Origin of the sequence: Pseudomonas sp. B35(2017), assembly GCF_002113645.1 — a bacterium.
GTDB lineage: Bacteria > Pseudomonadota > Gammaproteobacteria > Pseudomonadales > Pseudomonadaceae > Aquipseudomonas > Aquipseudomonas ekonensis.
Genome location: NZ_NEIZ01000020.1, coordinates 1 through 115,343 on the forward strand (window position 1 = coordinate 1; position 115,343 = coordinate 115,343).

Genomic DNA, 115,343 nt, shown 5'->3' on the forward strand with positions numbered 1-115,343 from the left:
CGCCCCCGCCGCCGACAACGAAGAACTGCTGGCCGACGCCTGCGAGACCCTGACCTCGGCCAAGGTCATGGCCAACAACTTTGCGGGGCTGCTGGACGGCCAGCACCGGCACACGGCGCAAGGCATCGCGCAACTGATCATGCTCGGCGAACTGGCGGTGAACCGGGTGCTGGACAGCCTGGAGCTGAAGGCCGACGCCGCCCTCTGACCAAACGCAAACCCCTGTGGGAGCCAGCCTGCTGGCGATAGCGGTGGGTCAGCCAACATCACATTCGGCTGACCTGCCGCTATCGCCAGCAGGCTGGCTCCCACACGGTCTGGTGGTGAACACCGGCCTCATGTCCGGGCCCTACAAATAACAATATTTCTCGTTTAACCCTAAATCGCGCCCTTCCCCTTCGTCTCTGAGCAAACGGAAATTTTCCCTCGATGACAAGGAGTCGGCTGCGATGTTCGCGCCCATTACCCGTTCCATGACCCTCACCCTGGGCCTGTGCAGTGCCGCCCTGAGCCCGGAGCTTCTGGCCGAGACCGAGGCCGAACAGCGCCCGGAAACCGACGCGCCGGCCCTGGAGCTGGCGGCCACCAGCGTCACGGCCCAGGGCCTGGGCAGCACCACCGAACATACCGGCGCCTACACCACAGGCGCCATGAGCACGGCGACGCGGCTCAACCTGTCGATCAAGGACACCCCGCAATCGATGTCGGTGGTCACCCGCCAGCAGATGGACGACTTCAAGCTCGGCACCCTGTCCGAGGCCATGAGCCAGACCACCGGCATCGTGGTGCAGCACAACGATTCCGACCGGATCAGTTATTCCTCGCGCGGCTATTCGATCAACAATTTCCAGGTCGATGGCATGCTCAACACGTTCACGTTCATGAAGTCGGACTCGGACACGATCATCTACGACCGCATCGAGGTGGTGCGCGGCGCCACCGGCCTGACCACCGGCGCGGGCGACCCGTCGGCGACCATCAACATGGTGCGCAAGCGCCCCACCGCGCAATGGCAGGCCCAGGCCGGGGTCAGCGGCGGCAGCTACGACGATTACTACAGCTACGTGGACGTGGGCGGGCCGCTGGCGTTCGACGGGCGCCTGCGCGGACGCAGCGTGCTGGCCTACCGCGACAGCCAGTCGTTCCGCGACAAATACGCGCTGCAGCGGGAGGTCGGCTACGGCATCCTCGAAGCCGACCTGACCGATTCCACCGTGCTGGCGGTCGGCTACGACTACCAGGACAAACACGTGCAAGGCACCTCCTGGGGCACCGTGCCGTACTGGAACGCCGACGGCGGCAAGGCCGGCCTGGGCCGCTCCACCAACATGGCGACGTCCTGGAGCTCCTGGCCGATCAGGGACAAGACCGCGTTCGCCACCCTCGACCAGGCGCTGGCCGACGGCTGGCACCTCAAGGCCGCCTACACCCACCGTCAGAGCGACACCGACGGCAAGGTCTACTACGGCGGCGCCGGGTTCCCCGAGGCGGACCGCAGCGGCATGACGGCCTACACCTCGCACATGCTCGGCACGCAGAAGATGACCGCCTATGACTTCAACGTCTCCGGCCCCTACACGCTGCTGGGCCGCGAACACGAACTGATGCTGGGGTACGGCGAGGCCGAACGGCGCTCCGATTCGCCCTACGCGATCGCCGGCCCCCGGGCGGACAACTACGGCACCATCCGCGACTGGAAGTACATGGACATCGCCAAGTTCCCCGACACCGTCACCGGGCTCACCGAATCCAAGGACGATACCCGGCAGAAGGCCGGCTACCTGGCCACCCGCCTGAGCCTCACCGATCGTCTGCATGCGGTGCTCGGCAGCCGCTACGGCAGTTGGGAGTCGTCCAGCACCAGCAACACCTTCGGCGACGACCTGCACGTGACGGCCGTGGACACCACCCGCCAGAAGCACAACGACCAGTGGACGCCCTACGCCGGCCTGCTCTACGACATCACGCCCGAATACACCGTGTACGTCAGCTACACCGACATCTTCAAGCCGCAGACCAACCGCGACGCCAACCGCAAATACCTGGAGCCGGTGGTGGGCAGCAACTACGAGCTGGGGCTCAAGGGCAGCCTGCTGGACGAGCGCCTGAACCTGGCCACGGCGCTGTTCTGGAGCAAGCAGGACAACGTCGCCGAGGTGGACGATTCGGTGCCGCCGGATCCGAAGACCGGCGAAGAGTTCTACAAGAGCGGCGGCAAGGGCAACAAGGTCAGCGGGTTCGAGGCGGAGGTGTCCGGCGAGGTGCTGGACGGCTGGAACCTGACCGCCGGCTACACCTACACCCACTCCGCCGACGGCGAGAAACGGCGCACCAACACCAACCAGCCGCTGAACCTGTTCCGCCTGTCCACAGCCTATCGCCTGCCGGGCAGCTGGAACGCGCTGACGGTGGGCGGCGCGGTGAACTGGCAGAGCGACATCTACGGCAAGGCCAATCGCCCCGTGGGGCGCGACGCCGACGGCGAGATCGTCACGCGCCGCACGCGGATCAGCCAGGACGCCTACACCGTGGTCAAGCTGATGTCGCGCTACGAGTTCGACCGGCACCTGTCGGCGTCGCTGAACGTCGACAACCTGTTCGACAAGAAGTACTACGACAACGTCGGCTTCTACAACGGCGTGTTCTGGGGCGACCCGCGCACGGTGACGCTGAGCCTGGACTGGAAGCTTTGACCCCAAGGTAGTTGGGCATCCCCTGTGGCGGGTTCCCTCGTCACAGGCAGCCGTTAACCCTTAGTTAATGCCTCCGGCGGACACTGCGCGCCGAGACCTCGATTCATGGACGAAAGGCTCCGACATTCACAGTGGGAGGCACCATGAACATCACCACCGCAATCCTCGCCGCACTGCTCGCCTTGGGTTCCGCCAGCGCGTTCGCCGAAGGCGGCGCCGAGCGCATGCGGCACTATTACCAGAACTTCCCGGTGCATCACGACGCCGCCGGGCAACAGGCCGACAGCAAAGCCGATGAGCTGAAGGTTCCGGACGACCAGACCGCGCAAGTGACCGAGTCCTATCGCCCCTGATGGCCCGATGATCTACCGATGACCCTGCGACGGATCCGCAGTGGACAGTTGGGCGCCTCCCGGGCGCCCTTTTTCATGCCTGCAGGTATTTGGACCAGAACAGCATCGGCCCCTGCGCCGGATCCCGCGTGCCGGTCACGAACCCGAGCTTGGCATAGGACGCCTTCGCCACGTCGTTGCCTTCGAGCACCTCAAGGGTGATCTTGCAGCAGCCGCGCTGACGGGCGATATCCTCGACCTTGCGCAGCATTTTGTGGCTCAGGCCCCTGCCGCGAAATTTCGTCATCACCGCCACGTCATGCACGTTGACCAACGGTTTGCAGGCGAACGTGGAAAACCCCTCGAAGCAATTCACCAATCCGGCCGGCTCGCCGCCGACGAACGCCAGCACGCTGAAGGCGTGGGGCCGTTTGGCCAGCTCCTCAGGCAGACGCCGCAGCAGGTCGGGCGCGAGCGACTGGCCGCCGCCCATCGGGTCTTCGGCATAGTGATTGAGCACGACACCGATGGCCTCGGCATGCACCGGATTGGTATAGCTGGCTTGAAGCACAAGAATTTCTGCGGAATCCATTTCCATCCTCGATCGCACGGGGCCCCGGCGCGCGTCTTGCGCGTTGAAAGGCCCGCAGACCATAACGTGGCGGCGGCACGGGCGACAAGACAAACATTGGCTTGCTCCCAGAGGACTGTGCAGGCGGCGTGTCAGGGAATGAATGTGTCGGTTGGCCCGACGCCATCGCTGGCAAGCCAGCTCCCACAGGTTTTGCGCTGGCCGCTGATCCTGCGAATGTCTACGATCCTTGTGGGAGCTGGCTTGCCAGCGATAGGGCCGCCACATCCGACATCCCTGGTGCCTGATTCAACGCCTTCATTGCGCAGTCAGTCGCGGTCAGCGCCCCCAGATCAGTTCCTCGGTCCAGCCCAGCTCGGCGAAGTCCTCGGCCCGCAGGGCCGACTCGCCGGCGCAGAAAAACTCGTCAAGCTGCGGCGGTTCCACAGAGGTGCCGCTGAGCATGGCATGCACCTGTCCGCGATGGTGGATCTGGTGCTCGAACAGGTGCGAGAGCAGGCGCAGGCGGGTGTCGTGCTGCGGCGTGTCCCGGGCGATGGTCACCACCCGACCCAGATCGGCGTCGCGCAGTTGCTCGCAATAGGCGATCAGGCGCCGGTCCACCTGGGCCTGCTCAAGGCGCAGGGAATGCCCTTCGGTAAACGGTTCGTCGACGGCGAAGAACGCATAGCAATCGGGATGCGGCTCATCGCCGCGCAATTCGCGCTCCAGCGCATCGACGTAGAACCCGTCGCAGGTGAGGATGTGATTGAGCGTGAGGCGGATGCTCGGGAAGAAGCTCACCCGTGGCGCCGCCAGCTCCGCGGCGTCGAGGCGGCTCCAGGCCTTGGTCAGCCGATGGTTGGCCCAGGCGTTCTGGTAAGCCATGGTCAGCAAGTGGTGGGACAGTGGCTGCGTCATCGCGCGCCCTCCTCGCTTCAGGTCTCGGCAAAGCGTTGCAGCTGCATCTCCTTAAGGCGGCTGAGGGTGCGGCGGAACGGGAATTCCAGATAGCCCTCGGTGTACAGCGCCTCCATCGGCACCTGCGCCTCGATGTACAGCGGCACCTTGCGGTCGTAGCACTCGTCCACCAGGGCGATGAAGCGGCGCACGCCGTCGTCGTGCACCGACAGCTGCGGCAACTCGCGGTCGCCGGCGGCCACCCGTTCGGCGCCATCCTCGGTGCCGCGGGCGATCCGGCCTTCGCGCTTCTTCGCGCTGAGGTTGGGCACCTCGCTCAACAGGATAGCCCGGTAGCTGTCGCACAGCGCGATGAAGTCCATGGCGGCGAACGGCTGCTCGCAAAGGTCGGCGTAACGGCACCACACCACCGACCCGCCGGCCTGCACCACCGGCAGGCTCCGGTGACCGACGGCCACCGGGCCGGCATGGCAAGCCTGCCCGGCCGTCAGTGCCTTGAACACGTCGCCCAGGGCGCTGCTCTGCCCCGGCGCGGCGACCCAGTAGCGTTGCGCGTGCGCGCCGGGGTGCAGGCGATGGTCCTCGGCGCCGTTCACCGCGACCACTTGCATGTGCGCCTGGATCGCGGCGATGGCGGGCAGGAAGCGGTCGCGGTTGAAGCCGTCGGCATACAGTTGGTCCGGCGGCAGGTTGGAGGTGCAGACCACCACCACGCCCTCATCGAACATCACCTGAAACAGCCGCCCCAGAATGATGGCGTCGCCGATGTCGTTGACGAACAGTTCGTCGAAGCACAGCACCCGCACCTCGGCCGCCAATTCCCGGGCCAGCGCCCGCAGCGGGTCGGCGATGCCGGTCAACTGGAACGAGCGCTGGTGCACCCAGCCCATGAAGTGGTGGAAGTGCTGACGCCGGGCCGGCACCCGCAGGCTCTGGTGGAAACGGTCCATGAGCCAGGTCTTGCCGCGCCCGACCGGGCCCCACAAGTAAACGCCGGTGACCGAACGGACACCGGCGTGCAAGGCCTCGTGGCACTTGTGCAGTGCGAAGACGGCATGTTCCTGGGCTTCATCCTGGATGAAACCGTCGTGTTCGATGGCGTACTGCCAGGCGCTGAGCGGAGAGTCGAATGTCATGCGCGGCAGTATGCCATGAGCGCTACAGGGAAATGTCCAGTCGGGCGATCTTGCCCTGTTCGTCGAGCCGGAACATGTAGCGCAGCGGCTGCGGGCTGCCTGGAAAGTCGCCGGACACCAGCCCGTGCACCAGCACCTTGCCGGTGCGGTGCTGCACGTCCAGCACCTCGACGCGGGGCTGGTAGCGCCGGCCGCTGTCCTCGATCCAGTGGGCGATGGCCGTAGGACCGACCTGATGGTGGCCCTCGTCGAACACGTTGGCGTTCTCGGCGAAGAAGCTCGCGATCTGCGTGGTGTCACGGGCGTTCGCTGCGTTGATGTACCCGGCGATGGCCGGGGCCAGAGTCGGATGGGACATGGTTGCAACTCCTTGTTGAGTGGTTCTGCCGCCATCCTAGAACAGCCCTGCGTCAATTCTTGTCAGGAGTGAAGCGCCGGGTTTCGTCCTGTTGCATCTGCTGCTGCCAGGTGCGCAGCAGGTCGCTGCGCCGGCCCGGATAGCGCCCGTCAGCGGCCGTGGCGGCGGCGATCCGGTCGGTGCGGAAGGTGCGGTAGGCGCCGCGCAGTTCGCACCAGGCCACCAGGATCCGCACTTCATTGAGAAAGCCCAGCGCCAGCGGCCAGATCGAGCGCTGGCTGGGCGTCTGCTGCGCGTCGGCGTAGTCGATCCGCAGTTTGCTCTGCTCGCGGATGGCTTGGCGCAGCACGCTCAGCGGCACGACGTTCTGCGGGAAGCCGTACCCCGCCGGCCCCGGCATCACGGTGGGGTTGAGCAAGGCGTCCCGGGCCTTGGGGTCGAGCACCGCCGCGATCTTGGCCAGGGCATCGGCGGCGGCCTTGCCCAGCACCTCGTCGCCGCGCTGATCGACGTAGCGCAGGCCGAGGACGATGGCTTCGGTCTCATCGGCATTGAGCATCAGCGGCGGCAGGAACAGGCCGCTGCGCAGCACGTAGCCGACGCCGGCCTCGCCGTGGATCGGCGCGCCCAGAGCGGTGAGCTCGGCGATGTCGCGGTACAGCGTACGCTCGGAGATCTCCAGCTCCGCCGCCAGCGTCGCCGCCGTCACCGGGCGCTTCTTGCCGCGCAGCACTTGCAGCAGGGTCAGTAAACGGGTGGTACGCGACACGGTGCAGGCTCCGTCCGGAAAATGGCCGAAGCTTAGCACCGGGCACTGTCAGATTCTGTCAGCAGGTCTCTGCAGTCATGCCCCACCCAAAAACCTGTGGGAGCGGGCTTGCCCGCGATGGCGGTGCATCAGGCGATGAATGTGTCGGCCGGACCGACGCCATCGCCAGCAGGCTGGCTCCCACAGGTCAGCAGGTGGCTCCCGCATGGGTTATGCGGTGTAGCCAATAATGTGGGAGCCAGCCTGCTGGCGATGGCTTCAGCCCAGGCACCTCAGGGACAAACCTGCCTCAGGCATCGACCTTATGACGGGCCGCGTAGAGGCACAGCATCTCCATGGCCAGGGTCGCCGCCGCCAGGGACGTGACTTCGGCGTGGTCATAGGCCGGCGCCACTTCCACCACGTCCATCCCCACCAGGTTGATCCCGCGCAGGCCGCCGAGGATCTCCAGCGCCTGCACCGTGCTCAGGCCGCCGCACACCGGGGTGCCGGTGCCCGGGGCGAAGGCCGGGTCGAGGCAGTCGATGTCGAAGGTCAGGTACACCGGGTTTTCGCCGACCCGCGCACGGATGGCCTCGACGATGGCCTCGCAGCCGCGCCGGTGCACCTGCCGCGCATCCAGCACCTGAAAGCCCTGAGGGTCGTCGTTGGTGGTGCGCAGGCCGATCTGCACCGAACGCGCCGGATCCACCAGCCCTTCCCGCGCCGCATGCCAGAACATGGTGCCGTGGTCGACCCGCTTGCCGCCTTCGTCCGGCCAGGTGTCGCTGTGGGCGTCGAAGTGGATCAGCGACAGCGTGCCGTGCTTGCGCGCATGGGCCTTGAGCAGCGGGTAGCTGATGAAGTGGTCGCCGCCGAAGGTGAGCATGGCGCTGCCGCTCTGAAGGATTCGCTCGGCATGGGCCTCGATGCTTTCCGGGATGGAATGCGGCGCGCCGTAATCGAAGTCGCAATCGCCGTAGTCGATCACCGCCAGATGATCGAACGGGTCGAACGTCCACGGCCAGTGGCGTTCCCAGGCGATGCCGGCGGACGCCGCGCGGATCCCCCGAGGCCCGAACCGGGCGCCCGGGCGGTTGCTGGTGGCGGTGTCGAACGGCACGCCGCTGACGGCCACGTCCACTCCGCGCAGGTCACGGCTGTAGCGCCGGCGCATGAAACTGGTGATGCCGGCGTAGGTGCTTTCGGCGGCGGTGCCGAAAAGGCTGTCGCGGGTGATGGCTTGATCGTTTTGCATCGGCACGTCCACGGTGAATCTCCTTTTTTATTGATGGCTGCGAAAAGCGGTCCACAGGCGGGTGCGCTGGCGCATGTCCTTGAGGCTCATGCTGCGGTCGGCATACAGCCGCTCACGCACACCGGGCTGCGGGTAGATGTCCGGGTCGTTGCGCACCGCCTCGTCCACCAGCGGCGTGGCGGCCTGGTTGGCGGTGGCGAAGAACAGGGTGTTGGTCAGCGCCGCCACGGACTCGGGCCGCAGCATGAATTCGATGAAGGCCCGGGCGGCCTCCGGGTGCGGCGCGTCCTTGGGGATGGCGAGGTTGTCTTGCCACACCAGCGTGCCCTCACGGGGGATGCGGTAGGCGATCTCGAACGGCTTGCCGGCCTTGCGCGCCTGGTCGGCGGCCATGCCTGCGTCTCCGTTGTAGGTCAGCGCCAGGCACACGCTGCCGTTGGCCAGGTCGTTGATCTGCCGGCCGGTGGCGACGTACAGCACCGACGGCTGCAACCGCTGCAACAGGGCTTCGGCGGCGGCCAGGTCTGCCTTGTCGCTGCTGTAGGGATCCTTGCCCAGGTAATGCAGGGCCAGGCCGATGACCTCCTGCGGCGAATCCAGGATCGCGATGCCGCAGTCCTTGAGCTTGCCGGCGTATTCCGGTTTGAACAGCAGATCCAGGCTGTTGAGCGGCGCATCCGGCAGGCGTTTCTTGACCGCCTCCACGTTCATCCCCAGACCCAGGGTGCCCCAGGTGTAGGGCACGCCGTAGCGGTTGCCGGGATCCACCGCCGCCAGTTTCTCCAGCAGATCCGGATCGAGGTTGGCGTAGCCCTTGAGCCCTTCACGGGGGATTTCCTTCAGGGCGCCCGCCGCCAGCCCGCGGGCCAGCACGGTGGAGGACGGCACGACCACGTCGTAGCCGCTGCCGCCGGTCAGAAGCTTGGTCTCCAGCACTTCAGTGGTGTCGAAGGTGTCGTAGCGCACATGAATGCCGGTTTCCTGCTCGAAGCGCTGCAAGGTCTGCGGCGCCACGTAATCGGCCCAGCTGTAGAGGTTGAGGGTCTTGTCCTCGGCGTGGGCCGTGAACACAGCAGAGATCAACAGCGCGGGCAAGCCCAGTTTGAACACAGAAGCCATGACGAACACCTGACCGAGGGGAGTGGTGGCAGGATGCGCCGGCGGATACATTACAAAAATCTCAAGTTCGTTAACCTGACATTAGCCGGAGACAATGTGATGCTCGGTCAACTCCACGACGTGGATCTGCAACTGCTGCGCCTGTTCGTCGGCGTGGTCGAATGCAACGGTTTCAGTGCCGCCCAAGGGGAACTGGGCTTGAGCCAGTCCAGCATCAGCCAGCAGATGGCCAAGCTTGAGACGCGCCTGGGCTACCGGGTGTGCAACCGCGGCAAGGCCGGCTTCAGCCTGACGCCCAAGGGCGAACGGTTGCTGGCCGCGACCCGTGCGCTGTTCCAGTCCATCGAAGCGTTCCGTCATGAGTCCAACGGCGTGGCCGGGCGCCTGATCGGCGAGGTGCGCCTGGGGCTGTCCGAAGCGGTGGACCACTCGGTGCTGCAACGGGTGGCTGATGCGATCCGGCGCTTTCGCGCGCGGGACGAGGCGGTGCGCATCGAGCTGATCAGCGCCATGCCGGGGGAAATGGAGCGCCTGCTGCTGCAGCAGCGGCTGGACCTGGCCATCGGTTACTTTTCCCAGGTGCAGACTGCGTTCGACTACCGCGAACTGTTCCATGAGACCCAACACCTGTACTGCGCCCCCGGCCATCCGCTGTTCACCGACGACGCACCGGACGACGCGGCGCTGCAGGCCTGCGACCGGGTCGACCATCCGTACCGGTTCCTGCGCAGCGACGAGCCGTTCCAGGGCCAGGTCTGCTCGGCGCGCTCGGAACAGGTCGAAGGCACGCTGGCGTTTATCCTGTCGGGCAAGCACGTCGGCTACCTGCCGAGCCATTACGCCCGCCAATGGGTGGACAAAGGCCTGCTGCGACCGGTGCGCGAAGGCGGATTAAGCTTTGAGGTGGCGTTTCACCTGGCCCGGCACCGGGCCCAGGTGCCGGGGGACGCGCAGAAGGCGTTCGAGGAGGATCTGTTGGCGGCGTTTGCCTGAGGGCCGCGTAAAACCTGACCTTTCAGGCAATTTTATTGCGTTGCCCTCACCGCTCGCTTCCGGCATCCTGCGCACCCATTTTCTGACCCGGCTGCGCCTTGCGGCGCGCACACCACCATGACCGTCTCCGAAAAAGCCCCGCGCAACAACGACCTGATCTACGGCCTCAACGACCGTCCGGACTTCACCGCCACGGTGTTCGCCGCCCTGCAGCACGTGCTGGCCAGCTTCGTCGGCATCATCACCCCGACCCTGATCATGGGCAGCGCCCTGGGCCTGCACAGCGAAATCCCTTACCTGATCAGCATGGCGCTGTTCGTCTCCGGCCTCGGCACCTTCGTCCAGGCCCGGCGCTTCGGCCCGGTGGGCTCGGGGCTGCTGTGCCTGCAAGGCACCAGTTTTTCCTTCATCAGCGTGATCCTCAGCGCAGGTTTCATGGTCAAGGCCCGGGGCGGCGGCACCGACGAGATCCTGTCGACGATCTTCGGCGTTTGCTTCTTCGCGGCGTTCATCGAAGTGGTGCTGAGCCAGTTCATCGGCAAGCTGCGCATGCTGATCACCCCGGTGGTCACCGGCACCATCATCACCCTGATGGGCCTGTCGCTGATCAAGGTGGCGATGACCGACATCGCCGGCGGCTTCGGCGCACCGGACCTGGGGGCGGCCAGCCATGTGTTCCTGGCCGCGCTGGTGCTGGGCACCATCGTGGTGCTGAACCGGGTCGATGTGCCGTTCCTGCGCCTGGGCGCCATCGTCATCGGCCTGACCCTCGGCTACGTGGTGGCGTGGCTGACGGGCCAGGTGGATTTCGCCAACCTGCCGCAGGTGCCGGCGGTCAGCATTCCCGTGCCGTTCAAGTACGGCTTCAACTTCGACTGGGTGGCGTTCGTGCCGGTGGCGGTGATTTTCCTGGTGTCGCCGCTGGAGGCCGCCGGCGACCTGACGGCCAACTCGATGATCTCGCGCCAGCCGGTCAAGGGTCCGCTGTACATCCGCAGGATCAAGTCGGGGCTGCTTGCCGACGGCCTCAACTCGGCCATGGCGGCGGTGTTCAACAGCATGCCGATGGTGACCTTCGCCCAGAACAACGGGGTGATCCAGCTCACCGGCGTGGCCAGCCGCTACGTGGCGTTCTTCATCGCCGGTCTGCTGGTGCTGCTGGGCCTGTTCCCGATGATCGGCGCAGTGCTGCAACTGATGCCCAAGCCCGTGTTGGGCGGCGCCGAGCTGGTGATGTTCGGCACCGTGGCCGTGGCCGGGATCAAGATCCTCGCCGAGGCCGGGCTGCACCGGCGCAACATGCTGATCGTGGCCATCTCGGTGGGCATGGGCCTGGGCATCGCCGCCGTGCCGGAAGTGCTGCGCGAACTGCCGCAGGCCCTGCGCAACATCTTCGAGTCGCCGATCACCGTCGGCGCCCTGTGCGCCATCGTGCTGAACATTTTCCTGCCGGAAGAATTCATCGAACTGGAAGAGGACGACTTCGACCCGGAGGCGTCTATCCTGCAGGTCATGGAAAACCCGGAAATGCCGGCCAAGGCTGAACCTGCACAGCCGCCTGCGGTCGCACCGTTGAACCGCTGAGGCGGCCCGCCGCACAATCAAAGGGCCGGACCGTTGGCGGTCCGGCCCTTTTTCTTCATCGAGAGAACGCCCCATGCGCCGTCTCCCCGCCCTGCTGCTGTCCCTGCTTGTGCTGTCCCTCAGCGCCTGTGCGCTGTTCCCTTCCCGCGACCCGGTGAACATCAACGTGGTCGGCCTCGAACCGCTGCCCAGCCAGGATCTGGAAATGCGCTTCGCCCTCAAGCTGCGGGTGCAGAACCCCAACGAGACCGCCATCGACTACAACGGCATCGCGCTGGATCTTGAGGTCAACGGCCGTCCGCTGGCCTCGGGGGTGAGCGACCAGTCCGGCTCGATCCCGCGCTTCTCCGAGGCGGTGGTCAGCGTGCCGGTGAGCGTTTCGGCGTTCTCGGTGCTGCGCCAGACCCTGGGCCTGAGCCAGACCCAGAACCTCGACAACCTGCCTTACGTGCTGCGGGGCAAACTGGCGGGCGGCGCGTTCGGCACGATGCGCTTCACCGACCGCGGCAAGCTCAGCCTGCCCAGGGCCAGCGCTGCCACCTGGTGACGCTGGCCGGGTTCTGCGCCGATCCGGCTGACGCCATCGCCAGCAAGCTGGCTCCCACAGGGGTTCAGGGTGAACGCAAAATCTGTGGTCACCGCCAATCATTGTGGGAGCCAGCTAGTCGGATTCTGCGCCGATCCGGCTGACGCCATCGCCAGCAGGCTGGCTCCCACAGGGATTCAAGGTGAGCGCAGAATCTGTGGTCACCGCATAACAGTGTGGGAGCCAGCCTGCTGGCGATGGCGTCAGTGCAGGCACCGCAGGGCTTGCGGATCAGGCGATAAAGCGCACTCCGGGCTTGGCCCGCTCATCCACGCTCAACTCGAACACGTCCGGCCGCGCATAGTGACCCACCACGTCGTAGTCGTAACGGGCGCGCACCAGCTCGTCGGTATCGATCTCGGCGGTCAGCAGCCCTGCCCCGCCTTTCAGCGGGCCGGCCAGCACATCGCCCATCGGCCCGACGATCACGCTGCCGCCGGCGATCAGCGGACGGTCCGCCGGCCAGTTGGCGACCTCGACGCCCAACTCGTTCGGCGAAGCCTGCACCTGGCACGCGCTGACCACAAAGCAGCGCCCCTCATGGGCGATGTGGCGCATGCTCACTTGCCACATGTCGCGCTCGTCCACCGTCGGCGCACACCACACTTCAATGCCTTTGGCGTACATGGCCGTGCGCAGCAGCGGCATCATGTTTTCCCAGCAGATCACCGCGCCCAGTTTGCCGACCTGGCTGTCGAGCACCGGCAGCGTCGAGCCGTCGCCCTTGCCCCAGATCAGGCGTTCGGTGCCGGTGGGCATCAGTTTGCGGTGCTTGGCCGCAAGGCCCGCCTGAGGGTCGAAATGCAGCGCGGTGCAGTACAGGGTGCTGCCGGCACGCTCGATCACGCCGATCACCAGGTTCGCCCCGGTGCGCGCCGACAGGCCCGCCAGCGCCTCGGTCTCAGCGCCAGGCACATCGATGGCATTGTCGAAGTAGCGGGCATAGGCCTCGCGCCCTTCCGGCAGCCGATAGCCCAGTTGCGTGCCGAAACCTTCGCCTTTCGGGTAGCCACCGAGCAGCGCTTCGGGCATCACCACCAGCGCGGCGCCGGACTCCACGATGGCCGCCTCCCAGCTCAGGATCTGTTCCAGGGTTTCGCCTTTGCCGCCGGGCAAGGCGCCGATTTGCAGCGCGGCAACGATGGATTTGGGCATTGCGTTCACTCCGTGAGGATCAGGTGTTGCCGATTCTCCGGCCGCACGGGATCATGAATAAAGCCCTGCCCGCTGCTGAATGATATGAGCCACATGAATATCGCGACCCTCGACCTCAACCTGCTGAAAACCTTCGAAGCCCTCCACGAAGAGTCCAGCGCCAGCCGCGCCGCCCTGCGCCTGGGCGTGACCCAGTCGGCGGTCAGCGCGGCGCTGCGGCGTTTGCGCGAGGTGTACGGGGATCAATTGTTCGTTCGCACCGGCCGGGGCCTGGCGCCGACGCTCAAGGCCAATCAGCTGAAGCCGGTGGTCAGCGATGCGTTGAACAAATGCCGGCAAAGCCTGGCGATGGTCGACCCGGCCGCCGATCAATACGACGGCCGCTCGGTGATCATCGGGCTGTCGGACGATTTCGAGATCGCCTACGGCCGGCGGCTGATCGACGCGATCGCCGACGCTGCGCCGAAACTGCGGGTGATCTTCCGCCAGACCCACAGCCAGATCGTCGCCCGCGCCCTGATGGAGCGCAGCCTCGACCTGGCGATCACCGCCGGCGGGTTTGCCGAGCGGCTGCTCAGCCGTCAGGTGCTGGGTGAAGGGGGGTATGCCTGTCTGGCGGATCCGGCGAGCCTGGCGCCCGGCCAGGGGCAGATCGGTCTGGAGGAGTTTGTCGCCCGCGAGCACCTGCTGGTGTCCTCGGGCGGCTTCATCGGCATCACCGACGAAGGGTTGGCGGCGCTGGGGCTGAGCCGCCGGGTAGGCGCCTCGACCACTCATTTCGCCGCGTTGCCGCACCTGCTCAAGGGCAGCGGCGCCGTGGCGACGATCCCGGCTCATGCCGCCGAGGCCATCGCGTCGCTGAGCGGCCTGGCGCTGCTGCCCTGCCCCCTGGCGCTGCCGCGTTACCCGGTGGAGCTGGGCTGGCGCACCAGCCCCCAGACCGATCCGGTGGTGCTGAAGGTGCGCGAGGCGATCATCGCCTGTTTCGCCAACGCGTGACGGCGGGTTACTTGTTCGCCGCCATCAGCCGGTTGACTTCGCTGCGCACCATGTTGGAGTACTCCGGCGGCGACATGCCGTCCAGCTCCGACCGCACCCACTCGGCCCATTTGCCTTTGCGCTTGGCCCGCTCGCCGAACAGACGCGCGGCTTCGCCCTTGGCCTTGCCCAGGTTGGTCTTCCAGAGTTCGAACAGTCGGGATTTCTCGTCTTCCAGCGCGGCGCGCTCTGCGAGGGATTTGTCGGCCAGATTGAAACTCATCGGAAATTACCTGCTGCATGAAATGGCGACATCTTACACGCTGGACGGAATTCTCCGGCGGCGGTTTTTCTGCCGCAGATGAAATCGCTGCAACTTTTCAGTTTGCGCCACACTCCATTGATCACTGTCCATTCACCTGCAAGGAGTCACCCAATGGCCCGTAGAACCGCCGCGCACACCGCCGAAGACCAGATCAAGGATCAAGCCTTCAGCGACCTTCAGGCCCTGATCGAAGAATCGGAAAAACTGCTCAAGAGCAGCGCCGCGCTGGTCGGCGAAGAAGCGGAGACCCTGCGCGGGCAGATCGCCCAGAAGTTGCAGCAGGCGCGGGACTCGGTCACGAACGTGCGTGCCCGCACGCAACCGGCGGTCGAAGCCACCCAGAACTACATCGGCGGGCATCCGTGGCAGACCGTGGCGATCTCCGCCGGGTTCGGCCTGGTGGTGGGCCTGCTGCTCGGCCGTCGCTGAATAAGTGGCCAGGGAGCGTGCTCCCTGGCCACCGTCCGTTCAAAGGCCTGCCAATTCGCGCAACTGCGCCATTGTCGCGCCGTCCAGCACAATCCCCTCGCTCAGCGACCGCGCCCGCTGAAGGTGCCGGCGATCGCCCGGCAAACGCTTGAGCCCCACCCCGTGCATCTGCCGCACCAGTTCCTGGCTGCGCTCAGCGAAGCTCTGCCCCGCCGCCTTGCTGGGGTCGATGACGATCAGCAGTTGACCGGTCCACGGGGTTTTCGCGCCCGGATGGTTCGACCAGTCGAACTCGAAGGAAAAGTTTCCGCCGGTCAGCGCCGCCGCCAGCAACTCGACCATCATCGACAGCGCCGAGCCCTTGTGCCCGCCGAACGGCAGCAGCGCGCCGCCGCCCAGGATCGCCTTCGGATCCTGGGTCGGCTGCCCGAGGCTGTCCACGCCCATGCCCGCCGGCAGCTTCTCGCCCTGGCGCGCGGCGATCTGCACGTCGCCATGGGCGATGGCGCTGGTGGCCAGGTCGAACACGATGGGCGCGCCGTCGGCCCGGGGCGCGGCGAACGCGATCGGGTTGGTGCCGAACAGCGGCCGGTCGGCGCCATGGGGCACCACGCAGGTCATACTGTTGACCACGCTCAAGGCCACCAGACCTTCTTCGGCGAACGGCTCGACATCCGGCCACAGCGCCGCGAAATGATGGGAGTTGCGGATGGCCAGCACCGCGATGCCGGCCGAGCGGGCCTTTTCCACCAGCAACGGCCGGGCGGCGGCCAGCGCCGGCTGGGCGAAGCCGTTGCCGGCATCGACCCGCACGAAGCCGGACGCCACGTCCTCGACCTGGGGCACGGCCCGGCCGTCGACCCAGCCGCTGCTGAGCGTCGAGACGTAACCGGGCATGCGGAACACGCCATGGCTGTGGGCGCCGTCCCGTTCGGCGCCGGCGCAGTTGGCGGCCAGGGTCCGGGCCACTTCGGCCGAGGTGCCGTGACGCACGAAGATGGTTTCGAGCAAATGAGTCAGTTCATCGAGGGACAGGGTGGACGAGACAGCAGGATCGTGTGGCGCAGACATCTGAAGCTCCAGAGTAATTATTGGAGGGAACGACAGCGTTCGGACAACTCGCCCGCCGATTAACCATGCCCCGACGACAGGCTGTCAACCCTTGCGTGGAACGACCGCTGTCTCGGCGGCGTATATAACGGTGTACCACCTGCAACGCGACACGGCACCTAACCTTGACGCTCCATTCACGGCGCCCGCGCCCCGATCGAGTGTCAACGATGACCGCTTCCCCCGCACCGCTGCTGTTTTCCCAGATCCTGGAAACCCCTTCCCTTTGGAAAGAGCTCGGCACGCCGCTCGGGCTGTCCGAAAATGACCTGAAATGGCTGTGCCATGTGGAGTTGGCCAGCCATGAGCGCCGCAGCCGGGAAAGCTCGCCGATGTTCGCTTACCGCATCATGCTCAAGGCCAAAGACGCCCCGGCGGTGCCGCTGGCCGGAAGCTTTGCCTTGGACGGCACGCCTGACGACGCTGCCGCCGTGCTTTACACACCCTTGGGCGGCGTGCGCAAGTTCTTCGATCTGAATGCCCTCACCCTCCACCTGAACGACTACATCCAAACGGCCAAGGAGGACGATCCGCTGCTCGCGCTGATGTCACTCGCGCAACGCAAGCGCCTGGTCTCCGGGCAGCCAGTGCAAGTCTCCTACGCCCTGATCAACGGCGACATCTTCGATGACCAGCGCACGGTGATCGAGCAAGGCCCGGCAGACAACGCCAAGGCCATGCTGGATGAACTGCTGCGGCTCCCCACGCTGGCGGATGCGATACAGGACATGTTCGCCGAGCGGTTGCGGACAGTGTTTCCGGGCATCGACCAGCGCCTGACCCGCGTAAGCTTCCCGGGCGCCCGCTGGCCGGCGCCGATGCCCCTGAGCGAAGCCGCGCTCCTGGTCTATTGTCATCCGCTGGAGCCTGACGCCCAGGTGCGCTTCACCCACCCGTCTCAAGCCTCTGACGCCACGTCGGCGAAAGCCTGGGAGCAATCGCTGACGCAAATCGCCGGCATGCTGCTGCCGCTGCTGTTCGATCGCATGGAGCGATATTGGGACGAGCCTTCGGCAGACGGTCACTCGCGCCGTGAATACTTCGCCCGCGCCTTGGCGCAGCAGGCCTTCAACGACCTTGTGCTCAAGCGGGAGGCCCGCATCATCGACGACGTGCAATTCACGGATCTGCTGCGCTGGATCCGGCCCGACACGGCCATCGGCCCCTCCCGCAGCGTCGCGCTGGAGACCGTACGGTTGTGGGAGAACCCGGCCAGACCGGTGGAACTGGCCGGATCGTTGATGACCAGCCGGACCGAGGCGTTCCTGTATACGCCTTCCCAGGGCCTGCAGGTGCTGAAGGACCATGCGGATCTGAAGGATACGCTGCTGGCCAAGTTCAAGGCCGCCGGGCACGAGGATGAGCTCTACGGGTTATTGAGCCTGGAGGAGCGCCAGCGCTTCCTGGGCTTCAAGTACCCGACGGTTTCCGGAGACGTCATCGCCGGGGACATTTTCAAGGTGCTGTTCGAGGCCATCATCACCAAGCAACGGCAGAACCTCGAATACATCCTGCAGGTGTACCGCCACAGCGACGGCACAGTGAATCTGGAGGCCCTTTACGACAAGGCCCTGGATATCCGCTCAATGGTCGACGAGAGACTCATGGGCCTCGATCCCCGAGGCCGCTGGAGCACCCGGCCGGTCTTGACGGGCAGCCTGCAACCGTCGCAAGTGTTGGCGGATCGGGCGAAGGCCGAGGCCAAGAAGTTCGCCAGCGTGCAGATACCCATCGCCCGGGAGTTTTCCCGTCAGCCACTTTATCCCGCGCAAGATCAGCAGAGCTATCTGCTCGACATGGTGCCGCGGCTCGCCCACGCCCTGTTCGTCGGCCTCAGCGGGGAGGCCTATCTCGCGACCCTCACGGGCAACTTGACGCACCAGGATGAGGAGATCGTCAAAGCGGTGTTCAACGCTGAGCACCCGAACCGGCGCACCCGTCGCGCGGTTGGCGGTTTCAGGCCGGACGCCTACCGCCTGACCCTGCAATACGCCGATGCGATGCACACCGTGCCGCTGGCCAACTGCATCCTGCTGACCGAACGCGGCGGACTCGACGCACAACACTCGGGCCATGCCCTGCTGTGGACGCCGGCCCTGGGCCTGGAAGTGTTCGACACACTCGACCAGGCCAAGGCGACGCTGAGTCAACGTCTGCAGGACAGCAGCGCACGTCTGACCCTGCTGGAAAACCTCGCGCCGTCCGCCGACCGCTTCCACCGTGACTTCATACTCGGCCCGCTACGGTTGATCGACGGCGACGTGCGGCAAGACCGGGCCGAATCGTCCCTCGACCGGTTCATGGAAGAATGCACCTATTGGCGCGAGCTCAAACCGAAAGCCGCCTCACTGCAGCGCGCCCTGCAGACGCTGGCCGGCTCCCAGCCCCACACGAACCTGCAACGGGCGGCTGCGCTGGCCCGTGCCATCGCCCTGCAACAGACCTTGCCGGCCTGGTTGGGCATGGCTGCCGTCGAGGATCAGCGACTGCAGATCGAACTGCTCGAACAACTGAGGATCCTGGACAACGAAGACTATCTGCACGGACTGCCGTCCTTGACCGACCAGGTGCGCGAAACCCTCAACCGGTTGCTGGCGCGCCGCTTCCCCGGCGCTGGGCTCAATCCGGACGAGATCGAAATCGCCCCGGTGCTGGCATTGGCCGGGCCGGCGTGCAGCCTGACGGAATATGCCCTGCGACATGTCGACGAAACGCAAGGCGACTTCACGGTTGCCCTGCGCTCACTCGAATCTGTGCCGGCCGGCCTGAACCGCCAAGCCATCCGGCAACTGTTGCTCTCGCTCGAGATCCCCGCCACGTTTGCCAGGCAGGTGAGCGAAGCGTTGTCGACCGATGCGTCAGGCGTGCGCAAGCAACACTTCGCCCGGCAAGTGTCCTGGCAATTGCTTCAGCACGCCCATGCGCTGAAATTGCAGCAATACCTTTCTGCCGTCGCCTTCGACCTCGTGCATCAAGTGCTGGACATGCCGGATGCGGTCGCCCGGAGCCTCGTCCAGGGCGCACATGCCCTGGTGCGCCCGCTGGAGCTGGTCAAGACCGCCGGCGCCGAGCCGGTACAGGCGCTGGGCCTTTACCTGATCGGTCCGCCCCGCGCAATCGCCGGGCCGCAGGTGCTGTATGCGCCTTACCATGCCGAACAGGTGTTTCGCGAGTTCGCCGACGAAGCGGCTGTCATCGCCGCGTTCAACGTGCCCGGCACACTGCAGGATATGCTGGTACGACGCCTGCCCGAGGCCCAGCGATCAGTGTTCGCTTCACTGTTCAAGGACAGTGCCGGACAGACCAGCGAGATGTCCCTGGCTTTCAGCCCCATCGGCGGTAACCTGCTGGATCGGCTGTTCACCGACAACATCCTGCTGCTGGAGCGCTTGATCGCCGGGCGGTCGCTGACCGGCGCACTGCCGGACTGGGAAACCGTCAAACGAATGTTCGGGAAAACCGTCAACCTCCTCGCCATGCTGCTGCCCGGCAAGATCGGCGCCATACCGTTCCTGTGGCAAAGCCTCAAGGATCTGCGACACTCCGTCGAGGCGCTGGAGCACCACCATTGGAAACAAGCGCTGGGCGACATCATCAACGCGGCCGCGCAACTGGTCGTTTTGAGACGCTTGCGCCTGAAATCGCTGTTCGGCCTCCAAGAGGCCGCCGCTGCGGAACCTGCGCCGGCCCTGCCCGATCCGCAGTGGGACAAGATCAGGTCGACGGCGCCGGCCCGTACCTGCCTGAAGGCATTCGAGGCGCCCATGGTGTCCTTGCAGAACCTCAAGCACGACAGGGTCAGCGGCACCTTTGCGGATCCGACGAGCGTGAAGCGCTACGCGGCGGTGGCCGGCAAGGTGTACCGCGCCGCCCGGGCAGGAATGGGATGGCGTCTCATCGATGACACCCAGGAGGGCCCGGCACTGGAAAGGACGAAATCCGGACAGTGGGCGATCGATCCGAACCAGCATACCGTCCATTACGGCAAGGCCATGTCGAGACTGCTTGACCGGTACGCGAGCAAGCGCGAAGTCGGGCTCAAGATGAACGTCGAAGCCCAGGGCATGGAGCAGATTCGCGCCTGCCATCCGGAAAAGGCCCGCGCGTTGATGCAGGCGGTGTATCTGGCCCGCCACTACGCCTTCAACAGCCTGCACAACCTGGCCCAGTTCAAAACACTGGCGTCCGCCCCCCGGCTCGATCGGTTTCTCAAGGAATTCTTCGACCTCAACACCATTGGCACCGATCTGATGGAAAAGATCGCCAATGCCGTTAAGCCGGTCTGCCGGGCGCTGGTGGAGCCGACCGACGACCTGCTCGACACTGAACGTTTCGTCATCGGATCCAGCCGACACGCGGAGGAAAACGTGATTGCATTCGTGGTCGATGTCGATCACCGCAATCGAATTCACTTCACCGAGCACTTCTTCAACCAGGAACTGGACTGTTACAAGTCGGGCCTGACTCAGCCGTTCGACGTCGACTGCCACGCGCAAGCCGCAACGCTGCTCCATGAGCTGGCCCATCAGGTCAGCGGCGCCGTGGATATCGCGTCGCTCGAAGCGCGACGACCGTTCTCGGACCTGATCGCCACCATTACCCACGCAGGGAAGAAAATGCACAAGGATCAGGTGGCGTTTCAGCGTAAAGCCCTGTCCCGCGCCACCCCCAGGGAGCAGTTGTTCACCCGCTGGGAGGATGAAGACAGCGCCTGGATCGACATGGATCAGGAAACGGCCACCAAGCATGTGGCCAAGGCCGTGCTCGCCGCCACATCGAGCCGCACGCTGGATGAGGCACGCACCGCGTTCCTTCACCCGACCAACCCCGTGCCGCGCATCGACACGATCTTGCGCAATGCCGACTCGATCGCCTTCCTCATCTGCGAGATGGGCCGCCAACTGGATCCCGTCCCCCAGCGTCCGGCCGGCCCGGTCTGACGAACGTACGTGCAAACGCGCAGCCCCCCCGAACCTGCGCGTTTTCTGTGATGAGCGCGCCAGACGCGCCGAGCGCCGGCGACTGGACCCGTCTTTTGATCATTTTTTCACGCTGCGTATGAATACTGTTCTCAATACAGCCTGTTTTCAGGATGTCGTACGGGAAAAACGGGCCTCATTGATGGGAATTAGCCATGACGGCTGTTCTCGTCCCCTTCCCGTCAAGGTTAGAATGCAGCAAATCAGGACGACTCGATGACCCAGAACACCCTTTCGGAAGCCGAATACGACGCGATCACCGATGCCGCCGCGCACTGGTGCATGCGCCTGCACGCGGTCGACTGCACGGCCGATGAGCGTCGCGCATTCGAGCAGTGGCGCGATGCCGATCCCGTGCACGCGTTCGAGTACGAGGCGATGCTGGAGATCTGGGACATCGCCGAGCACTTGCCGCGCCCGGAACCCTCCGTGGTCGCGCCCCTCGGCAAACCCGTCAGGACCTGGCGCCAGTACGCCACCGCCGCCTGCTTCAGCGCGCTGGCCGTGCCGCTGGCGGCCTGGGCCGGCTGGAACCTGGGCTGGCTGCCCAACAGCTACCAGCATGTCGAAGCCTCCGGCAATGTCCGCCAGGTCACCTTGAAGGACGGCAGCCAGGTCGAACTGAACCTGAACACCGAACTGACCTACGCCAACTACAAGGACGGACGCCATGTCACCCTGAAAAAGGGTGAAGCGTTCTTCGAGGTCAGCCATGACCCGAACCACCCGTTCACCGTCCGTGCCGGCGAGGGGCGGATCCGCGTCACCGGCACCCGCTTCAACGTCTGGATGTACGAGGATCAGGTGAAGGTGAACCTGATCGAAGGTTCGGTGCTGGTCACCAGCAATGCACAGCTGCCGGGCGACGGCCTGCGCCTGGGGCCGTCGATGCAGGCCCGCTACCATCATGGCGACTTCATGCCGCAGATCAGCCAGACCTACGCCAACGACAGTTCGCTGGCCTGGCGCAGCGGCAAGCTGGTGCTGGACAACCTGTCGCTGACCGAAGCCCTGCCGCAGATCAACCGCTACCTGGCCAAGCCGCTGATGCTCGCCGACAACGCCACCGGCACGATCCGGGTCGGCGGGATCTACAACGTCAAAGAGCTCGACAGCCTTGTGACCTCGCTGCCCAAGGTGCTGCCGGTCTACCTGACCCGCAACCAGGACGGCAATCCGGTCATCAACTCGATGCCGCAGCAACCCCCGAAAAGCTGAAGGCCGTACCCCGCAAAGGGTACGGCCTTCATGCTGCATCCGTTTAGCGGCGCTTACTGCGCCGCCACCTTCCCGGCCTTCTCGTTGGTATCTCGCACCGTCTGCAACCGATACTGCGGATCGGCCTTGATCTGCTGTTCGGTGAACGGCAGCACGCTCCAGCGCTTTTTCGAGAACGCTTCGGTCTGGTCCTTCGAATGCTGCGACGCAGGGTCGCTCGACAGCGAGAACGCCAGCAGCCCTTGGGCATGGGGCCCGTTGTCGTCGAACGTGACCACCTGCAGGTAGCTGGTGCCGCTCACCACCTCCAACCGGCCATCTTCGCGCGGCACGCTCTGGATCGCGTTGTAGATGCCCAGCGTGCCCGGGCCGCCATGGATCGGCGTGTGATGCGCGCCGCTGCTGGCCACTTGCACGTCACCCCAACGGGCTTGCGCCGGCAGGCCTATCTTGGCGACCGATTCGGCGGACGCCTGCATCGCTTCACCCACTGCCTTGGCCACCGCCGGCCGCTCGACCGCCAGACCGCGCGGGGTCGTCTGCGGCTGCTGGGGATCGAACGCGACACGCCAGACGTCCGGCGCTTCCTGCAAGGCCTGCATGATGTTCTGGAAGTGCACCAGCCCAAGGCCCGCATCCAGGTCGGCCCGGCCATTCCAGGCCTTAAGGTCCGCGCACACCGTTTTCAGCGCTTGCCCGTCGGCGCTCGCCTCACAGAACTTCAGCAGATCCGGCATGACCTGGGTCGCCAGGTACACCTGGTCGTCCATCACCATGGCCTGCAGGTCCTGCACCGACAGCTTGCCTTTCTTGCCCAACGAGGCCAGGCGGTCCAGCGCGAAGCGCGAACGCAGGCCCAACGGCTGGCCTTCCTGGCTGATCAGCGGCGAGAACCCGGTCAGCGGCTGGGCCGGGTTGGCCAGCCAGGCCGAATCGTTGGAATGCTGGACGAAGTCCTTGCGCAGCAGCTGCGGCAATTGGCCGGAGGCGTAGATGCCTTGCTGCGCCGCTTTGGGGTCGATGTCCCAGGCGCAGTCGCGGCGCGAGCCGTCGAGCACGATCATTTGCAGGCCCGCACGCGGATCGCTGCATCGGGCCAGTTTGTCGGCACTGACGTTGGGCACCACCGACAGGTTCATGTAGAGGGTCTGGCCCTTGTCATCCGACGCCAGGGTGTTGACCCACGGGATGCCCTGGATCTTGTGCACCGAGTCCTGGAAGGCTTTCAGGTTCGCGGCGCGGTTCATCGAATACCACTGGGTCAGCACCCGGTCGTTGCCGAGGTTGGCGTCGCGCAGGCTGTAGGCGTACTGGTTGTCCCAGTCGAGCTTGCCCGGCCACTGCACCACCGGCCCGAACTGCGAGCTGTAGACGTCACGCGTCACCGGCACGACCTGCCCGTCGGCCTGTTTGACCTGCACGGTCAGGGTCTGCTTGCCCATCGGCACCGATTGGCCGTCGAGCAAGTAGCGGGTCGGATCCTTCGGATCGAGCTGCAGACGGTACAGGGTGAAGTGCTTGGACGCGTCGACGGTGTGGGTCCAGGCCAGGTGACGGTTGAAGCCGATATTGATCACCGGCAGGCCCGGCAGGGCCGCGCCCATCACGTCCAGCTTGCCGGGGATGGTCAGGTGCATCTGATAGAAGCGCATGCCGCCGACCCAGGGGAAATGCGGGTTGGCCAGCAGCATGCCGCGACCGTTGAACGAGCGCTCGCTGCCCACGGCCACCGCGTTGCTGCCGCGATCCAGCGCGAAGCGTTGCATGTGCAGGTCGGCCACCCGGTAGGCCCGCGCATCGTTGGCGATCCGGGCGCTCGCCTGAGGCGGTGTGGCGCCGGCCAGGGCCTCGGCGAACTGCCCGACCCCGCCCTCGACCAGCAGACGGCGCGTCAGCTTCACCAGATCCTGGGCCGAAATGTCACGCACCCAATCGCCCTGGCATTGCTGCGGCAGCCCCTGCGGGCGCCGTTCGGCCAGGTATCGGTTGTAGCCGGCGGCATACCCTTCCACCAGGTCGCGCACTTCGGCCGGCTGCGCCTGCCAGAACGCCTGCACGGCCTGCGGGGTATTGAGCCAGGTGAAGAACAGGTCGCTGACGCGGTTCTCCCGTTCCTCGACCGTCAGTTGTTCCGGCCCGAAATAACGCGAACGCTCACCGTTGACGGTGACGATCTCGTTGGCCAGCAGGCACAGGTTGTCTTGCGCGTAGGCATAACCGATGCCGAAGCCGAGGCCGCGCTCGTTCTGCGCGCTGATGTGCGGCACGCCGAAACCGGTGCGGCGGATGTCGGCGCCGGTCTGGGCCGAGGGGCTCAACGCATGGGCGGGCAGACTCAGCCCGAGAAACATACCGGCAAGGGCCAGTCCGGTTAACTGCCTGGAAATAATCACGCTCGCTCCTGATCAAATGCCGAAGAGCAGGTCCGATCGTCTTGCCCGGGCACCGGGACAGACCGGATCCGCTCCGGAAACACCCACGCGTCCACGCGCAATGAGCCTTATCAGAGAACGAGCCCGGTAAAAAAAATTTAATCGGCCCGACGCCCGTTCCGCCCCGTGATGACGGAGAAACAACGAATCGGCGACAAATTTTCTACATTTTGACCTTCATGATTTGGCGTGCTGATTCGTCTTGTTACAGAGAGAGCAGCCACATTTTCCTGATCAGGCTCTGAGAAAGGAGTAATCCCATGTACAACCCACCACTACCAACGGACGGTAGCCTGGCGTCGCAAGGCGCTTCGATGGGCCCCCTCGCGAGCAATTTCGGTCAACGCCCCGAGCGCCACGGCAACGAGCGCATCCGCCTGCTGCTCAAAAGCTTCGGCCTGCGCACCAGCCTGATTCGCCTGAAAGTCATCGACGCCCTGCTGGTCGCCGCCGAGAACGACCGCCGCCTGGGTGTGCGCGGCGTGCACAGCCAGTTGCTGGACCTGGACATTCCCTTGTCCTTCCTCAGCGTGCGCGAAGTGCTCAAACGCCTGTGCACCGAAGGCGTGGTCATCTACAACGCCGACAAGAGCTACAGCCTGCACCCTCAGGCCTGCGCCGTGCTCAACGCCGAGTGAGGCCGCCTGCGATCGCCGTCAGGGCTTGACCTTGCGGCGCATCACGCCATTGATCACCACCACGACCACCGCCACACCGATGGCGATGTACTGGAACGTTTTCTCGCCGATCATGCCGGCGTTCTGCAGCCAGGACAGGCCGAGCATGATCGCCAGAACGGCCAGGGCGATCAGAATCGAATATTTCAAGCGTTGCGACTGGGTCATTGCGGGTTCCTGAATCTTGGAATGTATCCGGTTTGTATCGGCTTGCATGCCATGCGCTTACCGTATTGCGGGGATGCGCGGCAGCGGGCGGGGTCTCATGTTACAGCCGATGACGAGTTTTGGCTCGCAGGCGGCGTTAACCATGAGGACTTTCGAAATGCTGCGTCGAATCACCTGGCTGATTCCGGTTCTTGCACTGCTGACCCTCAGCGGCTGCATCATCTTTCCCCACGACGGCTGGCATGGCGGTCACCGTTACTACGCTCCGCAAGGCCCCGGCTATTACTACCATCGATAAGCCCGTCGCCCAGGAGCCTGTCGCGCTCCATTCAACTGTAACCAATTGATGAACACCTGAAGGAATGCCCACGAGGATGTGGGCATTTTTCGTGGGGCCCCCGGCCTGAAACGCACCGGAAAAGAAACCGGCCAGCGCAGGAAAGGCCTCTTTGGCAACACGTTGCAAATCGGCCAAACATCGGGTCACACCTGCGGCGTGGCAGCCTCCCGCCCCCGCCCCCTATTCTTTGCGCTCCTCATCGATTGACCGCCATGGACGCGCATGCAAAGAACCCTCATCCCCCTTCGGCCCGTACAGCTGTTCGGCTTTTGCCTGGCCATCACCCTGTTCGAAAGCCTGACCTACCTGGCCAGCGACGTGGTCATGCCCGCGATGTCAGCCGTCACCCGCGAGCTGCAAGCCGATACGCGCCATGTTCCGTATGCCTTTCATCTCTACCTGATCGGCGGCGCCTGCCTGCAATGGCTGATCGGCCCCTTGTCGGATCGGTTCGGCCGACGCCCCGCCCTGCTGGCCGGCTGTGCGCTGTTCAGTGCGGCCTGCGCGGCGGCATGGGCCACCCAAAGCATTGAAGCCTTCAATGCCTTGCGCTTTGTGCAAGGCATCGGGTTGGGCTTTGTCGTGGCCGTCAGCTATCCGGCGTTGCAGGAAGCGTTCCGGGAGGCCGACGCCGTGCGCCTCATGGCGCTGCTGGGCAACGTCGCCTTGCTGTCTCCCCTGTTGGGCCCGCTGCTCGGCAGTCTTTTGCTGGAATGGATCGGTTGGCGCGACCTGTTTCTGGGGTTGGGCATCATCGGCGCCGTCGCATGGATCGGGCTCTACCTGTGCATGCCGGAAACGGTCGCCAGCCTGCGGCACGGCCGCACGCCACAGGCTTCATCCCCGTTCTGCTGGCGCCGGATCGGCCGCCGTTACCTGACCTTGCTGCGCAACCGCAGGTTCCTGGGCGCTTGCCTCGCCTTGGGCCTGATGAGCTTGCCGCTGATGGCCTGGATCGGGCTGGCGCCGCTGCTTTTGGTAGAGGTTTCAGGCCTGTCCACCCGAGCGTACGCGCTGTGGCAGATACCGGTGTTTTGCGCAGTCATCGCCGGCAACCTGATCCTCGACCGCTTGCTGGCGAGCCGCGACCTGACCGCCGTGATCCGCCTTTCGCTCTGGCCCTTCTGCCTTGGACTCCTCATCCTGGCCGGCGCAGCCGCGACCTCGCCCTCGGTGGTCTGGCTGATCGGCGGGCTTTCGGTCTACGCCCTCGGCGTGGGCATGAGCAACGCCGCCCTGTATCGCCTGGCGCTGTTCTCCAGCGATGACAGCAAAGGCCTGGTGTCCGCCGCCGCCGGTATGCTGTCCATTGGCGTCATGGGGGCCGGCGGCGCCCTCATCGTCGCCGTCGGCGGCGGCACCCGGCTGGCCTCCTTTGCCCTCTGGGCCGCGCTGGGCGGCTTGCTCAGCCTGCCCCTGCTCCACCGTTTCCTTCGCGGCCAGCCAAACGGCCGAACTTCTGCGGCACCACAATAAGGACAATCCGTGTTCCATTTCCCCCACAGCGATGCGCTCTGCGCGTTGACGCAGCCCTATTGCCCGCAATCCGTACCGCCGGGCCTGTTCGACCGGGCCATGGCCGAAGTCTCGCGGTTCCATGCCCGGCACACGCCCGGCTATGAATCCTGGCTCCAGGCCAACGGCCTGACCGTCGCGGATCTGGACAGCCTCGATGACTGGTCGCGGCTGCCGCCGGTGTTCGCCAACTTCTTCAAGCGCCGCATGCTGCTCAGCCCGACCGGCGAAGACGCCCTGGAACTCACCTCGTCCGGCACCCGCGGCCAGAAAAGCCGCATGCGCTATGACCGGCGCAGCCTGGAGGCCGCGCAGTTCATGGTCGGCCGGATCTTCAGCCATTACGGGTGGGACACGCCGCACGCGCCCTGCAATTACCTGCTGCTCAGTTACGAGCCCCAGGGCCGCATCAGCCTGGGCACCTCCTACACCGATCAGTTCCTGTGCCGGTTCGCCCCGGCCCACCGGGTGGCCTACGCCTTGCGCCCGACCGCCGACGGCCATCGCTTCGATCTGTTCGGCGTCGTCCAGGCGCTGCAGTCGTTCGCCGAGGAAGGCCTGCCGGTGCGCATCCTGGGCTTTCCCGCGTTTCTCTGGCAAGCGTTGCAGCACATGAGCGCCCAGGGCCTGCCTGACCTGCAGCTGCCGCCGGACTCGTTGGCGTTCTTCGGCGGCGGCTGGAAGGCCCGTGCCAGCGAAGAGATCCCCAAACAGCAGTTCTACCGACGCATTCAGCAACAGTTGGGCATCACGCCGGCCCGCTGCCGCGACGGCTACGGCGCGGTCGAGCACGCGGTGCCCTACATCGAATGCGCCCGGCACCGCTTTCATGTACCGGTGTACGCCAAGGCGTTCGTGCGCGATCCGGCGGACTTGCGCGTCCAGCCCTACGGCCGTCCGGGCCTGCTGGGCTTCGTTTCCCCCTACATCACCTCAAGCCCGGCCCATGCCGTGGTCATGAGCGACCTCGCCACCCTGCACTCCGGCGCTGACTGCGGCTGCGGCCTGACCGGCGACTGGTTCGAACTGCACGGACGCGCCGGCACCAGCCCAGGCAGAAATTGCGCCATGGCCGCCGCCGAACTGTTGGAGACCCACTGACATGTACCTGATCAACGGACACCTGCGCGACGACTGCACCCTCAGCGACGCACTCGAATACCTGCGCACCGAACTGCCGCAACGCCTGGCAACCGCAGTGCGATCAACGACCGTGATCGCCGCAGCCGCCGCCCTTGCCGAACGTCTGCGGGACGTCTCTGCCCTGCCGATCCTGGAAGCCGAGCAACGCCAGGCGCTGATCGACTTCTGCCAGCCGTCGGCGCTGCGCGAAAAAGTCGAGCGCGAGCTCGGCGAGCAACCGGACTCCTTGCGCCGCACCGACTACCGGCAATCGCGCTTTGAACGCTGGAGCCCGCTGGGCCTGGTGGTTCACATCACCCCCGGCAATGCGCCGCTGCTGGCCTTCTGCGCCGTGGTCGAAAGCCTGCTGGCCGGCAACGTCAACTGGTTGCGCCCCAGCGCCAGCGACACGGGACTGACCGCACAACTGCTGCACGCGCTGGTGCACTGCGCCCCCGACGGCCTGCTCGCCGGCCATGTGGCGGTACTGCCGGCCACCACCGCGCAAACCCGCGAGCTGTGCCAATGGGCCGACGGCGTCTCGGCCTGGGGCGGCGAAGCGGCGTTGCAGGCGATCAGCCGACAGTTGCCGCCCGGCTGCCGCTGGATCGACTGGGGCCACCGCATCAGCTTCGCGTACCTGACCCCGGACAGCGCCTCGCCGGCAGCATTGGAGGCGGTGGTCGACGAAGTCTGCCGTCTCGACCAACAGGCCTGCTCCAGCCCGCAATGGCTGCTGGTGGACAGCGACGATCCGGCGCTGCTGCAGCGGATCGGCGCGGCGCTGGCCCAGGCGTTCGAACGCCGCTCGCAGCACTGGCCGATCCTTGAGCCGACCCTTGAGGAGGCGTCGGAAATCACCACCGTGACGGCGATGGCCCGGCTGGGCCGGCATTTCGCCGCAGAGACCGGCCACGTCTGGGACGGCCGGCATTGGCGGGTGATCTGGAGCCACGACCAGCCGCTGACACCGTCGCCGCTGTTTCGCACCGTGCACCTCTGCCCGGTGCCCCGTGCGCAGCTGACTGAAACCCTGCTGCCGTGGCGCAACAGGCTGCAAAGCTGCGCGCTGCAGTGCGCCGAACAGGACGTGGCCGACCTGTCGCGCCGGCTGCTCACCGCCGGCGTCACCCGCCTTGCGCCGGCCCCGTCCATCCATGACGGCTACCCCGGCGAACCCCACGATGGCGTCTACGCCTTGCAGCGCCTGAGCCGACGAGTGTCGGTCAGCCTGACCGCGGCCCTGTCGGGCAGCCGCACCACGCTGGATGAGGGGCCCGCCGCGCCGCCGCCCGGCGAGCGGCCGATCCTGTCCAAGGACGCCTTCACCCAGCGACCGGTCGACCCGGCGGCGCAGCTGTACTTTCGCTCCGGCGGCAGCAGCGGCGCCCCGGCGCTCGCGGGTTTCAGCCACCGCGACTTCCGCCGGCACATGCGCGCCACCGCCGACGGTTTGTTTGCGGCGGGCCTGGAACCGGCCCGCGACCGGGTGATGAACCTGTTCTTCAGCGGCGGGCTGTACGGCGGATTCTTCAGTTTCGCCAAGGCCCTGGAACTGCTCGACGTCACCCACCTGCCCATGGGCGCCCCGGCCGATGACGATTACCGCGAAATCGTGGACTTGATCATTCGCCTGCGGGTGACGGTGCTGGTCGGCATGCCCAGCACCCTGCACCGCCTGTTTCTCGACGGACAGGAACGCCTGCGGGCCTACGGCGGCCTGGAAAAGGTGTTCACCGGCGGCGAGCACCTGAGCGAGCCAAGCCGAGCGCTGATGCGCAGCTGCGGGGTCTCGCTGATCCGCTCGGCCATTTACGGCAGCGTCGACGCAGGCCCCTTGGGGCACGCCTGCCACGCCACGGGCGATGGCATCTTTCATCTGATGAGCGAGACCCAACAGTTGGAGATCGTCGCGTTCGATGCCGACCGGCCGGTGGACGGTCAGGAGCCCGGGCGCCTGCTGTTCACCTCGATCGGGGCTCAGAGCCAGGACGTGCAACGCTATGACATCGGCGACAGCGGACGCTGGGTGCCAGGCCGTTGTGCCTGCGGTCTGGTTTCGCCGCGCTTCGAGCTGCTGGATCGCCACGGCAAGCTCATTCGCATCGGCACCGACTTCATCTCCCTCGCCGAGCTTGCGCAGCACCTGCAGACGGCGTTTCAGGTGCTGCTCGACCATGCCCCCGACGGCCTCGAACGCCTGCGGATCCGCAGCGAACGGCCGGTCGAGGATGCCCGCCAACGACTGCTGGGCTACCCGATCCTGGCGACCTTGATCGACACCGGATTGCTGACGCTGGAGATCGAAAGGTGCCCCGCCGAGCGGTTCACCCGCAACCGGCACAGCGGCAAGACGCCATTGCTGATCGACTCGCGCCGCTGATGGCTGGCGCAGCGCTCACTCCCCCTGAATCCACTGTCGAGAACATTATGCTGAGCACTTCAACGCTGAACGGGCTGGTGACGTTCGCCCGTCGGCATTCGCGCTACTACCGACTGCTTCATGCAGACGCCCCCCGGGACTTCGGTTCACTGTCTCAACTGCCGGTCGTCGATCCCGGCGAATACTGGAAAGACGCTCAACACCTTGACCGCTGGCCGGTGCTGACGGGTGAGGCAGACGGCGCCCTGGTGTTCAAGACCGGCGGCACCACCGGCGACGGCAAGCTGTCGGTGTTCAGCCGTGACGAATGGCACATGCTGACCCGGGACTTCGGCCGCAGCCTGGCCCTGCAACTGAACCACGGCGACCGGGTGGCCAACCTGTTCTTTGTCGGCGATCTGTATGCCAGTTTCATTTTCGTCCACGATGCCCTCGCGCACGTCGGAACCGCCATCACCGAGTACCCCTTCACCGGCAGCGTGGATCCGGCGCCCCTGGCCGAGGCGGTCGTGCGCAATCGGATCAACGTATTGGCTGGCGTGCCCGCGCAACTGCTGACGTTCGCCGCCTGGCTCGCCGGCCGGGGCCAGACGCTTGAGGGCGTCACGGCCTTGCTCTACGGCGGCGAAAGCGTATTCGCCGGCCAGCGGCGATTGCTCGAACGGGCCTTTCCCCGGGCTCGCGTGGCGTCCATCGGTTACGCCAGCGTCGATGCCGGGCTCATCGGCACCCGCCACCCCGATTGCGCGATGGATGAACACCGCACGCCGGACGGCCACAGCCTGCTGGAGATCCTCGATGAGGAAACGGGCGAAGCGATCGAAGCCTGCAACCGCCCCGGCCGGCTGGTGGTCACTAACCTCACCCGCCGCCTGATGCCGTTGATCCGCTATCCGGTCGGCGACCGCGCCTGCTGGCGGGAGCCGCCCGGAACGCCGCAGCGCAAATTCGCGCTGACGGGCCGCAGCAGCGACAGCCAGCGGGTGCGGGTCGGCATCCTGAGCCTAGAGCCGCACGCCATCGGCGAGTGCGTGCGGCGCATCACCGCCAGTGACGATTGGCAGCTGCTCATCGAGCAATGCGAAGGCCGGGACTTCGTCAGCCTGAACTGGGTGCCGGACACTTCAAAGCCGGATGTCGGGACCGCCGGACAATCGCTGCACGATGCGCTGACCGCACAGAACCCGCAGATCGAACGGTTGATCGCCGACGGTTTGCTGGAGCTGCGCATCGGCCGCTGCACGGTGCAGCAGTTGCTGCGCCATCCGCGCTCGGGCAAATGCCGGCGGGTGGTGGATCTGCGCCCCTACCAAAATCAGCCCCAGGAGCAGCCGTGATGGAGCCGGTCACTCTGCGGCGCTACCGCAGCGACGATGCGGCCGCCGTGACTCAGTTGTTCCGCGAGGTCTACGCACACCATTACGTTCAACCCCAGGTGTATCTGCCCCGCATGATCACCCAGAACCAAACGGATGGCCGCTGGCACTCCCTGCTGGCGGTGAGCGCTGACCGGGTGGTGGGGCATGCGGCGCTGATCCGCGACGAGGGCGGGCGCACCGCCGAACTGGCGCTGAGCGTGGTGCACCCCGATGCCCGCGGCCGAAGCATCGCGACACGGCTGGGCCGGGAGCTGTTGACCCAAGCCGAGGCCATGGGCTACCGGGGCGTGACGATCAAGCAAGTGACCCGGCACCCCTACACCCAGCGCATGGCCGAGACGCTGGGTTTTCACGGCACCGCCCTGTTTGCGGACTACGCGCCCTCGCCCGTCGGCGATCCGGAACCGGAGTCCGTCGTCATCGGTTACCGGCCCCTCGCCGGCCATCGGCGGCCTCTGCCTGCACAACGTTGGCCACACAGTTCTCGGCGCCTCATGCAGCACCTGTGCGATGTCTTCGGCACGGATCACCGAGCGGAGCCCTGGGTCGGACCCGCGGCACGCCTGCGCTTGCGCGGCGACCGCTACGATGGGGTGTTTGAGGCGCTCGACGCGGAGTTGGCCCGGCAGTTGATCGGCCTCCCGGAACGCTGGCGGATTTCCCTCAGGCTCAGGTTGGGGCAGGACTTCGCCTCGGATCTGCAGACCCTGTCGCAGGCCGGGTTCGTGTTTTGCGGCGTGACGCCGGATGACGGGAGCAACGGCTGGCTGGCGCTGTTCCACCGGGGCGTGCGGCAATGCGCGCTGACATTGCACTGCCCTTACATGCAGGGTCTGCAGGACGACCTGCAGCGGAGCGCCCGGCCTTGACGCAAAAAAGGCCCGCCTTGAGGGGGCGGGCCTTTGTCGTTCGTCACGCCTTGGCGTTGACGCCCTTGTCGCTCGGAAGGGCGCGTTCGCCGCCCTGTCCGTACGTCTTCAGGTTCTGCAGCACGTAAATGGCTTTCTTGTATTCCGGAATCAACCCGTTGGCGTACTTGTTGCCCTTGAGGTTGTTGTTCTGGATGGTGTCCAGTTGGGTGGCAAAATACTCCAGTGCGTTGAACTTGGCATCCGGATCCTTCTGGACGCCGAAGCGGTCGAACTTGTCGCCGGCGTTGAGCAAGGTCATCGCGGTGATGTCGGAGATCAGCCCGCGGCTGCGCAGGAACGTGCTCAGGGTGCCCAGTTGCTTGGGCGAAACGTTTTCCGGATCGAACCCCTTGATGTTCTTGTGCAGGCGCTGCCTGTCCATCTCCGCCGTGTTGAGCGCGGTGGGGTCGTTGCCCACCAGGGCGAGCATCTGCTTGACCTTGACGCTTTGGGAGACGGGCTTGCTCGATGAACGGGTGTCTCTGACCAACAAGCCTGCCTTGCTTTGCCAGGCGCCGGTATAGCCGACGGTCATGATTGGGCTCCTTGCGGGATGAACATGGAAAGTCCTTGGTGAACGACTTGATTGGACGCGAGTATCGGCCGGCAAAGTGATAGCACCAACCGTTTTCTGTCCTTTTTTACAATTCTTGTACATTCTTGACACAAATGACGGACACCCCGAATCCATTGACCCAGAGCGGCATAAGCGAACGGCGGAAGTAGTTATTTTGCTCTAACGTACGGTTCGGTTAGTTTCTCTGTAACAGTTCGGATACGCCCGTTTGTCGCCCACTGCCGTTCTGGCACGAAAGTACCTAAAGCTTCGCGAAACGCCGACGATAGCTAAGGACACCTGCGTGTTTTTTTCGCTGCCCACAATAAGAATCGCCGCTCAAGGACTGGTCTTCATGCCCGCATTCCGCACCATTCAGGCTCGCTACACGTTGTTTCTGGTTCTGTTCATCCTCTTGCTCTCTGTGTTGACCGTGGTCGGCATCAGTCAGTTGGTCGCGCCCAAGCTGCGCCAGACCGAGGAGCAAGTGGCGCTCAACCGGATCGCCGAAGTCGCCGAACAGATCCAGGGCGAACTGAACAAGGTCCAGGCCCAGCAACGCAGCATCACCCAGACCGTCCCCCTGCTCGACAGCGCGGCCATCGACACGGTGCTGCCGGGCCTGGTGGATCAGTACGGCGAACTCAAGGTGTTCGGCGGCGGTATTTGGCCGCTGCCGGGCCAGCGTGAGGCCGGACGCAACAAATTCAGCACGTTCTGGCACCGCGACGCCTCGGGCAAACTGGCTGTGAACACCTTCTGGAACAGCGACGCGGCCCCCAACTACTACGACCAGAGCTGGTACAAGGGCGGCATGCAGACCCCGCGCGGCCAGTGCGCCTGGGCCGCCGCCTACAAGGACGACGCCAGCGCCGAGCCGCGCACCAACTGCGCCATGGCCATCCAGAAGAACGGCGCGGCCTGGGGCGTGTCGACCATCGACGTGACGCTGGGCTTCTTCAACGACCTGGTGGCGCGCAAGGAAAAGGACCTCAACGCGCAAATGCTGATCGTCGAGGCCGACGGCAAGATCATCAGCAACAGCTCGCGCATCAGCGGCCCGATCGTGCTCAAGAACATCAGCGAGCTGAATTCACCCTTCGCCAGCCAGGTCAAGGCCGGCCTGCAGCAGCGCGACCGGACCCAGCGCAGCGAGTTCGACGACAACGGCGAAGCCAGCACCTTCTTCATGCGCCCGATCGAAGGCACCCCGTGGTTCCTGGCCACCGCCCTGCCGACAAGCACCATCACCGCCCAGCGCGACGACGTGCTCGGCACCCTGAGCCTCTTGCAGATTCCGTTGGTGATCCTGCTGGTGCTGTGGCAGGTCTATGCCATCCGCCAACTGATTCAGCGCATGAAGGCCCTCAAGGCCAACATCGATTCCCTGTCCAGCGGCGACGCCGACCTGACCCGGCGCATCACCATCCGCGCCGAGGACGAACTGGGGGCCATCGGCCATTCGGTCAATGCGTTCATCGCCTATCTGCAGAACATGATCGGCGAAGTGACCCAGGCCACCGGCGCCATGGCCTCGAGCCTGGACAACCTGCAACGCACCTCCGCGCACACCAGCCAGATCCTGTTGCGCCACGCCTCGGAAACCGACCAGACCGTCACGGCCATCAATGAAATGAGCTCCACCGCCGAAAGCGTCGCGCAGAACGCCGCCGAGACCGCCGCGTTCACCCGCCGCGCCAACGAGAACGCCGACCGCTCGCGGGTCGTCGTCGGCGAAGCCTCCGGCAGCGTGGTGGCGCTGATCGACGAAGTGGCCAGTGCCACCCACAAGGTCGAAAGCATGCAACAGGACGCCCAGCGCATCACCGAGATCCTCGGGGTGATCGGCGCCATCGCCGGCCAGACCAACCTGCTGGCCCTCAACGCCGCCATCGAAGCGGCCCGCGCCGGCGAGCAGGGCCGCGGCTTTGCCGTGGTGGCCGATGAAGTCCGTGCCCTCGCCGCCCGCACCCAGGCCAGCACCTCGGAAATCAACGAAATGCTGACCCGCCTGACCCAGGGCGTGAGTTCGTCGGTCAGCGCCATGGAAAACACCCAGGCCAGCTGCCAGTCGGCCGCCGACGCCACCGCCCGGGTCAACGCCGGGCTGGACGAGATGGCCGGCTCCGTCGGCCACATCAACAGCCTCAGCGCCCAGATCGCCACCGCCGCCGAACAGCAAAGCGCCGTGACCGAAGAGATCAACCGCAGCATGGTGCAGATCCGGCAGATGGTCGACGAACTGGTGCAGAGCGGCCAGGCCAGCGAACTCAACACCCGCCAGCTGGCGGAGGCGAACGGCCGGGTGAGCGCGATCATGGGGCGGTTCAAGGTGCGGTGAACCTTGCGCGGCTGACGGATTTGTCATCTGGCGCTCAGCGGGCTGACAGCCTTGATCTAGGATCATGCTGTCAGCCCGCTTCGTATTAATTGGAAACACTCCGTTGATGCCGAGCCGGAAAAACCGGTCAGAATGCGTTCCTTTTCTGGCCGTCACCCGAGTCGAGAACCTGCCATGCCAAACCTCCTGCGTCTGACCGCCTTGGGCGTCCTGCTCTTCTCTTCCCTGGCCCAGGCCGCCGACCTCATCCCGATCGAAGTCCACCGCGACGCCAACTGCGGCTGCTGCAAGAAGTGGGTCAGCCACCTGGAGGCCAACGGCTTCAAGGTCGAGGATCATGTCGAGTCCGACATGAGCGCCTTCAAGCAACAGCACGGCGTACCGCCGCGCCTGGCGTCCTGCCACACGGCGATCCTCAACGGCAAGTTCGTCGAAGGCCACGTGCCCGCCGAACAGGTGCGGGCCCTGAGCCAGCGCGACGACCTGCTCGGCGTGGCCGCACCGGGCATGCCGATGGGCTCGCCGGGCATGGAGATGGACGGCATGAGCGACGCCTATCAGGTCATCGGCCTGAAAAAGGACGGCACTGATGTGGTGGTGGCGGACTACCCGGCCCACTGATGGCCACGGCGTACGTCGGGCTGTTCCTGGCCGCGTTCGGGGCGGCGACCTTGCTGCCCCTGCAATCGGAAGCGGCGCTGGTGGGCCTGCTGGCCAGCGACCGCTACTGGCTCTGGGGCCTGCTGGCGGTGGCGACGGTGGGCAACGTCCTCGGCTCGCTGGTGAACTGGTGGCTGGGACGGGGGCTTGAGCGGTATCAGGACCGGCGCTGGTTTCCGGTCAGCCCACGGCACATGGACCGCGCCCGTACCCACTACCGGCGCTTCGGTCGCTGGTCGCTGCTGTTCAGTTGGCTGCCGGTGATCGGCGATCCGCTGACGCTGGTGGCGGGCGCCATGCGCGAACCGCTCGCTCGTTTCCTGCTCATCGTCACGTTCGCCAAGGGCGCCCGCTACGGGGTGCTGGCCCTGCTGACCCTGGGCTGGGCCGGTTGAACGTTCCCGTGCGGGTATTGCCTGTGTTTAACGTCGCCCTAATCCGGCCGTTCCAGCATCGGCCGATTTCCACCGGAGTCCGTCCCATGCCCGTCCCGCTCCGCCGCTGGTTGCCCGGCCTGTTCCTGAGCACCGCCCTGCCGTTGACTGCCCTGCCATTGACCGCACTGGCCGAAGCCCCGCAGTACGGCCCCGAACTGCAAGGTTTCGAATACCCCTACGCGCTCAAGCACTTCGCCTTCCAGTCCCAAGGCCAATCCCTGCAGATGGGCTACATGGATGTCGCCGCCCACGGCAAGGCCAACGGGCGCACCGTGGTGCTGATGCACGGCAAGAACTTTTGCGGCGCCACCTGGGACGGCTCGATCAAAGCCCTGAGCGACGCCGGCTACCGGGTGATCGCCCCGGACCAGATCGGCTTCTGCACCTCCAGCAAACCCGCGCAGTACCAGTTCACGTTCCAGCAACTGGCGGCCAACACCCAGCAATTGCTCAAGGCGCTGGGCGTGCAGAAAGCCACGCTGCTGGGCCATTCCACAGGCGGCATGCTGGCCACCCGCTACGCCTTGCTTTACCCCGACCAGGTCGAACGGCTGGCGCTGGTCAACCCCATCGGCCTGGAAGACTGGAAAGCCCTCGGCGTCCCTTACCGCACCGTGGACCAGTGGTATCAGCGCGAACTGAAGGTCACCGCCCAAGGCATCCGCGACTACGAGCGCAGCACCTATTACGGCGGCCGCTGGAAGCCTGAGTTCGACCGTTGGGTGGACATGCTCGCGGGCTTGAGCAACGGCCCGGGCAAGACTCAGGTCGCCTGGAACTCGGCGCTGATCTACGACATGATCTTCACCCAGCCCGTCTACTACGAGTTCAAGGACCTGAAGATGCCGACCCTGCTGCTGATCGGCACGTCGGACACCACGGCCATCGGCAAGGACATCGCTCCGCCGCCGGTGAAAGCCCGGATCGGCCGTTACGACGAGCTCGGCAAACAGGTCGCCCGGCTGATCCCGCAGTCCACGCTGGTGGAGTTCCCGGGCCTTGGCCATGCGCCGCAGATGGAAGAGCCCGCGCAGTTCCACCAGGCGCTGCTGGGCTGGCTGGACAACCCCCCTCCCGTTCGTTGAAGAGGTAAGGCTGATGGCGGTACAGATTGCAGTGCTCGATGACTGGCAGGACGTGGCCCGCGACGTGGTCGACTGGTCGGTGCTGGACCCGCTGGGCGAGGTGACGTTCCTTCACGACTACCCGGCGGACAACGCCACCCTGGCCACCCGCCTGGCCCGTTTCGACGTGATCTGCGTGATGCGCGAACGCACCCGCTTCGACGAAGACCTGCTCGGGCGCCTGCCGAACCTCAAGCTGCTGGTCACCGGCGGCATGCGCAACGCCGCGCTGGACATGCCGGCCGCCGCCCGGCTGGGGATCAAGGTCTGCGGCACCGACAGCTACAAGCACGCCGCACCGGAACTGACCTGGGCGCTGGTCATGGCCGCCACCCGCAACCTGGTCAACGAAGCCAACGCCCTGCGCGCCGGCCAGTGGCAGCAAGGCCTGGGCGGCGACCTGCACGGCAAGACCCTGGGCATCCTGGGCCTTGGCGCCATCGGTCAGCGGGTGGCGCAGTTCGGTCAAGTGTTCGGCATGCGCGTGATCGCCTGGAGCGAGAACCTCACGGCCGAACGCGCGGCGCAGGCCGGCGTCACCCTGGTCGGCAAGCAGGCACTGTTCGAACAGGCCGATGTGCTGTCGGTGCACCTGGTGCTCGGCGAGCGCAGCCGCGGCCTGGTGGATGCCCAGGCATTGGGCTGGATGAAGCCGACGGCGTTGCTGGTCAACACGGCGCGGGGCCCGATCGTCGACGAAGCGGCGCTGATCAAGGCCTTGCAGAAGCGCCAGATCGCCGGGGCCGCGCTGGACGTGTTCGACCAGGAGCCGCTGCCGGCGCTGCATCCGTTGCGCACGCTGGACAACGTGCTGGCCACACCTCATGTCGGTTATGTCAGCCGGCAGAACTACAGCCTGTTCTTTTCGCAGATGATCGAAGACATTCAGGCCTGGGCCACCGGTGAACCGCTGCGCTTGCTCAACTGACGCCGCCCTCGCGGGCAGGCACGCGTCTACAGTCGAATGCTGTAGCCACGAACCTGCCCGCGATGATGCCTGACTGTCTCCCCGCCCACCGCACCGCAATAGTGCACCTGCCCCTTCCCCGCGCCCGGAATCGTGACTGACCGGTCACCAACTTGGGGCCAAGCCCGCCGCAAAACCTGCACTTCGTCGGTGCGTCTCGCCCCGCAGCCCACGGTTTCCAAGGCCCGGAAACGGATTGTCAAACAATTCATGCGTTTGTCATGGCCCGCTCTAGGATCTGGCCTAGACTGATTTTCGCGGCACAAGACCGACCGGTCACAAAGTAGAAAAACAATAGAAACTTTTGCTGATCGCGACAGGTCATCAGAAAGACAGGGCCAAGGCGGCTGGTTCGACTCTTGCAATGGCCTCTTCACCCATTCTGCTTGCGCGTGTTGGGTAGCGTGTGCTCTCCGATGCATGGCGCGTTTGCGCCCGGCCACAGGATCCGGCCATGGACATCGCTTGTTCCAGACAAGAATCAGTTCAAAGACACGGGAGATTCAAATGATCAGAGCGGCATTGGATATTCAGGGAGAGCGTGCCCATTCGTCCCTCGGCGACGCGAACGCCATGACCGTTTCCGGCAGCCGGTCGATCAACGCCCCGGTGGCCCGTCCGCTGACGCCCGCGACCGGCCAGAACCCCAACCGCAAGAAAGTGCTGTTCGTCACCTCGGAGATCGCCGACCTGGTCAAGACCGGCGGCCTGGGCGACGTCTCCGCCGCCCTGCCCCGGGCCATGGCCCACCTGCACGATGTCCGCGTGCTGATCCCCGGCTACCCGCAAGTGATGAACAGCGAAAACCCGATCCACGTCGTCGGCGAACTGGGCGGCCACGCGGCGTTGCCGCCGTGCAAGATCGGGCGCATGGACATGCCCGACGGCTTGGTCATCTATGTGCTGATCTGCCCCGAACTCTATGCCCGCGAGGGTTCGCCCTACGGCGCCAACAACGGCCGCGACTGGCCGGACAACCATATCCGCTTCGCCCGCCTGGGCCTCGCCGCCGCCGACATCGCCGCCAACCTGGCGCAGATCCACTGGTGCCCGGACCTGGTGCACGCCCATGACTGGCCCGCCGGCCTGGCCCCCGCCTACATGCACTGGCGCGGGCAGCGCACCCCGACCCTGTTCACCATCCACAACCTGGCCTACCAGGGCGTCACCAGCCTGGGCTCCTGCCCGGAACTGGGCATCCCCGCCCATGCCCTGCAACAGGAAGGCATGGAGTTCTACGGCAAGATGTCGTTCCTCAAGGCCGGCATGGCTTATTCGAGCCACATCACCACGGTCAGCGCCACTTATGCGCAGGAGATCACCACGCCGGACTTCGGCTGCGGCCTGGACGGTTTCCTCGCCGCCAAGACCCAGCAAGGCCTGCTCAGCGGCATCCCCAACGGCATCGACGAGAGCTGGGACGCGGCGACCGACCCGCACCTGTTCGCGCCGTTCGCCATCGGCGACTGGGACGGCAAGGCGACCAACGCCGCCCATGTGCGCGAGCTGTTCGGCCTGGACGATTGCGACGGCCCGCTGTTCGCCGTGGTCTCGCGGCTGGTCTACCAGAAAGGCCTGGACCTGACCGAGGCGGTGTCGGAGTACATCGTACGCAACGGCGGCCAGATCGCGATCATCGGCCGCGGCGAACCGGAAGAGGAACAGGCCATGCGTGAACTGGCGTTGCGCTTTCCGGGGCGGATCGGCGTGCGCATCGGCTTCAACGAGACCGACGCCCGGCGGATGTTCGCCGGCAGCGATTTCCTGCTGATGCCCTCGCGTTACGAGCCCTGCGGATTGAGCCAGATGTACGCCCAGCGTTTCGGCTCGCTGCCGGTGGCGCGCAACACCGGCGGCCTGGCCGATACCATCGAGAACGGCGTCACGGGTTTCCTGTTCAACGAATCCACGGCCGACAGTTACCGCGAAGCGTTGAGCCGCGCCTTCAAGGTGTTCGCCTACCCCGGCCTGCTCAACGCCATGCGCTGCCGGGCGATGGCCGCGCCGTTCAACTGGTGCAAGGCCGTCGAGCCCTACGCCGAACTCTACGAGCAATTGGTGGCCAAGGCGCTGGGCAAAGCGAGCCACAAATAACCAGGGAGGTTGTCAGCGATGCCGTCACGGTCCCTTGAAACCTGGCCCCACGGCGCAACCCTGCTGGAGACCGGGCACACGCAGTTCGCCCTGTGGGCGCCGGATGCGTTCTACGTCAGCGTCGAACTGGACGGCGGCCGCTCGCTGCCGATGCTGCCCCAGGCCGACGGCTGGTTCGTGATCAAGACCCCGTGTCCGGCCGGCAGCCGCTACCGCTTCAGCATCGACGGCGAACTGGAGGTGCCGGATCCGGCCTCCAGGGCGCAGGACGGTGGTCTTACGCGGCCCAGCGTGGTGGTCGACCCCCATGCCTATGCCTGGCGGCACACCACCTGGCACGGCCGGCCCTGGAACGAAGCGGTGATCCACGAACTGCACGTCGGCGCCATGGGCGGTTTCGCCGAGGTCGAGCAGCACCTGCAACGTCTCGCGGGGCTCGGCTTCACCGCCATCGAGCTGATGCCGGTCGCGCAGTTTCCCGGTGAGCGCAACTGGGGCTACGACGGCGTCCTGCCCTATGCCCCGCAGGCGTCCTACGGCACGCCGGAACAGCTCAAGCACCTGATCGACAGTGCCCACGGACATGGCCTGGCGGTGATCCTCGACGTGGTCTACAACCATTTCGGCCCCGACGGCAATTACCTGCACCGCTACGCCAAGGGCTTTTTCCGTGAGGACAAGCACACGCCCTGGGGCGCGGCCATCGACTTCCGCCGCCGCGAAGTGCGGGACTTCTTCATCGAAAACGCGCTGATGTGGCTGCTTGAGTACCGCTTCGACGGGCTGCGCCTGGACGCGGTGCACGCCATCGAGGATCCGGACTTCCTCCAGGAACTGGCCCATCGCGTGCGCCGGCAGGTGGATCCGGCCCGCCACGTCTGGCTGACCCTGGAAAACGAACAAAATCAGGCCAGCCTGCTCGAAGAAGCCTACGACGCCCAGTGGAACGACGACGGCCACAACGCCCTTCACGTACTCCTGACCGGCGAGACCGACGCCTACTACGCCGACTTCGCCGAACACCCGACCGAACAGTTGGCCCGGTGCCTGAGCCAGGGCTTCGTGTTCCAGGGCGACATCTCCCGCCACGGCACGCCACGGGGCGAGCCCAGCGAACACCTGCCTTCGACGGCCTTCGTGCTGTTCCTGCAGAACCACGACCAGATCGGCAACCGCGCCCTCGGCGAGCGCCTGCATCAATTGGCCGCGCCCAAGGCGCTGCAAGCCGCCACGGTGCTGCTCCTGCTGTCGCCGATGATTCCGTTGACGTTCATGGGCGACGAATACGCCGCCGAACAGCCGTTCCTGTTCTTCACCAGCCATCACGGCGAACTGGCGAAACTTGTGCGCGAAGGCCGGCGCAACGAATTCGCCGCCTTCAGCGCGTTCGCCGACCCGCACGCACGGGAGCGGATTCCCGACCCCAACGCCGAACGCACCTTCCTCGCTTCGCAACCACGGCCGGCAGGCACCGCCACGCCCCGGCAACACGCCACCCTGGCGCTGTACCGGCAGCTGCTGCAGCTGCGTCACCGGCACATCATCCCGCACCTACCCGGCACCCAGGCCCTGGGCACTCAAGTACTCGGCCATGGCGCCGTCAGCGCACGCTGGCGGCTGGGCGACGGCAGCGAACTGCGAATCGACCTGAACCTGAGCGACTCGCCGCAGGTCAACCCTCCACGCCCTGACGCCCGGCGGTTGTTCCCGGCAACCGCCGACGAGTGGCCCGAACCGGGCCTGCTGCCTGCGCACTGCGCGCTGGTCAGCCTCACGGCCGCCACCCCTTTGCCCCCTTTGACGGAGAGCGTGCATGAGTGATGCGCAACTGGAAATCCTCGCCAGCCGGGCAGGCCTCGCCGTGGACTGGATCGACGCCAACGGCCGCCCGCAGAAGGTCGCCCCGGCGGTGTTGCGCGCGGTGCTCACCGAACTCGGCCATCCGGCCGGCACCGCCCAGGAGATCGACGCCAGCCTGCTGGAGCTGCAGCAACGCCAGCAGGAACGCCGCCTGCCGCCCCTGTTGACCGTCGATGTCGATACGCCATTGGACCTGGCCCGCTACTTCGAGGCCGACACACCTTGCGAAATCCACCTTGAAGACGGCGCACGCCTGTCCCTGAGGCTGGACGACCAGGCCCGGCTGCCGGGCCTGGTTCCGGTGGGCTACCAAAACGTGCACATCGCCGGCCAGCGCTTCACCCTGGCCGTGGCGCCGCCGCGCTGCTACACCGTCGCCGACGCGGTGGACCAACCGGTTCCCCGCGCCTGGGGGCTGAGCGTGCAACTGTACGGCCTGCGCCGCCCCGGCGACGGAGGCTTCGGCGACACCCAGGCCCTGGAGGAACTGGCCCGGGTGGCCGGCGAACGCGGCGCCGATGCCTTGGCGATCAGCCCGCTGCACGCGATGTTCAGTGCCGACACCGGGCGCTACAGCCCCTATTCGCCGTCCAGCCGCCTGTTCCTCAATGCCCTGTACGCCGCGCCGGGAATGATCCTGGGCGAGCGGGCCCTGCGCGATGCGATCGACAGCAGCGGCCTGAGCGACCGCTTCAGGCACCTGGAAGACCTCACGCTGATCGACTGGCCGGCCGCCGCCGACGCCAAGCAAACGCTGCTGCAGGCCCTGTACGACGGGTTCATCGCCGGCCAGCACCCGCTGCATCCGGACTTCGCCAGTTTCCGCCATGCCGGCGGCGAAGCGCTGGAGAACCACTGCCGGTTCGAGGCGATCCAGGCCATGCGCGCCGCCAACGGCGAAAGCCTCGACTGGCGCCAATGGCCGCCCCAGTGGCATGACCCGCAAGGCGCGGCGCTGAAGGCGTTCGCCGAGGCGCAGGCCGACCGCATCGGCTACTTCGCCTTTTGCCAGTGGCTGATCCACCGCGGCCTGGAGCGCGCGCAGACCGCCGCCCGCAGCGCCGGCATGGGCATCGGCCTGATCGCCGACCTGGCGGTGGGCGCCGACGGCGCGGGCAGCCAGGCCTGGAGCTTCCAGGACGAATTGCTCGCCTCGCTGACGGTCGGCGCGCCGCCGGACATCCTCAACCGCAGCGGCCAAGGCTGGGGCATCTCCGCATTCTCCCCCGAGGGCCTGGTGCGCAACGGCTTCCGCGCCTTCATCGACATGCTCCGCGCCAACTTCGCCCACGCCGGCGGCCTGCGCATCGACCATGTCATGGGCCTGCAACGCCTGTGGGTGATCCCCAACGGCTCGGCCCCGGCGGACGGCGCCTACCTGTACTACCCGGTGGACGACCTGCTGCGCCTGCTGACGCTTGAGTCCCACCGCCATCAGGCCATCGTGCTGGGCGAGGACCTGGGCACCGTGCCCGACGGGCTGCGGGAAAAGCTCAGCGCCCGGGGCATGCTCGGCATGCGCGTGCTGCTGTTCGAACAGGACAACACCCGTTTCAAGCCGATCCTCGACTGGCCCGACAACGCGCTGGCCACCACCAGCACCCACGACCTGCCGACGCTCAACGGCTGGTGGCACGGCCGCGACATCGACTGGAACGCGCGCCTGGGGCTGATCGACGCCAACGGCGAAATCGACTGGCGCCGCTACCGCGAGCGGGAGCGCGAAGGCCTGCGCGCCGCCCTGAGCCAGGATCCGCAGAACTTTCGCGAGGAATCCCACGAGGCCGATCAGGTGGTGGACGCCAGCGTGCGTTTCCTCGGCCATACCCGGGCGCCGCTGGTGCTGTTGCCGCTGGAAGATGCATTGGGCCTGGACGAGCAAGCCAACCTGCCCGGCACCCTCGACACCCACCCCAACTGGTCGAGGCGCTTGCCGGGCCTCGGCGAAGCGTTGCTCGACGGCGCGGACGCCGCACGGCGCCTGGAACTGCTCGCCTGCGCTCGCCTGCAGGCCGCCGAGCGTGACCGATGAGCGCGCCGCCGGCCCGGCCGCTGCGCGCCACGGTGCGGCTGCAGTTCCACAAGGGGTTCACCCTCGCGCAGGCGATCCCGCTGGTGCCGTATTTTGCCCGGCTGGGCATCAGCCATGTGTACGCCTCGCCGCTGCTCGCCGCACGGGCCGGCTCCCTGCACGGCTACGACGTGGTCGACCCGACCCGGGTCAACCCGGAGCTCGGCGGCGAAGCGGCGCTGCGCCAGTTGGTGGCGGCCCTGCGCGAGCACGGCATGGGCCTGATCCTGGACGTGGTCTCCAACCACATGGCCGTGGGCGGCGGCGACAACCCATGGTGGCTCGACCTGCTGGAATGGGGACGCCTGAGCCCCTACGGCGAGTTCTTCGACATCCAGTGGCACTCCCCCGACCCGTTGATGGAAGGCCAGTTGCTGCTGCCGTTCCTGGGCAGCGACTACGGCGTCGCGTTGCAGGAAGCCACCCTGCCGTTGGCCTTCGATGCCGGCGCCTTCCACGTCGAACACTACGAACACCGCTTCCCGGTCTGCCCCAGCGACTACGGCGAACTGCTCAAGCCCGACGAATCGCTGGACGAGGAGCGCCGGTCTCGGCTCAAGGCGCTGGCCGACCGTTTCGAGGCGCTCAGTTACCAGAGCGACGCCCGCTCGCTGTCGATCCCGCTCAAGCAAGAACTGGCGGAACTGGCGAACGACGGGCCGATCCTGCAGGCCATCGAACGCAACCTGACGCTGTACGACTCGAAGACCGAAGAAGGCTTCGCCCGCCTGCACCGCCTGCTGGAGCGCCAGAGCTACCGGCTGGCCAGCTGGCGCACCGCCGCCGATGACATCAACTGGCGGCGCTTCTTCGATGTCAACGAGCTGGGCGGCCTGCGGGTCGAGCGGCCTGCGGTGTTCGAGGCCACCCACGGCACGATCTTTCGCCTGATCGCCGAAGGCCTGGTCGACGGTTTGCGCATCGATCACATCGACGGCCTGGCCGACCCGCGCAGCTACTGCCGCAAGCTGCGCAGAAGGCTGGACCGGCTGACGCCGGGGCGCCGCTTGCCGATCTATGTCGAGAAGATCCTCGGCCCCGGCGAAACGCTGCCCGCCGACTGGGCGGTGGACGGCACCACCGGCTACGAGTTCATGAACCAGCTATCGCTGCTGCAGCATGACCCGGCCGGCGAGCACGTGCTCGGCGAACTCTGGCAGCGTCGCACGGAGCGGCCCGCCGCGTTCGCCGAAGAAGCGCAACTGGCGCGGCAGCAGATCCTCAACGGTTCGCTGGCCAGCGACTGCGAGAGCGTCGCCCAAGCCCTGCTGCAAGTGGCGCGGGACGACCTGATGACCCGCGACCTCACCCTGGGCTCGATCCGCCGGGCGTTGCAGGCGCTGATCGTGCACTTCCCGGTGTACCGCACCTACATCGGCCCGCTGGGGCGTCCGGCCCGCGACGAGGTGTTCTTCGGGCAAGCCCTGGAAGGCGCACGCCAAAGCCTGGGCGAAAGCGATTGGCCGGTGCTCGAGTGCCTGGCCCGCTGGCTCGGCGGCGACCCTTGGCGCAGCAGGCCCCGGGGCCGCCCGCGCAAGATCCTGCGCCATGCCTGCGTGCGCTTTCAGCAACTGACCTCCCCCACCGCCGCCAAAGCCGTGGAAGACACCGCGCTGTACCGCTCGGCGGTGCTGCTGTCGCGCAACGACGTGGGTTACGACACCGAACGCTTCAGCGCCCCGGTCAGCGACTTCCACGAGGCGAACCGACAGCGTCTGGCGAGCTTTCCCGACAACCTGCTGACCACCGCCACCCACGACCACAAACGCGGCGAAGACACCCGCGCGCGCCTGGCGGCGATCAGCGAGCGCGGCCCGTGGTACGCCGAACAGGTCGAGCTGTGGCGCGCCCTGGCCCGCCCCCTGCGCAGCGGTGACCAGGTGCCGTCGTCCGGCGACGAACTGATCCTTTACCAGGCGCTGGTCGGCAGTTGGCCGTTGCAGCTGGACCTCGACGATCACGCGTCCATGGCCGAGTACGCCGGGCGCATCGTCCAGTGGCAACGCAAGGCCCTGCGCGAAGCCAAGCTGCAAAGCAGCTGGAGTTCGCCGAACGAGCCCTACGAACACGCCGCGCACACCTTCGCCGAACAACTGCTGCTGGCCCCCGAAGGCGAACTGCTGCGGACCGCGCTGGCCAAGTCGGTCAACGGCATCGCCGCCGCCGGCGCCCTGAACGGGCTGGCGCAAACCTTGCTGCGCATGACCGTGCCGGGGGTGCCGGACCTGTATCAGGGCAACGAGTTCTGGGACTTCAGCCTGGTGGATCCGGACAACCGCCGGCCGGTGGACTACCCGGCGCGGGAGCAGGCGTTGCAGGCCGACGTGCCGGTTGCGCAGTTGTTGACGCAGTGGCGCGACGGGCGCCTCAAGCAGGCGTTGATCGCCCAGGCGCTGCAACGGCGCGCCGAACACACCGAGCTGTTTCGCCGGGGTTCCTATCAGGCCCTTGAGGTGCTGGGCAGCCAGGCGCACAACGTGCTCGCGTTCGCCCGCGAGCATGAGGGACAGCGGGCCATCATCGTGGTGCCGATCCGCTGCGCCGCCCTGCTGGAAAACGGTGCCGTGCCCCAGGTGGACGCGCTGCGTTGGGGCGACACCCGGGTGATGCTGCCGTTCGCCCCCGGGGAAACAAACCTGAAGGGACTTTTCTCAAGCGGGGCAGTCACAAAAAACAGGGAGCTGAACGTCAGCGCCGCACTGGGGGAGATCCCGGTCAATCTGTTTATCCAACTCTTCTAAAGCATGAGTTCAGTCCAGGAGCATTGCGATGAGTAACGACGATAAACGCATCCGCGAGTTCGCCTATCAGATCTGGGAATCCGAAGGCAAACCCGAAGGCCAGGAAGCGCGCCACTGGGAGATGGCGTGCAAGCTGGCGGAGGCCGAGGCGCTGGCGCCGACGAAACCGCCGAAGGCCGCCGGCAAACCCGCCGCGACCAAACCCAAGGCCCCCGCCAAGGTCAAACCGGCCGGCGTCGCCAAAGTCCTTCCGCCGGGCGAAAAGGTGACCGCGAAAAAGCCCCGGGCCCCGCGCAAGCCGCCGGTGGCCTGACGTATCGATCACTGACCCAATCACTGTGGGAGCGGGCTTGCCCGCGATTGCGGGCGGCCCTCCACCGCCGATGTCGCCATTCACGACGCCATCGCGAGCAGGCGCGCTCCCACAGGGAAGACGGTGACCGAACCGCCCCTTCCCGTTTTGCAGGAGCATTGGCATGACCCGTCCCAAGCAGACCGAGCCCGCCACACACACCGAACCCACCCGCATCCGCGAAGGCCGGCCCTTCCCGCTCGGCGCGACCTGGGACGGCCTGGGCGTCAACTTCGCCCTGTTTTCCGCCCACGCCACCAAGGTCGAGCTGTGCCTGTTCGACGATGCAGGCGAAGTCGAGCTCGAACGCATCGAACTGCCGGAATACACCGACGAGATTTTCCACGGCTACCTGCCCGACGCCCATCCGGGGCTGATCTACGGCTACCGCGTCCACGGTCCGTACGACCCGGCCAACGGTCACCGCTTCAACCCCAACAAGCTGCTGATCGACCCCTACGCCAAACAGCTGATCGGCCAGCTGAAATGGTCCGAGGCGTTGTTCGGCTACACCATCGGCCATCCGGACGCCGACCTCAGTTTCGACGAACGCGACAGCGCGCCCTTCGTCCCCAAGTGCAAGGTCATCGACCCGGCGCACACCTGGGGCCACGATCAGCGCGTCAACGTGCCGTGGGACAAGACGATCATCTACGAGACCCACGTGCGCGGCTTCAGCATGCGCCACCCCTCGGTGCCGGAGAACGTGCGCGGCACCTTCGCCGGGCTGATGGTCGATGACGTGCTCGACCACATTCGCAAGCTCGGCGTGTCGACGGTGGAACTGCTGCCGATCCATGCCTTCGTCAACGACCAGCACCTGCTGCACAAGGGCATGACCAACTACTGGGGCTACAACAGCCTGGCCTTCTTCGCCCCGGACCCGCGCTACCTGGCCAGCGGCAAGATCGCCGAATTCAAGGAGATGGTCGCGCACCTGCACGAAGCCCGGCTGGAGGTGATCCTGGACGTGGTCTACAACCACACCGCCGAAGGCAACGAACAAGGCCCGACCCTGTCGATGCGCGGCATCGACAACGCCTCGTACTACCGGCTGATGCCCGACGACAAGCGCTTCTACATCAACGATTCCGGCACCGGCAACACCCTGGACCTGAGCCACCCGTGCGTGCTGCAGATGGTCACCGACTCGCTGCGCTACTGGGCCGGCGAGATGCACGTGGACGGCTTCCGCTTCGACCTGGCGACAATCCTGGGCCGCTACCACGACGGCTTCGACGAACGCCACAGCTTCCTGGTGGCCTGCCGCCAGGATCCGCTGCTCAGCGAGGTGAAGCTGATCGCCGAACCCTGGGACTGCGGCCCCGGCGGCTATCAGGTCGGCAACTTTCCGCCGGGCTGGGTCGAGTGGAACGACCGCTTCCGCGACACCGTGCGCGCCTTCTGGAAAGGCGACGAAGGCCAGCTCGCCGACTTCGCCAACCGCATGACCGCCTCCGGCGAAATGTTCAACCAGCGCGGGCGCAGGCCCTATGCGTCGGTGAACTTCGTCACCGCCCACGACGGTTTCACCCTCAACGACCTGGTGTCCTACAACGACAAGCACAACGAGGCCAACGACGAGAACAACCAGGACGGCAGCAACCACAACCTGTCCTGGAACCATGGCGTCGAAGGCCCCACCGACGACCCCGAGATCAACGCCCTGCGCCACCGCCAGATGCGCAACTTCTTCGCCACCCTGCTGCTGGCCCAGGGCACGCCGATGCTGGTGGCCGGCGACGAGTTCGCCCGCACCCAGGACGGCAACAACAACGCCTATTGCCAGGACAGCGAGATCGGCTGGGTCAACTGGGACCTGAGCGATGACGGCAAGGCCCTGCTCAAGTTCGTCAAGCGCCTGATCAAACTGCGCCTGACCTACCCGATCCTGCGCCGGGGACGTTTCCTGGTGGGCAACTACAACGAGGACATCGGGGTCAAGGACGTGACCTGGCTGGCCCCCGACGCCAGCGAGATGACCACCGAACACTGGCACGACGCGCACAACCGCTGCCTGGGCATGCTGCTCGACGGCCGCGCCCAGGAAACCGGGATCCGCCGCAAGGGCGGCGATGCGACGTTGCTGCTGGTGGTCAACGCCCACCACGACATCGTCGACTTCACGCTGCCGGACGTGCCTGAAGGCAGTTTCTGGATCTGCCTGGTCGACACCCACCAGCCGCAGGTGCGCGGACAGGAACGGTTCGCGTTCGGTCATCGCTACTCGGTCACCGGCCGCTCGCTGCTGCTGTTCGAGCTGCAGCATGAGCAAGACGAATGAGCAAACGCCCGGATTCACGGGGCCAATTGCGACACACGACACAGGCAAGACAAAAAAAAGCAGATCAGATTGATCTGCAGCGCGACGAACCGCGCTTCTTGAGCAATACTCTGCATCGCGGCAATCCAGGGCTCGGAGCGTCGCACGGCAACCCACTGCCTCAACAGACCGGACGGCACCCGGATTTCAAGCGCCGCAATCGGCTGCGGGCAACGCACAACAAGGACGTAGCACCCATGAAACCGTTATCCCTGAGTGAACAGAGACTGCCGGCGCAGATCTGGAACAGCGCGCCGCAAATCGAACACATCCCCGTCATCAACACCCAAAGCCTGGTGCCCGCCGGCGCCCGCGCGGTGGTGATCGCCCCTCATCCGGGCGATGAAGTGGTGACCTGCGGCGGCCTGCTGCAACTGCTGAGCGGCCTGGGCCATCCCCTGCAACTGCTCTCGATCACCGACGGCAGCGCCAGCCACCCCGGCTCGCGCCAGTGGTCGGAGAAACGCCTGAGCGTGTTCCGCCCGCAGGAAAGCGTCGAGGCCCTGCGCCGCCTCGGCCTGCCGATGCACAGCCTCAAGTGGGTGCGCGGCGGTTTCGCCGACAATGCCCTGATCGAGCACGAATCCCAGCTGACCGACTTCATCAGCCGCTACCTGCGCCCCGGCGACGTGGTGTTCAGCACCTGGTGCGAAGACGGCAACCCCGACCATGAGGCGGTGGGCCGCGCCAGCGCCCAGGCCGCCCAGAGGGCCGGTGCCACGTTCCATGACGTGCCGGTCTGGGCGTGGCACTGGCCGGAGCGCGACCATGCGCTGATCCCCTGGCAGCGGGCGCGCAAGCTGCGGCTCGACACCTGGACCGTGGCGCGCAAGAGCCACGCCACCCACGCCTACGCCAGCCAGCTCAACGGCGAGCCGGCGGTGGGCCTGGAGCCGCTGCTGCCCAAGGTGATCCTGGAACGCATGCGCCTGCCCTACGAAATCGTCTTCGTCTGAGCCGCCTGCGGCGCGAAGGCGTGCGCAGGCAAAATGAACTGCCTGGCCTGCGCTCAGTCGCATGCACAGGCAGCCATGATTCAGAGGAGCGAACGTGTCCAGCGATCCCGAGCGTCACAGCCGCAATGTCCAGCCCGCCGACCCGCCCGCCATCCACCGGCTGCGGGTGCTGACGGTCAATACGCACAAGGGGTTCACGGCGCTGAACCGGCGCTTCATCCTGCCGGAACTGCGCGAGGCGGTGCGCAGCACGTCGGCGGACCTGGTGTTCCTGCAAGAGGTGGTCGGCGAGCATGAGCGCCATTCCAGCCGCTACAACGAATGGCCGCCGACCTCGCAGTACGAGTTTCTGGCCGACAGCATGTGGAGCGATTTCGCCTACGGGCGCAACGCAGTCTACCCCGACGGTCACCACGGCAACGCCTTGCTCTCCAAGTATCCCATCCGCGAATACCGCAACCTCGACGTCTCGATCACCGGCCCCGAACGGCGCGGCCTGCTGCATTGCGTGCTGGACGTGCCGGGGCACCCGGCGGTGCACGCCATCTGCGTGCACCTGAGCCTGCTGGAAAGCCATCGTCAATTGCAGCTGCAGCTGCTCTGCCAACTGCTGGAGTCCCTTCCCGACGACGCGCCGGTGATCATCGCCGGCGACTTCAACGACTGGCAGCTGCAAGGCAACGCCGCCCTGGGCCGGCGCAACTACCTGCATGAAGCCTTCGAACGCCACCACGGCCGCCCGGCCAAGACCTACCCCGCCCGCTTCCCGCTGCTGCGCCTGGACCGCGTCTACTTGCGCAACGCCAGCAGCCATGACCCGCAGATCCTCGGCAACAAACCGTGGACGCACCTGTCGGATCACCTGCCGTTGGCCGTGGAGGTGCGCATCTGATACCCCGCCGCACCTGTCAGACCTGACAGTAGGCACCTTGGGAAAGCCTTGTTAGGGTGCAGGCATTGCGCTGTCCACCGGCGCCAATGGACGGGGATACGGCATGAAATCGCCCGGTTTTCCTGCACCGTACGCCATCGCACGGCTGGCCCTTTCGATCGGGCTCGCCTCACTCCTGCCGCAGGGCGCGCTCGCCGCCTGCGCCTTCAGCCCGACGCAAGGAGACGACCGCTACGTCTGCGACAGCCCCGGCAGCGGCCCGCTCACCGACCTTTCCGGCAACAACAGCCTGACATTCCCCACAGGCGGCAACGGCAGCGTGCCCGGCAACATCACCTTCGGCGGCGGTGCCGACCGGGTGCTCATGCAGTCCGGTACGATTCAGGGCGACCTCGACATGGGCGACGGCGCCAACGTGCTGCAGATCGACGGCGGGCGGATCACCGGCGAGGTGCACCAGCACAGCGGCGTGGACACGTTCATCATGAACGGCGGCACCATCGCCTCGCTGGCCCAGGGCGACGGGTACGACCAATTCACGATGACCGGCGGCACGATCGCCGGGGCGTTCGAGGACGGCGACTCCGCCCGCATGAGCGGCGGCACCATCGGCCGGGTCGACATGAAGCTGGACGACAACGTCTTCGACCTCTCCGGCGGCCAGATCCTGGGCAATCTGGTGACCGGCTTCGGCAGGGACACCATCGTCGTGTCCGGCGGCCGCATCGGCGGCAACCTCAGCGTCAGCGGCGGCGACGACAGCGTGACCGTCAGCGGCGGCGAAATCGTCGGTGAAGTGCGCACCAGCTTCGGCAACGACCGCTTCCTGTGGGACGGCGGCGGGATCATCCGCTCCGCGGTGCTGATGGGCGACAACGACGACAGCGCGACCTTGCGCAACCTCGACGACACCCTCCTCGGCCCGACGCCGCGCATCGACGGCGGCCTCGGCCAAGACACGCTGACCTACGACAACACCCGGACCGCCCTCGCCCAGCGCGCCGTCAATTGGGAAACGGTCAACCTCAGCAACGGCTCGCAGCTGGATCTGGCGGCCGCCCGGCTGGTGCTGGGCAACCCGCAAACCGGCAGCGGTGTGCTGAACATCGACGCCAGCAGCGTGCTGAGCGCCGCACAGGGCGAAGTGGCGCCCGCCGTCGCAGGACGGGCCGTGACCGTCAACAATGCCGGCGCCATCGACCTGACCCGCGACAACACCCGCACCGACGACACCCTGACGATCCAGGGCAACTATGCCGGCAACGGCGGCCAACTGCGGCTGCAAAGCCAGGTCGCCGGTGACGGCTCGCCCAGCGACCGACTGGTGGTGAACAACGGCAGCCTGACCGGCACGACGGTCATCGCGGTGACCAACCTCCAGGGTACAGGCGCACTGACCCGGGAAAACGGCATCGAGCTGGTGCAGGCCCTGGGCACCGCCACCAGTGACAACACGGCGTTTTCCCTGCGCGGCCCGGTGTCCGCCGGCGCCTACGACTACTTCCTGTTCAAGGGCGGCGTCACCGCCGGGACGGAAAACAACTGGTACTTGCGCTCGGCCGTGGTCGCGCCTCAGGTCGTCAGTGTGCCCAATTCCGACCCGGCGCTGCCGCCGTTGTCGGTGCCCGTGGTGCCTGTGCCGGTCGCGGCACCGGTCACTGCGTCAGCCGCTTCCCCCGGCACCCCCGCCGTGTCCACGCCTGCGCCCTTGCCGGTCGCCGTTCCGGGCGCCGCGCCAATTCCGCTCTACCGCCCGGAGGTGCCGACCTGGTCGGTGCTGCCCCCGGTTGCCGCGCTCCTGACCCTCAACGCGCTGGGCACCTACCACGAGCGCCAGGGCGACCAACGCCTCACCGGGCAACCCGCCACGTTCGGCGCCGGGTGGGCCAGGGCCTACGGCAACCAGATCGACCGCACGTGGGCCGGCACCGTCGCGCCACGCCTGGACGGCTCGCTCACCGGGTTCCAGGTCGGCCATGACCTGATGGACTCGGTCTCTGCCGAAGGCCGAACCCACCGCGTGGGGTTCTTCATCGGCCACAGCCGCTTGCGGGGCGATGTCGATGGGTTCAACCAAGGCATATCCGGCAAGCAGGCAGGCAAAGTCCGGCTTGAGGGCGACAGCGGCGGCCTCTACTGGACGCTGCTCGACCCGCAGGGCTGGTACGTGGACACCGTGGCCATGGGCACCCGCTTCTCGGGCGACAGCCGCTCCGACCGGGGCCTGAAACTGGACAACCGCGGCCACGCCCTGACGCTCTCGGTGGAGTCGGGCTATCCGATGGCGCTGGACGATGGCTGGGCCGTCGAGCCGCAGGTGCAGGTGATCCACCAGAACATCGCCCTCGACAGCCAGGACGACGGAGTCGCGCGGGTTTCGTTTCATTCGGACGATTCGTGGACCGGGCGCCTCGGCGTACGGCTCAAGGGCAACGGCAGCGTCTGGGGACGCCCGGTGCAACCCTATCTGCGCGCCAACCTGTGGCGCACGTTCGCCGGCACCGACAGCGTGACCTTCGACCACGCCGATCGCATCGACACCCGCCAAGCGGCGTCCACCGCGCAGGTGGGCCTTGGGGTGACGGTGTCGCTGGCGCCGTCGGTGGCCGTTTACGCCAGCACCGACTACAGCCGCAGTATTGACAGCAATGACAGCCGGGAAATGAGCGCCGACCTCGGCTTGCGCATCGAATGGTGACCGGTTGTCGGCTGTCCGGACGCCTCTCTGCGGGTGCTCGCGGAGCGATACGCCGCACAAACAAGAACTTATATAAGTCACATTAAACAATCGCTTGTGGCGCCCGTTTTGCGCCTACCGCTTATCGTCCAATTTCTTGACGCACTGGCGCAGGTCTTCTTATCTCTACCTTACTACCCCCGGAATCACTACCCGGGGCGGGCCTTCGGACACTCGCGAAAACGGGCGGCCACGGTTCGCCCCGCTCCATTCGGTCGCCCCTCATTCGGGGTAGGAGAGACGCCAAGGCGAGACAGCGCATGCGATAGCAAGGTTGACCTCCATGAAAACCTCACTCACCTCACATGAGATCACAATCACCTTCTGCACCTTTTCAAGCTCTATCCTGCTGTGCTCGTCCATGGAGGCGCAGGCCGGCCCTGCGCAGGATGAGACCACGCCGTGGTATCGCCAGGATGTACCGGTCATGACCTTGCCCGCGACCCTCGTCACCCCTGAGGCGCAACGCCTGAACCCGCGCCCCGACCGCCAGGGCGAACACCTGATCACCGAAGACCTGGCCCCCGGCGCCTGGGACCGGCTGTACGGCGCCAGTTCGCGCCAGGCGCAGCTGGATGTGCTCTCGCCCGGCTTCGCGACGCCCGGCAGCGGCGACTTCAAGGGCCCTGCGGTGCTGACGGTGCGAAGCGACAACGGCCACACCCAACGGATCGGCCTGATCGGCGGGGTCAACCAGATCCAGGCCAACGGCGGCGGGCTGGTCACCAGCCGCGCCCTCGCCGACCCCACCAGCGACACCCTCAACCTGCAAGGCCAGAGCCTGGGGGCCTACTACAGCCTGACCGGTGCCCAAGGCTGGCACGTCGACCTGTCGGCCAGCGGCGGCCGGGTCAGCGGCTTCAGCCGCAACGAGCAAGGGGCACGCCTGGCCACCGAAGGCAGCGCGATGACGTTCTCGGTCGAGGGCGGATTCCCCATCGGCCTGACCGACAACTGGGTGGTCGAACCGCAGGCGCAATTGATCAACCAGCGCATCACCCTCGACACGCCGTACGCGGGATCGGGCAATGCGTCCTCCAGCGACATTTCGGCGTGGAGCGGCCGGGTCGGCGCCCGCTTGAAAGGCAGTTACGACCTCAACGGCCTGCCGGTGGAACCCTACGTGCGCACCAACCTGTGGCACACGGTGTACACCGGCAACACCGTGACGCTGGATCAGGTGGACAAGATCAGCAGCAGCCGCAAGTCATCGACGGTGGAACTGGGGTTGGGCCTGGTGGCCCGCATGACGCCGACGGTCAGCCTGTATGTCAGCGCCGACTACAGCAGCGACGTGGACGACAACGACCTGAACGGACTGATCGGCAGCCTGGGGGTGCGGATGCGTTGGTGAGCCCCACAGACATCTCCGGTGGCTGACAGGTCGCAATCGCTAGCAAGCTAGCTCCCACAGGGTTCTCGGGCGTTCGCAGGCCTTGCGGACATCCGCAAAACCTGTGGGAGCTAGCTTGCTAGCGATGAGGCCGGCACATGCAGCCTCGGAACTGCCTGGCCGGACACCTTCGCTCAACCTTCCGGCTTGAGGATCAGCACCGCCAGCGGCGGCAGGTTCAGTTCCAGCGACAGCGCCTGCCCGTGGCTCGGCACCTCTTCGGCGAACGCGCCGCCGCCGTTGCCGTAGTTGGAGCCGGCATAGGTGTCGGAATCGCTGTTGAGCAACTCGTTCCAGCGCCCTGCGAACGGCACGCCGACCCGGTAGGACTGGCGCGGCACCGGGGTGAAGTTGGCCACCACCAGCAACGGCGTGCCGTCCCGGCTCCAGCGCAGCCAGGCGTAGACGCTGTTGATCGCGTCGTCGCCGATCAGCCACTGGAACCCCTGCGGCACGTCGTCCTGCTCATGCAGCGCCGGCTCTTCGCGGTACAGCCGGTTGAGGTCGGCGACCAGTTTCTGCACGCCCTGGTGCTCGGAATACTGCAACAGATACCAGTCCAACTGCTGATCGTGGTTCCACTCGCGCCACTGGCCGAACTCGCAGCCCATGAACAGCAGCTTCTTGCCGGGATGGGCCCACATGAAACTCAGGTACGCCCGCAGGTTGGCGAACTTCTGCCAGCGGTCGCCGGGCATTTTGTCGATCAGCGAATGCTTGCCGTGCACCACCTCATCGTGGGAGATCGGCAGGATGAAACGCTCGGACCAGGCGTACACCAGGCCGAAGCTCAGTTCGTTGTGGTGATGGGCGCGGTACACCGGATCCTGCTGGATGTAGTGCAGCGAATCGTGCATCCAGCCCATGTTCCATTTGTAGGCGAACCCGAGGCCGCCCTGCTGGGTGTCCTGGCTGACGCCGGGCCAGGCGGTGGATTCCTCGGCGATCACCAACGCGCCCGGCGCCTCCAGCGCCACCACATCGTTGAGGTGGCGCAGGAAGTCGATGGCCTCCAGGTTCTCCCGCCCGCCGTGGCGGTTGGGCACCCACTCGCCGGCCTTGCGCGAATAGTCGCGGTAGAGCATCGACGCCACGGCATCGACCCGCAGCCCGTCCACATGGAAATGCTTGAGCCAGTGCAGCGCCGACGCCAGCATGTAGCCGTGCACTTCGGTGCGGCCGAGGTTGTAGATCAGCGTGTCCCAGTCCTGGTGGAAACCTTCCAGCGGATTGCCGTACTCGTACAGGGCCGTGCCGTCGAACTGGGCCAGGCCATGGGTGTCGGTGGGGAAATGCGCCGGCACCCAGTCGAGGATCACCCCCAGCCCTGCCAGGTGGCAGGCGTTGACGAACGCGGCGAACTCGTCCGGCGTGCCGTAGCGTGCGCTCGGCGCGAACTGCGACAGCAACTGATAGCCCCAGGAGCCGCCGAACGGGTGCTCCATGATCGGCATCAGTTCGATGTGGGTGAAGCCCAGATCCTTGACGTAGGGGATCAGCCGCTCGGCCAGTTCCGGCCAGGTGTACTGGCGGGCGACTTCGCCCAGGTCGTCCAGCTCGCACTGCCAGGAACCGGCGTGCAGCTCATAGATCGCCAATGGCGCCGCAGGCCGTTGGCGCTCGACGCGGCCGCTCATCCAGTCCTCGTCCTGCCAGTCGATGCGCAGCGGCGTGGCGACTTTCGATGCGGTGTCCGGCGGCAGGCTGGTGGCCAGCGCCATCGGGTCGGCCTTGAGCGGCAGGATGCCGTGGGGTCCGAGGATTTCGTACTTGTACAGCTCACCGGCCCCCAGGCGCGGAACGAACAGCTCCCAGACCCCGGATGGATGGCGCAGGCGCATCGGGTGGCGGCGCCCGTCCCAGACGTTGAAGTCGCCGACCACCGACACCCGGCGGGCATTCGGCGCCCACACCGCGAAACGTACGCCGTCGACGCCGTCGACCGTCTTCAGTTGCGCGCCGAGGCAGGCGCTCAGGTCGCGGTGATTGCCTTCGGCGAACAGGTACAGGTCCATCTCGCCCAGCAACTGGCCGAAGCTGTAGGGATCTTCCGCCACCTGTTCGCCGCCGGCCCACTGGGTGCGCAACAGATAGGGCCGAACCTGGCCGAAATGGCCGACGTACAGCCCCGGCGTCGCCGTCGCCTCCAGCGGGCCGAGTTCCTCGCCGCTGTCGCGATCCAGCACCGAGACGCTCAACGCGCCCGGCAGGTACGCCCGGATGAACTGCCCCCCGGCGCCGTCGCCGTGGGGGCCGAGGATGGCGAAGGGATCGTGGTGCTCGGCGCGCACCAGGGCTTCGATGTCCTTGGCGCGCGGCAGCGCGGTGTGTTTGACGTGACCCTGTTCCCTGTTCGAGACACTCATGACTGCTCTCCATCAAGACCGGAAAAGGGTTTGAGCCCCCTCAGCAGCCCGTGCAGGCCGCGCAACGGCACGGCCAGCCAGGCGGGGCGGTTTTCGGCTTCATAGGCCACTTCGTAGGCCGCTTTCTCCAGGCCGAACAACGCCAGTGCGGCGTCGGCACCTTCAGGATCTTGCCAGGCATGATCAAGACTAGCTGCCGCCCGGCGATACGCCTGGACAAATGCCTCGCAGGATTGCTCCAGGTAGCGCCCGGCCACCCGCCGGCGCGCCGCCTCGGCCTCGGGGCTGTTGTCGACGGCATGCACGTTGAGGGCCATCGCGGCGGCGTAACCGAAGGAACGCAGCACGCCGCTGACATCCTTGTACGGGCTGTGCTTGCCCCGCCGCTCGGCCAGCGGCCGCGCCGGTTCACCCTCGAAATCGATCAGGTAGGCATCGCCCTTGATCACCAGCACCTGGCCCAGATGCAGGTCGCCGTGGACGCGGATGCGCAGACCGCCGACGGACTGTTCCGCCAGCGCCTGGACGTGGCCGAGAATGGCCTTGCGGTGTTCCAGCAAGCGCGTGACGAGTCCGCGGTCCGCCTCGCCGAGCTCGCCCTGGTGGGCCTTGAGCAGCGTGAGCGCATGCTCGACCTGGGCCGCCACGTCCTTGCCGCAGGCCTTGGCCTCCTTGGCGGAAAACACCTGCGGCGCGAAATCCGGATTGTCGCTCGGGGCCGCCAGCACTTGGTGCATCTCGCCCAGGCGTTGGCCGAGCATCCCGGCAAAGTCCTTCAGCTCGCCCAGCGCGTTGTAGTGCTGCTCCTGTTCGGAACGGGCAGCGGCCAGCTCATCGCGCAGCGCCCGCTCCAGATTGTTCTGCGTCCATTCCCAGGCATCGCCCTGATTGCTCAAGTAGCCTTGGGCGATCATCAGCAGGTTGTCTTCGCCCTGGGCGTCGCGGCGAACCACGGAGCCCATCAGCGGTGAAATGTTGGCGAACCCCGCCGCCGTCAGGTAGGCGCTCATCTCCAGTTCCGGGTGCACGCCCGGGGCGACCTTGCGGATCAGCTTGAGCACCAGGCCGTTGCCGATCACCACCGAACTGTTGGACTGCTCGGCGGACAGGTAGCGCACATCGGGCTCATCCCCCAGGCCCAGGGCCGCCAGGTGCGGTGTGGCCTCGAAACGGATCTCGCCGGCCTCGCACGCCAGCGCCGTCCCGGCCTGCAGGCCTTGCAGCACCGCACGGATGAACGCTTCCAGGCTGAAGGCGTCGGTGATCAACCCGACCTGACGCCCCCGGCGCACGCGGGCGAGCGCCAGTTGCTGCGGCAACGCCGGGCCGACCTGATCCTCGGAAATGAAGCCGAACGGCAATTGATAGCGGCTGACCTGGCCTGTGGCGGTCACTTCGATCTCGCTGAGCAACACCGGATGCCTGGCGTCGCCGAAACGCACCCCGTACGCCAGCTCGACCCGCTCGATGGCGGCGTCCTTGCCGGCGAACCAGCGGCGGTTCTGCAGCCAGTCCGGCAGGATGCCCTGCTCCAGCGTGGCGCGGACCGGCGCTTCGAGCAGCTCTTCCATGCGTTTTTTCAGCACTAGCGTGGTGAAGTCCGGCAGGCTCTGGGCCGGCTCCACGTGCCAGCTCGGCATCTGGTTCTCCGCCGCCAGGCCGAACCAGTAAAAGCCATAGGGCGCCAAGGTCAGCAAGAAGCTCAGCTGGCCGATGGGCGGAAACGCATTACCGCCGAGCATCTCCACCGGCACCATGCCGACGTACGCCGACAGGTCCAGCTCCACCGCCTGGGCGCTGCGCGAAACGTTGGCCACGCACAGGATGATTTCGTGCTTGCCGTCGGCACCGGTGTATTCGCGGGTATAGGCCAGCACGCGGCGGTTGGCCGGGGACAGCATCTTCAGGCTGCCGCGGCCGAACGCCTTGGACTGCTTGCGCACCGCCAGCAGGCGCCGCGTCCAGTTGAGCAGCGAGTGCGGGTCGCCGGCCTGGGTCTCGACGTTGACCGACTGATAGCCGTACAGCGGATCCATGATCGGCGGCAGCACCAGGCTGGCCGGGTCGGCGCGGGAGAACCCGCCGTTGCGGTCGATCGACCATTGCATCGGCGTGCGCACGCCGTCGCGGTCGCCGAGGTAGATGTTGTCGCCCATGCCGATCTCATCGCCGTAGTACAGGGTCGGCGTGCCCGGCATCGACAGCAGCAGGCTGTTGAGCAGCTCGATGCGCCGGCGGTCGCGCTCCATCAGCGGCGCCAGCCGGCGACGGATGCCGAGGTTGATCCGCGCCCGGCGGTCGGCGGCGTAATGGTTCCACAGGTAGTCGCGCTCCTTGTCGGTGACCATTTCCAGGGTCAGCTCATCGTGGTTGCGCAGGAAGATCGCCCATTGGCAGTTGGCCGGGATCTCCGGGGTCTGGCGCAGGATGTCGGTGATCGGGAAGCGATCCTCCTGGGCCAGGGCCATGTACATGCGCGGCATCAGCGGGAAATGGAACGCCATGTGGCATTCGTCGCCGTTGAGGCCTTGGGCGTCGGTGTCGCCGAAGTACAGCTGGGTGTCCTCCGGCCACTGGTTGGCCTCGGCCAGGAGCATGCGGTCAGGGTAGTTGGCGTCGATCTCCGCCCGGATCACCTTCAGCACGTCATGGGTTTCCGGCAGGTTTTCGTTGTTGGTGCCGTCACGCTCGATCAGGTACGGGATGGCGTCCAGGCGCAGGCCGTCGATGCCCATGTCCAGCCAATAGCGCATCACCGCCAGCACGGCTTTCATCACTTGCGGGTTGTCGAAGTTCAGGTCCGGCTGGTGGGAATAGAAGCGGTGCCAGAAATACTGGCCGGCCACCGGATCCCAGGTCCAGTTGGATTTCTCGGTGTCGAGGAAAATGATCCGGGTGCCGTCGTACTTCTGGTCGTCATCCGACCACACGTAGAAGTCCCGGGCCGCCGACCCGCGCTTGGCCCGGCGCGCACGCTGAAACCAGGGGTGCTGATCCGAGGTGTGGTTGATGACCAACTCCGAGATCACCCGCAAGCCGCGCTTGTGTGCCTCGGCGATGAAGCGCCGGGCGTCGGCCATGGTGCCGTAGTCGCTGTGCACGCCCCGGTATTCGGCGATGTCGTAGCCGTCGTCGCGCCGTGGCGAGGGATAGAACGGCAACAGCCAGATGGTGTTGACGCCCAGTTCGGCGATGTAGTCGAGCTTGGCGATCAGGCCGGGAAAATCGCCGATCCCATCGTTGTTGGAGTCGAAGTAGGATTTGACATGAACCTGATAGATCACCGCGTCCTTGTACCAGAGCGGATCCTTGATGAAGGTGGCTGACCTGGTTTTCTTCGCCATGTGAAACTCCTGTCAGTGCTGAGGATTGCCGGGCAGACCGCCCGCCCCGAGAACAGCCGATGCCCTGTGGGAGCGGGCCTGCTGGCGATGGCGGTTTGCCCGTCACCCGTTCATGACCTGATGCCTCGTCATCGCGAGCAGGCCCGCCCCACAGGAATGTACCTAAGCGCTGATCCGCCAGATGCCGAACGGCTGGTGCGCCGGATCGATGCGCATGAACTGGTGCTTGCCGTGCCAGTCCCAGCGGTGACCGTTCATCAGATCCTCGCCGTGGGTGGTGGCGTCGTCCGGCAGGCCCATTTCCCACAACGGCAGTTCGAAATTCGCTTCCTGGACGTTGTGCGGATCGAGGCTGACGGCCACCAGGATGAAGTTGCCGCCGTCCGGGCTGCGCTTGCCGAAATACAGGATCCGGTCGTTCCAGGCGTTGTACACCTTGAGCCCCAAGTGCGAATGCAGCGCCGGGTTCTGCCGGCGGATACGGTTGAGCTGGGCGATCTCGGCGATGATGTTGCCGGGCGCGTTGAAGTCCCGGACGCGGATCTCGTACTTCTCCGAATCCAGGTATTCCTCCTTGCCGGGCACCGGCGCCGACTCGCACAGCTCGAACCCCGAATACATGCCCCACAGGCCCGAGCCCATGGTCGCCAGCGCCGCGCGGATGAGAAACCCCGCCCGCCCCGACTCGTGGAGGAACGCCGGGTTGATGTCCGGCGTATTGACGAAGAAGTTCGGCCGGTAGCACTCGCGCCACGGCGATTCGTTGAGTTCGGTGAAGTAGGCGGCCAGCTCGGCCTTGGTGTTGCGCCAGGTGAAATAGGTGTAGCTCTGGCTGTAGCCGACCTTGCCCAGCCGCGCCATCATCGCCGGCGTGGTGAAGGCTTCGGCGAGGAAGATCACCTCCGGGTGCAGCGCGCGCACATCGGCGATCAGCCATTGCCAGAACGGCAGCGGCTTGGTGTGCGGGTTGTCGACGCGGAACATCTTCACGCCTTCCTTCACCCAGCCGACGACGATGTCGCGCAGCTCAAGCCACAGGCTCGGAATCGCCTCGGGCGCATAGAAATCGACGTTGACGATGTCCTGGTACTTCTTGGGCGGGTTCTCGGCGTACTTGATCGTGCCGTCCGGCCGCCAGTTGAACCAGCCCGGATGCTGCTTGAGCCACGGGTGATCCTGGGAACATTGGATGGCGAAGTCCAACGCGATCTCCAGGCCGTGCTCGGCGGCGGCGGCCACCAGCCGCCGGAAGTCCTCGCGGGTGCCGAGCTGGGCATGGATCGCCTCGTGCCCGCCCTCCTCGCTGCCGATGGCGTAGGGGCTGCCAGGGTCGTCGGGGCCGGCGGTCAGGGCGTTGTTGCGGCCCTTGCGGTGGCTGCGCCCGATCGGGTGGATCGGCGTGAAATACAGCACGTCGAAGCCCATGTCGCGGATCATCGGCAAGCGCCCGTGCACGTCGTTGAAGGTGCCGTGGCGGACGGGATCGTCGGTGACCGAGCGGGGAAACAGTTCGTACCAACTGGCGAACTCCGCCTGCTCGCGCTCGACGTCCAGGGGGTAAGGATTGCTGATGCTCAAAAAGGCGCGGTGGTCGGCCTCGGCCATCGGCTGCGCACTGCGCGGGTGCAGGAACAGTGCGACCTGCTCGGCTTCGGGCAGGCCGGACAGCTCGTGGTGCAGCGCCGCCAGCCGTTCGCTGAGCGGCCCTTCGCTGCGCTCGGCGGCCTGCTGCACCATGGCGCGGCCCTCCTGCAGCTCAAGGCTGACCGGTACGGCCGCCACGTGCTTTTTCTCCAGTTCGTACTGGAAACTGGCGAACGTGTCGATCCACGCTTCGATCAGGAACCAATGGCGCCCCTGACGCCCGGGCCGGAACCGCCCTTCCCAGCCGTTGTTGCCTTGGTCGGCCATGACTTGGCTGTGCCAGGACTCTTCGCCGTCCTCGCGCCAGCGGATGCGCACCGCCAGTTTGTCGTGGCCGTCGGCGAACACCTTGGCGGTGACGACGACCTCGCGCCCGACGATGGCCTTGGCGGCGAACTGTCCGCCGTCGATGACCGGGCGAGTGTTCTCGATGACGATCCGCGGCAGCAGCAACGCCTGCGACAGCGGCATGTGCGGGTTGCAGCCCGGAGCGGAAGGGTTTTCAGCGGTCATTGAGCATCTCTCCTTAACGCCCCAAGGACGCTCGTGTGCCTGTCGGAAAGCGGCGGCGGATCCACCCGCCGCGCACTCACTTAGGTTCCGAGCGAACGCCCTCGGGAAAAGTTCACCGGGATTTGCCGCGCGCCGAGACCGGATCGAATCCGCCCTGCAGCGGTCAATCCACTTAAGCACTTCTTGCGCCATGTGCCATATGGAGGTTCACGATGAGTATCCCGATCCCGGCCGAAACACCCGATCCGAACATCGACAAGCCCGTGCTGCCCGAGACCGAACCGTCGCAGGTTCCGGAGCAGGATCCGCCCGGCACCACCCCGCCGGCCAAGGAGGAACCGCCGACGACCATGCCGCCGGTGATCGTCCAGCCTGATCAGGGTTTGTGATCCTTTTCGAACAGATTGACGATCTTCGGCATCACGCTGAACACCCCCAGCGCCAGCAACGTGCTGAGCACCGCCGTCGCCTCGCGGCCCAACCCGGCCGCGACGCCGATGGCGGCGGTCATCCACAGGCCGGCGGCGGTGGTCAAGCCCTTGACGTGGCCCTCGTCGCCTTCGTGGTTCTTCAGGATCGTGCCGGCGCCGAGGAAGCCGATGCCGGCGATCACCCCCTGCACCACCCGGCTCATGGCGTCGGCCTGGGCCCCGGACACCTGCGGCACCAACACGAACAGCGCCGCACCGAGCGCCACCAACATGTGGGTGCGCACGCCGGCGGCCTTGCCTTTGTGCTCGCGCTCAAAGCCGAGGATCCCACCCAGCAGCGCCGCCATCAGCAGGCGCACGGTGATGCGCGTCACTTGCGCGGCGTCGCCGACATCGGCGAACTCCGCTTGCAGGGTTTGCCACACTTCATGCCACCACGCGTTCATCGCACCGTCCTCGCCAGGAGCCCTTAAGGGATGGACAGCGCCGACCGCTGATCGGTTGCGCAGAACCCTGCGCCGCCGCGGCGCCCTAACCTTTCAACAGCCTTTGCCAAAGGATCGTCCCATGACCGTGCGCATCGAGAACCAGACCTGTTTTTTCCCCACCGAAAACGGTGAGCAGATCCGTCTGTGCGGCGACCTCACCGTCATCACCGACAGCGAAAAGGCCATGTCCGCCGTCGAGATCGAAGGCCGGCGCATCTACATCACCGAAGCCGAGGCCGACGCGCTGACCGTCGCCGGCGCCAAGGACGGCCGCCAGCACCTGAAGGCCAGCGACAGTGATTCGGTGATTTGACTGACCCCGGTCAAGACCCAGCGCAGACGCCTGCGATAGGCGTTTGCGCCTTGGCCGGCGGGCTGCTTCAAGTTGTCGCAGGGCCGGGCGCAGAACGCATCTGATACGCTTTTTATGGAAATACCTGAGTCTGTTATGCAAACAGATCGGCGCTCATAGTGCATTGGCCTGATGGAGGCTGATGAGCGAACGACCATGAGCGAACAAATCCCCGTCCGAACCCTAGATCCAACACCCGACATAAAAAGTGTGCCCGCACGCCCAATGAAGGCGACGGCCAAGTCCAGCGACAACCAGATCTTCACCCGCAGCTTCACCGGCCTGTTCCGCACCCTGCGCATGAGCGGCGCCGGGTTCCTGTTCCTGCTGTTCTTCGGCACCGTGTGGCTGAACTGGGGCGGCCGCCAGGCCGTGCTGTGGGACTTGTCGGAGAGCAAGTTCCACATCTTCGGCGCGACGTTCTGGCCGCAGGACTTCATCCTGCTGTCGGCGCTGCTGATCATCGCTGCCTTCGGCCTGTTCGCCATCACCGTGTTCGCCGGCCGGGTCTGGTGCGGCTACACCTGTCCGCAGAGTTCGTGGACGTGGATCTTCATGTGGTGCGAAAAGGTCACCGAAGGCGAACGCAACCAGCGGATCAAGCTGCAGGCGGCGCCCTGGGGCGTGAACAAACTGGCGCGGCGTGCGGCCAAGCACACGCTGTGGCTGGGCATCAGCCTGCTGACCGGCCTGACCTTCGTCGGCTACTTCACCCCGATCCGGCCGCTGGCCCAAGAGCTGTTCACCTTGCAGATCGGCGGGGTCAGCCTGTTCTGGGTGCTGTTCTTCACCGCCGCCACCTACATCAACGCCGGCTGGCTGCGCGAAGCGGTGTGCATGCACATGTGCCCGTACGCACGGTTCCAGAGCGTGATGTTCGACAAGGACACCCTGGCCATTTCCTACGACGCGGCCCGCGGCGAGAACCGTGGCCCGCGCAAGCGCGACGTCAAGCCTGCCGAGGCTGGCCTGGGCGACTGCATCGACTGCCAGATGTGCGTGCAGGTGTGCCCGACCGGCATCGACATCCGCGACGGCCTGCAGATGGAATGCATCGGCTGCGCGGCGTGCATCGACGCCTGCGATTCGATCATGGACAAGATGAGCTACCCACGCGGCCTGATCCGCTACACCTCCGAGCGCGAACTGCAAGGCGGCAAGACCCACCTGCTGCGCCCGCGCCTGATCGGCTACACCACCGTGCTGGTGGTGATGATCGGCGCCCTCGCCCTGGCGCTGGCCGAGCGGCCGATGGTGTCGCTGGACGTGACCAAGGACCGCGGGCTGTTCCGCGAGAACGGCCAGGGCCAGATCGAGAACATCTACACCCTCAAGGTCATCAACAAGACCCAGCAGCGCCAGGACTACACCTTGAGCCTGGAGGACGGCGACGGCTTCCAGTTGCAGGGCCGCACCGAACTGAGCCTGGCCGCGGGCGAGATCGTCGATGTGCCGGTGTCGGTGGCCATGACCACCGAACGCGCCGCCAGCAGTTCGCAGACCTTGAGCTTCAGGATCGCCGACAGCGACGACCCGCAGGTCTACAGCGTGGCCAAGAGCCGGTTTGTCGCGCCAATGAACCGCTGAGCCAGTAAGATGGCTGCCCTGTGGCGAGGGCGCTTGCGCCCCCACCACACCCCCTCTGCTCCGTGCGCAAGCAATGCCTTTCGAATTCAGTCCATCGCGGGATACCGATGAAACGCTACGAAAAATTCGCCGACGACATCGCTGAACTGATCCGCTCCGGCGTCCTCGGGCCCGGCCAGCGGGTGCCGTCGGTGCGCTATGCCAGCCAGACCTACGGCGTCAGCCCGTCCACGGTGTTCCAGGCCTATTACCTGCTGGAGCGTCGCGGCCTGATCCGCGCCCGGCCGCGCTCGGGCTACTTCGTCAACACCCACGCCCCGAGCCCGTTCTCGGAGCCGGTGATCAGCAGCCAGGTCAACGAATCCACCGAGGTCGACGTCAGCGAACTGGTGTTCTCGGTGCTGGAGTCGATCAAGGATCCGGGCACCGTGCCGTTCGGCTCGGCCTTCCCCAGCCCGACCCTGTTTCCGTTGCAGCGCCTGTCGCGTTCGCTGGCCCACGCGGCGCGGGAGATGGACCCGCGCATGGTGGTCACCGACATGTCGCCGGGCAACCCGCAGCTGCGCCGGCAGATCGCCCTGCGCTACATGGTCGGCGGGCTGATGCTGCCGATGGAAGAACTGCTGATCACCAACGGCGCCCTCGAAGCCCTGAACCTGTGCCTGCAAGCGGTGACCGAGCCCGGCGACCTGGTGGCCATCGAAGCCCCGGCGTTCTACGCCAGCCTGCAAGTGCTGGAGCGCCTGAAGCTCAAGGCCGTGGAAATCCCCGTGCACCCGCGCGACGGCATCGACCTGGGCGTGCTCGCCCAGACCCTGGAACGCCATCCGATCAAGGCCTGCTGGTGCATGACCAGTTTCCAGAACCCCATGGGCGCGACCATGCCCGAGGCCAAAAAACAGGAATTGGTGGAGCTGCTGCGCCGGCATCAGGTGCCGTTGATCGAGGACGACGTCTATGCCGAGCTCTACTACGGCCAGCAGGCGCCGAAGCCGGCCAAGGCGTTCGACACCGAAGGCCTGGTGATGCACTGCGGCTCGTTCGCCAAGAGCCTCGCCCCCGGCTACCGCATCGGTTGGGTCGCCGCCGGGCGCTACGCGCAGAAGATCGAGCGGCTGAAACTGATGACCTCGCTGTGCGCCTCGATGCCGGCCCAGGCGGCCATCGCCGACTACCTGCAGCACGGCGGCTACGACCGTCACCTGCGCAAGCTGCGCTATGCCCTGGAGGAACAGCAAAGCGCGATGCTGGCGGCCATCGCCCGGTACTTCCCGGCGCAGACCCGGGTCAGCCAGCCGGCGGGCGGCTACTTCCTGTGGCTGGAACTGCCGCCGCAGATGGACTCGCTGAAACTGTTCCAGATGGCCCTGGCCCAGGGCATCAGCATCGCCCCGGGGCCGATCTTTTCGCCGACCCAGCGCTTTCGCAACTGCATCCGGCTGAACTACGGCAGCCCGTGGACCGAAGCGTCGGAGAAGGCGATGGAAACCCTGGGGCGGATCGTGCGGTCGTTCTGACCGCACTCCTTCACTCAGTCAGACGCTCGGTGCTGGACAGATACGACGGATGACTCGTTCCGGGCCGAAGGCCGGCCGCCACCAACAACTGCCCTCCAGGCAACAGACTGGCCGTGTGTATGAACCGAGCGTGTGCCAGTTCGGCGCCGATGGCCCATTCATGGGTGTCAGGGTCAAAAACTTCGGTCATGTTGCCGGACTCCACGCTTAGGCCATCTCCGATCACCAGTACATGCCCTGAAGCCAGTCGTGTGACGCTGTGCCCCTTGCGGCCATGAACCATTGTCCCGCCAAGGCTCCAGCTGTCCGCTTGCGGGTCGTAGAGGTACGCATCCGCCCGTCCAGGATTGAACGGGGCATCAGCCCCGCCCACCACCAGGATCCGGCCATCGGCCAACCGCGTTGCCGTGTGCTGCATGCGCCTTTCGGGCAACGGCTGGACGGTACTCCACCCACCCGTGGCCGGATCAAACAACGAAGCGTCATCGATCGCCGCATTCAGTTGCGCCGAATACCCTCCCAACACCAGCAATTTTCCGGACGCCAACAAGGTCGCTGTGTGATCCATGCGGGCGAACGGAACATCGGCGGCGGCACGCCACCGGTTGGCGACCGGATCGTAGATTTCGACGCTGGCGAGCACCTGCCCCTGCCCTTGGGACTGATGGTTGCCCCCGCAGACCATGACATGTCCGCTGTCCAGGAGCGTTGCGGTATGGGCAAAGCGCGGAGTCTCAAGCGTCGCCGCCGCAACCCATTGATCCGTTGCCGGGGAATACAGCTCGACGCCGTTGATCGAGCCCACCGCCCCGCTGCCGGCAATGACCATGACCTGCCCGCTGTTCAGACAGACAGCGCGATGCCCCAAACGGGGTCCAGGCAACGCAGCCACCCGCGTCCAGGCATTGTTTGACGGGCTGTAGCGTTCGACGTCTGACAGCGTGCCGGACAGCCCCTGGCCGAGATGATGCCAAGGCACCTGACCGCTCGCCCCGCGTGTACCGTCCGTCAGCCATGAAGCGGGCTCCATGCCATTGGTTCCGCCCACCACCAGCACATCGCCATCGGGCAGCACGGTCGCCGAGTGATAGGCCCGCAAAACGTTCATGGGGGCGGCCGGAACAAAGGAACCGTCGACGGTATTGTTCATCACAGTGCTCCATTGCAGATCGTCGGTACCCACGGGTGACGCATCGACTGCCCCGTCACTCGTTTCGCCCAGACGAATCTAAAAGCCCCGCTCACAACCGTCTACTGTCAGAAGTAACAGGTGCACGCGGCGTCTTCGCTCAACGCCGCCCTCACACTCACACCACCTCGCGCACCAGCAGCACCCGCGTCACCCGCCGCTCCTCGACCGCCATCACGGTCATCCGCCAGCCGTCGTGCTCCAGCCGGTCGCCGATCATCGGCAACCGGTCGAGCAGGCTCATCACCAGGCCGGCGAGGGTCTGGTAGTCCTCGGTGGCGGGCGCACCGAAACCGGTGCGCTGACGGATCCGCGCCAGGTTCAACGCACCGTTGACCAGGAAACCGCCCTGCTCCTCGACCACGTCAGGCCCCTCGATCTCGCTGGCGTCCGGCAACTCGCCGGCGATCGATTCGAGGATGTCGGTCATGGTCAGCACGCCGACGAAATCACCGAACTCGTTGACCACGAACGCGATGTGGGTCGAGGCGGCGCGCATCTGCTCCAGCGCGTTGAGGATCGAGTAGCTGTCGAGCAGGTTGATCGTCTGGCGCGCCAGGTGTTCGAGGTTCGGTTCGTGACCGGCCAGGTATTCCTTGAGCAGCTCCTTCTTGTGCACGAAGCCCAGCGGCTCGTCCACCGCGCCGTTGCGCACCAGCGGCAAACGCGAGTAGGACGAATGCATCAACCGCGTGCGGATCGTCTCGGCATCGTCGGCCAGGTCGATGTGGTCGACGTCGGCGCGCACGGTCATCAGGGCACGGATCGGACGCTCGGCCAGTTGCAGCACGCCGCTGATCATCACCCGCTCGCGGCGGTCGAACAGCTCGGCGCTCGGCGCGTCGCCGTCATCCAGAAGGTCGGAGATTTCCTCGCCCACCTCCTCCACCGCCAGCTTGCGCCCGCCCAGCAGGCGCATCACCGCATGGGCCGTGCGCTCGCGCAGCGGCCGCAGGCCCTGCATCGAACGCTTGCGCCGGGCCCGGGCGATCTGGTTGAACACCTCGATCAGGATCGAGAAACCGATGGCGGCGTACAGGTAGCCTTTAGGGATGTGGAAGCCCAAGCCTTCGGCGGTCAGGGCGAAACCGATCATCATCAGGAAGCCCAGGCACAGCATGATCACTGTCGGGTGCGCGTTGACGAAGCGGGTCAGCGGCTTGCTGGCCACGATCATCAGGCCGATGGAGACGATCACCGCGATCATCATCACCGCCAGCTCATCGACCATGCCCACGGCCGTGATCACCGCGTCCAGCGAGAACACCGCATCGAGCACCACGATCTGCGCCACGATCGGCCAGAACAACGCGTAAGCGGTGTTGGCCGAACGCTGGCCGACGTGGCCTTCCAGCCGTTCGTGCAGTTCCATGGTGGCCTTGAACAACAGGAACACACCGCCGAACAGCATGATCAGGTCACGGCCGGAGAAGCTCTTGCCGAACACCTCGAACAGCGGCTGGGTCAGGGTGACCAGCCAGGAGATGCTCGCCAGCAGGCCCAGGCGCATGATCAAGGCCAGGGACAGGCCGATGATCCGTGCGCGGTCGCGCTGATGCGGCGGCAGCTTGTCCGCCAGGATCGCGATGAACACCAGGTTGTCGATGCCGAGCACCAGCTCCAGCACGATCAATGTCAAAAGGCCCAGCCAGGCCGTGGGATCCGCTAACCATTCCATATTCTGTCTCGGTCTCTCTTCAGTGTTTTCGGGCTGCCGGGCACGGCAAAGTGCGACGCGAAAGCCCGAAGGCTGCGCCATCAACGATAGTCGGGAGTCGGAAGACCGGATGCTGCGAGTGCGTCAAGACCGCGCCTGGGCGCGAGAGGAAGGGGCGACTGGGAGGCTCCGTGAGGGTGTTCATGCAAGTCCTGAATGGGAAAAAGGACTTGGAGAGTACAGGCTGAGGCGGCCATCGCCACAGCGGCAAATCATTTCAAAATCTGTAAAGCACCTCGCCGGAGCGGTGGCCGGGATGGCCTCATCGCGGGCAAGCCCGCTCCCACAAGGATCTCAGTTGTACTCGGAACTCGCGTTCGCCGCAAAACACTGTGGGAGCGGGCTTGCCCGCGATGGGGCCGCCACAGACTAACGCTTGATCGACGACAGCAGCCGCTCGGCATTCGCCCCGCAGCTCATGCCTTCGGGCCGCGACAGGATGCCGTCGATCACCTCCAGCAACCGTGCCCGGCTCTGCGCCAGGTGCCGCTGCATGGCCTCGATCTCCTGGACCTTGCCCCGCAGGCTGGTCACCAGTTCGTCTTGGTCGTACTCGCCGGTGACGGCGTCCGGCAGCAGCAGCTTGAGTTCATCCAGGGAGAATCCCGCGCGCTGGGCGCTCTGGATGATGTGCAGGGTCTGCAGCACCTGCGGCGAGTAGCGCCGGTAGCCGTTGCCCAGCCGCTCGACCTTGGGGATCAGGCCCTGAGCCTCGTAGAAGCGGATCCTTGAGGCGCTCAGCCCGCTCTGTTGCGCCAGTTCACCGATTTTCATGGACACCTCGCATTCCTGCTTGACCTTAAACTTGACTTTAAGCTTAGCCTCGCTTCATCACTGATGAGGAGTCAAGCATGTCGCCCTTCAACACCCTGAATCTGCCCAACGGCCAGACCGTCGGCAACCGCATCGCCAAGGCGTCCATGGAGGAAAACCTCGCTGACGCCGACCAGGCCCCCTCCGCCGCCCTGTACCGTCTGTACCAGGCCTGGGCCGACGGCGGCGCCGGCCTGCTTTTGACCGGCAACGTCATGATCGACCGCCGCGCCATGACCGGCCCCGGCGGCGTGGTGCTGGAGGATGAGCGTCATTTGGCGCAGTTCCGCCGTTGGGCCGAGATCGGCCGCTCCGGCGGCGCGCAGTTGTGGATGCAACTCAACCACCCCGGCCGCCAGACCTTCGCCAACCTGGGCCAGCCGGCCCTGGCGCCGTCGGCGGTGGCGCTGGAGATGGGCGCGTTCTCCAAGCTGTTCGCCGAACCCCGGCCGATGAGCGAAAGCGATATCGAAGAGGTCATCCAGCGCTTCGCCACCAGCGCCGCCCTTGCGGAAAAGGCCGGTTTCACCGGTATCCAGATCCATGCGGCCCACGGCTACCTGCTCAGCCAGTTCCTGTCGCCGCTGACCAACCGCCGCACCGACCGCTGGGGCGGCTCGCTGGAAAACCGCGCGCGCCTGCTGCTGTCGGTGATCGAAGCGGTGCGTCAGGCGGTGTCGCCGCAGTTCTGCGTGGCGGTGAAGCTCAATTCGGCGGACTTCCAGCGCGGCGGCTTCGACACCCACGATGCGCGCCAAGTGATCGAATGGCTCAACGAGCGGCCCGTGGATCTGCTGGAGCTGTCCGGCGGCAGCTACGAGGCCCCGGCCATGCAGGGCGAGGCGCGGGACGGCCGCACCCTGGCCCGCGAGGCGTTCTTCCTGGAGATGGCCAGCGAACTGGCCGGCGTGGCACGGATGCCGGTGATGGTCACCGGCGGCATCCGCCGCCTGCCGATCGTCGAACAGGTGCTCGACAGCGGCCTCGACATGGCGGGCATCGCCACGGCGCTGGCCATCGAGCCGGGCCTGGTCAACCACTGGCGCGCCGGCCGTCCGAGCGAGCCGCAACTGCCGCCGATCCGTTGGAAGCGCAAACCGCTGGCGTCGCTGGCCAACATGGCCGTGGTGCGCTTCCAGATGGCCCGCCTGAGCCGGGGGCGCAAGACCAGGCCCGAGGTGTCGGCGCTGTGGGCGCTGATCCTCGACCGGTTGTACCTGGGGCGACGTACGCGGCAGTACCGGCAGGCGATGTCTGACTGACGCCCGTGGTTGCGACGCTCGCCGTCACCAGACCGCTCCGGCGGTGCGTCAGCCGTCAAACGAGTAGCGCTGGATGATGGCGACGTACTTCTTCACTCGATGGCGAGGCGGCTTCTTCTGCTTGGCGATCAAGTCCGCGTATATCGCCATTATTTCCCTGAAGCGCTCAAATTCGGCGAGATTCTCAGCGGATGGGTCGAGGCTGACCAGTCCTTTCAGCTCGTTCATTTCAAAGGTGTCACTCTTCGATCTGAGAGGCTGCAGCAAACTCGAAAAACACAACGGGGTGCCCAGCGCCACCGCCAGCAAGGTCAGCAGCGCTTTGTATTCACCCCCCTCGAGTGCCCGGAGGTCATCGGGCTTGAGGCTGACCTTGATCAGGCGATAGACATTCAGGAAACGCAGCGCGCGTCGAGGGGAGGACCCCATGTACCTTGCCAGCAGTTGCAGCGCCTCAGTCTCACCGGAGGAGATCTTCAACATTTCGGCTGGAACAGTTTGAATGCCGACGGCTCCTTCCGTTTCGTTTAGACCCGTTGGCACTTTGTCAGTCTGATCAGCGCCCCTTACCCTCTTCAACTGTGCTTGCAGAAACTGCTCACTGGCTACGCTGTCCATCGGGCGCATCCAGTAAGGGATCTGAAAGATCTTTTCCAGGTAGTCAGACACAGAGGCCGTCTGTTGCTGCTGGCCGTTCGCAGCCATCAAGTTGGGGTAGTGATCGAGCAAGGCCTGACGCACCCAACGCACATCCACCGCGACCATCACCACGAACAAGGGAAAGGTCAGCAGCAGATGCACCGCCTGCAGCACCTCGACGACTTTGTCCGGCGGACAGCGATCCAGGTCGTCGATGTACAGGGCGATCCGTTTGAAGGATCGGACTTCCTCAGGGGAATGCGTGGCCGCCGCCCGCAGCTTCTGGATGTCTCCGTCGTCCAGGAACGTTTTGTTGGCCTCCAGGAACGCATCCATTTTCAGCAGAAATGCAGCGCGCTCCGCCTCGACCGAATCCCGGAGGCTGCCCGCTTCCGTCACGTTGAACGCCAACTCCTCGAAGTCCTTGCGCACCGTGGCGATCAATCCAAGATGTTGCGCATAGTCGCCGTCCGTCGCGCGGGCCCGGACGAACTTCTTCAGGCGCCCGGCACCGGTTCCTTGAGAGAAATCGTGAGTGGCGAGCGCCAATTGTTCGCTGGTGACTTGCACCAAGGCCTTTGCCTCGTCGACGCTGGCATTCGCCTTGGCTTGCCTCTGAACGGCGTGCTCTAGCGCTTTCTTCTGTTCGGCCAATCGGCTATCGATGGCTTTGTCCAGCGCCCTCTTGCCCGCCTCCAACTGTTTCAGCGCCCCGCGGGCCTTGCCCCAGACCCATCGCAGTCGGGCAGTCACCGCTGCCACCGCTACACTCGCCAACATCAAGCCGTCCTGCAGACCTTGCAGGAAAGGGAGTCGTGCCTTGAGGATTGCCACACCCTCTGTCGCCATCCAAGGCATCGCCAAGACCAACACGACAAAGGCACCGACGTTCCACCAGCTCAGCAGTTGGGACTTGTATCCGCGGGCCAGCAACCTAGCCTTTCCCGCTTCCTCATGCAGGGCATCGGATACGCTCTGGAAAGCCTCGGCACGCTCGGTCAAGGCATCGATTCCAAGGATCTTGGCCGCCTTCGCGAACTCGTCTTTTGCGTCTTTGATCTCTTGGCCGGCATCCGCGCCGTTGAACACCTCACTCAACGCCGCAAGATAGACAGACGGCGTAGTCGCGGTCTTGGCTTGAACCTCTTCGAGCGCCTGGCGGGCCTTGAGCAGTTGCTCTGCGGCCGCACGCTGGTCTCGACGGCGACGAACCAGCTCCTTGGCAGCGTCCAGCGTCAGCATTCGCGAAGTGGACAGGTGTTCGAGCAACGGGTCGCGAACCTCGGGATTGTGCTTCGTGTACCAACGGTCCAGCTCGACGAATATATGGCTGACCAGACTGGCCCACAGGTTCGTCTCCGCGTAATGCCAGGCATTGAACCGAATCTGCACGACATCCGTATGGAATTCCTTCGAGCCTGCTTCCGGGGCCTGGGCACTTGCCTTTCCTTGGCTGAGGCGTTCGATGTGCTGATGGATCAGGCGCATGAAAAAGGACTTGCCGCTGCCCCAGTTGCCGAACAGCCCAATGGCAAGCGGCGGCATGACATCTTTCGCTACGGCCAGGCGCGCAAAGGCTTTCGCCTCATCGTTGGCGCCCAGACGGTCATCCAGGTCAGACGCCCATGGATCGTCGTTTTGGGTGACGGCGATAGAGGTGGTGCCGGGACGGGAACCCCGTGTGTTTCCCTTCCCCCCCGGGACGTTCGTCACCTCGTCAGTCTTCTTTTTGTCGTCTGACGATGACAGCCCGTTCGGATTGTTTTCCGGTGGCGCAGAAGCCCCCTGGTCTGGATCCCGCACTCGCTGCTGGTCATTATTCAGATCGGAAGGCGATAGCGAGGTCGTGTAGAACTTTGCTCTTTGATTCCTTGGGGACACCGATGAGCTCGGCTCGTCGTCACGGTTTACGGGTTCATCACTTTCTCTGTCCACGTAACACTCCATCGCATCCACAACATAAAAAACGCATTCAGATGTACAGGCCTGAACGTCCCGTTCCGGCTTGCTACCGCCCGGAAAACCGCAACCGCGACAACTGGCGCAAATCCCCGTCGACGTAATAGTCATCCGTCCAGCTGTCATCCGCCGCCAGCGGCTGCACCTGCTTGAGATCCAGTTTCTTGGCGAAATAGCGGAAGCGGTAATGCTCGTAGAAGCGCAGCAATTCCAGGCCGTAGCGGTCCGCCAGGTCGGTGTCGCCGCGGATGATCAGGAAGTTTTCGTCGTTGCCGTTGCTGGCCGAGGTGCTGAGGTTGTGGCTGCCGCTGATGATGGTCGGGGCGTCCGTGGTGAAGTCGGTGACCACCGCTTTGGTGTGCACCAGCAGGTTGCCCTTCTGGCCTTTCATGTTTTCCCGCAGCCAGCCTTCAAGGCCCGTGTTGAGCAGCGCAGTGGCGGCGAACTCGGCGGTGCGGTCGGCATGGAAGCCGGTGATCCGGCTCGCGGTGTTCTGCAGGCCGTAGCGCAGGATGTCGTCGTGAGGCTGGCCGAGCAAGGCGTTGAGGATCGGGTCGGGCAAGTCGAATGCGGTGACGAACAGCACGTCCTTTTTCGCCGCGTTGATGATGTCGACGAACTCGCGCAGGTCGGCGCCGCCGGAGCGCGGCGAAAACCCGGCGAACAGCGGTTTGGCCGGATCCATCGGATTGACGTCGGTGATCCAGTCGCGGGTGGCGCCGACATCGGCAGGCGTCGTCCAGATTTCCTCGAAGGTGCGCAGGTAGCTGGCGGCGATGGCCGGATCGTCCAGCACATGCACCACGTTGGCCTGGCGGTAGACGCCGTTGGCGGTGAAGTTGGTGCTGCCGCACAGCACCGCTTGCGGCTGGCGCACGCCGCCGGCATCGAGGCGGCTCAAGACGATGAACTTGTCGTGGAAGATGTTGTGGGTGACCCGCCCGCGCTTGCTGGCCTCTGGCAGGTGCGCCAGGCTCGCTTGGTTGATCGTGGTGTCTTCGTCGTCGGGCCGGGCGTGGTACAGCACCCGCACCTGCACCCCACGGTCGAATGCCGCGTTCACCGTGTCGATGATGGCTTGCAGTTGGTATTCGTAGATTGCGATGTCCAGCGCCCACTGGCCGTCGGTGGCGCGCTGGATGAAGCCTTGCAGACGCCCGAGCAGGCCGTTCTCCAGCCATTGGCGCGCCGCGTCGGGCCAGGCCTCGATGGGCAGGTTGCGGTTGGCGCTGATCTGCGCGTCAAGGTCCGGGAACTTGCGCTGGAAGGCTTGGCTGGCCGCGACGGCACGGTTGAAGATCACGCTTTGGTTGGCCGGGTGGCCGTCGTCGGAGCGGATGGTCAGCTCCAGCGATTCGCCGAGCGCTGGGGCGTCCGGCGTGCCGTAGGCCAGGTGCACGCGGTAATGGATCGTCATGCCGGGGTTCACGGCGTAGTCGGCCCAGCGAAATTTCTGCAAAGGGGCCAGGTCGCTCGGGGTGGCGTGGAATTCCGGCCGGGTGTGCGCCTTGCCGGGGAAGGTCAGGCTGTTGAACAGGAACAGCCACGGCTTGTCGCCCTGCTGCTTCTCGATGGCGAAACCGAGCAGGCCCTTGCGCCGGGGTTCGGCGACGTCCATGGCGAGCAGCACGCCGTTGGTGCCGGCGTAGGCCTTGACGCGGAAATCGTCCTGGGGGTTGGCGACCAGTACGCGCATGGTTCACTCCTTGTGATGGGCTGGGGTGCAGCATAGAGCAGCGCGGGGGGTTTTACGCGGTGGATCAGGCGAAAGCGATGCGGAATGTGCCGACGTCATCGCTGGCTTGCCAGCGATGACGGTGGGTCAGCTAGCAGAGATGTCGACTGTGTTGGCCTCATCGCTTGCAGGCAAGCTCCTACAGGGTTCTGTGGGGTACATGGATATTGCGGATAACCGGGATCCCTTGTGGGAGCCAGCCTGCTGGCGATGGCGCTGGGTCAGCTCAGGTGCAGCTCATCGATGTGCCGGTATTCGGCCTCCAGCGCCGTCGCCAGCTGCCGGGCGCGGCCCAGGCGGATCGGTCCGCGTTCGATGTCGATCAACAGGCCCGGGCACGCCAGCGCCGGCAGGCCCCCCAGATCCTTCAGGCGCCCGTCCGTCACCACCAGCAACCGTTGCCGTTCCGCCGGGAAACGCTGGCGGCGCAGCGTCAGCCATTGCTCGGCCTCTGCGAGCGCCGCCAGCAGCGGCGTGCCGCCCCCGGCCCCCAAGCCGTCGAGCCAGGCCCGCAGGCCACTGCCGGACTTGAGCCCCTGCACCTGCCACTTCGGCGCTGCGCCGCTGGCGGTGAGCAAGGCCAGGCGCGCGCGCTGCCGGTAGGCGTCGTCGAACACCTGGGCGAGCAGCCCCTTGGCATCGCTCAGGGCCTGATGGCGACGGGTCGAGCCGGACGCATCGACGATCACCAGCCACAGTTCATGGGGCGTGCGGGTGCGCATCTGCAACAGCAGGTCCGCCCGGCACCGTGGCCGACCGTTGAGCAAGGTACCCGGCCAGTTCACCGAGCCGCTGCGGGCGGCGTGGCGCCGCCCTTGCCTGCCGTTGTCGAGCCGTCCGGCGCGGGGTCTGGCATTCGCCCCCGCGTCGGACCGGGGGCGAATGCCTAGGGCTTTTTTGGCCAGTGCGGCACTTCGCGGCGGGCACCGGTGGCTTGCGCCGGCGCAGGCATCTCACCCCATTGGCCCTGCCCTTCGCGGCTGTCGGCCTGGCTGTCGGCGGGAGACTGCGCCGGTGCCTGCGCAGGCGGCGAAGGCTGTACGCGACGGCGGTGGCGCAAGGCGAATTCGGCCACCGCGTCGATATCCTGCCCTTCGATCGCGCCGGCGCCGCGCCAGGCCGCATGGGCCCGGGCCGCCCGCAGCCAGACCAGATCCGCCCGCAAGCCATCGACGCCGGCGGCGAAGCAACGCTCGGTGATCTGCGCCAGGGCGTCATCGTCCAGCGGAATGTCCGCAAGGCTGTCGCGGGCGCTGCGGCAGCGCTCGCGCAGGGCTTGCTGCTCGCCTTCCCATTGCGCGCAGAAGCCTTCCGGGTCGCTGTCGAAGTCGAGCCGGCGACGGATGATCTGCCCGCGCTCGGCCGGTGCCGTGTGCCCGCCCAAGGCGACGTTGAGGCCAAAGCGGTCCAGCAACTGCGGCCGCAGTTCGCCCTCCTCCGGGTTCATGGTGCCGATCAGGACGAACTTCGCCGAGTGCCGGTGGGAAATGCCGTCGCGCTCGATCAGGTTGGTGCCGCTGGCGGCCACGTCGAGCAGCAGATCCACCAGATGGTCGGGCAGCAAGTTCACCTCATCGACGTACAGCACGCCGCCGTCGGCCTTGGCCAACACGCCCGGCGAAAACTGCGCGCGGCCTTCGCCCAGCGCGGCATCCAGATCCAGCGTGCCCACCAGCCGCTCTTCGGTGGCGCCCAACGGCAAGGTGACGAACTGACCGCCGTTGAGCAGGTCCGCCAGCCCCCGGGCCAGGGTCGACTTGGCCATGCCCCGCGGGCCCTCGATCAGCACGCCGCCGATCTTCGGGTCGATGGCGGTCAGGCACAGGGCCAGTTTCAGGTCATCGGCGCCGACCACGGCGGACAGAGGGAAATGGTAGGTGTCGGTCATCTATCGGTACTCAATCAAGGTCGGGCCTGGGGCAACTGCGGGAGCGAGCAGGCTCGCGATCGCGGTGGAGCAGGCAACCCAAGGGATACTGGGGCAAGGCTATCGCGAGCAGGCTCGCTCCTACAGGGGTATGGGTCAGGTCTCTTCTTCTATATCCAGCAACAGGTTCTCCAGCGCCTCGCGGTACGCGCCCGGATCCTGCCACATCCCCCGCTGCTGCGCCTCCAGCATCCGCTCGGTCATGTCCCGCAGGGCATGGGGGTTGTGCTCGCGCACGAACTCGCGGGTCGAAGGATCCAGCAGATAGGCGTCGGCAAGCAAGGCGTACTGGTGGTCGTCGATCAGCTGCGTGGTGGCATCGAAGGCGAACAGGTTGTCCACGGTCGCCGCCAGTTCGAACGCGCCTTTATAGCCGTGGCGCTTGACCCCGTCGATCCACTTCGGATTGGCCGCCCGGGAACGGATCACCCGGTTGAGCTCTTCCTTGAGGGTGCGGATCTTCGGCAGGTCCGGCTGGCTGTGGTCGCCGTGATAGCTGGCGGCGGCCTCGCCGCGCAGGCTCTCCACCGCCGCGAGCATGCCGCCCTGGAACTGGTAGTAGTCGTTGGAATCGAGCAGGTCGTGTTCGCGGTTGTCCTGGTTGTGCAGCACCGCCTGCACCTGGCTCAGGCGCCGGGCGAACCGGTCACGGGCGGCGGTGCCTTCATCGGATCCGCCGTAGGCGTAGGCGCCCCAGTTCAGGTAGACCTCGGCCAGGTCCTCGCGGGTCTGCCACAGGCGTGCGTCGATGGCGCCCTGCACGCCCGCGCCATAGGCGCCCGGCTTGGCACCGAAGATCCGCCAGCCGGCCTGGCGCCGTGCGGCCTCTTCGTCCAGACCCGACTGCACCAGCGCTGCACGTTCGGCGCGCACCTTGGCGGCCAGCGGGTTGAGGTCGTCCGGCTCGTCGAGTTCGGCCACCGCCTGCACGGCGGCGTCGAACAGGCGGATCAGGTTGGCGAAGGCGTCGCGGAAGAACCCGGACACCCGCAGCGTCACGTCGACCCGGGGCCGGTCGAGCAGGCTCAGCGGCAGGATCTCGAAATCGTCCACCCGCTGGCTGCCGGTGGCCCACACCGGGCGCACGCCCATCAGCGCCATGGCCTGGGCGATGTCGTCGCCGCCGGTGCGCATGGTTGCCGTGCCCCACACCGACAGGCCGATCTGGCGCAGGTGGTCGCCATGGTCCTGCAAATGCCGCTCAAGGATCAGGCTGGCGGACTGGAAGCCGATGCGCCACGCAGTGGTGGTCGGCAGGTTGCGCACGTCCACCGAATAGAAGTTGCGCCCGGTGGGCAACACATCGAGGCGGCCGCGGCTCGGCGCACCGCTGGGGCCGGCGGGCACGAAACGACCGTCCAGGGCATCAAGCAGGCCACGCATCTCCGCCGGCCCACAGGCGTCCAGGCGCGGGGCGATGACCTCGCGCAGGTTCGCCAGGATCTCATTGACCGGGGCCCAGCGAGGTTCCTTTGGATGCGAATCGGTCGTGCCTTCAGCATTGCGTTCAACGGACACACCGCTCCCACAGGGGGACGGCGTCGTCGAGGCGATCAATTGGGCGGCGAACAACTCCAGCCGTTCGCGGGTATCGCCGCAGGTGCGCCAGGCCTCGTCGCTGACCGCTTGCAGTTCATCCGGGCGCGGGCCGGCCCACGGTTCGGCCAATGCGCAATCCAACGGGTCGAAACCCAGCCCGAACGCCTTGGCCAGCGCCCGCAGCAGGCTCGACTGCGCGCCCTTGCCGTCGCCCCGGGGGATGCGCAGCAAAGCCAGCAACGTGTCGGTGCGCAGCGGCCCGGTGGGCGACTCGCCGAACACGTGCAGGCCGTCGCGGATCTGCGATTCCTTCAGGTCGCACAGGTAGGTGTCCAAGCGCGGCAGCCACACCGCCGCATCCGCATCGCTGTCGAGCGCGGCATCCAGTTGCAGTTCGCGGTCGATCTGCGTGTCACGCACCAGTTGCAGGATGTCGCGCTGCAGTTCGCGGGCGCGGCGCGGGTCGAGCAGTTGCGCTTCGTAGTACTCGTCCGCCAGCAACTCCAGGTTGCGCAGCGGGCCGTAGGTTTCGGCGCGGGTCAGCGGCGGCATCAGGTGGTCGATGATCACCGCCTGCGTGCGGCGCTTGGCCTGGGCGCCCTCGCCGGGGTCGTTGACGATGAACGGATAGATGTTCGGCAAAGGCCCGAGCAACGCGTCCGGCCAGCACTGATCGGACAGCCCCACGCCCTTGCCCGGCAGCCATTCGAGGTTGCCGTGCTTGCCGACGTGGATCAGCGCGTGGGCGCCGTAGGTGCGGCGCAGCCAGAAGTAGAACGCCAGATAGCCGTGGGGCGGCACCAGGTCCGGGTCGTGGTAGACCGCGCTCGGATCGACCTGATAACCCCGCGCCGGCTGGATGCCGACGAAGGTCAGGCCAAAGCGCAGGCCGGCGACCATCATGCGGTTGTCGCGGCACATCGGGTCTTGCTGCGGCGTGCCCCAGCGCTCCAGCACCGCCGCGCGGTTGGCGTCGGGCAAGGCGTCGAACATCGCCAGGTACTCGTCCATGCCCAGGCTTTGCTGGCAGGGGCGCTGGTCGAGAGTGTCCAGATCGTTGCTGACGCCGCCGAGCAACTGGCGGATCAGGTCGGTGCCGCTGGCCGGGAGTTCGGCGGGCAGCGGATAGCCGTGCTGATGAAGCGCCCTGAGGATGTTCAGGGCCGCCGCCGGCGTATCCAGGCCGACGCCGTTGCCGATGCGTCCATCACGGGTCGGGTAGTTGGCCAGGATCAGCGCCACGCGCTTTTCGTGGTTCGGCACACGGGCCAGGTCAGCCCAGCGCCGCGCCAGTTCGGCGACGAAATCCATGCGTTCCGGTTGCGCCCGGTAGCAGACGACGTCCGATTGGCTGCGTTCGCTGCGCCAGGCCAGGTCCTTGAAGCTGATCGGCCGGCTGATGATCCGCCCGTCCAGTTCCGGTAAGGCGATGTGCATCGCCAGGTCGCGCGGGCCCAGGCCTTGTTCACTGGCGCGCCAGCCGGGTTCGTTGTCCTGGGCGCAGATGGCCTGGATCACCGGGATGTCGCGGCGGAACGGCCGCAGGTGCGGCGCCTCCGGGCTGGACTGGGCGAACCCGGTGGTGTTGAGGATCACGCCGGTTTCGGTTTCGTCCAGCCAGTCCTCGACCACCGTCAGGCAGCCGGGCTCCTTCAGGCTCGCCACCGCGATGGGCAACGGGTTGAGCCCCGCCGCCTGCAAGCGCTGGCAGAACACATCGATGAACGCCGTGTTGGCCGCCTGCAAATGCGAGCGGTAGAACAACACCGCCGCCACCGGCCGGCCGGCTTGCCAATCGGCCTGCCAGTCGCCCAGGGCGGCGGTGCTTTTATTCGGGTGATAGATCGCCGTGCGCGGCAGCGCCTGCGGTTCGCCCCAGGCGTAGGGGCGATCCAGCCAGCGGTTGGCCAGGCAACGGAAGAAGTCCAGCGCATTGCCCAGGCCGCCCTGGCGCAGGAACTGCCAGAGCCGGTCGCGGTCCTCGGCGCCGACGGTGCTCAGGCCGCTGAGTTCCGGGTCGGGCCGGTCGTCGCCCGGCACCAGGATCACCTGCACCCCGCCCCCGGCCAGCTCCACCAGGCGCTCGACGCCGTAGCGCCAATAGGCGATGCCGCCGTGCAGGGAGATCAGGATCACTTTGGCGTGGCGCAGCACTTCGTCGACGTACAGGTCGACCGAGGCATGGTTCTGCACCTGCATCGGGTTGGCCAGACGCAGGCTCGGATAGTCGTCGGGCAACTGCTGCGCGGCTTCGGCGAGCAGCGCCAGGCTGGAATCGCCGCTGCACAGGATCACCAGTTCGGCGGGGGTCTGTCCAAGGTCGGCAATATTGTCATCCGACACGAAACCGCCGGGCTGGGTCCTGAGCAGGTGCATGGCTTACACGCTGAGCGCGGCGCGCAGTTGCGCTTCGAGCTGGGCGGCGTCCAGTTTCTGGCCGATCAGCACCAGACGGGTGATGCGCGCCTCGTCTGCGCCCCACTGGCGGTCGAAGTGCTTGTCGAAGCGGGTGCCCACGCCCTGGATCAGCAGGCGCATCGGCTTGTTCGGGATCGCCGCGAAGCCCTTGACCCGCAGGATGCCGTGCTGAACCACCAATTGGGTCAAGGCGTCGAGCAGCAGGCTTTCGTCGGCCTGCGGCAGTTCGATGGAAATCGAATCGAAGGCGTCATGGTCATGGTCGTCGTGGTCATCGCCGTCATGGTGATGGTCGTGATGGCTGTGGCGACCGTCGATGTGTTCCTCGGAACCGGCGCCCAGGCCGATCAGCACGTCCAGCGGCAGGCGGCCGTTGCTGGCTTCGACGATCTTGACCGCCGGCGGCAGCTCTTCGGCGACTTCCAGGCGCACGCGGGCCAGGTCTTCGGCGCTGGCCTGGTCGGCCTTGTTGAGGATGACGAGGTCGGCGCTGGCCAGTTGGTCGGCGAACAGTTCGTGCAGCGGCGATTCGTGGTCCAGGTTCGGGTCGAGCTTGCGTTGGGCGTCGACCTGATCCGGGAACGCGGCGAAGGTGCCGGCGGCCACGGCCGGGCTGTCGACCACGGTGATCACCGCGTCGACGGTGCAGGCGTTGCGGATTTCCGGCCACTGGAAGGCCTGCACCAGCGGCTTGGGCAGCGCCAGGCCGGAGGTTTCGATCAGGATGTGGTCGAGGTCGCCGCGACGGGCCACCAGCTCGCGCATCACCGGGAAGAACTCTTCCTGCACCGTGCAGCACAGGCAGCCGTTGGCCAGTTCGTAGACGCGGCCGGTGGCCTCTTCTTCGGTGCAGCCGATGGTGCATTGCTTGAGGATTTCGCCGTCGATGCCCAGTTCGCCGAACTCGTTGACGATCACCGCGATGCGGCGGCCCTGGGCATTGTCGAGCATGTGCCGCAGCAGGGTGGTCTTGCCCGAGCCGAGGAAGCCGGTGACGATGGTGACGGGGAGTTTGGCCAGTGTTTTCATCGGATGCCCTTTGGCAAGGTGGCGGGCATGCGGGACGAGAGCCGGCGACGCGCTTGCGCGCCGGGAGCGTTCGCCACCGGATCACCCCGCCCGGTTGTAGTGAGAATCTGTGTCGAGGCAGGTCTCCTGGCTGACGGCGCGCCGGCCTTGGGGCCCGGCATCCGCTGCGCCTTCCCGCGGCCCTGTTGAAGCAGGCTTGCAGTGGCATGGCAGCGAACATCACCGTTCACAGTTGCGGGGGCAGCCGCGGCTTGGACCGCGTTCCCTTCTTAGCTTCGGCAGCCGCCGAAGAACCTCGAAAGCGCAAGGCTACGCATGGTCGGCAGGCGGGTCAATGTCTAGTGCGTTATCGCTATATAGACTTTATTTATTCATATATAGGCCGCGACCTTTTCTCAACCAAAAAGTTCAACGTAAGTTATTTCCTACAAGTTCACAAAACAGAAACTTTTCCTACACCCCGCTTCCCCTCGGACTAGAGCGTCCGAACAGCAAAATTACATATCTTTACAAAAACAGAATTGATAATTCAAAACAGGAAATGAACCATGACCCCACATAAGGAATATGTATTTCATAAGAAAGGACTTCTTGCATGCCTGATTATCGTCAGTGTCCGCGCCTGTCTATTCCTCTGAAACCTGCCTGTGTGCCTGCGCCATGAGTGCCGGTAGCGCCATCGGGCATCCGGGCAGTGCCGTGCTGTTCGAACTGTCCGAACGGCTGCGCAACGACCACTACGCCGACAGCGACGTCTTTCCGGCGGCGCAGGTGGCGTCCTTGGGCCGCGAAGCGTGCCGCGCCTTCAACCGCACCTGGGACAACCTGCCGCCGGACACCTACCTGAACGCAGAGAACGGCCGCCGCGAGCGGCGCATCTGCAAGTTCGAGTACCGCCAGCGGGAGCGCCACTGGACGCCCCTCGACGACTGCCACTTCTTCCAGGCCCAGGCCCACAACCCGCTGCTGGGCGGCGTCCAGCGCACCTATGCGCACAGCGAGCCGGCCTTCACCGGATCGCCGGTGCTGCGCAGCCTGCTGGCGGCGGACCTGGCGCTGATGGACCTGGCCGTCGGCCACCGCGACTGGCTGGTGACCTGCCATCAGTTTCGCATCCTGTGCGACGAAACCCGCGAAGGCCAGGCCACCCCCGAAGGCCGCCACCGCGACGGCCACGACTTCGTCTTTCAGCACCTGATCCAGCGCCAGCACGTCATCGGCGGCGAAAGCCGGATATTCACCGAGAACGGCGACAATGTTTTCAGCGCAACTTTGACGAACTACCTGGAAACCGTCGTATTGAATGACCGAATACTTCTGCATGAAGTTTCACCCTTGCAGAAGTTAGGCATTAGTTCAAATCACAGCACTCGCGACATGTTGATCATCGACTTCGACCTGGCGGATTACTAATGAACCATTCAACTTATGCAGTGCCCTCCGTCGCGCCCAGCGCGCACAGTTTCATTATCGAACAGTTCGAAGAGGCCTTGGCGCGCCGAACCTCGACAGTGTCTCTGACCGCCAATGAAAATGTATTGTCGGACACGGCCCGGGCCTTGGGGCAAAACCGCCATTACGACCGTTACCTGTTCAACGTCCGGCCGATTGCGGGCCAGCGCTACGCCGCCGAGTTCGGCGGGATGCAGGTCGAGCACTTTCCGGAGGTCGAAACGCTGAAGGCGCTCGCGACCCGGGCCGCGCAGACGATGTTCAACGCCGAGTTCGTCGAGTACCGCGTGCTGTCCGGCGTCCACTGCACCTTGAGCGTGCTGGCGGCGCTGAGCGTGCCGGGGGACATCGTCATGTCCCTGGCGCCCGAGAGCGGCGGTCATTTCGCCACCGGGCCGCTGGTGCAGAAGATCGGTCGCCAGAGTGTGTTTTTCGGGCTCGGCACGGACGGCCAGATCGATCTCGACGCCTTCGATGCGCAACTTCAGTCCCTCGGGCAACCGCCGGCCGCCGTGCTGCTCGACCACGGCCTGACCACCCGGGCGATCGCCGTCAAGCCGCTGCGCAAGCTGCTCAACCGGCGCGGCCTCGACCGCACGCTGATCATCTGCGACGCCTCGCACACGCTGGGGCTGATCGCCGGCCAGGCCTATCCCAACCCGCTCGACGAAGGCGCGGACATCCTCCAGGGCAACACCCACAAATCCCTGCCGGGCCCGCACCGTGCGCTGATCGTCTGCCGACGCGCCGACCTGGCCCGGCAGATCGAACACAACGTCGGCGGCGCGCTGGTGTCCTCCCCCAACCTGCCCGGCCTGCTGCAACTGTTCGTCACCCTGATGGAGATGGAACGCCACGGCCAGGCCTACGCCGAACGCATGTGCGCCAACGCCCGCCAACTGCGCGATGCGCTGGCCGGGCTGCCGGGCTGGACGGCGCACGCCACCGACACCCATATGCTGCTGCTCGAAGGCGCCTTCAGCCAGCACGCGGCGCAGCAGCTCAACGAGCTGGGGATACGGGTCAACAACAAACGCATCGGCGGGCGCGACTGCCTGCGGTTCGGCGTGCAGGAAATCACCCGCCTGGGGATCGCCGGCGAAGACCTGGACGCCCTCGCCCACATCATCCGCAACGTGCTGACCGACAGCGTCAACGCCGCCGACCGGATCCGCCTGGCCCACATCTGTCACCGGTTGAACCGGGTTCATTACAGTTTCGACGAGGAGTCCTGCCGATGAGCGCAGCCGCTTGCCTGATTGTCGGCAACATCCGCGACGGCGAATACGAAGGCCTGGTCGCCGAGGGCGTCACACCGCTGCTGATCGCCGACAGCCGCGCCACCAGCAAGATCGCCGACGCGGCCAAGGTGCCGCCGGTGGCCCGTTACGATTTTTCCAAAGGCCTGACACCGGAACTGATCGACCTGACCCAACGCCTGCTGGATGAGCACAGGTTCACCAGCGTGCTGAACTTCCGTGAAGGTTATGTCGCCGTCACCGGCCGCCTGTGCGCGGCAGTGCCGGCCTTGGCCCATCTGCACCGCAACGTCGAGCACACGCTGGACAAGGTGCTGCAGCGCCAGCGCTTCCAGGCGTCGGCCAATCCCGACCTGCACGTGATCTCCCGCGAAACGGGCATCGACGAACTGCTCGCCGCACCGGATGCGCTGCCTTACCCGTTCGTCCTGAAGCCTGCGAACCTGTACAGCAGCCTGTTCGTGCGCTGCATCCGCGACCGCCACGAACTGCTGGACTACAGCCGCCGCGAATGGCCGGCGCTGCAACGCTACGTCGCCGGCAAGCAGCGGGAAACCGACCAACTGCTGCTGGAGGAATACCTGCACGGCTCCAACCATTCCATCGATTGCGCCATCGGTCCCGACGGCAACATCAGCAGCTTTCCCATCGTCGATGTGATCGCCGGGGTCGACATCGGCCGCGACGACTTCCACCATTTCGCCCGCTACACGCCCTCGACCATCGAACCGGACGCGTCGCTCAAAGCGCGCTGCCACCGTTTGGCCCACGACGCCGTGCAGGCCCTCGGCCTCAAGGGCACGTTCGCCCATGTCGAGTTCATCCTCACCGCACGCGGGCCGAGGGTCCTGGAGGTCGGCGCACGGCCCGGCGGCAGCCGGATCCACGTGATCCGCCAGGCGTGGCGACTGCCGCTGGATGTCTGCTATCACCGCGCCCTGTCCGGCGAAGCGCTGCCGCCTGCCTGCGACGTCCCCCAGCCGTTCGGGATCGCCACGCCTTTCGCGCGCACCCACCGGATCTACGACGGTCTGCATCACGCCCAACGCCTGCGCAGCCTGCCGGGCTTCCAGCGCTGGTACGCCTACGCCGCGCCGGGCGACGCCATCGGCCCGGCCAGCAACGGGTTCCAGAACTACCTGTACGTCGAGTTCCGCCAGCCCGACACCGCCCGGCTGCGTGAATCGCTGCTGGCGGTCACCGACATCGACGTGTATGGCGAGCGCACCGACCCCGAGCCTGCCAAACGCATCCTGCTGATCGGCGGGCGGGATTCAGGGTTGGACTGGGACACCGCACACCGCTTCCACTTCACCCTGGTGCAGCAACCCGACCAGTTGTCCGACTATCAGCGTGAACACGCGGCGCTGGTGCTGACGCCCGACATCGCAGACCTGGCCGGCTACGGCGACACGGTCGAACGCCTGCACCGTCAGCGGCCGTTCGACGCCGTGGTGTCGTTCTCGGAACTGGGCCTTTTGCCAGCCTCGCAACTGGGCGAACGGCTGGGCATCACCCACAACAGCGTGCGCAGCGTCGAGGTCAGCCGCGACAAGCTGCTGTTCCGAAGGCTCCTGCAAGGCAGCCCCTACGAACTGCACAGCGCGGCGGCGGACAGCGCCGAGGCCGTGCGCGCCTTCGTCGAGCGCCACGGCGCCTCGATCGTCAAGCCCGTCAGCGGCTCGGGCAGCCAAGGGGTCTACGCGGTCAATCGCCCGGAAGACGTCGACGCCCTGCCCCTGCAGGGCCGCAACCTGATCGAAGCCTTCGCCGGCGGCGACGAATACAGCGTGGAATCCCTGAGCCTCGACGGCCGCCACCGGATCCTCGGCATCACCCGCAAGCACACCAGCGGCGCGCCGGGCTATGTCGAGACCGGCCATGACTTTCCGGCCGCGCTGGACGATGCCAGCCGCACCCTGATCGAAGACGCGGTGCTGTGGCTGCTCGAACGCATGGGCAACCGCTGGGGGCCGGCGCACACCGAGGTCAAGCTCGACGGATCGCGCCTGCATTTCATCGAGACCCAGACCCGCTTCGGCGGCGACCAGATCTGGGAGATGGTCTGGAAAACCACCGGCGTGCACCTGGCGGCCAGCACCCTCGCGGCGATGACCGGCACCGACCTGCCGGCCCCCGAGCAGGCCTTCGTGCAAATGGCGATCCGCTACATCGAGACCGACGGCACGACCGACCCCGAACACCTGCGCGACCAACTGCTGCGGCACCCCTTCGCCCTGCGCGCGACGCTCGACCAGGGCAAGTTCGGCCGGCCCATCCGCCGTTCCGCCGACCGGCACGGCTACGTGCTGCTGGCCTGCGCCGCCGAAGACGACCCGAACGTCTTCGGCGCCGCGATCTCCCACCCTCGTTTCACCACCCAAGGACTGGCGCAATGAGCACCCAAGAGACCCTGTTCCACATCGACGGCCCGATCAGCCCGAACTTCCCGCTGATCTCCTTTTCCACCAACGTGTACGACAACCCGGCGGACATTCTCGGGTCGATCACCGACCTCTCCAGGCATTTCAAGGCCGTGGAGTTCGAGATCGGCGAAGACGCCGAGACCGTGTTCTGGTCGCTCAGCGCCGAGGAGCGCAGCGAACTGGCGCGGCAAGTCTGCGCCTTCACCGAGCAGAACGGCATCACCCTGACGGTGCACGCCGGCTGGTGGGGCCGCCAGTACAACCTGTGCTCGCCCGATCCGGTCGAACGGGGTCAGGCGGTGGACTGCCTGAGCGCCGCCGTGGACTTCTCGCGCCAGGCCGGCGCCACCAGCGTGACGTTCCATCCGGGCTACAAGGATCAGTTGGAGAACACCGAACTGCTGGACAACCTGATCGTGGCGATCAACGAGGTCAAACAGCGCGTCAACACCCGTGGCATCGACCTGTGCCTGGAGAACATGGGCGGCCAGCGACCGAAGTTCCCGGTGTTCAGCGTCGGCGAGCACTTGCGCTTCCACCGCGAGACCGGCTGCTTCGTGACCATCGACGTGACGCACCTGTGCTCGCTGATGCCCTACGGCGACAGCCTGTTCCAGGCCATCGCCGAGCTGGCCCCGGTGACCCGTCACCTGCACATCGCCGACCTCAACGACACCCACCACCAGCACCTGCCCATCGGTGAAGGCAACCTGCGCCTGAGCGATGTGCTCAACCGCTTCGCCGTCAACGGCTACCGCGGCGTGGCGGTGGTCGAGGAGTTCATCCCGCGCTTCTCCACCGAGTACTACCTGGAGAAGGCGCTGGCCTACAAGGACGGTGTCGAAGGCCTGCTGGCGGGCGCACGGCAGAGCGCCCATGCCGGCTGAGTCCGCGCTGGCCGAACCGGCCACCCACAGCGAGATCACGACCGGCCTGCGCGATGCGTTGCCGTTCGTGTTCTCGCTGCTGCTGACCTTCACCCTGATCGGCATGCTCGGCCGGCGTCACGGCCTGGACCTGCCGTCGATGGTGGTGTTCAGCGGCACGGTGATGGCCTCGCCGCTGCAGCTGACATTGCTGGAGACGCCGGCGCACCTGCTGAACGCCTTCGGGGTACTGGTCTCGGCGCTGAGCATCAACTTGCGCTTTCTGGTCTTCACCCTGAGCCTCAAATCCAGCCTCAAAGGCTCCGTCAGGTCCTTTGTCCCGGCCTTGGCGGTGATGGCCAACGCGGCCTTCACCCTGATGTCGATCCGCAAGGAACAAGGGCCGGTCAGCCGCCCCTACGCCAACACCGTGTGCTTTGCGCTGTACGCCGCCGCCCTGCTCGGCACCGCCGCCGGCTACGGCTTCGCCAGCCTGGCCGCCAACGGGCTGATGGAGCATGTCAGCGTGGTGATCGCCATTTTCATCAGCGCTTCGCTGGGCAAGATGGCTCGCGACCGGCATAGCCTGCACGCGCAATGGATCGCCGGGCTCGCCGCGGCGGCCAGCCTGCTGTGGCTGGGGGACATCAGCCTGATGGCGGTGCTCGCGGTGACCGTCCTCACGAGTTACGCCTATGACCGAGCCTAGTGTGTTCTGGCTGTATGTGCTGATTTGCGCGCTGGTGTCCGCCACCTGCCGGCTGCTGCCGCTGGCGGTGGATGTCGAACGCTTGTCCGGCGGGGCCCGGGCGTTCATCGACCGGCTGGGCAAATACACTTCCGTGGCGATGCTGATCAGCCTGCTGGCCGGTTCGCTGCAACCGTTGGCCGGCCAGCAGCCGTCGGCGCACCTGTGGATCGGGCCTGTGGCGCTGGCCTGGCTGCTGGGCCTGACGCGCATGAAGTCCTACTACGCCTTTCTGATCGCGCTGGGCGCCTACGTTCTGCTGGCCATGCGTTAGCCGTCGATTGACTCGGATCGTGCGCCCATGCTCTCCTACACAACTTGTTACGGGTGCCCTTCACAGGGTGAAACGGGAAACCGGTGAATCATGTGCTTTACTTCAAGGCCATGTCAGTCCGGTGCTGCCCCCGCAACGGTAAGCGAGCGAAGCGTCAGATCCACTGTGCCTGCGGCATGGGAAGGTGACGCTTGCAGGTCGGCCGACGCCGACCCCTCGCGAGCCCGGAGACCGGCCCGCAACGCACAGCGCGCACCTGCGCCGCTGAACATAACAAACCCGCGGTGGGCGGGCGCTGTTCGAACCCTGCGTGCCCGTCCCGCAGGGTTTCCATGCGCTCTATTCACCCGCTGACACCACAGAGGGAAGCGCCATGTCGATCATCACCAGCACCGGCAGCACTGACAAGAGCTCCGCCGGCACCACTACCCTGAGCCAACGCCTGACCGCCGCCGTCTGCGCGTCGATCCTGGGGGCCTGCCTCGTCTACTTCGCCGGGTTCTCGCACATCGAAGCGGTGCACAACGCCGCCCACGATACCCGCCACAGCGCCGCGTTCCCGTGCCACTGAGACCTGCCGACATGATCAAGCGCATTGCCCGGACCGCCGGGTACACCGGCCTGCTGGCCGCCCTGCTGCTCACCCTGCTGCAAAGCTTCTGGGTCTCCCCGCTGATTCTGCAGGCCGAGACCTACGAGAAGGCTGAACCTGCGGCCGAAGTCCACGAACACGCCGCCGGCACCCCGGCCCACACCCATGACGCCGAAGCCTGGGAGCCGGAAGACGGCTGGCAGCGCGTGCTGTCGACCACCGGCGGCAACCTGGTGGTGGCCGTGGGCTTCGCCCTGATGCTCGCCGGCCTCTATACCCTGCGCGCACCGACCAAGACCGCACAGGGCCTGCTCTGGGGCCTGGCCGGCTACACCACCTTCGTGCTGGCGCCGACCCTTGGCCTGCCGCCCGAACTGCCCGGCACCGCCGCCGCCGACCTGGCCTCGCGGCAGACGTGGTGGATCGGCACCGCGGCGTCCACCGCCGTGGGCCTGGCCCTGATCGCCTTCAGCCGGAACTGGCTGATGAAGATCCTCGGCGCGGCCATCCTCGCCGTGCCCCACGTGATCGGCGCACCGCAACCGGAAGTGCACTCGATGCTGGCGCCGGAGGCGCTGGAAGCGCAGTTCAAGATCGCCTCGCAGCTGACCAACGTTGCGTTCTGGCTGGCCCTGGGGCTGATCAGCGCGTGGCTGTTCCGCCGCAACGGCGAAGGCCAACACCACGCATGACTGCGGACGGCGCAGCGCCGGCCCTGGTGGTCGGCCTGGGCTGCCAGCGCGGCTGCCCGGCCGCCACCCTGCGGGCCTTGCTCGACCAGGCCCTGCAGGCACATCGCATCGAACTGGCGGCGGTCAAGGCGCTCGCCAGCATCGACCTCAAGCGCGATGAGCCCGGCTTGCGGGAACTGGCCGCGCAACTGGCGCTGCCCTTGCTGTACTTCAGCAGCGCGGAACTGGCCGGTTACCGGCCGCGCCTGAGCCACCAGTCGCAGATCGCCTTCGAGCGCACCGGCTGCTACGGCGTGGCGGAAAGCGCCGCCTTGGCGCTGGCCGAGCAACTGATCCAGGCGCCGGCAAAGCTGCTGATTCCGCGACAAAAGTACGCCCAGGCCACATTGGCATTGGCCGGCGCGGCCTGAATTCCCGATAATCCCCGCTTTCGATCATGAGCAACGCTCATGCGGGACCCTCATGACGCCCTGCACCGCTCCCTTTTTCAGGATGGAACAATGACCGTCTACTTCATCGGCGCCGGCCCCGGCGATCCCGAATTGATCACCGTCAAAGGCCAACGGCTGATCCGCAGTTGCCCGGTGATCATCTATGCAGGCTCGCTGGTGCCGGCAGCGGTGCTGGAGGGGCATCAGGCGGTCAGCGTGGTGAACAGCGCCGAACTGCACCTGGAACAGATCATCGACCTGATCAAGACCGCCCACGCCAATGGCCAGGACGTCGCCCGGGTGCATTCCGGCGACCCGAGCCTGTACGGCGCCATCGGTGAGCAGATCCGCTGCCTGCGCGAGCTGGGCATTGCATTCGAGATCATCCCCGGCGTGACCGCCACGGCGGCATGCGCTGCGCTGCTGGAGGCCGAGCTGACCCTGCCGGACGTGTCGCAGACCGTGATCCTGACCCGTTACGCGGACAAGACCGCGATGCCCGCCGGCGAGGAGTTCGGCAGCCTGGCGCAGCACGGCGCGACCATGGCCATTCATCTGGGGGTCAATCATCTGGAGAAGATCGTCGGCGAACTGCTGCCGCACTACGGCGCGGACTGCCCGATCGCGGTGGTTCACCGGGCGAGCTGGCCGGATCAGGACTGGGTGATGGGGACGCTGGAGGACATCTCCGCGAAGGTGGCCGCCAAGGGCTTCAGGCGTACGGCGTTGATCATCGTGGGGCAGGTGCTGGGCAGCGACCATTTCAGCGAATCGTCGCTGTACCGTGCGGGGCATGCGCATTTGTATCGGCCTTAGCGGCCAGCCTGCCGGTGATGGCATCCGTGATGTTCACCCATAAAAAAACGGCGCTCACGGGGCGCCGTTTTTTTGTGTCCGCAGGGAACGCCTTAGTAGTAGGCGTTTTCTTTCTGCGTGTGGTCGGTCACGTCGCGAACGCCCTTGAGCTCCGGAATGCGTTCGAGCAGGGTGCGCTCGATGCCTTCCTTCAAGGTCACGTCCGCCTGGCCGCAGCCCTGGCAGCCGCCGCCGAACTGCAGCACGGCGATGCCGTCGTCGACCACGTCGATCAGGCTGACCTGGCCGCCGTGGCTGGCCAGCCCCGGGTTGATCTCGGTTTGCAGGTAGTAGTTGATGCGCTCGTTGATCGGGCTGTCTTCGTTGACCATCGGCACCTTGGCGTTCGGTGCCTTGATGGTCAGCTGGCCGCCCATGCGGTCGGTGGCGTAGTCGACGACGGCATCGTCGAGGAACGCTTCGCTGAACGAATCGATGTACGCGGTGAAGCTCTTGAGCCCCAGCGCCTTGTCTTCGGGTTTTTCTTCGCCCGGCTTGCAGTAGGCAATGCAGGTTTCGGCGTACTGGGTGCCAGGCTGGGTGATGAAGATGCGGATGCCGATGCCCGGGGTGTTCTGCTTGGAAAGCAGATCAGCCAGATAATCGTGGGCGGCGTCGGTGATGGTGATAGCGGTCATGGAAACTCCTCGCAGGCTTGGGCGGAGTTTACGCCAATCGGCGCCCGGGACAAAGTCCTAGTATTTACGTAGGAATAGTTCGCAAATCGCCGGGTGGCAGCCCCTACCCTGCGGGAGCCTCCAGTGGCTCCCGCAGGATGGGTGGCGACATCGCCGCTTCAGAGGTTCTCGTAGCGGTTCATGTCCAGCACGCCCTCTTCCACCGGATCCGTATCGTGGATGTAGCGGCTCAGGTCATGGAAATAGAACCAGAATTGCGGATGGCTGCGGCGGATGCCCCAGCGTTCGACGATTTTCTCGAACTGCTCCTGATCCTTCGCGCCCTCCATCGCATCGACGAATGCCGGCACCTGGTCCGCCGGCAGGTTGAACATGAAGTTCGGATAGCTGGTGAGCACGCCCGGGTAGATCGTCAGGGTGTCGAGCCCCGGCTGGTAGCGCAGCGATTCGCCGAGCAGGAACGCCACGTTGCTGTGGGCCCGGTTGCGCAGCAGGCTGTAGACCTCGCGCTTGCCGCTGGCGGTCTCGACGCGCAGCAGGGTCGCTTCCGGCAACTGATCGATCACCTTGAGCCCGGCGGCCGGGCGCGATGCCAGGCGGCTCAGGGCCTGCTCGGCGTTCTGCAGGGCCGGGTCGATGTTCGGCCGCGAGCAATAGGCGTCCTCGCAGCGGTTGATCGGGTCGGGACGGGCGTTCAGGTCACCGTAGCGGGCCAGCAACTGGCGGGCGAAATCGCGTTTCGGGTTCTTGGCGTCGAGCTTCAGCGCGGTCGGCTTGTCGTCGTCGATGGCCTCGTAGTCGAGCCACATCTTGAACTGGCCGCTGCTCTGATACCAATCGTCCAGGTAGCCCTCGCGGGAGTCGGCGGGCATCAGGCGCAGGAAGTTCTGCTCGGCGCCGTTGCGGATCAGGTCGAAGTACAGGCGCGTCTGCGCCTGATGGGAGACGTTGCCGAACACATCGAAGTTGACCGCCAACTGGTAATAGGTGCGCTCCAGCAACGGGAAGTCGAACAGCCACATCGTCTGCGGCACTTCGCCGATCAGGCCCTTGGTGACCGAAGCGCTGTCGAAGTGACGGAAAATGCTCAGCAGCGCGTTGTCGTTGCCGGCCCACAGCGTGGACCAGCTCGGCGCAGGCATTTCGGCGTAGCTGTCGCGGCGCAGGGCTTCGTACTGGTTGCGCTTGTTGCGGTAGTCGTGCCAGAGGCTCAGCACGCTGCCGACGTCGTCGTTCTGCCCCGGCATCGCCAGCAACGGCGTGGCCTGGCCGCGGTAGTTCGGGTCGGTGATGTACAGGTCGTGTTCCGGGGCCTGGAACAGCGCCCAGAAGTTGTCGCGGATCACGTCGGTCGCGATCTGCCCGCGGCACACCGGCCCGCGGATGAAGGTGCGCACGAAGTACTCGGCGTTGTCGAGCATGAACTGGTAGCGCGCCTGGGCCGGGATCGCCTCGAAGGTGGCGAACGGGTTGGCCCGGCTCTGGGGCCCGTAGCCCGGCAAGGCATGCACCTGCCACTTGCCGTTGTAGAACAGGCTCTTGACCCGCGCCAGCTTGGCCGCGCTCAGTGGGTAGGTGATGTGGGTCTTGTGCACGATCACCCCCTGCACCGGCCACAGGCGGTAGTACACCTGAGTGCCCGGATCGTCGTTGGGGCGACGGGTGTTGATCAGGTCGATCGGCTGGCCGGTCGGCGTGCGCGAACGCACCCACTGGAAGAAGTGACCCGGCTCGCCGTCCTTGAAGTAGATGTGCGCCAGGAACCAGTGCTCGAACAGCCACCGTCCCACCAGGCTCTGCCGGGCGCCGGGGGTGTTGAGCAGGTTTTCCCACTGCACGACCTGCATCGCCTCTTTGGCGCTGGGCGTCAGCCCTTGCTCATCGATGGGCGCACCGGACGCCAGCCAGCGCTGCAGCGTCTGGTACTGCTGCTGGGTCAGGCCGGTCACGGCCAGCGGCATGCCTTCGGTCGGATGGCTTTGGGCATAACCCTCGAACTCGGCGGGCATGGCGCAGAGGTTCTCGCGCTGCAGGCCGAGCACGATGTCTTCGGGCAGCTTGGCGTTGGGTTGCAGGGGCGTCTTGTGGCCCAGCTCCAGCATGCGCGCCATCAGCGCGGCCTGGCTGCCCTGGGCGTCGAGCACCGAATAGAATCCCTTCTCCTGCCATTGCCGTTTGCCGAAGGCGTCATAGAACAGCCGGGTGGTCGGCGCGGCCTGGGTGCGTTCGCCGTCGTAGACCGGCATCTTGCTGGCGCCGCGGGCCGCGCCCTCGCCGCTGCCCAGGTTCAGTTGGCAGGCGGAGTCGTAGCAGGCGTGGCAGGCCACGCACTTCTCGGTGAAGATCGGCTGGATGTCGCGGGTGTAGGAAATGGCCGTCCCCTGCGCCCCCGCGCCAAAGCTTAAAAGCAGCAACACGGTGCCGATGACGCGGTTCAACATATCCCTGATTCCGATCCTGAGGAAAACCGCGCGATTCTACCGCCGGTACGCCCGCTCCAACATGAGCGATATTCATGCAAATGCACCGCCTGCTCTAAATCCGCGCAGGTTTGTTATGATTCCGGCCCTTCGTCATGGTCTTTTCGAGTAGTCCCAATGTCCGATCGCAGCGTCCGCCTCCAGGCCCTCAAGCAAGCTCTCAAAGAGCGCATCCTGATACTTGACGGCGGCATGGGCACGATGATCCAGAGCTACAAGCTCGAAGAGCAGGATTACCGCGGCAAGCGCTTCGCCGACTGGCCGAGCGACGTCAAGGGCAACAACGACCTGCTGGTGCTGACCCGCCCCGACGTGATCGGCGGCATCGAAAAGGCCTACCTGGATGCCGGCGCCGACATTCTGGAGACCAACACCTTCAACGCCACCCGGATTTCCATGGCCGACTACGGCATGGAAGAGCTGGTCTACGAACTCAACGTAGAAGGCGCCCGCCTGGCCCGCAAGGTGGCCGACGCGAAAACCCTGGAGAACCCGGCCAAGCCGCGCTTCGTCGCCGGCGTCCTCGGCCCGACCAGCCGCACCTGCTCGCTGTCGCCCGACGTGAACAACCCCGGCTACCGCAACGTCACCTTCGATGAACTGGTGGAGAACTACACCGAGGCCACCAAAGGCCTGATCGAGGGCGGCGCCGACCTGATCCTGATCGAGACCATCTTCGACACCCTCAACGCCAAGGCCGCGATCTTCGCCGTGCAAGGGGTGTTCGAGGAACTGAACCTCGAACTGCCGATCATGATCTCCGGCACCATCACCGACGCCTCCGGCCGCACCCTGTCGGGCCAGACCACCGAAGCGTTCTGGAACTCCGTGGCCCACGCCAAGCCGATTTCCGTCGGCCTGAACTGCGCCCTCGGCGCCCGCGAGCTGCGCCCGTACCTGGAAGAGCTGTCGGACAAGGCCAGCACCCACGTCTCGGCGCACCCGAACGCCGGCCTGCCGAACGAGTTCGGCGAATACGACGAACTGCCGGCGGACACCGCCAAAGTCATCGAAGAGTTCGCCCAGAGCGGCTTCCTCAACATCGTCGGCGGCTGCTGCGGCACCACGCCTGGGCACATCGAAGCCATCGCCAAGGCCGTGGCCGGCTACGCGCCGCGGCAGATCCCGGACATCCCCAAGGCCTGCCGCCTGTCGGGCCTGGAGCCGTTCACCATCGACCGCAGCTCGCTGTTCGTCAACGTCGGCGAGCGCACCAACATCACCGGTTCCGCCAAGTTCGCCCGCCTGATCCGCGAGGACAACTACACCGAAGCCCTGGAAGTCGCCCTGCAGCAGGTCGAGGCCGGCGCCCAGGTGATCGACATCAACATGGACGAGGGCATGCTCGATTCGAAGAAGGCCATGGTGACCTTCCTCAATCTGATCGCCGGCGAGCCGGACATCTCCCGCGTCCCGATCATGATCGACTCCTCCAAGTGGGACGTGATCGAAGCCGGCCTCAAGTGCATCCAGGGCAAGGGCATCGTCAACTCGATCAGCATGAAAGAAGGCGTCGAGCAGTTCATCCACCACGCCAAGCTGTGCAAGCGCTACGGCGCCGCCGTGGTGGTGATGGCGTTCGACGAGGTCGGCCAGGCCGACACCGAGGCGCGCAAGAAGGAAATCTGCAAGCGCTCCTACGACATCCTGGTCAACGAAGTCGGCTTCCCGCCGGAAGACATCATCTTCGACCCGAACATCTTCGCCGTCGCCACCGGCATCGAAGAGCACAACAACTACGCCGTCGATTTCATCAACGCCTGCGCCTACATCCGCGACGAGCTGCCGTACGCCCTGAGCTCCGGCGGCGTGTCCAACGTGTCGTTCTCGTTCCGCGGCAACAACCCGGTGCGCGAGGCCATCCACTCGGTGTTCCTGCTGTACGCGATCCGTGCGGGCCTGACCATGGGCATCGTCAACGCCGGCCAGCTGGAGATCTACGACCAGATCCCGCAGGAGCTGCGCGACGCCGTCGAGGACGTGATCCTCAACCGCAACGGCGACGCCACCGACGCCCTGCTCGCCATCGCCGACAAGTTCAAGGGCGACGGCAGCGTCAAGGAAGCCGAAACCGAAGAGTGGCGCAGCTGGGACGTCAACAAGCGTCTGGAACACGCGCTGGTCAAGGGCATCACCACCCACATCGTCGAAGACACCGAAGAGTCGCGCCTGTCGTTCGCCCGGCCGATCGAGGTCATCGAAGGCCCGCTGATGGCGGGCATGAACATCGTCGGCGACCTGTTCGGCGCCGGTAAGATGTTCCTGCCGCAGGTGGTGAAGTCCGCCCGCGTAATGAAGCAGGCCGTGGCTCACCTGATCCCGTTCATCGAGCTGGAAAAAGGCGACAAGCCGCAGGCCAAGGGCAAGATCCTGATGGCCACCGTGAAGGGCGACGTGCACGACATCGGCAAGAACATCGTCGGCGTGGTGCTGGGCTGCAACGGCTACGACATCGTCGACCTGGGCGTGATGGTGCCGGCGGAGAAGATCCTCCAGGTGGCCCGCGACGAGAAGTGCGACATCATCGGTCTCTCCGGCCTGATCACCCCGTCGCTGGACGAAATGGTGCACGTGGCCCGCGAGATGCAGCGCCAGGACTTCCACCTGCCGCTGATGATCGGCGGCGCCACCACCTCCAAGGCGCACACCGCCGTGAAGATCGAGCCCAAGTACAGCAACGATGCCGTGGTCTACGTCACCGACGCCTCCCGCGCGGTGGGCGTCGCCACCCAGCTGCTGTCCAAAGAGCTGAAGGCCGGCTTCGTCGAGAAGACCCGCGCCGAATACGTCGACGTGCGCGAGCGCACCGCCAACCGCAGCGCCCGCACCGAGCGCCTGAGCTACGCGGCCGCCATCGCCAAGAAACCGCAGTTCGACTGGGCCGCCTACGCGCCGGTCAAGCCGACCTTCACCGGTACCCGAGTGCTGGACGACATCGACCTGAACGTGCTGGCCGAATACATCGACTGGACGCCGTTCTTCATCTCCTGGGACCTGGCCGGCAAGTTCCCGCGCATCCTTGAGGACGAAGTGGTCGGCGAGGCCGCCACCGTGCTGTACAAGGACGCCCGGGAAATGCTGAGCAAACTGATCGACGAGAAGCTGATCAGCGCCCGCGCGGTGTTCGGCTTCTGGCCGGCCAACCAGGTGCATGACGACGACATCGAGCTGTACGGCGACGACGGCAAGCCGCTGGCCCGCCTGCACCACCTGCGCCAGCAGGCGATCAAGACCGACGGCAAGCCGAACTTCTCCCTGGCCGACTTCGTCGCGCCGAAGGACAGTGACGTGACCGACTACGTGGGCGGCTTCATCACCACCGCCGGCATCGGCGCCGAGGAAGTGGCCAAGGCCTACCAGGACGCCGGCGACGACTACAACGCGATCATGGTCAAGGCCCTGGCCGACCGCCTGGCCGAGGCCTGCGCCGAATGGCTCCACGAACAGGTGCGCAAGGAGCACTGGGGCTACGCCAAGGACGAAGCCCTGGACAACGAAGCGCTGATCAAGGAGCAGTACTCCGGCATCCGTCCGGCACCGGGCTACCCGGCCTGCCCGGACCACACCGAGAAGGCCACGCTGTTCGCCCTGCTCGACCCCGAGTCCAGCGAGATGCGCGCCGGCCGCAGCGGCGTGTTCCTCACCGAGCACTACGCGATGTTCCCGGCGGCGGCGGTCAGCGGCTGGTACTTCGCCCACCCGCAGGCGCAGTACTTCGCCGTGGGCAAGGTCGACAAGGATCAGGTGCAGAGCTACACCTCGCGCAAGGGCCAGGAACTGAGCGTCACCGAGCGCTGGCTGGCGCCGAACCTGGGCTACGACGACTGAGACCGGCCTCGCCGCCCTTGTGCCCGCCCAAGGCGCAAGGGCCGGCCTCTCCGGGCTTCCCTCCCCCGCATCGTCCCCGCGCCGTGCGGGCTCGGCCAAGGCTCCAGGCAACGGGAGCAGGATTGGCTATGCTCAAAGGGCAAACACACAGACGGGGGATTTATGGACGATCCAGTCGACGACAAGCCACCGACCTTCTGGCAGATGGTGCACAGCGTCATGGCCGCCGCGTTCGGGGTGCAGAGCGGGAAGAACCGCGCCCGGGACTTCACCCACGGCAAGCCCAGCCACTTCGTGATCCTCGGCATTGCCTTTACGGCGCTGTTCGCGCTGACGCTGTTCGCCATCGTCAAGCTGGTGGTGCATCTGGCGGGGGTCTGACACGGATCAGTGCATCAATGTCTGCAGGCTGAAGGGGTAACGGTAGGACGCCGGCCGCCCCTTGGCCGACAGCTTGCGGAACGGCACGCCGTAGTCCGGCGAATTGCCCATGGCCAGCATCTGCCGGGCCTGGGCCTTGTCGATCAACTGCATCAGCGGGATCTGCCGGTCGCGTCCGCCGTACCGATCCAGGTTCACGCCCTGCGCATGGTCGTGCAATTCCACCAGCGCCCAGCCGCCCAAGGTGAAATGCCCGCCGAGCAACGCGCTCAGACGACCGTCGAGCAACGCCTGCAAGGCCGCAGGCGAAGTATTGACCGCACTGAACAGCACGTCTTTGCCCGGCACCTTGCCCGCTTCGGCGAAGGCCTGCATCGCGCCGAACGCCATTTCGTCATTGGCCGACCACACCAGCGACACCTTCGGGTAGCGCGCCTGCAACTGCTTGGCCTGCTCGTAGGCGCGCTGGCGTGTCCAGCCGCTGTAGACCAGTTGGCGCAGCCGTACCTGGGGATGCTCGGCCAGCGCCCGCTGCATGCCGCTTTCACGCAGTTGCGCCGACGGCGTGATCTTGAGCCCGGAGAACGCCAGCAACTCGATCTCCTCACCGGGCGCCACCGCCGGATGCAGGCGGATCAGCTCGTTCATCATCAGGTAGCCGCCCTCCTCGTCGTTGGGCACCAGGCTGCCGATCCGGTCGGCGCGCTCGCCCACCAGGCTTTGCTGATTGGGGGTCAAGGCAGCGTTGACCATGAACAGCTTCACGCCGCTGTTGTAGGCCATGCGCAAGATCTGCGGCGCCACGTACTGCTCGTTGGCGAACATCAGGTAATCCGGACGGCGGGTGCCCTGCAGCGCCAGCCGTGCCTGGGCCAGGGTCTGTTCGGGAAGGCGTTGGGAATAGACGATCTCAAGGTCGATGCCCAGATCCCGGGCGGCGGCCTGCATGAATTGCGAATAGCTTACCCAGAAGGCTTCCTGTTCCGTGCCCGGATTGAGGAACAGCACCGATTCCGCCCGCGCGCAGGATCCGAAAACCGCGCCGAACAGCAGCAGGCTGAGGTGGAGAATCTTCAACATGAAACATCCGGGCCCATAGGAAAAACGGCGGCGCATTATAGCCTTCGATCAACCGGCCACTGGCGCTTGATCCTGCAATTTGTCCGACAACCGTCGGTAGCGGGCCCGGACGGGTCGCTTATTGATGACTGACCCAGAACACCGCCGTGCCCACGACCAGAATGATCAGGAACAGAATGGCCCAGGCATCAACGGTGCTGTCGCTCTTCCTTGCTTTGGTTGGGTTGCTCATTGCATCGCCTCTTGTCGGTTTTGTCGGTGATTGCAGAAGACTCGACCACAGTTAAGACGATGATTGTCCGCACGACAAATGTGGGTTAGCGGATACCCGCCCCTGTTAGGCGATTTGGTTCTTTACATATACTCAAACATCACTTTTGCGCATAAACGCAAACGGGTATATTGCCCCGGCTCCGTTGGGAGTGCGCGGCCGTGCGCGCAGAATTGCAGAGCATCCCTCGGTCTCAAGCAAGCAAACAAAAGCAGCGTTTTCCGAGTGGCCCAAGCCTGAGAACAGGACTTATATGTACGTATACGACGAATACGATCAGCGGATCATCGAGGACCGCGTCAAGCAGTTCCGTGATCAGACCCGACGCTATCTGGCAGGTGAGCTGAGCGAAGAGGAATTCCGGCCGCTGCGCCTGCAGAACGGCCTGTACATCCAGCGTTTCGCCCCGATGCTGCGGGTGGCGGTGCCTTACGGCCAGCTGACCTCGCGTCAGGTGCGCATGATGGCCAAGATCGCCCGCGACTACGACAAGGGCTACGCCCACATCAGCACCCGGCAGAACGTGCAGTTCAACTGGCCGGCGGTGGAAGACATCCCGGACATCCTCGCCGAACTGGCCACCGTGCAGATGCACGCGATCCAGACCAGCGGCAACTGCCTGCGCAACGTCACCACCGACCAGTTCGCCGGCGTCGCCTTCGACGAACTGATCGACCCGCGCCCGTGGTGCGAGATCGTCCGTCAGTGGACCACGTTCCACCCGGAATTCGCCTACCTGCCGCGCAAGTTCAAGATCGCCGTCAATGGTTCGACCTCCGACCGCGCCGCCATCGAAGTCCACGACATCGGCCTTGAGCCGGTGCACAACGCCGCCGGCGAGCTGGGCTTCCGCGTGCTGGTGGGCGGCGGCCTGGGCCGTACTCCGGTGGTCGGGGCGTTCATCAACGAGTTCCTGCCGTGGCAGGACCTGCTGAGCTACCTCGACGCCATCCTGCGGGTCTACAACCGCTACGGCCGTCGCGACAACAAATACAAGGCGCGGATCAAGATCCTCGTCAAGGCGCTGACCCCTGAGGTCTTCGCCGAGAAGGTCGACGCCGAGATGCAGCACCTGCGCGGCGGTCAGACCACCCTGACCGAAGCCGAAGTGCATCGCGTCGCCAAACACTTCGTCGATCCGGACTACAAGGCCCTGGACGACCAGGCCGCCGAACTGGCCGCGCTCGACAAGGAGCACCCGGGCTTCGCCCGCTGGCGCACCCGCAACACCCTGGCCCACAAGAAGCCAGGCTACGTGGCCGTCACCCTGTCGCTGAAACCGACCGGCGTCGCGCCGGGCGACATCACCGACAAGCAGCTCGACGCCGTCGCCGACCTGGCCGAGCGCTACAGCTACGGCCAGCTGCGCACCTCCCACGAGCAGAACATCATCCTGGCTGACGTCGAGCAGAGCCAGCTGTTCACCCTGTGGGGCGAGCTGCGCGAGCAAGGGTTCGCCACGCCGAACATCGGCCTGCTGACCGACATCATCTGCTGCCCGGGCGGCGACTTCTGCTCCCTGGCCAACGCCAAGTCGATCCCGATCGCCGAATCGATCCAGCGCCGTTTCGACGACCTGGACTACCTGTTCGACATCGGCGAGCTGGACCTGAACATCTCCGGTTGCATGAACGCCTGCGGCCACCACCACGTCGGCCACATCGGCATCCTCGGGGTGGACAAGAAAGGCGAAGAGTTCTATCAGGTGTCCCTCGGCGGCAGCGCCAGCCGCGACGCCAGCCTGGGCAAGATCCTCGGCCCGTCCTTCGCCCAGGAAGACATGCCCGACGTGATCTCCAAGCTGATCGACGTGTACGTGGAACAGCGCACCGAAGACGAGCGTTTCATCGACACCTACCAGCGTATCGGCATCGACCTCTTCAAGGAACGCGTCTATGCAGCGAATCATTAAGAACAACGAGGTCATCGACGAAACCTGGCACCTGCTGCCCAAGGACTCGACCCTCGACGGCATCTCCAACTGCGACGACCTGATCGTGCCGCTGGCCCTGTGGCGTGACCACGCCCATGCGCTCAAGGCCCGCGACGGCGGCCTGGGCGTCTGGCTGGACGCGGACGAAGAAGCCGAGGAGATCGGCGACGACGTGGACCAGTTCCAGGTCATCGCCCTGAACTTCCCGGCCTTCACGGACGGGCGCAACTACTCCAACGCCCGCCTGCTGCGTGACCGCTACGGCTTCAAGGGCGAACTGCGGGCGATCGGCGACGTGCTGCGCGACCAGCTGTTCTACATGCGCCGCTGCGGTTTCGACGCCTACGCGCTGCGCGCCGACAAGGATCCCTACGAAGCCCTGGAAAGCCTCAAGGACTTCTCGGTGACCTACCAGGCCGCCACCGACGAACCGCTGCCGCTGTTCCGTCGCCGCTGAACGTCCGTCCTGCCCGCTTTGACCGAAGCGGGCAGGACAACGACGCACCACCGGCTCAGCCGATCATCGGCACAGGCCGCCCCGACGCCACCCAGTCCCTGTAGAACTTCACCCGGCCCTCCAACGCCTCGAACGCCACGAACGGGTTCTCGGCATCGCCGAACGCACTCGCCAGCCAACCGCTCAACAATCCCCACAGCTCATCGCTGGCATCGGCCTGCACCAGGAGCAACCATACGCGCACCTGAAGATCCCGATAGGCCACCCGGAAGTCCGCCGTCAGGCTCAAACCGCTCACCATCCGCAGCAGATCCGGGCCGGACGGTTTCGCGGCCACGCTCGCCCATATCGACCGGCGTGCCCGGTTCAGCACCTCATTGCCTTCCCCAAGCCAGGGTTCTGCGCCGCTTTCCTCCCGGGAGGGATCGAGCCACAGGTTGATGCCGGTGCGCCTGCGGTGTTCGACGACCCTTTCCAGCGTCTCTTCGTCGGACAGCGGATTGCCCCAGAGCATGACCCGCTGACGCGAGACGGCCTGGCTGAACACCGCCGCAGGCACCCGTTCGATCCGGTTTTCGGCCAGGTTCAGCAGGGCCAAGCGAGGCTGCTCCGGGATCCCGACGGGACATCGGGTGATGGCGGCATTCCTCAGGTTCAGGACGCGCAGTTCGCCCATCCCCAGCACCACCGGCGCCTCCGTGAGCGGGTTGTCGCTCAGGTCGAGCTCTTGCAGGTGCGTCAGTTCCCGGAACTGCGAGGCCGTGGACTCCTTGAGCTCCAGGAAGGTCGAGCGCAGGTTCAGCCGGGTCAGATGGCGCATCCTCAGGATCGATGGCGGCAATGCCCCCTCCAGCACGTTGTTGCCGTTGAGGCGACGGATGTCCACGCTTTCCAGGTTCAAGGTGCGCAGATTCGGGAAGCTCTCGAGGAAACCGTCCAGGCTTTCCTGCTCGATCACATGCAAGCCTCGCATCGACAGCTCGAACACTTCCCCGAAACGGACCGGGGTGGTCGGCAGGCGCAAATAGTCCTCGAAATCCAGATCGAGACGGTACACCTCCCTCTGCTCACCGGCCGTCACACGATTGACCCTGGGAGGCCGCTTCTGCCAGATGGCGATCAACTCCTGGGCCAGTTCGGTGCGCATGACGCGCTCCTGGGCAATGGCTTCCTCCAGCAGGTTCTGGTTGTGCTCGGCCAGTTGCGCCGGAGGCATGTGCGCCGCCTCGGCGTCGCCCGGCGCCAGAAAGTCGATGTCCATTTCATCGACGTCGGTCGCCGACAGGCCGATCCAGTCATTCAGGTCGAGGTTCAGCTGATCCAGCTCCAGGCGCAACGCCGCCAGCGTCGACTGCGCCTGCGGGCCGGCCTGAAGCAGCCAGGCATCCGCCTGGGCAGCGTCGAACTCGGGATAGAGTTCCTGGACCTGCAGGCGATCCACCTCGACCGTCAAGCCCCGCCCTTCAAGGGTTGTGGGAAAGCCGCCCCCCGCCAGCCGCCCCCAGGACTCGAACGCTAGGCCCGCGTCCGTTCGCCGCAGGCCCCGCTGCAGTTCGTCGCGGGGCAACGCATGCTCGCCCAGCTTCAGGCGCAAGGCACCGGCAGGATCCGCCGAGGCCAGGCCCAGCGAGGAACGCTCCTGTTCCGTCAGCACGGCAGACAAGGCCCGGTACAGATCGCCGGCTTCATCCGGTGCCCCATCACTGGCGCGGTAACGGCTGCCTGCCTTGATCAACCGGCGGATGTCATGGCCGCCCGGCACCCCGGCACGCTCCAGCACACGACCGCTGATCGAGCTGTCCAGTACCTGCACGGCCACACCCGATGGCCAGCCCGGCAGATGCCTCAGGGTGTGCAGCGCAAGCCTGTCCGTGTCGGGATGGTTCACGGCGCGCAGGTACAGCCCCGCATAGGCCTGATCCAGGCGGGCATGGGCCTGGTACTGACGGGCCTTGCCGTCCAGCGCCCGGAGCGCACGCCGGGCTTCATTCGGATCGAAAGGACGTGCGGCATCGATGTCCAGGCGTGCGAGTAGCTGTTCGATGGCCGCCTTGGGCAATCCCGGGTACTGTTCCTGACACAACCGCACCCACGCGTGCTCCGAGCGCTGGAGCGCCCGGTAGCGCCTGTTGAACTGCTCTGTGCGCACGGCGGGATCCAGCGTCGGATCAATGCTCTGCTCAAGCCTGAACCGGTCGATGGCGTCCGCCAGCAAAGGAAACGGTGTCGAACCGTCGCCGGTCAGCGGCCGCTCCTCATCGCTCCAGTCGATCACCCGGCCGATCTGCATCAGCACCTCATCGGTGAAGGCGGCGACAGGCTCGCCCAGTCCGCGCAGCGCAGCCAGGCGCGCGGCGGCAGGCACCCATGCATCGCCGGAGACCTTGCCGGCCGGCAGCAGGACAGCAGCCCCCTCCTCCGACGCCCGCAAGGCCCGCGCTTCACTCTTCACCGCCGCGAGCTCCCCGGCCACCGGCAACGCGTTCAGCAGGCCGAACACCGTGCGCGCCAGCCCTTCGGACTGGGCTGGCGCGGAGCTGCCGTTGACGGCGGCATCGAGGCCATAGCCCGCATCGATCAGCCCCGCCAGCGCCAGCACGCCCTCGCCCCCGGGCACGAACAAGGCCAACGGCGCCAGACGGTTGATCCATTGCACGACCGGCTCGACCACGGCGCTGAGTTCATCGCGATTGACCTGGGCGTCGTCGCGGATGCCGTCGGCACTGGCCAGCGCGTCCTGTTTCATCGTCAGCACCCATTGGGCGAACGGATCGCAGCGTCCCTTGAACGGCTCCAGCACGACGTAGTCGTCGGGGTTCCAGTAACCGTCATTGTTGAAGAATCCGGCCGTCCGGCCCAGCCAGTGCTCCTTCGGATACAGCCCGATGCCGTCCAGCGCGGTCAGGACACCGGCGTGGAACAGCCCGTCCTCGATGTCGTCCTCGGCAAAATGCGTCCCCAATGCCCGCCGTCCTCCTTCGGTCCGGCCTTGAGCCGCGAGCCATTGGCGCAACCGGCCGGTGTCCGTGAATTCGTGCAGCGGCGACGAGTTGCCGGGAATGTGCAGAAGCACCCGGTGGCTGGCACGGTCATGGAAGTACCAGATGTCCTTTGACGTATAGCGGTAGATGGCCAGACGCCCGGTTTCGATCCCTTCCGCCGGCCGGGTGGCGGCCTGCAATTGCGCGAAGGTCAGATCTTTCCAGCGCAGATCCGGCGCCAGACCGGCGCAACGCAACGCCAGCGCCAACCCTTCACGGCTCAGGCTGCGCTCTCTGCGCTGGAGAAAGGCACTCATGATGAAGGCCGCTTTCACGGTGGTTCTCAAGGGATAGGGAGCATCGGCCAACAGGATCCTGTCCGACGGCCAGACACTGTCCAGGTAGTCCTGGTACAGCGGGCGCAGCTCCAGGGTCCAGACCCATCGCTTGAAGTCCGCCGCACGGATGGGCAATTGCGTGTCAGGGCCGTAGACCTGAGGCGTGGTCTGGCGGTAGATGCCTTCGTAGTCGCGCAGCCAACCCGGCTCATTCGTCGCGTCCGCTGCGCTTTCGTCCTGGATCACGACGGTCGGACCGATGTCCGGCGGGGTATACAGGCCGAACAGGTTTTCGCCGAACGCGCCGTCCGCCACGGTCTGGTCATTGTCCAGCAAGGCCCGGATGAGCGTGTGCGAACGCCGCACCTTGCCGTGATGCACGCCGTTTTTGCCCTGATCCCAGTCACGGTCGTAGTCGAGCGTGACCATCCGGGCGGTCTGCGGGTCGATGTCGGCGCCCCACCGGGCGCGGATCCGGGCGATGCCGAAGGCTTCCGGCGTCAAGGGCAGCGCCGACGCCACCGTGGCGTTCAGCGCCGAGCGCATGTCCGGGCCGGGAGGGTTCAGGGAAAGGGATTCGTCGTTGTTGTCGGTCATGGTCGCAATGCAATCCTTTGCGGTGCTGGAGATAGCGCAACGTAACCCGACGCATGTGATTTGAAAGTAGGAACGGTCAGCGGCACCGAATGGATTTTTCTCCTTGTCGCCCGCAAGCGCCGGGCAAAGAAAAACCGTGGCAGGACCACGGTTCGTTCAGGCGCCGACGAGGGCAAGAGCGTTCATCGGAGCCCGGCCGTCGCCGGTTCGGGCAGCGCCAGGCCCGGATGCCGAGCCAGCGCCTCTTGCGTCAGTCGTTGGTACAGGCTCCGGTTTTCATTGCGGAAATTGTCCACGATCGCCATCGTCCTCTGCGTCGCGGCCTCACGCGACAGATCGTTTTGCGTCTCCAGCTCGGCAAACGCTTGGGCGGCGCGTTCCTCCACGCCGAAGAACAGCTCTTGATGGGTCGAATGCAGATACTCCGTCCAGAAAGGCTGGGTATCGATCAGATCAAGCAACGCGGGTGAGTTTTCCGCCTTGACCACTTCTGCGTAAGCCTTGTCCAGTTGCTGCTCGGTCACGTCGACGTCGAACGCGGTGTCGATCGCACTTGGCTGGGCCAACAGTTCCAGGCGGCGCGCCAGCCTGACCCGATAGATCAGGCTCAGTTCCGACGCCTGCCGGCGGCTGAGGGTGTTGTCGCGCAGGCGATGGCCGATCTCGATCTGAGCCTGCCTCTTCAGTTCCTGCAGGCGAAACAGCCCTCGCAGCAACCGCACCAGTTCGCCCTCCAGCGATCGCTCGCCCGTGCGTGCCGCCCTCATGGCGCGATAGCCCAGCACCCTGATCTCCAGATCATTGAACACACTGCCGGCCTCATCGGCGCTGACCCGTCCGATCCGTGCCATGCGAAACAGTTCGCTGCGCAAGCTGTCATCTTCCGCGGCCGCCCGCAGCAGGTTCCAGACGCGAGCGGCCAGGTTCGAATGCTCACGCACGTCATCGGCCGAATCGCGCATCTGATCGAGCACCAGGAAGAAGTCCCGGGAACGTGGATAAGCCGACAACGAGGCCCATGCGGCCTGCATCTGCGCAATGTCCTCCTGCGCCAGCCCGCTCTCCCAATGGGCGCCGGGACCACTGTCGGGCAACAGGTCGACGGGCGGATGGGTATAGTCGACGGTGATCACGCCGAGATTGACGCCGGTGGACTGCTGATATCGGGCAATATCCTCCAGCGCCTTGGCCGACAACGGATTGCCGTCGATGTTGGTGCCTTGGTTCAGCTCCGTCCGCGCCTTGAAGATCGCGTCCGCCAGCACCTTGATCTGGTTGTCGCGCAGGTCAAGGGTCCGAAGCATCGGATGCTCTTCAAGGCCCGTCGGCCATTCGTCGATTCCGCTGCCGCGCAAGGCCAAATGCTGCAGGTTGCGCATCGAAGCAAAGGACGGCAGCCGCCTGAGGCCGGGGTTGAAACTCAGGTTCAACGATTGCAGATGTTCTTTGGCACCCAATGCGGCCGCTGCCTCTGCCGTCAGGACGATCTGGTTGTCACTCAGGTCCAGGTGGGTCAGGCGCGGCATGTCATGGATCGCCAGGGGCAGCCGGGTCAGGCCGTTTCCGGTCAGGCTCAGCGTGTGCAGGTTCGGGAAGTTTTTCAGAAACGCATTCAGCCCCGCGCTCTCTCCGACGTTGTTCATTTCCAGTGCGCCGATGTGCCTGAAGTCTGCGATGATCGTCGGCAGCGATCCCAGCGGCTGCGCATCGAACGTCAGTCTGTCGAATATTTCAGGGAGCTGCCCGACGGTTCCCGGCTCTTTGCGCCATGCCCGCAGGATCGCCTGCGCAGCCAGGGCTTTGCTGCGCCGGGGAACCGTGTGCCGGGCGTCATCCGCTTTCTGGTAATGGGTTTGGCTGTTTATCCACTGCTCCAGGGTATTGCGCATCTTCAGGTATTGCTGCCTGAGCGCTTCGAGGGATCGCGTCGCCAGCACCTCGTCGTCGCCCAGCGTCATCAGAAAACTTTCGATCCGCGCAAGTGAGTGCAAGGGGTACAGTTCACGGGCCCGCTGTCGCAGCGCTGCCACTTCGGCGATCGCGGAGGCGGGAGTCGATTGCTTGAACTCCACCACAGGTTCACCGCGAGGGTCGGCCAATCCCATTGGCGAACGATAACCTGCCCGCCACGACTGCCCGGCCACCAAACGGGCGATATCGTCACGCTGTTGCAGGGCCGACGTGGTGATTTTCCGGCGCAACTGCGCGCCCGACTCGTCTCTCTCGACACCCAGCGCCTTTCTTGCGTGGGCAGGCAGGCTCTGCCACAACGTCTGGAAATAATGCGCGCGGGTGTTCGAGGCGGACTCTGCCAGCAATTGCCCATTGGCATCGACCGCCCGGTAACGCGCCTCAAGCGCCTTGAACGACACTTTGTGCCGGGCTTCGGCCGGGCCCGTCTGGGCCCTGTCGCTGGAGGCCGCGTTCTGCTCCGTGATTTCGAAGAACACATCCTCCGGCCAACCCGGCAGCCTGGCCAAGGTGTCGAGCACTATCAGGTCAGTGCTCAAGTCACGCGGAGCATCCAGGTAGAGCCCCTCATACGCGCGATTCAAGTTCACCACCTGGGTGTATCGCCGCGCCTCCTCGTCGATGCGCAATGGCAGCTTGCCGGCTTCGAGCTGTTGCCACTCACTGGCGTCGGCATTGAGAACCAACTCATCGGCGACCGCCCCCGGCAATTCGGGGAACGCTTGCTTCACCGCAGCCGCCAACGGTTCACTGCTGATGTCGGTGCGCTCATACAACCGCTCAAACACATTCAGCCGCAAGCGTTCGGCGTCGTTGGCTAGCATTTCCACGAGCGCTGCAGTGTGGCTGGCCGAGTCTTGGGATGTGATGCCCAGCAGCCGATGTCGTTGCGGGGCCTTGAGGCCTGCCAACAGCGATGGGTAAAACGTTCCCTTACGCAATAGCTCTTGGCCGAGCCTCAGCTCTTGTTCCGCCGTTGCCGGGCCGTAGCGCTTGAGTTCGTTGCCAAGGGCGTCGACAACGCTCACGGCCGTGTCTCTTGGCCATTTCGCGGAAGCGGTCAGCAGGAACAGTTGCAGGTCAGCATCCGCCGCAGGGGCGGATGTCGGCTTGCCCATCTGCTCGATGAACCGATTGACGGCACTGTCGGCGGTAAATCGCCTGACCGTGTCCTCCAATGTCGCCATCGGCTTGCGGCGTTCGGCAAACAATCGGCGCAGTTGAGGCTCTCCCACGCCGACGACACCCAGAATCTGCGAGGCCTGGGCATCCGGCACACGTTCTGCGCGGTAACCGAGGCGCCGGAACAACGTCAGCGGACTCCAGTCCTGGAACAGCTCGGAGTCGTGCCGCCACGCACCGGCTCCGTTGGTTTCGAGTACCGGCAGATAGCGTTCGGACTGTTGCGGGCGCACTTCCCAGACATTCGTGTCTTTCTTGGGCTGGACCGCAAAGTGATCCGCGCCGATATTCAAGTATCGGTCCTGGCCAAACGTGACAAGCCCCTGCTCGCTCACCTCAAGTCCTTGGGGAAGACTTTGCCTTGCGCGATAAGGCGTAAGGTCGGGCTTCCACAAGCGCATACCCTTGGACGAAATCGGCACCTTGCGCAAGCTCAAGACGAAATCGCTCTGGCGCACGACTTTGAAGAGGCTGCTTCCCCCCTTGGCGGCCGTACCCAGTGCCGCCATCAAGATCAGGTTCTCGATGGTATCGAACAGGCAGTCCGCCGCCAGTTCCTGTTCCCCGGCGGCCCAATGGGAAACCCCTTCGTAGACCGTCGCCAGCAGCTGGATGCCGGCGACGGCGAACAGGACCTCGCCCACTATCGGAACGAATGCCCCCATGAACAGCAACGCATTGATGCCAATGGCCTTGTAGGTTTCGAGCCTCGCCAGCCGGCTTTTCTCATCCTCGTCGTCGGTCGGGACAACGAGCAAGCGGGCATCGGCCAGCACTTTCTCGGCATGCTGTCGATAGATCGCCAGAAACAGGTCGTTGTTGCTTTCGGCGTCCAGGTCAAGTCCATCGACCTGCACGTAATTGTTGCTCCAGAGGGAAACCTTGACTGAAAGGCTCTGATCCAGGCTTCCGAGAAACTCGGCCCGATCCTCCAGTTTGATGAAGCGCATGAAGAACTGGCGGAATGCAGGTGACTTCAAGCGACGGCTCAGCTCTCCCTCGAAGTGGGAGAACGAGGCATATTCCTTCAAGGGGTGCAATGGATCTCCGGGCACGTACACAACACACCGGTAGTCATCATCTTCATGTTCACTGACGGGCCCGATGAACATCGGGCCATTGAGTGTCGTGTCGAGCATCTTCAGCTGTTGATAGCCCAGGGTGTTCTTGCCCAGGATGATCGACGGCTTGCGCTCGACGACGGACCTCAACATCTCATAGACATCCTTTCCTATATGCCTTTGCATATACGCGAGATGCCGTTCAACCTCAAACCGGTCTTTCAGGCAAGCGACCGCCTTCTTTCGCAGCCTGCCAAGTTGCGTCTTGTTTCCAAAGAACTCAGACACATGGGCCTGATAGCTTTTGCCCAGATCCAGCACACGGCAAAGTTGCGCAAACTCATGGGGCCGGATCGGGAGAATCCTGTGGGGGTGTCCGCTGACCCGTTCCGGAATATAGATCAATGAACTTTCATGATAGTTTTCTGCGCGAGTTTCGCTGAGTTCGAAGTTTTCGCAAGCGGCCCCCAACAGATCGCGGTCGATTGGCAGCACCAGTTTCCTTCTCAGTCCGAGCAGGCTTGAGGTGGAGCGAACATGTTGAAAAATGACGCCTTCAACCTGTACAGGCTCGACCAGCTTTGCCGACAACGCCTTGGCGAGCAGCGGCGCACAAAAACTTTCCGGACTTTTGAAGGCACGCAACTCTTCAAGCACCGCGAATCGGGAACGGAAACCGGATTTCAGACTTCCATACAGCGCCGCCCTGGACTCTTGCGATGATTCCAGCACCCAGGCCGGTATTTGATTCTTCAGCAGGTCGAAGAATACGCCTTGCTGAGCTGGGGTCATCTGCGGAGGGGATTGGGTCTTTTCAACTTCCATGTAAAACAACCTTTCATGCCATTTTGAACAAACAGCTTAAGGTTTAGACATTCATGGAAAAAGCGGGAATACCTGATCATTGAACCGAGTCAGGCAACAACAATATGGAAGTTTGAAATAGATAAGCACCGCACATTCAACACTTGAATGTGTCTGGCGCCCTGTCTGCGACGATGCGGACAAGGCGCCTGACGGGACTCACCAGAACCGTTGCTGGGTCAAGCGGCTCCACCAGTTCAGCAGCACACGGTCCACCGAACCGCTGGCCGCCATGCCGATGCGTTCCTGCAGGCTTTTGCGTTCGGCGTAGTGCAAGTGATACAGCTCCGATT

At 65.6% G+C, this 115,343-nt stretch carries 82 protein-coding genes, 2 pseudogenes and 2 riboswitches (1 of these 86 running past the window's edge); of the genes and pseudogenes, 52 read left to right on the top strand and 32 right to left on the bottom strand.

Annotated elements, in window-relative coordinates; all coding sequences use genetic code 11:
* The 3 genes from CAG41_RS24440 to CAG41_RS24450 all read left to right on the top strand — a co-directional run.
* The coding region (locus CAG41_RS24440) for a DUF6124 family protein (RefSeq protein WP_256575715.1) at positions 1–208 on the top strand (208 nt) is incomplete at its 5' end.
* Positions 209–449: 241 nt separating this feature from the next.
* A complete protein-coding gene (locus tag CAG41_RS24445; protein WP_085707561.1) occupies positions 450–2,693 on the top strand; it encodes a TonB-dependent siderophore receptor in 2,244 nt (747 codons plus the stop codon).
* Between the two features lie 143 nt (positions 2,694–2,836).
* Positions 2,837–3,046, top strand: coding sequence for a hypothetical protein (locus CAG41_RS24450; RefSeq protein WP_085586024.1), 210 nt, complete (start codon positions 2,837–2,839; stop codon positions 3,044–3,046).
* 73 nt (positions 3,047–3,119) lie between these two features.
* Here the strand turns inward: CAG41_RS24450 and CAG41_RS24455 are convergent, their stop codons facing one another.
* From CAG41_RS24455 to CAG41_RS24485, 7 genes are all read right to left on the bottom strand, one after another.
* Positions 3,120–3,617 carry a GNAT family N-acetyltransferase gene (locus CAG41_RS24455; protein WP_085586026.1) on the bottom strand — a complete coding sequence of 166 codons (498 nt, stop codon included), beginning with the start codon at positions 3,615–3,617 and terminating at the stop codon, positions 3,120–3,122.
* A gap of 318 nt (positions 3,618–3,935) precedes the next feature.
* The gene (locus CAG41_RS24460) at positions 3,936–4,517 is read right to left on the bottom strand and encodes a DinB family protein (protein WP_085707562.1); all 582 of its coding nucleotides are present in this window, start codon (positions 4,515–4,517) and stop codon (positions 3,936–3,938) included.
* 17 nt (positions 4,518–4,534) lie between these two features.
* On the bottom strand, positions 4,535–5,653 hold the full coding sequence (gene zapE / locus CAG41_RS24465; protein ID WP_085586030.1) for a cell division protein ZapE: 1,119 nt from the start codon (positions 5,651–5,653) through the stop codon (positions 4,535–4,537).
* A 22-nt stretch (positions 5,654–5,675) separates the two neighbouring features.
* Entirely contained in the window at positions 5,676–6,011 is a 336-nt protein-coding gene (locus tag CAG41_RS24470) for a nuclear transport factor 2 family protein (RefSeq protein ID WP_085586032.1), read from the bottom strand.
* Between the two features lie 52 nt (positions 6,012–6,063).
* Complete coding sequence (locus tag CAG41_RS24475) at positions 6,064–6,780, bottom strand: YafY family protein (RefSeq protein WP_085633209.1); 717 nt, start codon at positions 6,778–6,780, stop codon at positions 6,064–6,066.
* Positions 6,781–7,069: 289 nt separating this feature from the next.
* Positions 7,070–8,029 carry an agmatinase gene (speB, locus tag CAG41_RS24480; RefSeq protein ID WP_085633207.1) on the bottom strand — a complete coding sequence of 320 codons (960 nt, stop codon included), beginning with the start codon at positions 8,027–8,029 and terminating at the stop codon, positions 7,070–7,072.
* A 15-nt stretch (positions 8,030–8,044) separates the two neighbouring features.
* Positions 8,045–9,136 (bottom strand): extracellular solute-binding protein, encoded by a 1,092-nt coding sequence (locus CAG41_RS24485; protein ID WP_085586202.1) that lies wholly within the window; start codon positions 9,134–9,136, stop codon positions 8,045–8,047.
* Between the two features lie 99 nt (positions 9,137–9,235).
* Between CAG41_RS24485 and CAG41_RS24490 the strand changes: the two genes are divergently transcribed.
* From CAG41_RS24490 to CAG41_RS24500, 3 genes are all read left to right on the top strand, one after another.
* Complete coding sequence (locus tag CAG41_RS24490) at positions 9,236–10,129, top strand: LysR family transcriptional regulator (protein ID WP_085656964.1); 894 nt, start codon at positions 9,236–9,238, stop codon at positions 10,127–10,129.
* Between the two features lie 117 nt (positions 10,130–10,246).
* The gene (locus CAG41_RS24495) at positions 10,247–11,713 is read left to right on the top strand and encodes a nucleobase:cation symporter-2 family protein (RefSeq protein ID WP_085586040.1); all 1,467 of its coding nucleotides are present in this window, start codon (positions 10,247–10,249) and stop codon (positions 11,711–11,713) included.
* Positions 11,714–11,786: 73 nt separating this feature from the next.
* On the top strand, positions 11,787–12,260 hold the full coding sequence (locus CAG41_RS24500; protein ID WP_085633203.1) for an LEA type 2 family protein: 474 nt from the start codon (positions 11,787–11,789) through the stop codon (positions 12,258–12,260).
* A 270-nt stretch (positions 12,261–12,530) separates the two neighbouring features.
* On the opposite strand, the gene CAG41_RS24505 is transcribed toward CAG41_RS24500, so the two are convergent.
* A complete protein-coding gene (locus tag CAG41_RS24505) occupies positions 12,531–13,454 on the bottom strand; it encodes a carbon-nitrogen hydrolase family protein (protein ID WP_085586044.1) in 924 nt (307 codons plus the stop codon).
* Between the two features lie 84 nt (positions 13,455–13,538).
* Between CAG41_RS24505 and CAG41_RS24510 the strand changes: the two genes are divergently transcribed.
* A complete protein-coding gene (locus CAG41_RS24510) occupies positions 13,539–14,453 on the top strand; it encodes a LysR family transcriptional regulator (RefSeq protein ID WP_085586046.1) in 915 nt (304 codons plus the stop codon).
* A 7-nt stretch (positions 14,454–14,460) separates the two neighbouring features.
* Here the strand turns inward: CAG41_RS24510 and CAG41_RS24515 are convergent, their stop codons facing one another.
* Positions 14,461–14,715, bottom strand: coding sequence for a hypothetical protein (locus CAG41_RS24515; RefSeq protein WP_085586048.1), 255 nt, complete (start codon positions 14,713–14,715; stop codon positions 14,461–14,463).
* 153 nt (positions 14,716–14,868) lie between these two features.
* On the opposite strand from CAG41_RS24515, the gene CAG41_RS24520 reads away from it, so the two are divergent.
* Positions 14,869–15,186 carry a YqjD family protein gene (locus tag CAG41_RS24520; RefSeq protein ID WP_085586050.1) on the top strand — a complete coding sequence of 106 codons (318 nt, stop codon included), beginning with the start codon at positions 14,869–14,871 and terminating at the stop codon, positions 15,184–15,186.
* Between the two features lie 39 nt (positions 15,187–15,225).
* Here the strand turns inward: CAG41_RS24520 and CAG41_RS24525 are convergent, their stop codons facing one another.
* The gene (locus CAG41_RS24525; RefSeq protein ID WP_085707563.1) at positions 15,226–16,257 is read right to left on the bottom strand and encodes an Ldh family oxidoreductase; all 1,032 of its coding nucleotides are present in this window, start codon (positions 16,255–16,257) and stop codon (positions 15,226–15,228) included.
* 416 nt (positions 16,258–16,673) lie between these two features.
* Between CAG41_RS24525 and CAG41_RS24530 the strand changes: the two genes are divergently transcribed.
* Both CAG41_RS24530 and CAG41_RS24535 read left to right on the top strand, forming a co-directional pair.
* The gene (locus tag CAG41_RS24530) at positions 16,674–21,236 is read left to right on the top strand and encodes a hypothetical protein (RefSeq protein ID WP_371917487.1); all 4,563 of its coding nucleotides are present in this window, start codon (positions 16,674–16,676) and stop codon (positions 21,234–21,236) included.
* A 255-nt stretch (positions 21,237–21,491) separates the two neighbouring features.
* Positions 21,492–22,493 (top strand): FecR family protein, encoded by a 1,002-nt coding sequence (locus CAG41_RS24535; RefSeq protein ID WP_085707565.1) that lies wholly within the window; start codon positions 21,492–21,494, stop codon positions 22,491–22,493.
* A gap of 53 nt (positions 22,494–22,546) precedes the next feature.
* On the opposite strand, the gene CAG41_RS24540 is transcribed toward CAG41_RS24535, so the two are convergent.
* Complete coding sequence (locus CAG41_RS24540; RefSeq protein WP_085707566.1) at positions 22,547–24,886, bottom strand: acylase; 2,340 nt, start codon at positions 24,884–24,886, stop codon at positions 22,547–22,549.
* Positions 24,887–25,185: 299 nt separating this feature from the next.
* On the opposite strand from CAG41_RS24540, the gene CAG41_RS24545 reads away from it, so the two are divergent.
* Complete coding sequence (locus tag CAG41_RS24545; RefSeq protein WP_085633190.1) at positions 25,186–25,563, top strand: fe2+ zn2+ uptake regulation protein; 378 nt, start codon at positions 25,186–25,188, stop codon at positions 25,561–25,563.
* Positions 25,564–25,581: 18 nt separating this feature from the next.
* Here the strand turns inward: CAG41_RS24545 and CAG41_RS24550 are convergent, their stop codons facing one another.
* Positions 25,582–25,770: a hypothetical protein gene (locus CAG41_RS24550; RefSeq protein WP_085586062.1), complete on the bottom strand. Its 189-nt coding sequence runs from the start codon at positions 25,768–25,770 to the stop codon at positions 25,582–25,584.
* Positions 25,771–25,927: 157 nt separating this feature from the next.
* Here CAG41_RS24550 and CAG41_RS28685 point away from each other — a divergent pair, with 157 nt between their 5' ends.
* The 6 genes from CAG41_RS28685 (at position 25,928) to CAG41_RS24575 (ending at position 33,378) form a co-directional block, all read left to right on the top strand.
* A complete protein-coding gene (locus CAG41_RS28685; RefSeq protein WP_170930006.1) occupies positions 25,928–26,068 on the top strand; it encodes a hypothetical protein in 141 nt (46 codons plus the stop codon).
* 264 nt (positions 26,069–26,332) lie between these two features.
* The gene (locus tag CAG41_RS24555) at positions 26,333–27,586 is read left to right on the top strand and encodes an MdfA family multidrug efflux MFS transporter (RefSeq protein ID WP_085707567.1); all 1,254 of its coding nucleotides are present in this window, start codon (positions 26,333–26,335) and stop codon (positions 27,584–27,586) included.
* A 9-nt stretch (positions 27,587–27,595) separates the two neighbouring features.
* The gene (locus CAG41_RS24560) at positions 27,596–28,726 is read left to right on the top strand and encodes an acyl-protein synthase (protein WP_085707568.1); all 1,131 of its coding nucleotides are present in this window, start codon (positions 27,596–27,598) and stop codon (positions 28,724–28,726) included.
* A 1-nt stretch (position 28,727) separates the two neighbouring features.
* Positions 28,728–31,130 (top strand): aldehyde dehydrogenase family protein, encoded by a 2,403-nt coding sequence (locus CAG41_RS24565; RefSeq protein ID WP_085707569.1) that lies wholly within the window; start codon positions 28,728–28,730, stop codon positions 31,128–31,130.
* A 47-nt stretch (positions 31,131–31,177) separates the two neighbouring features.
* A complete protein-coding gene (locus CAG41_RS24570) occupies positions 31,178–32,467 on the top strand; it encodes a phenylacetate--CoA ligase family protein (protein ID WP_085707570.1) in 1,290 nt (429 codons plus the stop codon).
* Entirely contained in the window at positions 32,467–33,378 is a 912-nt protein-coding gene (locus CAG41_RS24575; protein WP_085586073.1) for a GNAT family N-acetyltransferase, read from the top strand. The genes CAG41_RS24570 and CAG41_RS24575 overlap by 1 nt, the downstream gene beginning before the upstream one ends.
* 43 nt (positions 33,379–33,421) lie before the next feature.
* Here CAG41_RS24575 and CAG41_RS24580 read toward each other — a convergent pair whose 3' ends face one another.
* Positions 33,422–33,955 carry a hypothetical protein gene (locus tag CAG41_RS24580; RefSeq protein WP_085586075.1) on the bottom strand — a complete coding sequence of 178 codons (534 nt, stop codon included), beginning with the start codon at positions 33,953–33,955 and terminating at the stop codon, positions 33,422–33,424.
* 376 nt (positions 33,956–34,331) lie between these two features.
* Between CAG41_RS24580 and CAG41_RS29310 the strand changes: the two are divergent.
* From CAG41_RS29310 to CAG41_RS24655, 16 genes and pseudogenes are all read left to right on the top strand, one after another.
* A pseudogene (locus tag CAG41_RS29310) lies at positions 34,332–35,456 on the top strand (cache domain-containing protein); the annotation flags it as partial.
* 333 nt (positions 35,457–35,789) lie between these two features.
* A pseudogene (locus CAG41_RS29315) lies at positions 35,790–36,317 on the top strand (methyl-accepting chemotaxis protein); the annotation flags it as partial.
* 174 nt (positions 36,318–36,491) lie between these two features.
* On the top strand, positions 36,492–36,938 hold the full coding sequence (locus CAG41_RS24590; protein ID WP_085586079.1) for a DUF411 domain-containing protein: 447 nt from the start codon (positions 36,492–36,494) through the stop codon (positions 36,936–36,938).
* Positions 36,938–37,372 carry a YqaA family protein gene (locus CAG41_RS24595; RefSeq protein ID WP_085586081.1) on the top strand — a complete coding sequence of 145 codons (435 nt, stop codon included), beginning with the start codon at positions 36,938–36,940 and terminating at the stop codon, positions 37,370–37,372. The genes CAG41_RS24590 and CAG41_RS24595 overlap by 1 nt, the downstream gene beginning before the upstream one ends.
* A gap of 86 nt (positions 37,373–37,458) precedes the next feature.
* Positions 37,459–38,499 (top strand): alpha/beta fold hydrolase, encoded by a 1,041-nt coding sequence (locus CAG41_RS24600; protein ID WP_085586084.1) that lies wholly within the window; start codon positions 37,459–37,461, stop codon positions 38,497–38,499.
* Between the two features lie 13 nt (positions 38,500–38,512).
* Complete coding sequence (locus tag CAG41_RS24605; RefSeq protein WP_085707571.1) at positions 38,513–39,466, top strand: D-2-hydroxyacid dehydrogenase family protein; 954 nt, start codon at positions 38,513–38,515, stop codon at positions 39,464–39,466.
* Between the two features lie 546 nt (positions 39,467–40,012).
* Positions 40,013–41,599 carry a glycogen synthase GlgA gene (gene glgA, locus CAG41_RS24610; protein ID WP_085586088.1) on the top strand — a complete coding sequence of 529 codons (1,587 nt, stop codon included), beginning with the start codon at positions 40,013–40,015 and terminating at the stop codon, positions 41,597–41,599.
* A gap of 18 nt (positions 41,600–41,617) precedes the next feature.
* On the top strand, positions 41,618–43,420 hold the full coding sequence (gene treZ / locus CAG41_RS24615) for a malto-oligosyltrehalose trehalohydrolase (RefSeq protein WP_085639046.1): 1,803 nt from the start codon (positions 41,618–41,620) through the stop codon (positions 43,418–43,420).
* A complete protein-coding gene (gene malQ / locus CAG41_RS24620) occupies positions 43,413–45,491 on the top strand; it encodes a 4-alpha-glucanotransferase (protein ID WP_085656954.1) in 2,079 nt (692 codons plus the stop codon). Before treZ ends, malQ begins: the two co-directional genes overlap by 8 nt.
* A complete protein-coding gene (locus CAG41_RS24625) occupies positions 45,488–48,271 on the top strand; it encodes a malto-oligosyltrehalose synthase (protein ID WP_085707572.1) in 2,784 nt (927 codons plus the stop codon). Before malQ ends, CAG41_RS24625 begins: the two co-directional genes overlap by 4 nt.
* Positions 48,272–48,299: 28 nt before the next feature.
* A complete protein-coding gene (locus CAG41_RS24630; RefSeq protein WP_085633173.1) occupies positions 48,300–48,584 on the top strand; it encodes a DUF2934 domain-containing protein in 285 nt (94 codons plus the stop codon).
* A 163-nt stretch (positions 48,585–48,747) separates the two neighbouring features.
* Positions 48,748–50,907 carry a glycogen debranching protein GlgX gene (glgX, locus tag CAG41_RS24635; protein ID WP_085586099.1) on the top strand — a complete coding sequence of 720 codons (2,160 nt, stop codon included), beginning with the start codon at positions 48,748–48,750 and terminating at the stop codon, positions 50,905–50,907.
* A 236-nt stretch (positions 50,908–51,143) separates the two neighbouring features.
* Positions 51,144–51,902 (top strand): PIG-L deacetylase family protein, encoded by a 759-nt coding sequence (locus tag CAG41_RS24640; protein WP_085633171.1) that lies wholly within the window; start codon positions 51,144–51,146, stop codon positions 51,900–51,902.
* Positions 51,903–51,996: 94 nt separating this feature from the next.
* Positions 51,997–52,794 (top strand): endonuclease/exonuclease/phosphatase family protein, encoded by a 798-nt coding sequence (locus tag CAG41_RS24645; RefSeq protein WP_085586103.1) that lies wholly within the window; start codon positions 51,997–51,999, stop codon positions 52,792–52,794.
* Between the two features lie 103 nt (positions 52,795–52,897).
* The gene (locus tag CAG41_RS24650; protein ID WP_085707573.1) at positions 52,898–55,492 is read left to right on the top strand and encodes an autotransporter outer membrane beta-barrel domain-containing protein; all 2,595 of its coding nucleotides are present in this window, start codon (positions 52,898–52,900) and stop codon (positions 55,490–55,492) included.
* A 322-nt stretch (positions 55,493–55,814) separates the two neighbouring features.
* Complete coding sequence (locus CAG41_RS24655; RefSeq protein ID WP_085707574.1) at positions 55,815–56,885, top strand: autotransporter outer membrane beta-barrel domain-containing protein; 1,071 nt, start codon at positions 55,815–55,817, stop codon at positions 56,883–56,885.
* Positions 56,886–57,058: 173 nt separating this feature from the next.
* On the opposite strand, the gene glgB is transcribed toward CAG41_RS24655, so the two are convergent.
* From glgB to CAG41_RS24670, 3 genes are all read right to left on the bottom strand, one after another.
* The gene (gene glgB, locus CAG41_RS24660; RefSeq protein ID WP_085586109.1) at positions 57,059–59,290 is read right to left on the bottom strand and encodes a 1,4-alpha-glucan branching protein GlgB; all 2,232 of its coding nucleotides are present in this window, start codon (positions 59,288–59,290) and stop codon (positions 57,059–57,061) included.
* Complete coding sequence (treS, locus tag CAG41_RS24665) at positions 59,287–62,634, bottom strand: maltose alpha-D-glucosyltransferase (RefSeq protein WP_085656401.1); 3,348 nt, start codon at positions 62,632–62,634, stop codon at positions 59,287–59,289. Before treS ends, glgB begins: the two co-directional genes overlap by 4 nt.
* Before the next feature lie 162 nt (positions 62,635–62,796).
* On the bottom strand, positions 62,797–64,791 hold the full coding sequence (locus CAG41_RS24670) for an alpha-1,4-glucan--maltose-1-phosphate maltosyltransferase (protein ID WP_085586113.1): 1,995 nt from the start codon (positions 64,789–64,791) through the stop codon (positions 62,797–62,799).
* A gap of 212 nt (positions 64,792–65,003) precedes the next feature.
* On the opposite strand from CAG41_RS24670, the gene CAG41_RS28690 reads away from it, so the two are divergent.
* A complete protein-coding gene (locus CAG41_RS28690) occupies positions 65,004–65,180 on the top strand; it encodes a hypothetical protein (protein WP_170930007.1) in 177 nt (58 codons plus the stop codon).
* On the opposite strand, the gene CAG41_RS24675 is transcribed toward CAG41_RS28690, so the two are convergent.
* Positions 65,168–65,668, bottom strand: a complete 501-nt coding sequence (locus tag CAG41_RS24675; RefSeq protein WP_085586115.1) for an MgtC/SapB family protein — start codon at positions 65,666–65,668, stop codon at positions 65,168–65,170. The genes CAG41_RS28690 and CAG41_RS24675 overlap by 13 nt on opposite strands.
* A gap of 121 nt (positions 65,669–65,789) precedes the next feature.
* Between CAG41_RS24675 and CAG41_RS24680 the strand changes: the two genes are divergently transcribed.
* From CAG41_RS24680 to mapR, 3 genes are all read left to right on the top strand, one after another.
* On the top strand, positions 65,790–66,023 hold the full coding sequence (locus CAG41_RS24680; RefSeq protein ID WP_085586117.1) for a DUF3203 family protein: 234 nt from the start codon (positions 65,790–65,792) through the stop codon (positions 66,021–66,023).
* Between the two features lie 195 nt (positions 66,024–66,218).
* Positions 66,219–67,649 (top strand): cytochrome c oxidase accessory protein CcoG, encoded by a 1,431-nt coding sequence (gene ccoG / locus CAG41_RS24685; RefSeq protein WP_085586119.1) that lies wholly within the window; start codon positions 66,219–66,221, stop codon positions 67,647–67,649.
* 107 nt (positions 67,650–67,756) lie between these two features.
* Positions 67,757–69,166, top strand: coding sequence for a GntR family transcriptional regulator MpaR (gene mapR / locus CAG41_RS24690; RefSeq protein ID WP_085586121.1), 1,410 nt, complete (start codon positions 67,757–67,759; stop codon positions 69,164–69,166).
* Positions 69,167–69,176: 10 nt separating this feature from the next.
* On the opposite strand, the gene CAG41_RS24695 is transcribed toward mapR, so the two are convergent.
* The 3 genes from CAG41_RS24695 to CAG41_RS24705 form a co-directional block, all read right to left on the bottom strand.
* Entirely contained in the window at positions 69,177–70,316 is a 1,140-nt protein-coding gene (locus CAG41_RS24695) for a kelch repeat-containing protein (protein WP_085707575.1), read from the bottom strand.
* A gap of 157 nt (positions 70,317–70,473) precedes the next feature.
* Complete coding sequence (locus CAG41_RS24700) at positions 70,474–72,033, bottom strand: TerC family protein (protein ID WP_085586125.1); 1,560 nt, start codon at positions 72,031–72,033, stop codon at positions 70,474–70,476.
* A 408-nt stretch (positions 72,034–72,441) separates the two neighbouring features.
* Positions 72,442–72,846, bottom strand: coding sequence for a MerR family transcriptional regulator (locus CAG41_RS24705; RefSeq protein WP_085633150.1), 405 nt, complete (start codon positions 72,844–72,846; stop codon positions 72,442–72,444).
* Positions 72,847–72,923: 77 nt separating this feature from the next.
* Here CAG41_RS24705 and CAG41_RS24710 point away from each other — a divergent pair, with 77 nt between their 5' ends.
* A complete protein-coding gene (locus CAG41_RS24710) occupies positions 72,924–74,147 on the top strand; it encodes an NADH:flavin oxidoreductase/NADH oxidase family protein (RefSeq protein WP_085586129.1) in 1,224 nt (407 codons plus the stop codon).
* Between the two features lie 48 nt (positions 74,148–74,195).
* Here the strand turns inward: CAG41_RS24710 and CAG41_RS24715 are convergent, their stop codons facing one another.
* From CAG41_RS24715 to cobW, 6 genes are all read right to left on the bottom strand, one after another.
* A complete protein-coding gene (locus CAG41_RS24715; RefSeq protein WP_170930008.1) occupies positions 74,196–76,721 on the bottom strand; it encodes a P-loop NTPase fold protein in 2,526 nt (841 codons plus the stop codon).
* 73 nt (positions 76,722–76,794) lie between these two features.
* Complete coding sequence (locus CAG41_RS24720; RefSeq protein ID WP_085639072.1) at positions 76,795–78,441, bottom strand: phospholipase D-like domain-containing protein; 1,647 nt, start codon at positions 78,439–78,441, stop codon at positions 76,795–76,797.
* 260 nt (positions 78,442–78,701) lie between these two features.
* Positions 78,702–79,385 carry a VWA domain-containing protein gene (locus CAG41_RS24725; RefSeq protein WP_371857684.1) on the bottom strand — a complete coding sequence of 228 codons (684 nt, stop codon included), beginning with the start codon at positions 79,383–79,385 and terminating at the stop codon, positions 78,702–78,704.
* A complete protein-coding gene (locus CAG41_RS24730; protein ID WP_085639079.1) occupies positions 79,367–80,368 on the bottom strand; it encodes an ATP-binding protein in 1,002 nt (333 codons plus the stop codon). Before CAG41_RS24730 ends, CAG41_RS24725 begins: the two co-directional genes overlap by 19 nt.
* A gap of 135 nt (positions 80,369–80,503) precedes the next feature.
* Positions 80,504–84,322 carry a cobaltochelatase subunit CobN gene (gene cobN, locus CAG41_RS24735; protein WP_085639082.1) on the bottom strand — a complete coding sequence of 1,273 codons (3,819 nt, stop codon included), beginning with the start codon at positions 84,320–84,322 and terminating at the stop codon, positions 80,504–80,506.
* Between the two features lie 3 nt (positions 84,323–84,325).
* Positions 84,326–85,393 (bottom strand): cobalamin biosynthesis protein CobW, encoded by a 1,068-nt coding sequence (cobW, locus tag CAG41_RS24740; protein WP_085695206.1) that lies wholly within the window; start codon positions 85,391–85,393, stop codon positions 84,326–84,328.
* A gap of 98 nt (positions 85,394–85,491) precedes the next feature.
* A riboswitch (cobalamin riboswitch) is annotated at positions 85,492–85,706 on the bottom strand.
* A 347-nt stretch (positions 85,707–86,053) separates the two neighbouring features.
* Here cobW and CAG41_RS24745 point away from each other — a divergent pair.
* From CAG41_RS24745 to cobM, 10 genes are all read left to right on the top strand, one after another.
* Entirely contained in the window at positions 86,054–86,806 is a 753-nt protein-coding gene (locus CAG41_RS24745) for a 2OG-Fe dioxygenase family protein (RefSeq protein WP_085707577.1), read from the top strand.
* On the top strand, positions 86,806–88,086 hold the full coding sequence (locus tag CAG41_RS24750; RefSeq protein ID WP_085586146.1) for a hypothetical protein: 1,281 nt from the start codon (positions 86,806–86,808) through the stop codon (positions 88,084–88,086). Before CAG41_RS24745 ends, CAG41_RS24750 begins: the two co-directional genes overlap by 1 nt.
* Positions 88,083–90,503, top strand: coding sequence for an acetyl-CoA carboxylase biotin carboxylase subunit family protein (locus CAG41_RS24755; protein WP_085707578.1), 2,421 nt, complete (start codon positions 88,083–88,085; stop codon positions 90,501–90,503). The genes CAG41_RS24750 and CAG41_RS24755 overlap by 4 nt, the downstream gene beginning before the upstream one ends.
* On the top strand, positions 90,500–91,417 hold the full coding sequence (locus CAG41_RS24760) for a sugar phosphate isomerase/epimerase family protein (protein ID WP_085707579.1): 918 nt from the start codon (positions 90,500–90,502) through the stop codon (positions 91,415–91,417). The genes CAG41_RS24755 and CAG41_RS24760 overlap by 4 nt, the downstream gene beginning before the upstream one ends.
* Positions 91,407–92,105 (top strand): AzlC family ABC transporter permease, encoded by a 699-nt coding sequence (locus CAG41_RS24765; protein ID WP_170930009.1) that lies wholly within the window; start codon positions 91,407–91,409, stop codon positions 92,103–92,105. Before CAG41_RS24760 ends, CAG41_RS24765 begins: the two co-directional genes overlap by 11 nt.
* On the top strand, positions 92,092–92,418 hold the full coding sequence (locus tag CAG41_RS24770) for an AzlD domain-containing protein (protein WP_139831372.1): 327 nt from the start codon (positions 92,092–92,094) through the stop codon (positions 92,416–92,418). Before CAG41_RS24765 ends, CAG41_RS24770 begins: the two co-directional genes overlap by 14 nt.
* Positions 92,419–92,452: 34 nt before the next feature.
* A riboswitch (cobalamin riboswitch) is annotated at positions 92,453–92,673 on the top strand.
* A gap of 118 nt (positions 92,674–92,791) precedes the next feature.
* The gene (locus tag CAG41_RS24775; protein WP_085586156.1) at positions 92,792–92,989 is read left to right on the top strand and encodes a CbtB domain-containing protein; all 198 of its coding nucleotides are present in this window, start codon (positions 92,792–92,794) and stop codon (positions 92,987–92,989) included.
* Positions 92,990–93,000: 11 nt separating this feature from the next.
* Positions 93,001–93,702 carry a CbtA family protein gene (locus tag CAG41_RS24780; RefSeq protein WP_085707580.1) on the top strand — a complete coding sequence of 234 codons (702 nt, stop codon included), beginning with the start codon at positions 93,001–93,003 and terminating at the stop codon, positions 93,700–93,702.
* Positions 93,699–94,112, top strand: a complete 414-nt coding sequence (locus CAG41_RS24785) for a cobalamin biosynthesis protein (protein ID WP_085586160.1) — start codon at positions 93,699–93,701, stop codon at positions 94,110–94,112. Before CAG41_RS24780 ends, CAG41_RS24785 begins: the two co-directional genes overlap by 4 nt.
* Before the next feature lie 90 nt (positions 94,113–94,202).
* Complete coding sequence (gene cobM, locus CAG41_RS24790; RefSeq protein ID WP_085707581.1) at positions 94,203–94,949, top strand: precorrin-4 C(11)-methyltransferase; 747 nt, start codon at positions 94,203–94,205, stop codon at positions 94,947–94,949.
* Positions 94,950–95,041: 92 nt separating this feature from the next.
* Here cobM and nfuA read toward each other — a convergent pair whose 3' ends face one another.
* Positions 95,042–95,626 (bottom strand): Fe-S biogenesis protein NfuA, encoded by a 585-nt coding sequence (gene nfuA / locus CAG41_RS24795; protein WP_085586164.1) that lies wholly within the window; start codon positions 95,624–95,626, stop codon positions 95,042–95,044.
* A gap of 158 nt (positions 95,627–95,784) precedes the next feature.
* Positions 95,785–98,067 (bottom strand): fatty acid cis/trans isomerase, encoded by a 2,283-nt coding sequence (locus CAG41_RS24800; protein WP_085633128.1) that lies wholly within the window; start codon positions 98,065–98,067, stop codon positions 95,785–95,787.
* A gap of 156 nt (positions 98,068–98,223) precedes the next feature.
* Between CAG41_RS24800 and metH the strand changes: the two genes are divergently transcribed.
* Together metH and CAG41_RS24810 are read left to right on the top strand one after the other, a co-directional pair.
* Positions 98,224–101,934 (top strand): methionine synthase, encoded by a 3,711-nt coding sequence (gene metH, locus CAG41_RS24805; RefSeq protein WP_085707582.1) that lies wholly within the window; start codon positions 98,224–98,226, stop codon positions 101,932–101,934.
* Positions 101,935–102,096: 162 nt separating this feature from the next.
* Positions 102,097–102,315, top strand: coding sequence for a DUF2970 domain-containing protein (locus tag CAG41_RS24810; protein WP_085707583.1), 219 nt, complete (start codon positions 102,097–102,099; stop codon positions 102,313–102,315).
* 6 nt (positions 102,316–102,321) lie between these two features.
* Here the strand turns inward: CAG41_RS24810 and CAG41_RS24815 are convergent, their stop codons facing one another.
* The gene (locus CAG41_RS24815; RefSeq protein WP_085639101.1) at positions 102,322–103,395 is read right to left on the bottom strand and encodes an ABC transporter substrate-binding protein; all 1,074 of its coding nucleotides are present in this window, start codon (positions 103,393–103,395) and stop codon (positions 102,322–102,324) included.
* A 524-nt stretch (positions 103,396–103,919) separates the two neighbouring features.
* Between CAG41_RS24815 and CAG41_RS24820 the strand changes: the two genes are divergently transcribed.
* Both CAG41_RS24820 and CAG41_RS24825 read left to right on the top strand, forming a co-directional pair.
* Positions 103,920–105,578, top strand: a complete 1,659-nt coding sequence (locus CAG41_RS24820) for a nitrite/sulfite reductase (protein ID WP_085633122.1) — start codon at positions 103,920–103,922, stop codon at positions 105,576–105,578.
* Entirely contained in the window at positions 105,562–106,056 is a 495-nt protein-coding gene (locus tag CAG41_RS24825) for a DUF934 domain-containing protein (protein WP_085586176.1), read from the top strand. Before CAG41_RS24820 ends, CAG41_RS24825 begins: the two co-directional genes overlap by 17 nt.
* A 55-nt stretch (positions 106,057–106,111) precedes the next feature.
* Here CAG41_RS24825 and CAG41_RS24830 read toward each other — a convergent pair whose 3' ends face one another.
* From CAG41_RS24830 to sohB, 3 genes are all read right to left on the bottom strand, one after another.
* Positions 106,112–109,972 carry a dermonecrotic toxin domain-containing protein gene (locus CAG41_RS24830; RefSeq protein WP_085707584.1) on the bottom strand — a complete coding sequence of 1,287 codons (3,861 nt, stop codon included), beginning with the start codon at positions 109,970–109,972 and terminating at the stop codon, positions 106,112–106,114.
* 182 nt (positions 109,973–110,154) lie between these two features.
* Positions 110,155–115,011 (bottom strand): dermonecrotic toxin domain-containing protein, encoded by a 4,857-nt coding sequence (locus CAG41_RS24835; protein ID WP_085633118.1) that lies wholly within the window; start codon positions 115,009–115,011, stop codon positions 110,155–110,157.
* Between the two features lie 198 nt (positions 115,012–115,209).
* On the bottom strand, positions 115,210–115,343 hold the end of the coding sequence (gene sohB, locus CAG41_RS24840; RefSeq protein ID WP_085656413.1) for a protease SohB. The gene runs 889 nt beyond the window's last position; only the last 134 of its 1,023 coding nucleotides appear in the window; its start codon lies off the right edge, out of view — the gene reads right to left on this strand; the stop codon is at positions 115,210–115,212.

Excerpts from the sequence above, each read along its gene's own strand:
- CAG41_RS28685 (WP_170930006.1), top strand. The coding sequence starts at position 25,928 with ATGCTGCGTCGAATCACCTGGCTGATTCCGGTTCTTGCACTGCTGACC.
- cobN (WP_085639082.1), bottom strand. The coding sequence starts at position 84,322 with ATGCACCTGCTCAGGACCCAGCCCGGCGGTTTCGTGTCGGATGACAAT.
- CAG41_RS24835 (WP_085633118.1), bottom strand. The coding sequence starts at position 115,011 with ATGGAAGTTGAAAAGACCCAATCCCCTCCGCAGATGACCCCAGCTCAG.
- CAG41_RS24780 (WP_085707580.1), top strand. The coding sequence starts at position 93,001 with ATGATCAAGCGCATTGCCCGGACCGCCGGGTACACCGGCCTGCTGGCC.
- CAG41_RS24455 (WP_085586026.1), bottom strand. The coding sequence starts at position 3,617 with ATGGATTCCGCAGAAATTCTTGTGCTTCAAGCCAGCTATACCAATCCG.
- CAG41_RS24830 (WP_085707584.1), bottom strand. The coding sequence starts at position 109,972 with ATGACCGACAACAACGACGAATCCCTTTCCCTGAACCCTCCCGGCCCG.
- CAG41_RS24700 (WP_085586125.1), bottom strand. The coding sequence starts at position 72,033 with ATGGAATGGTTAGCGGATCCCACGGCCTGGCTGGGCCTTTTGACATTG.
- CAG41_RS24750 (WP_085586146.1), top strand. The coding sequence starts at position 86,806 with ATGAACCATTCAACTTATGCAGTGCCCTCCGTCGCGCCCAGCGCGCAC.
- CAG41_RS24600 (WP_085586084.1), top strand. The coding sequence starts at position 37,459 with ATGCCCGTCCCGCTCCGCCGCTGGTTGCCCGGCCTGTTCCTGAGCACC.
- CAG41_RS24565 (WP_085707569.1), top strand. The coding sequence starts at position 28,728 with ATGTACCTGATCAACGGACACCTGCGCGACGACTGCACCCTCAGCGAC.
- CAG41_RS24815 (WP_085639101.1), bottom strand. The coding sequence starts at position 103,395 with ATGTTGAAGATTCTCCACCTCAGCCTGCTGCTGTTCGGCGCGGTTTTC.
- CAG41_RS24535 (WP_085707565.1), top strand. The coding sequence starts at position 21,492 with ATGACCCAGAACACCCTTTCGGAAGCCGAATACGACGCGATCACCGAT.
- cobW (WP_085695206.1), bottom strand. The coding sequence starts at position 85,393 with ATGAAAACACTGGCCAAACTCCCCGTCACCATCGTCACCGGCTTCCTC.
- CAG41_RS24470 (WP_085586032.1), bottom strand. The coding sequence starts at position 6,011 with ATGTCCCATCCGACTCTGGCCCCGGCCATCGCCGGGTACATCAACGCA.
- CAG41_RS28690 (WP_170930007.1), top strand. The coding sequence starts at position 65,004 with ATGAGTATCCCGATCCCGGCCGAAACACCCGATCCGAACATCGACAAG.
- CAG41_RS24765 (WP_170930009.1), top strand. The coding sequence starts at position 91,407 with ATGCCGGCTGAGTCCGCGCTGGCCGAACCGGCCACCCACAGCGAGATC.
- CAG41_RS24625 (WP_085707572.1), top strand. The coding sequence starts at position 45,488 with ATGAGCGCGCCGCCGGCCCGGCCGCTGCGCGCCACGGTGCGGCTGCAG.
- CAG41_RS24570 (WP_085707570.1), top strand. The coding sequence starts at position 31,178 with ATGCTGAGCACTTCAACGCTGAACGGGCTGGTGACGTTCGCCCGTCGG.
- CAG41_RS24745 (WP_085707577.1), top strand. The coding sequence starts at position 86,054 with ATGAGTGCCGGTAGCGCCATCGGGCATCCGGGCAGTGCCGTGCTGTTC.
- CAG41_RS24510 (WP_085586046.1), top strand. The coding sequence starts at position 13,539 with ATGAGCCACATGAATATCGCGACCCTCGACCTCAACCTGCTGAAAACC.
- ccoG (WP_085586119.1), top strand. The coding sequence starts at position 66,219 with ATGAGCGAACAAATCCCCGTCCGAACCCTAGATCCAACACCCGACATA.
- CAG41_RS24575 (WP_085586073.1), top strand. The coding sequence starts at position 32,467 with ATGGAGCCGGTCACTCTGCGGCGCTACCGCAGCGACGATGCGGCCGCC.
- CAG41_RS24705 (WP_085633150.1), bottom strand. The coding sequence starts at position 72,846 with ATGAAAATCGGTGAACTGGCGCAACAGAGCGGGCTGAGCGCCTCAAGG.
- CAG41_RS24775 (WP_085586156.1), top strand. The coding sequence starts at position 92,792 with ATGTCGATCATCACCAGCACCGGCAGCACTGACAAGAGCTCCGCCGGC.
- treS (WP_085656401.1), bottom strand. The coding sequence starts at position 62,634 with ATGGCGAAGAAAACCAGGTCAGCCACCTTCATCAAGGATCCGCTCTGG.
- CAG41_RS24680 (WP_085586117.1), top strand. The coding sequence starts at position 65,790 with ATGACCGTGCGCATCGAGAACCAGACCTGTTTTTTCCCCACCGAAAAC.
- CAG41_RS24675 (WP_085586115.1), bottom strand. The coding sequence starts at position 65,668 with ATGAACGCGTGGTGGCATGAAGTGTGGCAAACCCTGCAAGCGGAGTTC.
- CAG41_RS24550 (WP_085586062.1), bottom strand. The coding sequence starts at position 25,770 with ATGACCCAGTCGCAACGCTTGAAATATTCGATTCTGATCGCCCTGGCC.
- CAG41_RS24485 (WP_085586202.1), bottom strand. The coding sequence starts at position 9,136 with ATGGCTTCTGTGTTCAAACTGGGCTTGCCCGCGCTGTTGATCTCTGCT.
- CAG41_RS24590 (WP_085586079.1), top strand. The coding sequence starts at position 36,492 with ATGCCAAACCTCCTGCGTCTGACCGCCTTGGGCGTCCTGCTCTTCTCT.
- CAG41_RS24605 (WP_085707571.1), top strand. The coding sequence starts at position 38,513 with ATGGCGGTACAGATTGCAGTGCTCGATGACTGGCAGGACGTGGCCCGC.
- CAG41_RS24515 (WP_085586048.1), bottom strand. The coding sequence starts at position 14,715 with ATGAGTTTCAATCTGGCCGACAAATCCCTCGCAGAGCGCGCCGCGCTG.
- CAG41_RS24555 (WP_085707567.1), top strand. The coding sequence starts at position 26,333 with ATGCAAAGAACCCTCATCCCCCTTCGGCCCGTACAGCTGTTCGGCTTT.
- mapR (WP_085586121.1), top strand. The coding sequence starts at position 67,757 with ATGAAACGCTACGAAAAATTCGCCGACGACATCGCTGAACTGATCCGC.
- metH (WP_085707582.1), top strand. The coding sequence starts at position 98,224 with ATGTCCGATCGCAGCGTCCGCCTCCAGGCCCTCAAGCAAGCTCTCAAA.
- CAG41_RS24810 (WP_085707583.1), top strand. The coding sequence starts at position 102,097 with ATGGACGATCCAGTCGACGACAAGCCACCGACCTTCTGGCAGATGGTG.
- CAG41_RS24695 (WP_085707575.1), bottom strand. The coding sequence starts at position 70,316 with ATGAACAATACCGTCGACGGTTCCTTTGTTCCGGCCGCCCCCATGAAC.
- CAG41_RS24710 (WP_085586129.1), top strand. The coding sequence starts at position 72,924 with ATGTCGCCCTTCAACACCCTGAATCTGCCCAACGGCCAGACCGTCGGC.
- CAG41_RS24760 (WP_085707579.1), top strand. The coding sequence starts at position 90,500 with ATGAGCACCCAAGAGACCCTGTTCCACATCGACGGCCCGATCAGCCCG.
- CAG41_RS24505 (WP_085586044.1), bottom strand. The coding sequence starts at position 13,454 with ATGCCCAAATCCATCGTTGCCGCGCTGCAAATCGGCGCCTTGCCCGGC.
- CAG41_RS24545 (WP_085633190.1), top strand. The coding sequence starts at position 25,186 with ATGTACAACCCACCACTACCAACGGACGGTAGCCTGGCGTCGCAAGGC.
- glgA (WP_085586088.1), top strand. The coding sequence starts at position 40,013 with ATGATCAGAGCGGCATTGGATATTCAGGGAGAGCGTGCCCATTCGTCC.
- CAG41_RS24525 (WP_085707563.1), bottom strand. The coding sequence starts at position 16,257 with ATGTCTGCGCCACACGATCCTGCTGTCTCGTCCACCCTGTCCCTCGAT.
- glgX (WP_085586099.1), top strand. The coding sequence starts at position 48,748 with ATGACCCGTCCCAAGCAGACCGAGCCCGCCACACACACCGAACCCACC.
- nfuA (WP_085586164.1), bottom strand. The coding sequence starts at position 95,626 with ATGACCGCTATCACCATCACCGACGCCGCCCACGATTATCTGGCTGAT.
- zapE (WP_085586030.1), bottom strand. The coding sequence starts at position 5,653 with ATGACATTCGACTCTCCGCTCAGCGCCTGGCAGTACGCCATCGAACAC.
- glgB (WP_085586109.1), bottom strand. The coding sequence starts at position 59,290 with ATGAGTGTCTCGAACAGGGAACAGGGTCACGTCAAACACACCGCGCTG.
- CAG41_RS24785 (WP_085586160.1), top strand. The coding sequence starts at position 93,699 with ATGACTGCGGACGGCGCAGCGCCGGCCCTGGTGGTCGGCCTGGGCTGC.
- CAG41_RS24595 (WP_085586081.1), top strand. The coding sequence starts at position 36,938 with ATGGCCACGGCGTACGTCGGGCTGTTCCTGGCCGCGTTCGGGGCGGCG.
- malQ (WP_085656954.1), top strand. The coding sequence starts at position 43,413 with ATGAGTGATGCGCAACTGGAAATCCTCGCCAGCCGGGCAGGCCTCGCC.
- CAG41_RS24640 (WP_085633171.1), top strand. The coding sequence starts at position 51,144 with ATGAAACCGTTATCCCTGAGTGAACAGAGACTGCCGGCGCAGATCTGG.
- CAG41_RS24730 (WP_085639079.1), bottom strand. The coding sequence starts at position 80,368 with ATGACCGACACCTACCATTTCCCTCTGTCCGCCGTGGTCGGCGCCGAT.
- CAG41_RS24720 (WP_085639072.1), bottom strand. The coding sequence starts at position 78,441 with ATGCGCGTACTGGTCGCCAACCCCCAGGACGATTTCCGCGTCAAGGCC.
- CAG41_RS24770 (WP_139831372.1), top strand. The coding sequence starts at position 92,092 with ATGACCGAGCCTAGTGTGTTCTGGCTGTATGTGCTGATTTGCGCGCTG.
- CAG41_RS24655 (WP_085707574.1), top strand. The coding sequence starts at position 55,815 with ATGAAAACCTCACTCACCTCACATGAGATCACAATCACCTTCTGCACC.
- CAG41_RS24460 (WP_085707562.1), bottom strand. The coding sequence starts at position 4,517 with ATGACGCAGCCACTGTCCCACCACTTGCTGACCATGGCTTACCAGAAC.
- CAG41_RS24450 (WP_085586024.1), top strand. The coding sequence starts at position 2,837 with ATGAACATCACCACCGCAATCCTCGCCGCACTGCTCGCCTTGGGTTCC.
- CAG41_RS24490 (WP_085656964.1), top strand. The coding sequence starts at position 9,236 with ATGCTCGGTCAACTCCACGACGTGGATCTGCAACTGCTGCGCCTGTTC.
- CAG41_RS24820 (WP_085633122.1), top strand. The coding sequence starts at position 103,920 with ATGTACGTATACGACGAATACGATCAGCGGATCATCGAGGACCGCGTC.
- CAG41_RS24800 (WP_085633128.1), bottom strand. The coding sequence starts at position 98,067 with ATGTTGAACCGCGTCATCGGCACCGTGTTGCTGCTTTTAAGCTTTGGC.
- CAG41_RS24670 (WP_085586113.1), bottom strand. The coding sequence starts at position 64,791 with ATGACCGCTGAAAACCCTTCCGCTCCGGGCTGCAACCCGCACATGCCG.
- CAG41_RS24755 (WP_085707578.1), top strand. The coding sequence starts at position 88,083 with ATGAGCGCAGCCGCTTGCCTGATTGTCGGCAACATCCGCGACGGCGAA.
- CAG41_RS24445 (WP_085707561.1), top strand. The coding sequence starts at position 450 with ATGTTCGCGCCCATTACCCGTTCCATGACCCTCACCCTGGGCCTGTGC.
- CAG41_RS24630 (WP_085633173.1), top strand. The coding sequence starts at position 48,300 with ATGAGTAACGACGATAAACGCATCCGCGAGTTCGCCTATCAGATCTGG.
- CAG41_RS24580 (WP_085586075.1), bottom strand. The coding sequence starts at position 33,955 with ATGACCGTCGGCTATACCGGCGCCTGGCAAAGCAAGGCAGGCTTGTTG.
- CAG41_RS24650 (WP_085707573.1), top strand. The coding sequence starts at position 52,898 with ATGAAATCGCCCGGTTTTCCTGCACCGTACGCCATCGCACGGCTGGCC.
- CAG41_RS24495 (WP_085586040.1), top strand. The coding sequence starts at position 10,247 with ATGACCGTCTCCGAAAAAGCCCCGCGCAACAACGACCTGATCTACGGC.
- CAG41_RS24520 (WP_085586050.1), top strand. The coding sequence starts at position 14,869 with ATGGCCCGTAGAACCGCCGCGCACACCGCCGAAGACCAGATCAAGGAT.
- CAG41_RS24500 (WP_085633203.1), top strand. The coding sequence starts at position 11,787 with ATGCGCCGTCTCCCCGCCCTGCTGCTGTCCCTGCTTGTGCTGTCCCTC.
- cobM (WP_085707581.1), top strand. The coding sequence starts at position 94,203 with ATGACCGTCTACTTCATCGGCGCCGGCCCCGGCGATCCCGAATTGATC.
- treZ (WP_085639046.1), top strand. The coding sequence starts at position 41,618 with ATGCCGTCACGGTCCCTTGAAACCTGGCCCCACGGCGCAACCCTGCTG.
- CAG41_RS24825 (WP_085586176.1), top strand. The coding sequence starts at position 105,562 with ATGCAGCGAATCATTAAGAACAACGAGGTCATCGACGAAACCTGGCAC.